Origin of the sequence: Sulfitobacter sediminilitoris, assembly GCF_010667575.1 — a bacterium.
In the GTDB taxonomy this organism is placed as follows: Bacteria; Pseudomonadota; Alphaproteobacteria; order Rhodobacterales; family Rhodobacteraceae; genus Sulfitobacter; species Sulfitobacter sediminilitoris.
Genome location: NZ_JAABNT010000003.1, coordinates 224,813 through 340,155, shown reverse-complemented (window position 1 = coordinate 340,155; position 115,343 = coordinate 224,813). Strand labels below are relative to the sequence as shown.

Annotated in this window: 110 protein-coding genes and 4 tRNA genes (2 of these 114 running past the window's edge); 54 read left to right on the top strand and 60 right to left on the bottom strand. The window is 56.7% G+C overall.

Annotation, left to right across the window (positions count from 1 at the left end):
- The 10 genes from bamA to pyrH all read right to left on the bottom strand — a co-directional run.
- On the bottom strand, positions 1–1,965 hold the 5' portion of the coding sequence (gene bamA / locus GV827_RS07195; RefSeq protein WP_204325786.1) for an outer membrane protein assembly factor BamA. Its footprint begins 384 nt before the window's first position; the window shows 1,965 of its 2,349 coding nt (coding positions 1–1,965); it begins with the start codon at positions 1,963–1,965; its stop codon lies beyond the left edge, outside the window.
- Between the two features lie 144 nt (positions 1,966–2,109).
- Positions 2,110–2,241, bottom strand: coding sequence for a hypothetical protein (locus tag GV827_RS23855; protein ID WP_268895724.1), 132 nt, complete (start codon positions 2,239–2,241; stop codon positions 2,110–2,112).
- A 133-nt stretch (positions 2,242–2,374) separates the two neighbouring features.
- Positions 2,375–3,721: an RIP metalloprotease RseP gene (rseP, locus tag GV827_RS07190; protein WP_164353109.1), complete on the bottom strand. Its 1,347-nt coding sequence runs from the start codon at positions 3,719–3,721 to the stop codon at positions 2,375–2,377.
- Positions 3,722–3,725: 4 nt separating this feature from the next.
- Positions 3,726–4,901: a 1-deoxy-D-xylulose-5-phosphate reductoisomerase gene (gene dxr, locus GV827_RS07185; protein WP_164353108.1), complete on the bottom strand. Its 1,176-nt coding sequence runs from the start codon at positions 4,899–4,901 to the stop codon at positions 3,726–3,728.
- A gap of 3 nt (positions 4,902–4,904) precedes the next feature.
- Positions 4,905–5,699 carry a phosphatidate cytidylyltransferase gene (locus tag GV827_RS07180; protein WP_164353107.1) on the bottom strand — a complete coding sequence of 265 codons (795 nt, stop codon included), beginning with the start codon at positions 5,697–5,699 and terminating at the stop codon, positions 4,905–4,907.
- A gap of 10 nt (positions 5,700–5,709) precedes the next feature.
- Positions 5,710–6,459, bottom strand: a complete 750-nt coding sequence (gene uppS / locus GV827_RS07175) for a polyprenyl diphosphate synthase (protein ID WP_164353220.1) — start codon at positions 6,457–6,459, stop codon at positions 5,710–5,712.
- Between the two features lie 85 nt (positions 6,460–6,544).
- The gene (frr, locus tag GV827_RS07170; RefSeq protein ID WP_164353106.1) at positions 6,545–7,108 is read right to left on the bottom strand and encodes a ribosome recycling factor; all 564 of its coding nucleotides are present in this window, start codon (positions 7,106–7,108) and stop codon (positions 6,545–6,547) included.
- 322 nt (positions 7,109–7,430) lie between these two features.
- Complete coding sequence (locus tag GV827_RS07165; protein ID WP_164353105.1) at positions 7,431–8,339, bottom strand: B12-binding domain-containing radical SAM protein; 909 nt, start codon at positions 8,337–8,339, stop codon at positions 7,431–7,433.
- A 93-nt stretch (positions 8,340–8,432) separates the two neighbouring features.
- On the bottom strand, positions 8,433–8,747 hold the full coding sequence (locus GV827_RS07160) for a hypothetical protein (RefSeq protein WP_164353104.1): 315 nt from the start codon (positions 8,745–8,747) through the stop codon (positions 8,433–8,435).
- A gap of 193 nt (positions 8,748–8,940) precedes the next feature.
- Entirely contained in the window at positions 8,941–9,669 is a 729-nt protein-coding gene (gene pyrH / locus GV827_RS07155; RefSeq protein ID WP_164353103.1) for a UMP kinase, read from the bottom strand.
- 95 nt (positions 9,670–9,764) lie between these two features.
- Here pyrH and miaA point away from each other — a divergent pair, with 95 nt between their 5' ends.
- The 5 genes from miaA (at position 9,765) to GV827_RS07130 (ending at position 16,589) form a co-directional block, all read left to right on the top strand.
- The gene (gene miaA, locus GV827_RS07150; RefSeq protein ID WP_164353102.1) at positions 9,765–10,649 is read left to right on the top strand and encodes a tRNA (adenosine(37)-N6)-dimethylallyltransferase MiaA; all 885 of its coding nucleotides are present in this window, start codon (positions 9,765–9,767) and stop codon (positions 10,647–10,649) included.
- Positions 10,650–10,722: 73 nt separating this feature from the next.
- On the top strand, positions 10,723–11,511 hold the full coding sequence (locus GV827_RS07145) for a helix-turn-helix domain-containing protein (protein ID WP_164353101.1): 789 nt from the start codon (positions 10,723–10,725) through the stop codon (positions 11,509–11,511).
- Positions 11,512–11,824: 313 nt separating this feature from the next.
- The gene (locus tag GV827_RS07140) at positions 11,825–12,910 is read left to right on the top strand and encodes an ABC transporter permease (RefSeq protein ID WP_164353100.1); all 1,086 of its coding nucleotides are present in this window, start codon (positions 11,825–11,827) and stop codon (positions 12,908–12,910) included.
- A gap of 12 nt (positions 12,911–12,922) precedes the next feature.
- Positions 12,923–14,389, top strand: a complete 1,467-nt coding sequence (locus GV827_RS07135; RefSeq protein WP_204325763.1) for an ABC transporter permease — start codon at positions 12,923–12,925, stop codon at positions 14,387–14,389.
- Between the two features lie 109 nt (positions 14,390–14,498).
- Positions 14,499–16,589: a dipeptide ABC transporter ATP-binding protein gene (locus GV827_RS07130; RefSeq protein WP_164353099.1), complete on the top strand. Its 2,091-nt coding sequence runs from the start codon at positions 14,499–14,501 to the stop codon at positions 16,587–16,589.
- Between the two features lie 178 nt (positions 16,590–16,767).
- Here GV827_RS07130 and GV827_RS23850 read toward each other — a convergent pair whose 3' ends face one another.
- A complete protein-coding gene (locus tag GV827_RS23850) occupies positions 16,768–16,893 on the bottom strand; it encodes a hypothetical protein (protein WP_268895723.1) in 126 nt (41 codons plus the stop codon).
- 64 nt (positions 16,894–16,957) lie between these two features.
- Positions 16,958–17,554 (bottom strand): lytic transglycosylase domain-containing protein, encoded by a 597-nt coding sequence (locus tag GV827_RS07125; protein ID WP_164353218.1) that lies wholly within the window; start codon positions 17,552–17,554, stop codon positions 16,958–16,960.
- A gap of 205 nt (positions 17,555–17,759) precedes the next feature.
- Between GV827_RS07125 and GV827_RS07120 the strand changes: the two genes are divergently transcribed.
- On the top strand, positions 17,760–18,275 hold the full coding sequence (locus GV827_RS07120; RefSeq protein WP_164353098.1) for a single-stranded DNA-binding protein: 516 nt from the start codon (positions 17,760–17,762) through the stop codon (positions 18,273–18,275).
- Positions 18,275–18,712, top strand: a complete 438-nt coding sequence (locus tag GV827_RS07115) for a GNAT family N-acetyltransferase (RefSeq protein ID WP_164353097.1) — start codon at positions 18,275–18,277, stop codon at positions 18,710–18,712. The genes GV827_RS07120 and GV827_RS07115 overlap by 1 nt, the downstream gene beginning before the upstream one ends.
- A 63-nt stretch (positions 18,713–18,775) precedes the next feature.
- On the opposite strand, the gene aroB is transcribed toward GV827_RS07115, so the two are convergent.
- Both aroB and GV827_RS07105 read right to left on the bottom strand, forming a co-directional pair.
- On the bottom strand, positions 18,776–19,888 hold the full coding sequence (gene aroB / locus GV827_RS07110) for a 3-dehydroquinate synthase (RefSeq protein WP_164353096.1): 1,113 nt from the start codon (positions 19,886–19,888) through the stop codon (positions 18,776–18,778).
- Entirely contained in the window at positions 19,881–20,477 is a 597-nt protein-coding gene (locus GV827_RS07105; RefSeq protein WP_164353095.1) for a shikimate kinase, read from the bottom strand. The genes aroB and GV827_RS07105 overlap by 8 nt, the downstream gene beginning before the upstream one ends.
- 80 nt (positions 20,478–20,557) lie before the next feature.
- Here GV827_RS07105 and GV827_RS23350 point away from each other — a divergent pair, with 80 nt between their 5' ends.
- From GV827_RS23350 to GV827_RS07095, 3 genes are read left to right on the top strand one after another with little or no spacing between them, the layout of a single operon-like run.
- Positions 20,558–20,707: a hypothetical protein gene (locus tag GV827_RS23350; RefSeq protein WP_204325762.1), complete on the top strand. Its 150-nt coding sequence runs from the start codon at positions 20,558–20,560 to the stop codon at positions 20,705–20,707.
- A 36-nt stretch (positions 20,708–20,743) separates the two neighbouring features.
- A complete protein-coding gene (locus tag GV827_RS07100; protein ID WP_164353094.1) occupies positions 20,744–22,264 on the top strand; it encodes a hypothetical protein in 1,521 nt (506 codons plus the stop codon).
- Between the two features lie 3 nt (positions 22,265–22,267).
- Entirely contained in the window at positions 22,268–23,242 is a 975-nt protein-coding gene (locus GV827_RS07095) for a site-specific tyrosine recombinase XerD (protein WP_164353093.1), read from the top strand.
- Here the strand turns inward: GV827_RS07095 and GV827_RS07090 are convergent.
- Positions 23,179–23,997, bottom strand: a complete 819-nt coding sequence (locus tag GV827_RS07090) for a metallophosphoesterase family protein (protein WP_164353092.1) — start codon at positions 23,995–23,997, stop codon at positions 23,179–23,181. The two genes, GV827_RS07095 and GV827_RS07090, sit on opposite strands and share 64 nt — an antisense overlap.
- 87 nt (positions 23,998–24,084) lie before the next feature.
- Between GV827_RS07090 and GV827_RS07085 the strand changes: the two genes are divergently transcribed.
- Positions 24,085–25,392, top strand: a complete 1,308-nt coding sequence (locus tag GV827_RS07085; RefSeq protein WP_164353091.1) for an HlyC/CorC family transporter — start codon at positions 24,085–24,087, stop codon at positions 25,390–25,392.
- Between the two features lie 92 nt (positions 25,393–25,484).
- The gene (locus tag GV827_RS07080; RefSeq protein WP_164353090.1) at positions 25,485–26,471 is read left to right on the top strand and encodes a hypothetical protein; all 987 of its coding nucleotides are present in this window, start codon (positions 25,485–25,487) and stop codon (positions 26,469–26,471) included.
- 6 nt (positions 26,472–26,477) lie between these two features.
- Here GV827_RS07080 and GV827_RS07075 read toward each other — a convergent pair whose 3' ends face one another.
- Positions 26,478–28,901, bottom strand: coding sequence for a GcvT family protein (locus tag GV827_RS07075; RefSeq protein WP_164353089.1), 2,424 nt, complete (start codon positions 28,899–28,901; stop codon positions 26,478–26,480).
- Positions 28,902–29,017: 116 nt separating this feature from the next.
- Complete coding sequence (locus tag GV827_RS07070) at positions 29,018–30,319, bottom strand: DUF2254 domain-containing protein (protein WP_235930265.1); 1,302 nt, start codon at positions 30,317–30,319, stop codon at positions 29,018–29,020.
- 171 nt (positions 30,320–30,490) lie between these two features.
- Here GV827_RS07070 and GV827_RS07065 point away from each other — a divergent pair, with 171 nt between their 5' ends.
- Positions 30,491–32,908, top strand: coding sequence for a GcvT family protein (locus tag GV827_RS07065; RefSeq protein WP_164353087.1), 2,418 nt, complete (start codon positions 30,491–30,493; stop codon positions 32,906–32,908).
- Positions 32,909–32,967: 59 nt separating this feature from the next.
- Positions 32,968–33,591, top strand: a complete 624-nt coding sequence (locus GV827_RS07060) for a nucleotidyltransferase family protein (protein ID WP_164353086.1) — start codon at positions 32,968–32,970, stop codon at positions 33,589–33,591.
- A 5-nt stretch (positions 33,592–33,596) separates the two neighbouring features.
- On the opposite strand, the gene GV827_RS07055 is transcribed toward GV827_RS07060, so the two are convergent.
- From GV827_RS07055 to GV827_RS07015, 9 genes are all read right to left on the bottom strand, one after another.
- Positions 33,597–33,797, bottom strand: a complete 201-nt coding sequence (locus tag GV827_RS07055) for a hypothetical protein (protein ID WP_164353085.1) — start codon at positions 33,795–33,797, stop codon at positions 33,597–33,599.
- 6 nt (positions 33,798–33,803) lie between these two features.
- Positions 33,804–34,040, bottom strand: a complete 237-nt coding sequence (locus tag GV827_RS24085; RefSeq protein WP_164353084.1) for a Hint domain-containing protein — start codon at positions 34,038–34,040, stop codon at positions 33,804–33,806.
- The gene (locus GV827_RS07045) at positions 34,016–34,702 is read right to left on the bottom strand and encodes a Hint domain-containing protein (protein WP_164353083.1); all 687 of its coding nucleotides are present in this window, start codon (positions 34,700–34,702) and stop codon (positions 34,016–34,018) included. The genes GV827_RS24085 and GV827_RS07045 overlap by 25 nt, the downstream gene beginning before the upstream one ends.
- Positions 34,703–35,065: 363 nt before the next feature.
- Positions 35,066–38,218, bottom strand: a complete 3,153-nt coding sequence (locus tag GV827_RS07040) for a Hint domain-containing protein (RefSeq protein ID WP_164353082.1) — start codon at positions 38,216–38,218, stop codon at positions 35,066–35,068.
- On the bottom strand, positions 38,215–38,364 hold the full coding sequence (locus GV827_RS07035) for a hypothetical protein (RefSeq protein ID WP_164353081.1): 150 nt from the start codon (positions 38,362–38,364) through the stop codon (positions 38,215–38,217). Before GV827_RS07035 ends, GV827_RS07040 begins: the two co-directional genes overlap by 4 nt.
- Before the next feature lie 983 nt (positions 38,365–39,347).
- On the bottom strand, positions 39,348–39,575 hold the full coding sequence (locus tag GV827_RS07030) for a hypothetical protein (RefSeq protein ID WP_164353080.1): 228 nt from the start codon (positions 39,573–39,575) through the stop codon (positions 39,348–39,350).
- Between the two features lie 255 nt (positions 39,576–39,830).
- Positions 39,831–40,073, bottom strand: coding sequence for a hypothetical protein (locus tag GV827_RS07025; protein WP_164353079.1), 243 nt, complete (start codon positions 40,071–40,073; stop codon positions 39,831–39,833).
- A 1-nt stretch (position 40,074) separates the two neighbouring features.
- Positions 40,075–40,263 (bottom strand): hypothetical protein, encoded by a 189-nt coding sequence (locus GV827_RS07020; protein ID WP_164353078.1) that lies wholly within the window; start codon positions 40,261–40,263, stop codon positions 40,075–40,077.
- A 187-nt stretch (positions 40,264–40,450) separates the two neighbouring features.
- A tRNA-Leu gene (locus tag GV827_RS07015) sits at positions 40,451–40,534 on the bottom strand.
- Between the two features lie 104 nt (positions 40,535–40,638).
- Here GV827_RS07015 and GV827_RS07010 point away from each other — a divergent pair.
- From GV827_RS07010 to GV827_RS07000, 3 genes are all read left to right on the top strand, one after another.
- Complete coding sequence (locus GV827_RS07010; RefSeq protein ID WP_164353077.1) at positions 40,639–41,913, top strand: tyrosine-type recombinase/integrase; 1,275 nt, start codon at positions 40,639–40,641, stop codon at positions 41,911–41,913.
- A gap of 621 nt (positions 41,914–42,534) precedes the next feature.
- Positions 42,535–42,729: a hypothetical protein gene (locus GV827_RS07005; RefSeq protein WP_164353076.1), complete on the top strand. Its 195-nt coding sequence runs from the start codon at positions 42,535–42,537 to the stop codon at positions 42,727–42,729.
- Positions 42,726–44,252: a DUF4214 domain-containing protein gene (locus GV827_RS07000; protein WP_164353075.1), complete on the top strand. Its 1,527-nt coding sequence runs from the start codon at positions 42,726–42,728 to the stop codon at positions 44,250–44,252. The genes GV827_RS07005 and GV827_RS07000 overlap by 4 nt, the downstream gene beginning before the upstream one ends.
- 100 nt (positions 44,253–44,352) lie before the next feature.
- On the opposite strand, the gene GV827_RS06995 is transcribed toward GV827_RS07000, so the two are convergent.
- Together GV827_RS06995 and GV827_RS06990 are read right to left on the bottom strand one after the other, a co-directional pair.
- Positions 44,353–44,895 carry a recombinase family protein gene (locus GV827_RS06995; RefSeq protein ID WP_164353074.1) on the bottom strand — a complete coding sequence of 181 codons (543 nt, stop codon included), beginning with the start codon at positions 44,893–44,895 and terminating at the stop codon, positions 44,353–44,355.
- Between the two features lie 484 nt (positions 44,896–45,379).
- Complete coding sequence (locus GV827_RS06990; RefSeq protein ID WP_164353073.1) at positions 45,380–45,547, bottom strand: hypothetical protein; 168 nt, start codon at positions 45,545–45,547, stop codon at positions 45,380–45,382.
- A 368-nt stretch (positions 45,548–45,915) separates the two neighbouring features.
- Between GV827_RS06990 and GV827_RS06985 the strand changes: the two genes are divergently transcribed.
- The 8 genes from GV827_RS06985 (at position 45,916) to GV827_RS06950 (ending at position 52,038) form a co-directional block, all read left to right on the top strand.
- Entirely contained in the window at positions 45,916–46,182 is a 267-nt protein-coding gene (locus GV827_RS06985) for a hypothetical protein (protein ID WP_164353072.1), read from the top strand.
- A gap of 114 nt (positions 46,183–46,296) precedes the next feature.
- Complete coding sequence (locus GV827_RS06980; protein ID WP_164353071.1) at positions 46,297–47,838, top strand: hypothetical protein; 1,542 nt, start codon at positions 46,297–46,299, stop codon at positions 47,836–47,838.
- Between the two features lie 38 nt (positions 47,839–47,876).
- The gene (locus GV827_RS06975) at positions 47,877–48,380 is read left to right on the top strand and encodes a tetratricopeptide repeat protein (RefSeq protein WP_164353070.1); all 504 of its coding nucleotides are present in this window, start codon (positions 47,877–47,879) and stop codon (positions 48,378–48,380) included.
- 105 nt (positions 48,381–48,485) lie between these two features.
- Positions 48,486–48,956 (top strand): MaoC family dehydratase, encoded by a 471-nt coding sequence (locus GV827_RS06970; RefSeq protein ID WP_164353069.1) that lies wholly within the window; start codon positions 48,486–48,488, stop codon positions 48,954–48,956.
- A 238-nt stretch (positions 48,957–49,194) separates the two neighbouring features.
- Entirely contained in the window at positions 49,195–49,668 is a 474-nt protein-coding gene (locus GV827_RS06965) for a DUF4188 domain-containing protein (RefSeq protein WP_164353068.1), read from the top strand.
- A 483-nt stretch (positions 49,669–50,151) separates the two neighbouring features.
- Positions 50,152–50,277, top strand: a complete 126-nt coding sequence (locus GV827_RS24080) for a VPLPA-CTERM sorting domain-containing protein (protein WP_164353067.1) — start codon at positions 50,152–50,154, stop codon at positions 50,275–50,277.
- 721 nt (positions 50,278–50,998) lie between these two features.
- Positions 50,999–51,577, top strand: coding sequence for a YqaA family protein (locus GV827_RS06955; RefSeq protein WP_164353066.1), 579 nt, complete (start codon positions 50,999–51,001; stop codon positions 51,575–51,577).
- Positions 51,574–52,038, top strand: a complete 465-nt coding sequence (locus tag GV827_RS06950) for a disulfide bond formation protein B (protein WP_164353065.1) — start codon at positions 51,574–51,576, stop codon at positions 52,036–52,038. Before GV827_RS06955 ends, GV827_RS06950 begins: the two co-directional genes overlap by 4 nt.
- Here GV827_RS06950 and GV827_RS06945 read toward each other — a convergent pair.
- Entirely contained in the window at positions 52,035–52,460 is a 426-nt protein-coding gene (locus GV827_RS06945; protein ID WP_204325761.1) for an Lrp/AsnC family transcriptional regulator, read from the bottom strand. The two genes, GV827_RS06950 and GV827_RS06945, sit on opposite strands and share 4 nt — an antisense overlap.
- A gap of 109 nt (positions 52,461–52,569) precedes the next feature.
- Here GV827_RS06945 and rocF point away from each other — a divergent pair, with 109 nt between their 5' ends.
- Together rocF and GV827_RS06935 are read left to right on the top strand one after the other, a co-directional pair.
- Positions 52,570–53,490: an arginase gene (gene rocF / locus GV827_RS06940; RefSeq protein WP_164353063.1), complete on the top strand. Its 921-nt coding sequence runs from the start codon at positions 52,570–52,572 to the stop codon at positions 53,488–53,490.
- 11 nt (positions 53,491–53,501) lie between these two features.
- Complete coding sequence (locus GV827_RS06935) at positions 53,502–54,554, top strand: ornithine cyclodeaminase (protein WP_164353062.1); 1,053 nt, start codon at positions 53,502–53,504, stop codon at positions 54,552–54,554.
- Between the two features lie 83 nt (positions 54,555–54,637).
- Here the strand turns inward: GV827_RS06935 and GV827_RS06930 are convergent, their stop codons facing one another.
- Positions 54,638–55,816 carry an FAD-dependent monooxygenase gene (locus tag GV827_RS06930; protein WP_164353061.1) on the bottom strand — a complete coding sequence of 393 codons (1,179 nt, stop codon included), beginning with the start codon at positions 55,814–55,816 and terminating at the stop codon, positions 54,638–54,640.
- Positions 55,817–55,978: 162 nt separating this feature from the next.
- Entirely contained in the window at positions 55,979–56,434 is a 456-nt protein-coding gene (gene dksA, locus GV827_RS06925; RefSeq protein ID WP_164353060.1) for an RNA polymerase-binding protein DksA, read from the bottom strand.
- A 146-nt stretch (positions 56,435–56,580) separates the two neighbouring features.
- Between dksA and GV827_RS06920 the strand changes: the two genes are divergently transcribed.
- From GV827_RS06920 to GV827_RS06895, 6 genes are all read left to right on the top strand, one after another.
- Positions 56,581–57,420, top strand: coding sequence for an AAA family ATPase (locus GV827_RS06920; RefSeq protein WP_164353059.1), 840 nt, complete (start codon positions 56,581–56,583; stop codon positions 57,418–57,420).
- A gap of 287 nt (positions 57,421–57,707) precedes the next feature.
- Positions 57,708–59,066 (top strand): DUF2927 domain-containing protein, encoded by a 1,359-nt coding sequence (locus GV827_RS06915; RefSeq protein WP_164353058.1) that lies wholly within the window; start codon positions 57,708–57,710, stop codon positions 59,064–59,066.
- 19 nt (positions 59,067–59,085) lie between these two features.
- Entirely contained in the window at positions 59,086–59,253 is a 168-nt protein-coding gene (locus GV827_RS06910) for an apolipoprotein acyltransferase (RefSeq protein WP_164353057.1), read from the top strand.
- A gap of 10 nt (positions 59,254–59,263) precedes the next feature.
- Positions 59,264–60,451: a vWA domain-containing protein gene (locus GV827_RS06905; RefSeq protein WP_164353056.1), complete on the top strand. Its 1,188-nt coding sequence runs from the start codon at positions 59,264–59,266 to the stop codon at positions 60,449–60,451.
- 40 nt (positions 60,452–60,491) lie between these two features.
- Complete coding sequence (locus tag GV827_RS06900) at positions 60,492–61,640, top strand: cytochrome P450 (protein WP_164353055.1); 1,149 nt, start codon at positions 60,492–60,494, stop codon at positions 61,638–61,640.
- Positions 61,641–61,704: 64 nt separating this feature from the next.
- Complete coding sequence (locus GV827_RS06895; protein WP_164353054.1) at positions 61,705–62,394, top strand: M48 family metalloprotease; 690 nt, start codon at positions 61,705–61,707, stop codon at positions 62,392–62,394.
- Here GV827_RS06895 and GV827_RS06890 read toward each other — a convergent pair.
- The 5 genes from GV827_RS06890 to GV827_RS06870 form a co-directional block, all read right to left on the bottom strand.
- Positions 62,391–62,945, bottom strand: coding sequence for an RSP_2648 family PIN domain-containing protein (locus GV827_RS06890; protein ID WP_164353053.1), 555 nt, complete (start codon positions 62,943–62,945; stop codon positions 62,391–62,393). The genes GV827_RS06895 and GV827_RS06890 overlap by 4 nt on opposite strands.
- Positions 62,945–64,165: an RSP_2647 family RNA methyltransferase gene (locus GV827_RS06885; RefSeq protein ID WP_164353052.1), complete on the bottom strand. Its 1,221-nt coding sequence runs from the start codon at positions 64,163–64,165 to the stop codon at positions 62,945–62,947. Before GV827_RS06885 ends, GV827_RS06890 begins: the two co-directional genes overlap by 1 nt.
- A 59-nt stretch (positions 64,166–64,224) precedes the next feature.
- The gene (locus GV827_RS06880) at positions 64,225–64,869 is read right to left on the bottom strand and encodes a DUF6778 family protein (protein ID WP_164353051.1); all 645 of its coding nucleotides are present in this window, start codon (positions 64,867–64,869) and stop codon (positions 64,225–64,227) included.
- A 181-nt stretch (positions 64,870–65,050) separates the two neighbouring features.
- Positions 65,051–65,323: a hypothetical protein gene (locus GV827_RS06875; RefSeq protein ID WP_164353050.1), complete on the bottom strand. Its 273-nt coding sequence runs from the start codon at positions 65,321–65,323 to the stop codon at positions 65,051–65,053.
- Entirely contained in the window at positions 65,320–68,112 is a 2,793-nt protein-coding gene (locus GV827_RS06870) for a [protein-PII] uridylyltransferase family protein (RefSeq protein ID WP_164353049.1), read from the bottom strand. The genes GV827_RS06875 and GV827_RS06870 overlap by 4 nt, the downstream gene beginning before the upstream one ends.
- A gap of 28 nt (positions 68,113–68,140) precedes the next feature.
- Between GV827_RS06870 and GV827_RS06865 the strand changes: the two genes are divergently transcribed.
- The 4 genes from GV827_RS06865 to GV827_RS06850 all read left to right on the top strand — a co-directional run bounded on the left by GV827_RS06865 (position 68,141) and on the right by GV827_RS06850 (position 70,568).
- On the top strand, positions 68,141–68,617 hold the full coding sequence (locus GV827_RS06865; protein WP_164353048.1) for a YbaK/EbsC family protein: 477 nt from the start codon (positions 68,141–68,143) through the stop codon (positions 68,615–68,617).
- Between the two features lie 136 nt (positions 68,618–68,753).
- A complete protein-coding gene (locus GV827_RS06860) occupies positions 68,754–69,167 on the top strand; it encodes a DUF2852 domain-containing protein (RefSeq protein ID WP_164353047.1) in 414 nt (137 codons plus the stop codon).
- Between the two features lie 61 nt (positions 69,168–69,228).
- A complete protein-coding gene (locus tag GV827_RS06855) occupies positions 69,229–69,654 on the top strand; it encodes an RDD family protein (RefSeq protein ID WP_164353046.1) in 426 nt (141 codons plus the stop codon).
- Between the two features lie 92 nt (positions 69,655–69,746).
- Positions 69,747–70,568 (top strand): arginyltransferase, encoded by an 822-nt coding sequence (locus tag GV827_RS06850; protein WP_164353045.1) that lies wholly within the window; start codon positions 69,747–69,749, stop codon positions 70,566–70,568.
- Between the two features lie 81 nt (positions 70,569–70,649).
- On the opposite strand, the gene GV827_RS06845 is transcribed toward GV827_RS06850, so the two are convergent.
- The 4 genes from GV827_RS06845 to GV827_RS06830 all read right to left on the bottom strand — a co-directional run bounded on the left by GV827_RS06845 (position 70,650) and on the right by GV827_RS06830 (position 76,638).
- Positions 70,650–71,930: a hypothetical protein gene (locus GV827_RS06845; protein ID WP_164353044.1), complete on the bottom strand. Its 1,281-nt coding sequence runs from the start codon at positions 71,928–71,930 to the stop codon at positions 70,650–70,652.
- Positions 71,931–72,092: 162 nt separating this feature from the next.
- Positions 72,093–74,447: a TRAP transporter large permease gene (locus GV827_RS06840; RefSeq protein WP_164353043.1), complete on the bottom strand. Its 2,355-nt coding sequence runs from the start codon at positions 74,445–74,447 to the stop codon at positions 72,093–72,095.
- Positions 74,447–75,415, bottom strand: a complete 969-nt coding sequence (locus GV827_RS06835) for a TRAP transporter small permease subunit (protein WP_164353042.1) — start codon at positions 75,413–75,415, stop codon at positions 74,447–74,449. The genes GV827_RS06840 and GV827_RS06835 overlap by 1 nt, the downstream gene beginning before the upstream one ends.
- Positions 75,416–75,549: 134 nt before the next feature.
- Positions 75,550–76,638, bottom strand: a complete 1,089-nt coding sequence (locus tag GV827_RS06830; protein ID WP_164353041.1) for a TRAP transporter substrate-binding protein — start codon at positions 76,636–76,638, stop codon at positions 75,550–75,552.
- Between the two features lie 275 nt (positions 76,639–76,913).
- On the opposite strand from GV827_RS06830, the gene GV827_RS06825 reads away from it, so the two are divergent.
- The 5 genes from GV827_RS06825 to ilvN all read left to right on the top strand — a co-directional run bounded on the left by GV827_RS06825 (position 76,914) and on the right by ilvN (position 82,433).
- Positions 76,914–78,311 carry a cache domain-containing protein gene (locus tag GV827_RS06825; RefSeq protein WP_235930264.1) on the top strand — a complete coding sequence of 466 codons (1,398 nt, stop codon included), beginning with the start codon at positions 76,914–76,916 and terminating at the stop codon, positions 78,309–78,311.
- Positions 78,308–78,955 (top strand): response regulator transcription factor, encoded by a 648-nt coding sequence (locus tag GV827_RS06820; protein WP_164353039.1) that lies wholly within the window; start codon positions 78,308–78,310, stop codon positions 78,953–78,955. The genes GV827_RS06825 and GV827_RS06820 overlap by 4 nt, the downstream gene beginning before the upstream one ends.
- 222 nt (positions 78,956–79,177) lie before the next feature.
- A complete protein-coding gene (locus tag GV827_RS06815) occupies positions 79,178–79,582 on the top strand; it encodes an OsmC family protein (protein WP_164353038.1) in 405 nt (134 codons plus the stop codon).
- 463 nt (positions 79,583–80,045) lie between these two features.
- Positions 80,046–81,800, top strand: coding sequence for an acetolactate synthase 3 large subunit (locus tag GV827_RS06810; protein ID WP_164353037.1), 1,755 nt, complete (start codon positions 80,046–80,048; stop codon positions 81,798–81,800).
- 72 nt (positions 81,801–81,872) lie between these two features.
- Positions 81,873–82,433, top strand: coding sequence for an acetolactate synthase small subunit (gene ilvN / locus GV827_RS06805; RefSeq protein ID WP_164353036.1), 561 nt, complete (start codon positions 81,873–81,875; stop codon positions 82,431–82,433).
- A gap of 6 nt (positions 82,434–82,439) precedes the next feature.
- On the opposite strand, the gene GV827_RS06800 is transcribed toward ilvN, so the two are convergent.
- The gene (locus GV827_RS06800; RefSeq protein ID WP_164353035.1) at positions 82,440–82,790 is read right to left on the bottom strand and encodes a hypothetical protein; all 351 of its coding nucleotides are present in this window, start codon (positions 82,788–82,790) and stop codon (positions 82,440–82,442) included.
- Positions 82,791–83,009: 219 nt separating this feature from the next.
- On the opposite strand from GV827_RS06800, the gene GV827_RS06795 reads away from it, so the two are divergent.
- The 3 genes from GV827_RS06795 (at position 83,010) to GV827_RS06785 (ending at position 85,303) form a co-directional block, all read left to right on the top strand.
- Entirely contained in the window at positions 83,010–83,807 is a 798-nt protein-coding gene (locus GV827_RS06795) for a helix-turn-helix domain-containing protein (RefSeq protein WP_204325760.1), read from the top strand.
- 96 nt (positions 83,808–83,903) lie between these two features.
- A complete protein-coding gene (locus tag GV827_RS06790; protein ID WP_164353033.1) occupies positions 83,904–85,064 on the top strand; it encodes an aromatic ring-hydroxylating oxygenase subunit alpha in 1,161 nt (386 codons plus the stop codon).
- Positions 85,061–85,303, top strand: coding sequence for a hypothetical protein (locus tag GV827_RS06785; RefSeq protein ID WP_164353032.1), 243 nt, complete (start codon positions 85,061–85,063; stop codon positions 85,301–85,303). Before GV827_RS06790 ends, GV827_RS06785 begins: the two co-directional genes overlap by 4 nt.
- A gap of 5 nt (positions 85,304–85,308) precedes the next feature.
- Here GV827_RS06785 and GV827_RS06780 read toward each other — a convergent pair whose 3' ends face one another.
- The 5 genes from GV827_RS06780 to GV827_RS06760 all read right to left on the bottom strand — a co-directional run bounded on the left by GV827_RS06780 (position 85,309) and on the right by GV827_RS06760 (position 93,198).
- A complete protein-coding gene (locus GV827_RS06780; RefSeq protein ID WP_164353031.1) occupies positions 85,309–86,721 on the bottom strand; it encodes an amidase in 1,413 nt (470 codons plus the stop codon).
- 75 nt (positions 86,722–86,796) lie between these two features.
- Positions 86,797–87,921, bottom strand: coding sequence for a peptide chain release factor 2 (gene prfB, locus GV827_RS06775; RefSeq protein ID WP_164353030.1), 1,125 nt, complete (start codon positions 87,919–87,921; stop codon positions 86,797–86,799).
- Positions 87,922–88,012: 91 nt separating this feature from the next.
- Positions 88,013–90,565, bottom strand: coding sequence for a penicillin-binding protein 1A (locus GV827_RS06770; RefSeq protein ID WP_164353029.1), 2,553 nt, complete (start codon positions 90,563–90,565; stop codon positions 88,013–88,015).
- A gap of 111 nt (positions 90,566–90,676) precedes the next feature.
- The gene (locus tag GV827_RS06765; RefSeq protein ID WP_164353028.1) at positions 90,677–91,894 is read right to left on the bottom strand and encodes an N-acetylmuramoyl-L-alanine amidase; all 1,218 of its coding nucleotides are present in this window, start codon (positions 91,892–91,894) and stop codon (positions 90,677–90,679) included.
- A 161-nt stretch (positions 91,895–92,055) separates the two neighbouring features.
- Positions 92,056–93,198 carry a pyridoxal phosphate-dependent aminotransferase gene (locus GV827_RS06760; protein WP_164353027.1) on the bottom strand — a complete coding sequence of 381 codons (1,143 nt, stop codon included), beginning with the start codon at positions 93,196–93,198 and terminating at the stop codon, positions 92,056–92,058.
- An 82-nt stretch (positions 93,199–93,280) separates the two neighbouring features.
- Here GV827_RS06760 and GV827_RS06755 point away from each other — a divergent pair, with 82 nt between their 5' ends.
- Positions 93,281–94,024 carry a DsbA family protein gene (locus tag GV827_RS06755; protein ID WP_164353026.1) on the top strand — a complete coding sequence of 248 codons (744 nt, stop codon included), beginning with the start codon at positions 93,281–93,283 and terminating at the stop codon, positions 94,022–94,024.
- Between the two features lie 30 nt (positions 94,025–94,054).
- On the opposite strand, the gene ispG is transcribed toward GV827_RS06755, so the two are convergent.
- The 3 genes from ispG to hemA all read right to left on the bottom strand — a co-directional run bounded on the left by ispG (position 94,055) and on the right by hemA (position 97,840).
- Positions 94,055–95,179: a flavodoxin-dependent (E)-4-hydroxy-3-methylbut-2-enyl-diphosphate synthase gene (gene ispG, locus GV827_RS06750; protein WP_164353025.1), complete on the bottom strand. Its 1,125-nt coding sequence runs from the start codon at positions 95,177–95,179 to the stop codon at positions 94,055–94,057.
- Between the two features lie 69 nt (positions 95,180–95,248).
- On the bottom strand, positions 95,249–96,496 hold the full coding sequence (locus GV827_RS06745; RefSeq protein ID WP_164353024.1) for a helix-turn-helix domain-containing protein: 1,248 nt from the start codon (positions 96,494–96,496) through the stop codon (positions 95,249–95,251).
- 120 nt (positions 96,497–96,616) lie between these two features.
- Positions 96,617–97,840, bottom strand: a complete 1,224-nt coding sequence (hemA, locus tag GV827_RS06740) for a 5-aminolevulinate synthase (protein WP_164353023.1) — start codon at positions 97,838–97,840, stop codon at positions 96,617–96,619.
- Between the two features lie 361 nt (positions 97,841–98,201).
- Between hemA and GV827_RS06735 the strand changes: the two genes are divergently transcribed.
- On the top strand, positions 98,202–99,572 hold the full coding sequence (locus GV827_RS06735; protein WP_164353022.1) for a M20/M25/M40 family metallo-hydrolase: 1,371 nt from the start codon (positions 98,202–98,204) through the stop codon (positions 99,570–99,572).
- A 13-nt stretch (positions 99,573–99,585) separates the two neighbouring features.
- Here GV827_RS06735 and GV827_RS06730 read toward each other — a convergent pair whose 3' ends face one another.
- Positions 99,586–100,542: a DMT family transporter gene (locus GV827_RS06730; RefSeq protein WP_164353021.1), complete on the bottom strand. Its 957-nt coding sequence runs from the start codon at positions 100,540–100,542 to the stop codon at positions 99,586–99,588.
- 69 nt (positions 100,543–100,611) lie between these two features.
- On the opposite strand from GV827_RS06730, the gene GV827_RS06725 reads away from it, so the two are divergent.
- Positions 100,612–101,481, top strand: coding sequence for an alpha/beta fold hydrolase (locus tag GV827_RS06725; RefSeq protein WP_164353020.1), 870 nt, complete (start codon positions 100,612–100,614; stop codon positions 101,479–101,481).
- 90 nt (positions 101,482–101,571) lie between these two features.
- Here the strand turns inward: GV827_RS06725 and GV827_RS06720 are convergent.
- The 9 genes from GV827_RS06720 to GV827_RS06680 form a co-directional block, all read right to left on the bottom strand.
- Positions 101,572–101,648, bottom strand: a tRNA-Asp gene (locus GV827_RS06720).
- Positions 101,649–101,788: 140 nt separating this feature from the next.
- Positions 101,789–102,727: a pirin family protein gene (locus GV827_RS06715; protein WP_164353019.1), complete on the bottom strand. Its 939-nt coding sequence runs from the start codon at positions 102,725–102,727 to the stop codon at positions 101,789–101,791.
- Positions 102,728–102,876: 149 nt separating this feature from the next.
- Positions 102,877–102,952 (bottom strand) — tRNA-Val (locus GV827_RS06710).
- Between the two features lie 37 nt (positions 102,953–102,989).
- Positions 102,990–103,562 carry a histidine phosphatase family protein gene (locus GV827_RS06705; RefSeq protein ID WP_164353018.1) on the bottom strand — a complete coding sequence of 191 codons (573 nt, stop codon included), beginning with the start codon at positions 103,560–103,562 and terminating at the stop codon, positions 102,990–102,992.
- A complete protein-coding gene (locus tag GV827_RS06700; RefSeq protein WP_164353017.1) occupies positions 103,559–104,140 on the bottom strand; it encodes a histidine phosphatase family protein in 582 nt (193 codons plus the stop codon). Before GV827_RS06700 ends, GV827_RS06705 begins: the two co-directional genes overlap by 4 nt.
- 252 nt (positions 104,141–104,392) lie before the next feature.
- Positions 104,393–104,467 (bottom strand) — tRNA-Val (locus GV827_RS06695).
- Positions 104,468–104,538: 71 nt separating this feature from the next.
- The gene (locus tag GV827_RS23985) at positions 104,539–105,021 is read right to left on the bottom strand and encodes an HU family DNA-binding protein (protein WP_328823119.1); all 483 of its coding nucleotides are present in this window, start codon (positions 105,019–105,021) and stop codon (positions 104,539–104,541) included.
- A 390-nt stretch (positions 105,022–105,411) separates the two neighbouring features.
- The gene (gene lon, locus GV827_RS06685; RefSeq protein ID WP_164353016.1) at positions 105,412–107,823 is read right to left on the bottom strand and encodes an endopeptidase La; all 2,412 of its coding nucleotides are present in this window, start codon (positions 107,821–107,823) and stop codon (positions 105,412–105,414) included.
- A gap of 267 nt (positions 107,824–108,090) precedes the next feature.
- The gene (locus GV827_RS06680) at positions 108,091–109,176 is read right to left on the bottom strand and encodes an alkene reductase (protein ID WP_164353015.1); all 1,086 of its coding nucleotides are present in this window, start codon (positions 109,174–109,176) and stop codon (positions 108,091–108,093) included.
- A gap of 185 nt (positions 109,177–109,361) precedes the next feature.
- On the opposite strand from GV827_RS06680, the gene GV827_RS06675 reads away from it, so the two are divergent.
- Positions 109,362–110,249 (top strand): FoF1 ATP synthase subunit a, encoded by an 888-nt coding sequence (locus GV827_RS06675; RefSeq protein WP_164353014.1) that lies wholly within the window; start codon positions 109,362–109,364, stop codon positions 110,247–110,249.
- Positions 110,250–110,258: 9 nt separating this feature from the next.
- Here GV827_RS06675 and tgt read toward each other — a convergent pair whose 3' ends face one another.
- Entirely contained in the window at positions 110,259–111,386 is a 1,128-nt protein-coding gene (gene tgt / locus GV827_RS06670; protein ID WP_164353013.1) for a tRNA guanosine(34) transglycosylase Tgt, read from the bottom strand.
- A 113-nt stretch (positions 111,387–111,499) separates the two neighbouring features.
- Here tgt and GV827_RS06665 point away from each other — a divergent pair, with 113 nt between their 5' ends.
- From GV827_RS06665 to GV827_RS06645, 5 genes are all read left to right on the top strand, one after another.
- The gene (locus tag GV827_RS06665) at positions 111,500–112,393 is read left to right on the top strand and encodes an SPFH domain-containing protein (protein ID WP_164353012.1); all 894 of its coding nucleotides are present in this window, start codon (positions 111,500–111,502) and stop codon (positions 112,391–112,393) included.
- Positions 112,393–112,716: an NfeD family protein gene (locus GV827_RS06660; RefSeq protein ID WP_164353011.1), complete on the top strand. Its 324-nt coding sequence runs from the start codon at positions 112,393–112,395 to the stop codon at positions 112,714–112,716. Before GV827_RS06665 ends, GV827_RS06660 begins: the two co-directional genes overlap by 1 nt.
- 63 nt (positions 112,717–112,779) lie before the next feature.
- Positions 112,780–114,162 (top strand): 30S ribosomal protein S6--L-glutamate ligase, encoded by a 1,383-nt coding sequence (gene rimK / locus GV827_RS06655; protein ID WP_164353010.1) that lies wholly within the window; start codon positions 112,780–112,782, stop codon positions 114,160–114,162.
- A gap of 119 nt (positions 114,163–114,281) precedes the next feature.
- Positions 114,282–115,088 (top strand): crotonase/enoyl-CoA hydratase family protein, encoded by an 807-nt coding sequence (locus GV827_RS06650; protein ID WP_164353009.1) that lies wholly within the window; start codon positions 114,282–114,284, stop codon positions 115,086–115,088.
- A 124-nt stretch (positions 115,089–115,212) separates the two neighbouring features.
- Positions 115,213–115,343, top strand: the beginning of a protein-coding gene (locus GV827_RS06645; protein WP_164353008.1) for an SUF system Fe-S cluster assembly protein. Its footprint extends 232 nt past the window's final position; 131 of the gene's 363 nt are visible here — the first part of the coding sequence; the start codon lies at positions 115,213–115,215; its stop codon lies off the right edge, out of view.

Genomic DNA, 115,343 nt, shown 5'->3' with positions numbered 1-115,343 from the left:
GAACCTGTCAACCACGCGGTTTGTACCTTCGCGCCAAGCCAGTGCGCCACCTTCAAGCGTTGCACGCAGCGTTACGTCTTCATTGTATATCCGCTTCTCACCAGTGACCTTGGCCACGGTTTTTACGAACTTACTGTCGCCTCCGAGACCCGCAAAATCCTGACTGAACTGAAACAGAATTCCCGCATTCGGATCAAGTCCAGTGCGACGGGTGTCGTAGGTGTATTCATACCCCAACGCTGATGACCATTGAGCTCCTGCCGCGATGTCACCTGCAATAGTCGGGCCATTCTCAACCGGATCGCGCTCCAACATCTCGATCTCTTCCGCCGTGTAGCGCAAAGACAGGCGCCCGTTGTCACTGACCGGGAAGCTCAGCGTTGGCTGAACGATCAGACGGTTGGTATCATAGGACGTGAAAGACGAGTTTGTCTCAGCGTAATCAAGGTTGAGACCAAAGGCGAGATCGCGGCCCAACAAAGCAGGTTCAACGAAGTTGATGCCGTAGCGGGTTGCATCCTCTGCGGTAGCAACCGACAGGGTCAGTTTCTGCCCCCTGCCTAGGAAGTTCTCTTCAGCAAAACTAATCGCGACACCAAAGCCGTCGTTGTTTGAGAAGGAGCCGCCGAAATTCAAAGATCCGGTAGGCTTTTCCTCGACATTCACATCAACGACCACTTGCTCATCGCTTGAGCCTTCACGCGCGTTGACCTCTGCCGTCTCAAAGTAGTTAAGCGCCCGGATACGCTCTGCGGCCTGCCGAATTTCACGTGGGTTGAACGGGTCACCCTCCACGCTGTCAAACTGGCGTCGGATCACACGGTCCAGCGTGGTTGTGTTGCCTTCAATATCAATCCGCTCAACAAAAACGCGCGGACCACGGCTGATCACATAGGTTACGTCCAATGTCAGGTCGCGATCGTTGCGCGTCACGCGCGGCTCTACACGCATGAAATCGACGCCATCGCGGATTGCCTGTCGCTCAAGACGCGCGATATCTGTCTCAACCAACGTCGGTGAATAGACGACGCCCGGACGCACCTTGACGATGTCGCGGTACACGGCGGCGTCGACGTTGGGCATTTCAGAGACCAGATTGATCTCACCAAACTTGAACTGCTGTCCCTCAACGATGTTGTACGAGACGAAATAGCCATCGCGCTCTTGGGTGACTTCGCTGTTTACGGCGGTCGTGCGCATATCGACGTAACCACGTGACAGGTAGAAGTCCCGCAGGAGTTGCTTGTCGAGCTCTACACGGCCCTCGACAAAGGTATCGCGTCGGACCAGACGGCGGAAAAGACCCGCTTGCTTGGTCCCCAGAACCCGGCGCAGACGACGGTCAGAGTATTGGCGGTTGCCAACGAAACTCAGGCGTTCAACCTCGACGTTTTTGCCTTCGAAGATTTCAAAGATTAGGTCGACCCGATTCTGGTCCCGTTTGATAATGCGCGGCTGTACCCGCGCCGCAATGCGACCTTCGGTGCTATAGGCTTCGGCAATGGCCGCTGCGTCCGCTTCGGCCTGCGCGGGATTGAACACGCGCCGCTCGGTCGAGCCGACCAGCTGTTCCAGCGTCTCATCCTTGATCCGCTGATTACCTTCAAAGCGCACGCGGTTCAGCGTGGGCAGTTCAACCACGGTGATGACCAATGTGCCGCCACGCGGTTCAATCTCAACCGTTTCGAACAGTCCGGAGCTTTGCAGGCTCTGATACGCGTCGTTCAGCTGACCCGCTGATACTGGCTGTCCACGGCTGATTCCAGCCTGCCGCAGGATTGCGCTGTCGCCGATACGTTCGTTTCCGTTGATTTGAACAGAATTGAATTGGTACTGCTGCGCTTGAACATAGCCCGCCGGCGCCATCCAAGCCGCTGATAATACGGCACAAACCGATGCCGAGCGCAGCAAGGTGCCAAATGTTGATCTTTGCGCCTGCCCGATTGGCGCACCGCCCCAGGTCATCAGTCTCATGGTTTCAACCCAATCTTTAGACTTCGTTGGGGACCTGAGTACGCAGGTTAGTACAGTTTGTCAAAACCAAGACACGCGAAAAAGCACCACATCATGCAGTGCATTTCACTATGAAAACATCATACTGTGGTGGGATCAGTGGTAGACAGACCCCACGAACGCGCCAGCGGCCAATGCGAAGGCGATGGTCGCGATGTAAAGCACGCGATCCCAGTTGAGATCCATTAACAGGCTCAGCCCGCGATATGATGTTTGAATGGCTTGCATCGGTCGATCCTCATTGCACTAAACATACGTTAACTGCGCTTTAAGGCACGAATTGGACACAATATGGCAAGATTGGGGCATTCACCCGGTTAAGTGAATATTTGGTCTGGTTCTTTCAGGATCGCCCAGCCGATTAAGGGCAAAACAGATCATTCCCCAAAGCAAAGACCATCAAGGATAGCACCAACGCCAACCCTATGGTCATCAGCACCCGCAGCGCCTTGTCGCTTGGCGGTTTACCTGACACGGCCTCGTAGGCGTAGAATGTCAAATGGCCGCCATCAAGCGCCGGGATCGGGAAGAGGTTCAGCAGTCCCACTGCCGTGCTCAGAACCGCGATGAAGTAAATAAAGGACTGCGCGCCTTGGCTTGCCATCGCGCCAGAAGCCTGTGCGATTCCAACTGGCCCGCTCAGATTGCAGGTAGAGATATTTCCGATGATCATCTCACGCAGGCCGGAAATGGAGCCCGTTATGATACGCCACGTGTTCTCGACCCCGCCCACCAGCGCCTCGCCGATGCTTGCCGTCTCGCTTGCAGCTTCAAATGCCATTCCGCCTGCGATCCCGATGCGCAGGGCGCGCTTGAAAGACCCGTCCGGTTGCGGCTCATCCACCGCCTTGGGTGTCATGGTGAAATCAAGTGTTTCGCCGTCGCGCCAAACCTGAAGCGCCAGAGGCTGCCCGTCTGACCCTTCGACTGCGGCCTTGAGTTCTGAAAAAGCGTAGATCGGCTGGCCTTCGACGGCCGTGATTACGTCACCCGGACGTAAGCCAGCCTCAATCGCCGCTGATTGGGGGACCACCTGCACGACCAGTGGTGGCAGGAAAAACGGACCTTCGACGGACATTTCCTGTCCGTTCCGACGAATATCATATGTCAGGGTGGGTTCCGTCGGCAGGGAGCCCAACAGCGCGGAATATGCGACTTCATCTTCGGGGATCACGGTACCGTTCAAGCCCAGAACCTCATCCCCTTCCTGCAGTTCCAATTGGCCCTGTGGTAGGTCGCGAAGATCGCCCACGGTCAAAGGATCACGTGGAACGCCTTGCGTATAGGCCACTGCGAAAAAAATCAGGATCGACATGGCGAAATTGAAGGCAGGCCCAGCTGCCACCGTGAGCGAGCGCGCCCAAAGCGGCGCACCATGCATAGTGTGACGTGCCGCTTCGGGATCATCCGCGACAGCGGCCATTGCCTCTTCGTCTTTGCCGGACGCCGCATTGGCATCACCCGCGAACTTCACGTATCCGCCGAAAGGAAGTGCTGCGATCTGCCACTTGGTCCCGTGCTTATCATTGCCTGACCAGATTACGGGGCCAAATCCGAGTGAGAAGACATCCGCCTTGATCCCGCACCAGCGGCCCACGATGTAGTGGCCATATTCGTGGATCGCCACGATCACCGACAATGCGATGATAAACGCCACCAAAGTCCAGATCACCCCGCCAAACTGCGGTATCAGTCCAAGAGTATCCAAAACGTTATCCTGCTCTTTTGGCAATGGCGGCCTGTGCCGCCTTACGTGCCAAATGGTCTACTTGAAGCACGTTATCAAGGGTCATGGTGGCAGCAATATGTCTATCTAACGCGGCCATATGTGACATGGTGTCCTCAACCACGTCCGCCATCTGGGTAAATTTAATCTGTCCCGCAATGAATCCGTCCAGCGCCGTTTCCTTGGCCGCGTTGAATACCGCGCCCATCATGCCACCTGCCTCCATCACCTCGCGGGCAAGACGCAAGGCGGGCCAGCGGATTTCATCGGGCGCGCGGAATTCGAACTGGCCGATGGCCGCAAGATCAAGCCGTTCAACGGGCAGCGCCTTGCGCTCCGGGTGATGCAGGGCAAACCCGATGGCGTGGCGCATATCGGGCGGACCCACGTGCGCCATCAACGCGCCATCGATGAAACCGACAAGGGCGTGAATCATGGATTGGGGGTGTACCAGCGCCTCGATCTGTTCCGGACCGACGCCAAAAAATTCATGGGTTTCAATAACCTCCATCGCCTTGTTGAACATTGAGGCTGAATCGATGGTGATGCGCTGGCCCATGTCCCAGTTGGGATGGCTTGAGGCCTGATCCAGCGTTGCCTCTGCCAGTTTCTCAATCGGCCAGTCGCGGAATGCCCCCCCGCTGGCGGTGATGATGATCCGCTCGACACTGCCCATGTCCTCGCCGATCAACGCCTGAAAAATGGCGGAGTGTTCGCTGTCAACTGGAAGAATCGCGGTGCCATGGGTCTTGGCCGTGCGCAGCACCAATTCGCCCGCACAAACCAGCGATTCCTTGTTGGCCAGGGCCAGCGTTGTGCCTTGTTCAAGCGCAGCCAGGCCGGGGGCAAGCCCCGCTGCACCCACAATGGCGGACATGATCCAGTCAGCTGGACGGGTTGCACTTTCAACAAGCGCTGCGGCGCCCGCAGCTGCCTGAACCTCCGAGCCGCGCAAGGCGTCTCGCAAGTCATCCAATAGGTGATCGTGGGCCGTCACAGCGACGTCGGCCTTCAACGCCATTGCGTCCTTGGCAAGCTGGGCGATGTTCCCGGCCCCGGTCAGCGCAACCACGTCATACTCATCCGGCGCGCGGCCGATCAGATCAATGGTGTTCTGACCGATGGACCCGGTGGCCCCCAGAATGCTGACCTTGCGCGTCACGGTTCAGCCAAGACCCGGTGGAAAACCGATGAACTGGCCAATGACCAGAAGGAACAGCGCCGCCCCCAGCATCCCGTCGAACCGGTCCATCAGACCACCGTGACCCGGAATGAGGTTCGAGCTGTCCTTGACCCCCATCTTTCGCTTCATGCCGGATTCCGCGATGTCCCCCATTTGCGAGGCCATGGATACGGCGATGGAAATGCCGATCAATTGCAGACCCACACCCGAGCTGATGGAAAACAAAAGCCCGACAAGTGCCGCGCCAACCCATCCAGAAGCCGTCCCTGCCCATGTTTTCTTGGGCGAAACGGCAGGCCAGAACTTTGGTCCACCGATCATCCGACCGGCAAAGTAACCAACCACGTCCGTCACCACGACAACCAGAACCAGCCACAACAGCCATCCGAAACCCAGATCATCGCGGACCTGCATCATGCCGTAGCCCGCCAGCAGGATCAGGACTGTAAAGCTCATGTAGATCGTACGGTTCTGTTCAAGCTGGCCAAACCCAGTCAGCGCGGGCGCCAGCAAGATCGGCAAGGCAAAGCCCACCGGAAGATATATCGCGAGGAAAACCGCAACGCCGGTCAGGACGCCCAGTTGCAGCTGCGAGTGACGTACGCCGGGGCGCAACATACCAACCAGTTCCCACACCATCAAACCGCAGATCAGGGCGACCAGCAGATGAAAGATGTGACCACCCAACCAGATGCCCACCAGTCCGATCACCACCATCGCAGCCCCCGCGCCCATACGGGCGTTCAGATCAGACCACTGCTCTGCGGATTTGCTCATGTCTTTTGCCTCACGCCTTGACCGCACCAAAGCGCCGGTCGCGCCCGCCATAGGAGGCGCAGAGATCACCAAACTCGGCACGGGTGAAATCGGGCCAGAGCGTATCGATGAATTCATATTCGGAATACGCCGACTGCCACAGCAGGAAGTTCGAGATGCGCGCTTCACCACTGGTCCGGATCACAAGGTCAGGATCGGGTAAAACGTATGTATCCAAATATTTTGGCAGCGTTTCTTCATCCACGCTGTCAGGATCCAGCCGACCGCTTGCCACGTCTTGTGCCAGACGATGTGTGGCGCGCGCCACCTCATCCCGGCCACCATAATTGATGGCAATGGTCAGATTGAACTTGGTGTTATGCGCCGTGGCATCTTCCAGCTCGTTCATGAGGTTGATCAGCTTGTCATCAAGCCGCACCCGATCCCCGATGAATCGCACCCTGACACCCCGGTCCCGCAGATGCCGGGTTTCCTTGTTGATATAACGGCGAAATAGGCTCATCAGCCCGGCCACTTCGACTTGGGTCCGCTTCCAGTTCTCGGTCGAAAAGGCAAAGATCGTCAGGTACTCAACCCCGAAATCCGGACAGGCCTCGACGATCTCGCGCACCCGTTTGGCACCCGCATGGTGCCCAAACAGACGTGGACGTCCCCGTTGTGTCGCCCACCGGCCATTTCCGTCCATGATGATGGCCACGTGACGCGGCCCGCCTTCGACAAGGTCAGCGGAAATCTCAGGCTGTGTGGCTGTTTGCGGCATCGGCGGGGTTTCCTGTGTGTCGATCCGGGCCTCCGCCCAGACAATGACCAAAGCCCTTCGTTGAAGGGCCTAGCAACAAGGTCATTCAGACCTGCATGATCTCGGCCTGTTTCGTCTCAAGTTGGTCATCGACCATGGAAATGTACTTGTTGGTCATTTCCTGCACTTCATCTTCCCAGATCTTCTGGTCATCCTCGGACATGCCGTCGGCTTTGCCCTTCTTGATCTGGTCCATCCCGTCGCGGCGCACATTCCGGATCGAGACGCGCGCGTTCTCGGCATATTGGCCTGCGACCTTGGTCAGATCGCGGCGGCGTTCCTCGTTGAGTTCGGGAATGGGCAGCATGATGATGGTACCGTTAAGCTGCGGGTTGATCCCCAGTCCGCTTTCCCGGATCGCTTTCTCGACCTTGCCGACCAGCCCCTTGTCCCAGACGTTGATGGTGACCATGCGCGACTCTGGCACGTTTACGGTGCCAACCTGATTGATCGGGGTCATCGCGCCGTAGGCATCCACCATCACCGGCTCAAGCATGGAGGCAGAGGCGCGACCGGTGCGTAAAGACGAGAATTCAGTCCGCAAAGACGCAATCGCGCCTTTCATGCGCCGCTCCAGATCGTCGGTGTCGAGCATAAAGTCATCAGGCATTGGTTATCTTCCTGTGGTATCGCCATTGTTCGGCTTTCGCACAGGTATAAAACATCAAATGATTAAAAGACCAGTAACCTTTATCGCGCGCCCGCCAGAGCACTATTGCAGACTTTAGCGCACGCCGATGCCGCGGGTCTCCCAATCATTGTCGGCGAATGTCCAGCTTTTGCCAAAGCCACCCGCAAGTTGCGGTCATGCACAGCCCGGCGGCGGGCCTGCCGTTCCGCATCCCCCCAGAAACGGTCCAGCTGATCAGTGATAAGCCCCTGTTCGGTCAACTCGCGCCGGGTGAGTGCGGCCAGAAAACCGGAATGCACGGTTACATCCTGCAACGGCGTCCGCTCAAAGTAATCAAGCGCCTGATGATATCGGGCCGCAACTCATCTGACCGGCAGGACATCTTCCATGCTACCTTGCCGCCGATATCGCTGTCTGCGATCAGGTCAGCCACATCGCCCGCCCAATTCCTTGCCCGCGCGCCGGTCGCCAGAAAATCATCGTCCTGAAACAGAAACAGCGCCACGCCCCGATCATGGTACAGATGGCGCATCTCCGCGACGACATCACCCGGACTGCGCAACCGGCGCAATGCACCGTCCTGTGCTTCGTAGAACGGGCGGATCGAACAGAAGTCACAATTCCATGGACACCCACGCGACCCAAGGATAGCTGCTGTTGGCCGTTCAGATCGTTCATAGGCGATATCACCGCGATCCGGCCATGGAATGTCATCCAGCCGCATGATCTGCTTGCGCAGTCTGTTTTCCCTGATGGCCCCGTCGTCAAGGCGTGCCATAAGACCCTCTGTCTCTTGCCATGCTGTGCCGCGACCGAGATGCGCCAACAAGTCAAGCAGAGTTGCCTCGCCTTCAAACCGGATGACGCTGTCGGCACCATTGACGACGCTGAGGACCTCCTTGGGATCGAAGCTTGGGTAGTGCCCCCCAAGTGCGACATGTGCAGTGACACCAGCCTGCCTAAGCGCGTCAATGACGACCGCGAACTTGGCAGTCATGAACTGAAAAATGAGAGAGAACCCTATGAAATCGGGCTTGTCCGCCATCACCTTGCGGATAAGCACAGCTGGATCATCGCTGAAGGTCTCAATATCGGTATGATGTCCGGCAGCTCCCGCCGTTGCCATCAAGTACCGCAAGCCAAGGTTGTCCTGATCCTGAAATCCAACAAAAAGCGTCTGAAGAGGCGCTTCGGCCTTCTTGATCAACATCACGCCGCCCTTTCAATGAAAACTGCAATCGGATGGAGACGCCCGGATCACCCCCGCACGTCTCCTTATCTGAACGATGCGCTCAGAAGCGTTTCATCTCGTGCTTGAGAAGTTTTTCGAGGGAGTCCAGTTTGGCCCGCATGTGACCAATATCGGCCAGCCGCGATTCAATCTGTATCTTTCCCAGTTTGCCCAGTTCTTCAGGTGCGGGATCAGCGATCGGATCAATTCCACCGCCCCAGATGCCACCACCGCGGTGATACCACCACCAAACCCGCCACCATCCGGTGCAGGGTCAGTCACCCAGTCCGGCGGAATCCGTGCAGTTACCACGAGGTTTTCCAGCGCTGAAAGCCGGGTTGCGAGCATTTGATTCTGCGCCAATATGGCGCGTAGTTGACGTTCCATAATTTCCCCCAAAGGTAAGAATGTTTTGCAGAAAGCACATGTAGAATACACCCATTGCGAGAATTCGCCTAAAAGTAGGGTTCAGAATCGGCCAAAAAACGGCCGAATAATGAGCCGGGCTGCGGCGTTCAGCCAGACTTTTCGCAGTAGACGCTCAGGGATTTTGAGTGCGCATATAAGGCGGTAGCCAGAGTTAGCCCTGAACCCGAGTGTATGTGCCATGCCCGGCAAGAATACCACGGAAACCACCCGGTTCATCAAGCGAGAACACGATGATCGGAAGATTATTGTCCCGCGCCAGGGCAATGGCGGAGGCATCCATCACGCCCAGTCGCTTGGCCAGAACATCGTCATAGCTTACCGTATCGTAACGCTTTGCATCTGAGTGTTTCGCCGGGTCCTTGTCATAGACTCCGTCCACTTTGGTGCCCTTGAAGATCGCCTCGCAGGACATCTCGTTGGCGCGCAGGGTCGCGGCTGTGTCCGTGGTGAAGTAAGGGTTCCCGGTACCTGCGGCAAAAATGCAGACGCGCTTTTTCTCAAGGTGCCGCACGGCACGGCGGCGGATATAGGGTTCGGCAACTTCGTTCATCGTAATGGCGGAAATGACGCGGGTGTGGATGCCCAGACCTTCAAGCGCCGACTGCATCGCAAGCGCATTCATCACTGTCGCCAACATGCCCATGTAGTCTGCCGTCGTCCGCTCCATACCCTGCGCGGAGCCTTGCAGCCCACGAAAGATGTTGCCGCCACCGATCACCATACAAATCTCAACGCCAAGTTCGTGGACCGATTGTACTTCGCGCGCGATACGCTCAACCGTCGGCGGATGCAGGCCAAAGCCCTGATCTCCCATCAGCGCTTCTCCGGAAATCTTGAGCATCACGCGTTTGAAGGTCACTTTCGGGGCATCTTGGGGCATATGGGAACCTTCCGGGCACTGGGGATTACAATTTCGCGCAAAATGTCGCAAATGACGGCAAGGTTCAATGCGCCGCAACACGGGTCGGAAAAGAAATGCAGATGTCGTCGATTTTCTCTGATGCGATCAGGGCGGTGCCAGCGGGCCAGCATGTGCTGATCGCGGGGCCGACGGCGTCAGGAAAGTCCGCATTGGCGCTGGAAATTGCTGCACGGCAGGGCGGTGTCATCGTGAACGCGGATGCATCGCAGGTCTATGACTGCTGGCGTGTGATCACCGCCCGCCCTTCGCCACAGGAAGAGGCGCAGACCCTGCACGCCCTTTACGGTCATGTTGCCGCTACGATGCCTTATTCGACCGGACACTGGCTGCGCGAGGTGACAGAGCTGCTTGGCTCTGGGGACCGATTGATCATCGTGGGAGGTACGGGGCTGTATTTCACAGCGCTCACGCAGGGCTTGGCCGAGATCCCCGCGACGCCGCCAGAGGTGCGCACAGAGGGCGATCAGATGCCCCTCGACGCTTTGTTGGCTACGCTTGATAGCTCAACCCGCAATCGGATCGACATTCAGAACCGTGCGCGTGTGCAGCGGGCCTGGGAAGTGTTGGCCGCCACTGGGCGTGGGCTGGCTGCCTGGCAGAATGAAACCGGCCCTCCGCTGCTGGCCCTGCCCAACTGTTACCCGATTGTCTTCGACGTGAACAAGGACTGGCTGAATGAACGTATCGAAACGCGTTTTGACATCATGATCCGCGAAGGCGCCTTGGAAGAGGTAGACGCGCAGCAAGACGTCTATGACCCCACCCTGCCCGCGCACCGCGCAATCGGAGTGCCTGAACTGATGGCGCATGTACGCGGGGAAATCACTTTGGAGGCGGCCAAAGCGGCAGCAGTCATCGCGACACGGCGATTTGCCAAGCGACAGCGCACTTGGATGCGCAGCAAAATGGCGGATTGGCGCCCGATCGCACTCGGCTGAGTTTCCAATTCTCCACTTTTTGAGGGTAAATACCTGATTTCAATTTCTGAATTTTGCGAATATACGATCAAGGATGAAATCGACCCCCGACGACATCCGTGTTCATAGCCTTGCCCAGCTTGCTCAGGGTCAGGACTGGCGGCTTCAGCTTGTTCATGACCGTCCCTATCATTTGCTGGTGTGGATTACCCGCGGTCAGGGGCGCGTTCTGCTGGACGGAATGCGGCGTGGCACTGGGGCGCACAATGCACTCTTTGTTCCTGCAGGGACGGTTTTTGCGCTGGACTTGGGGCGGCAAAGCATCGGGCAAGCCGTTGTTCTGCCCGTCGCTTCGCCGCTGCGCGTGCCTGAAATCCCGCGGCACCTGCGGATTCGCGACGCACAAACCCAGTCCGAACTGACAAATCTGATTGAAGCCGCTGGCCGCGAAGAACAGGGCAAGCGACCTTTGCGCGGCGATGCGCTTGAGGCACATGCGGCATTGATGTCGGTTTGGCTGCGGCGCCAGATCATGCAGGAAGAACATGTTCCCGAAAAACGCAACGCTGCCGGACGCCTTAGCAAACGGTTCTGCGATCTGCTTGCACAGCGCTTCCGCTCCGGAGACACGATGGCGGATTACGCGACGAGCCTTGACGTGACCCCGACCCACCTGACGCGCGCTGTTAAGGCCGCCACAGGCAAGACAGCATCGGACTTGTTGACCGAACGCGTGCTACACGAGGCGCGGCGGCTATTGATGGAAACAAAAGAACCTGCCCAACAGATTGCAGCATTTCTTGGATTTGGGTCTGCCGCGTATTTTACCCGCTTTATTCAACATCATACAGGTATGCCCCCCAGCAAGTTGCGGGGGCGCTAAACCGCTGGCCGCTTTTGCACAGACCTGCCACATGTCGTTTTTGGCGGATACATATGTCGCAAAAAGCGTGTCATCGGGCGGTAGCAGACATTGACCTGCAGGGGAGAGTTGTGCCTGATAGGCGTAGGGGATCGCGGATTGCTAAACCAAGAACGTCAAAACGACGTCAGGGCAAACTGCCGAAGGGGGACACTGCAAAAACAACCTTTGATCCTGTCGGGATGCCACTTGTGACATTTCGGTACGCACGCGGGCCTATGGCCTAATAAGAACCGGCGGGGAAAACCCGCTTAGCCACCAACAGGGGCGCTACATGGGAATATTCATCTTACGTCGGCTGGGCGTGATGTTACTGACGGCACTCTGCCTGACGTTCATCGTGTTCTGGCTGACCAATCTCTATCCGAACCTTGAGAAACTCGCCAAGACCCAAGGCAACTTCCGCATGTCGGACGAAGCCGTGGCATCATTTCTGGGCGACCGGGGATATCTGCAACCGATGCCGGTCAAGTTCGGGCAATGGCTGGGTGTGATGCCCGGCTGGGTCACGGAAAAAGAAGACGGCAAAACCTTTGGCCGCTGTTTCGAAGAGGGCACGCCAGAGGCAGACCGCCCCACCCGCTGCGGGATCATTCAAGGCGATTGGGGTTTTTCCACGGTTTTCAAGGATGAAGTCGGCAGTACGGTCGCCACGCGTCTGGCGTTAACTGGCAAGCTGATGCTCTGCGTTCTTTTGCTGATGGTGCCATCGGCACTTATCGTGGGCGTACTGGCCGGAATGCGAGAAGGTTCGAAACTCGATCGGTCCCTATCGACGTTCTCGATCGCGACGACAGCGACGCCAGAATACGTGTCAGGGGTTATCTTTATTGCGGTTCTGGCCTCATCAAAGTTCGGCCTTTCGCCACTTTTGGCCGAATGGGGCTGGATCGACGGCAAGACGCTGTTTCTGGGCTCCGCCACATCGGCGATGGCGGATGCGACTTTCTGGAACTTCTTTCTGCCGGTGCTGACGATCTCGCTTTACGGTATGGGCTATATCGCCCGGATGACGCGGGCCTCCATGGCCGAGGTGATGACCGCGCAGTACATCCGCACGGCCCGCCTGAAGGGAGTGAAATTCTCTGACATTGTTCTGAAGCACGCGTTGCGCAATGCGCTGATTGCGCCCTTTACCGTCATCATGCTGCAAATTCCGTGGCTGCTGAACGGCGTGGTGATTGTTGAGACGCTCTTTAACTACAAGGGTTTTGGATGGCTTCTGGTGCAGGCGGCGTCGAACAACGACATCGAACTGCTGCTGGCGGTCTCTGTTGTCTCTGTTGTGGTGGTTTTGGTGACCCAGCTGATCTCGGATATCGGCTATGTCTACCTCAATCCACGCATTCGAATTTCTTGAGGGGGCGCTGACATGGAACCTTTAACATGGACGGGCTCCCTTTCAGGGCTCAACTTCATCTTCCTGATCGTGCTGGGCCTGCTGGCGCTCTCGGTCGTTCTTTCCATCCTGGCCTCGCTCGTCCCGTCTTCGGGCGCGCGGGCGGTCAGTGCCGACGGCACATTGGCGGCAGACAAGGGGGCAGTCGGGTTTATCAATATGATCACCGGCTATCTGTTTTATGCCCTGATTGCGCTGATCCTTGTCTACCTCATCGCTGGTATCTTCATCGGCACCGGAGCGGGCATCTTTGGCGGCATGGCGCGGCAGTTTCTGCCCGTCTGGGTCGCGCTCATTATCACCTTCGTCGTGTCGATCACCTACAAACGCAAGCTGGGTCTCTACGGAAAGCTGTTTGACAGCACCGTGGGCATGATCGGGTTCGCCATTGTGATGTTCTGGGTATTTACCGGTGTCTTTGGCGGTGTCTTTGACTGGATCATCACTCACGACAGCCTGAGCCAGGTATCGGGTATGAAGAACAAGCTGCCCGGCACGCCGTTGCGCGGGGCCGAGGAAGGCGATTACCAGTGGTTTCTGCTGGGTGGTGACAACCTCGCGCGGGATGTGTTCAGCCGCCTGATCAAGGGATCTTGGGTGGTGGTGCAGATCGCGCCGATGGCAACGCTCTTTGCCTTCATGGTCGGGATCACGCTGGGCCTGCCGGCGGGCTATTACAGCGGTCGTCTGGATACGATCCTGAGCTTTCTGGCAAACCTCATCCTCGCCTTCCCGGTGATCTTGCTGTTCTACCTGCTGGTGACACCAGAGATCGTCCTGACGGGCATTCCCAACTACATGGCCGTGTTCCTGTTTATCTTTCCGATCATCTTCGTGGCGATCCTGCTGAACTCGCGTTACTATACGCAGCCCAGCCTGCGGACACCGCTGTTGATTGTGGTGCTCGGCGTTTTGGGATGGCTCTACCTGTCGCTCATCAGCTCAAACGGGGCGATCGTTGCAGCGGAGAACTACACCATCCCCGGCCTTCCAACGTTCCTTGATGGTTTCGACATCGACAGCGGTATATTGGTCGTGTTCGTTTCGGTGGTCTTTGTGAACTCGCCCACCGTCTTTCGTATCGTTCGGGGCCTCGCGCTGGATATCAAGACGCGCGATTATGTGGCGGCAGCCCAGACCCGTGGTGAAGGGCCATGGTACATCATGCTGTGGGAAATCCTGCCCAACGCACGTGGGCCGCTGATCGTCGATTTCTGCCTGCGGATCGGATATACGACCATTCTTTTGGGCACCTTGGGCTTCTTCGGCTTGGGTCTGGAATCGGAAAGCCCTGACTGGGGCAGCACGATCAACGCAGGACGGCGCTTGCTGTCTCTCTACCCCCATGCGGCGATTGCACCGGCGCTTGCCTTGCTGAGCCTTGTACTGGGCCTGAACCTGCTGGCGGATGGTCTCAGAGAGGAATCTCTTCGCGACTAACGGAGTGCCGTTCGGGGGGCTCTGCCCCCCGGACCCCCGAAGACAATTTTGGCCAATAAGAACGCCGACGTGGTGCGTATCTTAAGGCCGCTCCAGGAGGAGAAAAAACATGGCGAAACAGGATTACGATGGTCCCATTCTTGAGATCGACAAGCTCTCGATCTCTTTCTTTACGCGGTTGAGGGAGATCCCGGCGGTGATGGATTTCTCCGTTTCGGTCAAACCCGGAGAGGCCGTGGGCCTTGTGGGCGAATCTGGCTGCGGAAAATCTACCGTGGCGCTGGGCGTGATGCAGGATCTGGGCAAGAACGGCCGCATCGTTGGCGGGTCGATTAAGTTCAAGGGCCGCGACCTGAGCGAAATGTCGGACGAGGAATTGCGGGACATTCGCGGCTCGGAAATCGCCATGATCTATCAGGAACCCATGGCCTCGCTGAACCCTGCGATGAAGATCGGCAGACAGTTGATGGAAGTACCGATGATCCACGCTGGCATGAGCGAGAAGGAAGCTTATGACAGGGCATTGCAGGTGGTCACGGACGTGAAACTGCCGGACCCCAAGCGCATCCTGAACGCTTATCCCCACCAGCTCTCGGGCGGTCAGCAGCAGCGCATCGTCATCGCCATGGCGCTGATGTCCGAACCTTCGCTGCTGATCCTTGATGAGCCAACCACCGCGCTTGATGTGACTGTCGAGGCAGCGGTCGTTGAACTGGTCAAGGATCTGGGCAAGAAATACGGCACCTCGATGCTGTTCATCAGCCACAACCTTGGTCTGGTGCTTGAGACCTGCGACCGCATCTGCGTGATGTATTCCGGCGAGGCGGTGGAGCGGGGCTCTATCGAGGATGTCTTCGACGAGATGCAGCACCCCTACACGCAGGCGCTGTTCCGCTCGATCCCGCTGCCGGGCGCGGACAAGAACGCGCGCCCGCTGATCGCCATTCCGGGCAACTTCCCCCTGCCCCACGAGCGTCCGCCGGGCTGCAATTTCGGCCCACGCTGTGACTACTTTCAGGCTGGGCGTTGCGATCTGACCGATATCGTCATGTCGCCGGTCGCTGGCAATGACCGCCACCACACGCGCTGTTTGCGGTTTCAGGAGATCGACTGGAACGCGCCGCTGGAGCTGGCCGAGGTCAAAACCAAGGGCGAGATCGGCGATGTGGTCCTCAAGATCGACAAGCTCAAGAAATACTATCAGGTGGCGGCCAACGCGATGTTTGGCGGCGGCGATACGAAGGTCGTCAAGGCAAACGAAGAACTGACCTTCGAGGCGCGGGAATCCGAGACGCTGGCCATCGTAGGCGAATCCGGTTGCGGCAAATCAACTTTCGCCAAGGTGCTTATGGGGCTGGAGACGGCGACCGAAGGGCATATTCTGCTGGATAATCAAAATATTGGCGACGTCCCGATCGAGGAGCGCACAACCAAGAACGTGGCAGATGTGCAGATGGTCTTCCAAAACCCCTTTGACACGCTGAACCCGTCGATGACGGTAGGGCGGCAGATCATCCGGGCCCTCGAAATCTTCAAGATCGGCAAGAACGAGGCCGAGCGGAAAAAGCGGATGTTGGAACTGCTTGATCTGGTCAAACTTCCCAGAGAATTCGCCAACCGCATGCCACGACAGTTGTCGGGCGGACAAAAGCAGCGCGTGGGCATTGCGCGGGCGTTTGCCGGTGATGCGCGGATCGTGGTTGCGGATGAGCCTGTGTCGGCTTTGGATGTGTCGGTTCAGGCAGCGGTCACCGACCTGCTGATGGAGATTCAGCGCGAGCAGAAGACGACGCTGCTGTTCATCTCCCACGACCTGTCAATCGTGCGTTATCTCAGCGACCGGGTGATGGTGATGTATCTGGGCCATGTGGTGGAACTGGGCGATACCGATCAGGTCTTTTCCCCGCCCTATCACCCCTACACCGAGGCACTGCTGTCTGCCGTGCCCATCGCGGATACCTCCGTAAAGAAAAAGCATATTGTTCTGGAAGGCGATATTCCCTCTGCGATGAACCCGCCACCGGGCTGCCCATTCCAGACCCGGTGTCGGTGGAAGTCAGAGGTGCCGGGCGGGCTGTGCGAGAAAGAAGTGCCGCCAATGCGTACCATGGCGGACGGTCATCAGGTCAAATGCCACCTCTCGGACGAGAAGTTTGCCGAGATGGAGCCCGTGATCGAAGTGGGCGTGGCCGCAGAATAAACGCGCTAATAAAAGGCGCGATCCCCTAGGGCCGCGCCTTTTCTCTTGGAAACGGTATCCGATCAGTTGCTGATCGGCGCCTACGCTTCGTTGACGCTACGGATACGCTGGGCGACCTTCCTCATCAACCCATCGACCATTGGTTAGAAAAAGTCATCGAGTGACGGTGCACAGCATCTTAGCCTTCGGCGATATTGCTGTCGTCCATCACGGCAATGATTGTCACCTGACGGCAGATCAGCGGTCGCCATCTGACTGTCTGGTGAACATGGGGACTGGCTGTCTCTTTACACGGATCGGGCATCGGAAAGCAGGAATTCAGGCGATTGGCCAGCTACAAGCAAGCAGTCCACATAAATTTCAATTACTTACTGACCGCCGATGATCCGCACGTAATTGCGCGTCTCTTTATAGGGCGGGATGCCGCCGTGTTTCTTAACCGCGCCCGGACCCGCGTTATACGCGGCCAATGCAAGCTTCCACGTACCAAACGTCCGATACTGCTGTTTTAGATAACGTGCCCCGCCCTCAAGGTTCTGCTGGGGATCTGTAGGATCCACCCGCAACAGCCGCGCAGTGTCCGGCATCAGCTGTGCCAGGCCAACGGCCCCGGCGTGGGACACCGCGGCAGGGTTCCAGTTGCTTTCTTGTTGAACCAGACGCAGGAACAAGTCGACCGGCACGCCGTGGCGTGTTGCGGCTTGCTTGGCCATACCAAGGAATTGCCCTTTGTATTTGCCGCGGTACTTTGGCGTTTGCCATTTTGTCGGCGTTACAACACTGGGCGGCTTGAGACGTACAGAAGAGGAATATTGCTTGGAGGCGCGTGTATCGAGAAGTTTGGCCTGAGATGCGAAGATCGCCTTACGGTTCTTTGTTGAAAGAACATCTGCCGACGCGAAACTACCTGTGACACTTGCCAGCCCGATGGCCGCAAGGCCTGCCAGAACACCCGATCTCAGCATCTTTGTGACGCCCTCGCCCGTTTCTTTGCGCGATTTATAACAGAGTTTCGCCATTCTGCCAGTCTTTGATTGTTGTTGAACTGGCGACAATCCACGGGAAAGGCTTTGTTAACCATGGCGACCCCAAGATTGGCCAGATATAACACTGAAGACGAGAACGCGCGCGGATTCGATGCCGCGCTGCTGAGGATTAGACGGGGGATACATGGCTGGCTCAGTGAACAAAGTGATTTTGATCGGTAATCTGGGTCGGGACCCGGAAGTAAGATCGTTTCAGAACGGCGGTAAGGTGTGTAACCTGCGCATCGCGACCTCTGAGACATGGAAAGACCGTAATACGGGCGAACGTCGGGAAAAGACCGAATGGCACACCGTGGCAATCTTTAACGAAGGGTTGGTGCGGATTGCAGAACAATATCTGCGCAAAGGCTCCAAGGTCTATATTGAGGGGCAGCTGGAGACCCGCAAATGGCAGGATCAGTCCGGTCAGGATCGGTATTCAACAGAGGTCGTCTTGCGCAACTATGGCGGCACACTGACCATGCTTGACGGACGCGATGGCGGTGGCGGCGGTGGTGGAAACTACGGCGGCGGCTCATCAGGCGGCGACTATGGCGGCGGTGGCTATGACAGCGGATCCGGCGGTGGCGGCCATGACAGTGGCCCCTCTGGTGGCGGCGGCGGTTCCTCTCGCGATCTGGATGACGAAATTCCGTTCTAATGGCGTGCCCGGCTGATCTGCGCCTTCTGGCAGAGGCAGATGCAGCCGAAGCGCTTGTCCTTTACAACGAATTGACAGTAGGGCCGCCGGCGAATGATCCGGCGGCCTTTTCCGTCGTTTTGCATCACACCGGAACCCAGATTTTCGGAGCCTTCGTCAAAGACCAACTTGCCGCGATGGTGACGCTCCATTTATTACCGAACGTAGTCTGGGATGCGCGGCCATATGGTCTGATCGAAAACGTGGTCACCCGGCGCAGTTTTCAAAGGCGTGGATATGGGCGTTTGGTCATGGAAGCCGCGATTGACGCGGCGTGGCAGGCCAATGCCTACAAGATCATGCTAATGACCGGTCAGGGACGTGGAGCGATGGGTTTTTACGAGGCGCTGGGGTTCTCTTCGAAGGACAAGTTCGCGTTTGTGATGCGCCGCCCATAAGGGCCATTTGTCTATCCAAGAAGCCTCTGCATGGCCCCTGTTGCATGCAGGTTTCACCGGTGTCTAACGGTCCCGGAGCGCATCCTGCAAAATGCCCAGCACCGTGTTCCGAGGCACATCCGAGGTGACGAACGCCTGCCCGATCCCACGGGCCAGAATAAAGCGCAATTGCCCATCCACCACCTTCTTGTCCTGCCCCATCAGGTCCAGCAACGCTTCAGCTGATGGCAGATCACCTTCAATATCTGCCAGATCAGTTTTCATCCCCATCGCACGCAAATGCGCGCGCACGCGGCTCGGCTCTTCCTGCGCACAAAGGCCCAGTCGTGCAGACAATTCGAATGCCAGCGCGCAACCGATGGCCACGCCTTCGCCGTGAAGCAAACGGTCGGTGTACCCTGTCGCCGTCTCGAGCGCGTGACAGAATGTGTGCCCAAGGTTCAGCAAGACCCGGTCGCCCTGCTCTGTCTCATCACGCATCACGATCTCGGCTTTCATCTGGACCGAACGGCGCACGGCAGCAATTCGTGCGTCCATATCACCTGCCGCCAATGCGGGACCCTGTGCCTCAAGCCATTCAAAGAATGCGGCATCGCCGAGCAGCCCGTATTTGACGACCTCTCCGTACCCGGCAAGAAAATCACGTGCCGTCAGCGTGCCCAGCACCGCCGTATCGGCCAGCACCAGCGATGGCTGATGAAATGCACCGATCAGGTTTTTGCCCTGCCGTGCATTGATCCCGGTCTTTCCCCCGACAGAGCTGTCTACCTGCGCCAGCAGTGATGTCGGTATCTGCACAAAGCGGACGCCACGCCGCAGGATCGCGGCGGCAAAGCCCACCAGATCACCGATCACGCCACCGCCAAAAGCGACCACGACATCGCGACGCTCTACCTGCTGATCCAGCAGCCAGTCTACGCAATGCTCTACCTGCGCCCAACTCTTGGTGGCTTCACCCGGTGGCAGGCTTAGCGATGTCATGGAAATGCCAGCGCCATCCAACCCCGCGCGCAAGGCGTCCAGATGCAAACCACCGACAGTCTCATCCGTTATCACACTGACCCGGGGGCGCGAGAGAAGCGGCGCGATGTGCGCGCCTGCCGTTGCGAGCAAATCAGGCCCAATCAATACGTCATAGGCCCGTCCGGGCAGATCGACATGTACTTTTTCAATCATCACTGCGCTCCAGCACATCATCACGGGTGACAAGAGTGTCGATCACGCGATCGGCCATGGCGTCAATTGTCAGACCCGGATCACACGCAACCGAGAGATCGGCCTGCCGGTAAAGCGGCACACGGTCATTGTATATCGCAGTGAGCGTCGCCTTTGGATCCGCTGTACGCAACAACGGCCGCGTATCCTTGTGCTTGACCCTGCTCCACAGCAAATCCAGATCCGCATTCAGCCAGATAGATACGCCCTTTTCAGAGATGAGCTTGCGGTTTGCTTCAGCCAGAAAAGCACCGCCTCCGGTCGACAGAATGCCATGTGTCGTGGTCAGTAGCCGTGCGATCACTTCGCTTTCACGCTTGCGAAAGAAAGCTTCGCCGTCGCGCTCAAAAATTTCCGGTACACTGAGGTTCGCAGCCGCTTCGATCTCGGCATCGCTGTCCAGAAACGGCACGCCCAGCTTTGCGGCCACGGCCCGACCTACGGCGGTTTTGCCCGCGCCCATCATGCCCACCATAACCACCGTCTTTTTCAGACGATACGGCAGAACTGACGTCTGGTCATCGGCCATGGTTTGCTCAAATTCCCTCATTTTTGTCTGAATGACGTGATCTTACTCAAAAGGCCATATATAGATTGCACATAGAGCGCGCAAAAAAACAGGCAGAACTCATGGGTAGACTTTTCAAGCTGCTGATATTCCTCATTGTTGTGGGATCAATCGCGCTTGTGGCTTATGCCTATATCGGCCCGTTTTTCGGGGCGGAATTTGCCCCCGATCAGGTGGAGACTCGCGTACCCGTGACACTGGGGACCGACTGAATGGCGTCCAGAGCCGCGAGAAGCTGGACTCGTAGAATGATTGCAGCGCTTGCCGTTACCTGCTTGTGCCCACCCGCTTTCGCGCAAACGCAGGCACCGCTTTCCGTGATCGACTGGTTAGGAACGCAGTCAAATACGGCGCTGTCGCAGCCACCAGTGGCATCAAGACCGAATGAGCCGCCCGTTGCCAAAACCGCGCTTGCACCCGATGTCAGCGTGCAAAATCTTGAAGAGGGCAGCCCGAGAGAGATTGGCCTCGTACCGACACGCATCACTGGCTTGCCGACAGGCATTTGGGCAGGCAGTGAACTGGCGACCCTGACCCGCCTCATCACCGCTTTGCCAGACCCCACGCTGCCTGCAGCGCAATCGCTGCTTTATACAATTTTGCTGGCCGAGGAGGCAGCACCAGGTGGCAAGGCATCCGCCGGGGAAGCGCTGTCACTGGCGCGGGTAGAAAAGCTTGTGGCGCTGGGGGCTCTGGACCCTGCCCAGTCGCTGATTGAACAAGCAGGTGTCACCACATCGTCCGCGCATTTCGATTTGTGGATGCAGATCAGTCTGCTGACCGGAACCGAGGACCGCGCCTGTGCGGTGCTGACCGCTGCGCCCCATCTGACGACAGATTATGGTAGTCGCATCTTTTGTGATGCACGCGCGCGCAAATGGGATGACGCGGCGCTGACCTTTGGTTCGGCACAGGCGCTGGGCCTCATGCCACCTGCAAAGCTGGCCCTGATCGCGCGGTTCCTTGATCCTGAGGCGTTTGAGGCGGAGGCCGCGCTGACCGCACCGCGCGAAATGGATCCGCTTAGTTTCAGGTTGTTTGAAACCATCGGAGAGCCGATCCCAACCGGCAACCTGCCCCGCGCCTATGCGGTGGCAGACTTGCGGGATCTCTCAGGGTGGAAAGCTCAGATCGAGGCTGCCGAACGGTTGACCCGCGCAGGTGCCCTGCCCGACAATCGGCTTTTGGGACTGTACACAGATCGCAAGCCGGCTGCGTCGGGGGGCGTTTGGGACCGCGTCGCCGCATTGCAGCGCTTTGAAACCGCTCTGGGAACTGGCAGTACCGACGCCGTCACGAAAACGCTGCCTGCGGTTTGGACCGCAATGGCTGGCGCGGGATTGGAAGTGCCGTTTGCCTCTCTCTTTGCCGATGCGATTTCGCCGCTTTCTCTTGAAGGCCGCGCAGGTCAGATTGCACTGGACGTTCAACTGCTCTCGGCCGGATATGAGAGCGCAGCCGCCCGCGTAGAGGCGGACAGCCTGCCTGCGAGAATTGCCTTGGGCGGCGTGCCCCGGAACCGCCCGAATGATGTGACTGCGGCCGCGATCTATGATGCCTTCGACACGGCCATGCCCCGCTCAGATCTTGTTGCAATGGTAAAGCAGGATCGACTGGGCGAAGCGATGCTTCATGTTCTTTCTTTGCTTCACAGGGGAACTCAGGGCAATGCGCGTGCCCTGACGGATGCCTTGGCGACACTACGCGCTCTTGGGCTTGAAAACACGGCCCGCCGCGCCGCAATTCAGTCCTTGTTGCTGGAGCGATAAGAAATGCAGACAGAGACCTTCCACTGGATTTCCAGCTTTCTTGAGGCACAGGCGGCGGAACTGGGTGCTGCGACCAATACACAGCTTGCCTACGGGCGAGACCTTAAGGACTTTGATGCCTATCTGTCACGACAAAAGCAGAACTTCGTTTCCGCCAAACGATCAGATGTTGAATCGTATTTAGTCCATTGCGACGCTCAAGGGCTGGCCAGATCCACCCGCGCCCGGCGGCTTTCAGCAATCAAACAGCTTTATCGTTTTGCCTTCGAAGAAGGTCTGCGTGAAGACAACCCCGCAATACAGATTTCCGGCCCCGGTCAGGACAAGCGCCTGCCGAAAATCCTCAGCGAGGAAGAGGTGGACCGTTTGCTGGAGGCAGCACGCGCATCGGGCCGCAATCAGTCGGACCAGCTGCGCAACACCTGCCTGATGGAACTGCTTTACGCTACCGGCATGCGGGTGAGCGAACTGGTAAGCCTCCCAATTGCCGCCACGCGGGGGGACCCGCGCCTGTTGCTGATCATGGGTAAGGGCGGCAAAGAACGTATGGTGCCGCTGTCTCCGCCTGCTCGTGAGGCATTGAGCGCATGGCTTGTCGTCCGGGACCGGCAGGATGAAGAAGCCCGAATAAAACGCAAGCCGATCTCACGTTTCCTTTTTCCATCACGCGGCGCGTCAGGTTTTCTGACCCGGCACCGTTTCTATCTTCTGATCAAGGAATTCGCCGTCAGTGCGGGGGTTGAGCCATCGAAAGTCACGCCGCATACGCTGCGCCATGCCTTTGCTACCCACCTGTTGGCCAACGGGGCAGATCTGCGGGCCATTCAGACAATGCTAGGCCATGCCGATGTCGCAACGACCGAGATTTATACCCATGTGCTGGAAGAGCGGTTGTCAGAGCTGGTCTTGGAGCGTCATCCGCTGGCCAAGGACGGCAGCCGCAAATCAGATGGCAAGACATCCTCAGACGGCCAATAGCCGCTTAGCAACCCGCGCCTGTATCCTTCGGGCAATCCTGCTTGGGCCATATCCCTAGCCGCCCCCTCCGCGTCATAGCTGAGCCGCACAAACCGTACCTCGCCCCCGTCCAGCACCGCATAGCGGGTCTGTTGGCGACCATCATGCGGCGGCATACCAATGACACCCGCGTTGATCCATTGGCCGTAAGCTGTGGTCTTTTGAAACGGAATGCCACAATGACCGGCGATGATGTGGTCAACCTGACCGATCCTCTCTTTGAGAGCGGCCCATTCCTGCGCAAAAGCCGCAGGATCAGTGCTGGACCAGATGAACCGCGCCACTTCCGTCGCGCCGCCATGGATCACAGCATAGCGCGCGCCCTGATACGTAAAGCTCAGCACATCGGGAAGAGCTGCCATCCAATCCTTGTCATCTTGCGCAAGCGCTCGGCTGGCAAAGCTATACCAACCTACGCTCAAAAGATCGCAGGCCGAGCCTTCCTCAAAACCGCACCCGCAGTCTGTCGCACCCTGCCCCAGCTGAATTTCGCAATTGCCAGCGACGACAGGGCACCCCAAGGAACGGATTTTCGCCACCGTTTCAACTGGTGCACCGCAGTAAGCAACTACGTCTCCGGTACAGATCATCTGCTTGGCAGGGATACCTCGTGTGGCTGCAACACCGATCAGTGCATCAAGCGCCTGAGCATTCGAATATGGCCCGCCAAAAAGCAAAACCGGTCCATTCAGGATCCCAAGATCACGATGCTGCATGGAACACTCCTCGTCCTTGCCCTTGAACGCCGGGGCCTGCGCCCCCATAACCCATAACAGTATCTTATCACATGGACATGGTCATCAATGGAAACCGCCCCCGCGCTGATTGACAGCGCTTTCTGGTTCAGCGCAGGCATCATCCTTTTTCTGCTGATCCTCTCCGGCTTCTTCTCCGGCTCAGAAACCGCCCTGACGGCTGCATCGCGCGGCAAACTGCGTGCGCAGGCTGACAAGGGATCGCGCGGCGCCGAACGGGCGCTCAGGATCACCGAAGATAACGAACGCCTGATCGGCTCAGTCCTGTTGGGCAACAACCTTGTAAATATCCTCGCAGCCTCCCTTGCGACCGCGCTGTTTACGCGGCTGTTCGGCGAAAGCGGTGTGGCGTTGGCAACCTTGGTCATGACGCTGCTGGTGCTGGTGTTCGCGGAGGTCCTGCCCAAGACTTATGCCATAACGAATTCCGAACGGGCTGCCGCCCTTGTGTCTCGGCCCATCGGGCTTGTGGTTTTGGTATTTGCCCCGGTCGTATCTGCGGTACGCCTGTTTGTGCGCGGCATTTTGCGGCTGTTGGGTGTGACAGTAGACCCCGACAGCAACATCCTTGCCGTGCGCGAGGAAATCGCAGGCGCGCTGCAACTGGGCCATTCCGAAGGCGTGGTCGAAAAAGAAGACCGTGACCGTATTCTCGGCGCATTGGATTTGAGAGAGCGGGTTGTCGAAGAAATCATGCTTCACCGCTCCGGGATCGAGATGATCGACGCAGACAGCGATCCGTCCGATATCCTCGACCAGTGTCTACAATCCAATCACACCCGCCTGCCGGTCTTTCGCGACGACCCAGAAAACATCATCGGCGTCATCCACGCAAAGGACCTGCTGCGCGCGATGTACAAGCTGATTGGCGGACCAGAGGGCGATGCTTCGGCGCTGAAGAAGTTTGACGTGTCTTCTGTGGCAATGAAGCCGTATTTCGTGCCGGAAACGTCCACCCTTGACGAACAGATGCGCCAGTTTCTGCGCCGTCGAACGCATTTTGCGCTGGTGGTGGACGAATATGGCTCCCTTCAGGGATTGATCACCCTTGAAGACATCCTTGAGGAAATCGTGGGCGAGATTACGGATGAATTTGACCCCGACGCGGATCACCCCTTGTTGCCGGGAGAAGACGGAAATTATTACGTCGATGGTGCCATGACGATCCGCGACCTTAATCGCGCGACTGACTGGTCATTGCCCGATGATGAGGCAAATACCCTGGCAGGCCTCGTCATCCATGAGGCCCAGATGATTCCAACACCGGGTCAGGTCTTTAGTTTTCATGGTTTCAGGTTTGAAGTGACCGCGCGGGACGGCAACCGGATCACCCAGCTCAAGATCAGACCTCTCTAGGGTCATCCGGTCCGATTAAGCCCACCGAAACGTTTGCGGCCCTAAATTTGCGAAAGGCCCGATGGCGGGCCGCTGCGGAGACCGGCCCCGACATGCGTGTGATTCACTGTTTCATTCGCGTCCTCACGCTTTACCTGACCATGTCCGGTCCGGCACTTGCCGGATGTTCGGCCTTGATGCACAGCATTGAACTTGCAGAACAAAATTTTTCGATGGGCAAGGCGCATAGCGCGGCTTCACTCCGCGAATTGAATCAGACAATCCATGAAATCAACAACGACGATGTGCTTTTGGTGCTCAGGGGCACCGGACAAGCCTCTGCCTTTGGCGACCTGCGAAACTTTCTGACTCAATTGAAGTTCATCAGCGAAGCTGCAAACAGGGACACCTTTCAGTTCAGCCCCAGAATGCAACAAGACTTGGGGCGCGCGCGGGAGATCGTGGATACAGCATGTGACCACCGCGCCGGGACGTCCGTTCAAAGCGGGAGCGTAGCGACCGATCATCACAGAGGCTATCAATCGCCCCGCGATCACTCTCTTGGCCTCGGATCGCAGAGGAAACCCATGCTGTCCCCGGCGCAGCAGGCGTTTCTTGAGGAAAGTTTCAACCTCAATCTGCTTGCCCGCTTGATTGCCGGTGTGGTCCTTGCCGTAGCTTTGGTGCTGTTTGTGCACTACAGTCTTGTGCTGGTTCAGGTCCTGCGACGCAATCGGCGTATCTGCCAGGTGCCTGCAGAATTCATCTGCATGATGAATGCGGTCCCCGGCAATGTCACAGTCCTTGGGCGACACGGTTGCGTCTTCCTGCCTGCGTCACCTGACGATGCGCAAACCATTGAGGGCGTTACCACGGGGACCTATTGCACGCTTCATATTCAGGACACCGCAATGACTGCCAAGCTGCTGTGCGATGTGTCAACCGACTGCAGGATCCTTTTTACCGAACCGATCAGCAAGCAGTTGATGAAAACACTCCTGATTCACTCCGAGAAGCCGGTGCGATACGACTTTTCGGTCATGAAAGGCCGATCCAGAACTTTAAGAAAATTCGGGATCGGAAGCATGCCACCCGCGTGACCCGGCTTAGGCCCGCAGGCGTTCGCCTTTTGGATCGAACGGCGGCTCAGACAGGATTACCGCCCGGTGCGGCCTGCCCAGAACCATCACCTCGACCTCATCCCCTGCCTGCGCATGCGTCACGAACCCCAGCGCCAGCGACTGGCCAACCGAATAGCCATAGGCCCCGGAGGTGACCCGTCCTATTCCCTTGCCATCCTTGAAGATCGGCTCGCCCCCCGTCGCATCCGCATGCGATGCGTCCGTCTGGGCAGCGTCCAGTGCAAGCAGAACCAAATGCTCGCGGGCGGGCTTGGCAAGTGTCTCTGCCACAGCAGGTTTATTGAGGAAGTCCTTGTCCATCTTGCAAAGTCGGTCCAGCCCCACTTCTTGCGGCCAATACTCAGGAGAATATTCCCGGCTCCATGAGCCATACCCCTTTTCAACCCTCAGCGACATCAGTGCACGTGACCCGACCGGCCCTGCACCGACCTCCGTCCCGGCCGCAATGAGCGCCGCGAAAAGACGCGCCTGATCCTGCGTGTCACAGTGCAGTTCCCACCCCAGATCACCTGTGAAACTGACCCGCAGCGCGAGGCAGCGCACACCTGCAAGTTCGATCCACTTTGAGTGCATGAAGGGGAAATCCTCGGTTGCAAGCGAGGTATTCGTCATGCGCTGCAACATCTCGCGCGACTTGGGACCGGCAACGTTAAACCCGCACATGGCCTCAGTATAACTGCCAAACGTCGTGCTATCAGGCAGCGGCAGGGCACGGAAGAACCGTTGTTGATAGCGCTCTGCCATGCCTGAGCCGATGATCCAGAACTCATCCTCGGCCAACCGCGTCACGGTGAAATCTCCGGCGATGCCACCGCGCACCCCGATCAGCGGTGTCAAACAGGACCGGCCAACGGTCTTGGGCATGTTGTTGGCAAAAAGACTGTTGAGCCACGTCTCTGCCCCCGGTCCTTTGCAGCGGTATTTCGCAAAGTTCGAGATGTCGATGATGCCCGCATGGTCACGCAGCATGCGACATTCGGTGCCCACCTGATCCCACCAGCCTTGCCGGGTAAATCCTTCGGTCTCATCCACCGAACCAACCGGGTAGCCATAGTAAAGCGGATGCTCCCAACCGTAGTTCAGGCCAAAGACTGCACCCAGATCGCGCTGGGCCTCATAAGCCGGCCGCTTGCGCATGGGCCGTCCAGCCTGGCGTTCTTCATTTGGAAAATGGATCTTGAAGCGATTGGCGTATTGGTCGCCCACACGCGCCTTGGTGAAAGCGGCATCGGCCCAATCGCCAAAGCGCGCGACATCCCACGCGAACATGTCATATCGGCTTTCGCCGGTCACGATCCAATCGGCGGCCAGAAGCCCCATGCCGCCCGACTGCGAGAACCCTGGAATGATCCCGTTACAACAGAAATAGTTACGCAGTTCCGGCACCGGCCCAAACAGCACGTTGCTGTCCGGAGACCAGATCATCGGTCCGTTGATTACGCGCTTGATACCGGCTTCACCGACCGCGGGAACGCGTGCGATGGCACGCATCATGTTGTCTTCGATCCGTTCCAGATCGTCGGCAAACAATTCATGGCCAAAGCCCTGCGGCGTGCCCTCCTCGGCCCAGAAGCGCAGGTCTTTTTCATAGGCACCGACAAGCAGGCCCTTGCCCTCTTGCCGCAGGTAGTATTCGCCGTCCCGGTCCGCCACCGACGGCAGGCGGCGGTCCATCCCGGCGATCTCTGCAATCGTCTCGGTGACAAAGTACTGATGTTCGGTCGGCTGCAAGGGTAGTTTGATGCCGGCCAGTGCGGCCACCTCCCGACCCCAAAGACCGGCAGCATTGACGATCCAATGCGTGGCAATATCGCCCTTTTCAGTCCGCACGATCCATGTACCGTCGGCTTGTTGCTCTGTCCCCGTCACCGGACAGAATCTGATGATCTCGGCCCCGTTCTGCCGCGCACCTACAGCATAGGCATTGGTGACGCCTGACGGATCGACGTTGCCACCGTTCTCTTCGAACATGATGCAGCGAATGCCATCATAGTCGACAAGTGGATGCAGCGCTTCCGCCTCGGCACGGCTCACTTCGCGAAACGGCAGCCCATAATACTTCGCCTTGGCCGCTTGCAGACGCAACTGGTGCTCGCGGGCCTCTGTTTGGGCCAGATACAGAGAACCGGGTTGAAACACACCGCAGCTTTGACCCGTCTCAGCCTCCAGCGCATTGTATAGGTCCATGGTATAGTTCTGGATGCGGGTGATGTTGTTGTTGTCGTGCAGCCCGTGAATGTTTGCCGCCGCATGCCAAGTTGACCCGGACGTTAGCTCATCCCGCTCCAGCAGCACGACATCGGTCCAGCCCAGCTTGGTCAGGTGATAAAGGATGGAGCAGCCGATAACGCCGCCTCCGATGACGACGGCCTGAGCATGGGTGCGCATGTGGGTGTCCTAATGTGGGTTCGCGTTTTACCGCAATCTGAACCCACCGGCATTAGCAAGAATGCCCATTCACGACATGCCTCGTCGCCGTTGGTCAAGTTTGGCAACGATCCCTTTCAGGCGCCTGCGCCTGCAACCTCGCGGCCCACAGCGTTCTGTACATCATCCCGCGCCGAGGACAGCACCCGTTTGCGATCAGGTTCAAAGTCGATGGCATGCAGACTGCGGCGCAGGTAGTTCTCGGCCGCCTCTCGCGCCGCCTTGCCGAGCCCGTCATCAGGGTGACGCATCAGCCCGGACATGATGACCTGCAACCGCTGCTGCACCTCGACGACTTCCCGGCCGTCCCGCGCGAGCGCGCCAAAGCCGTCATCAATCAGATCGCGTGGGTCGAGCGGACGAACGTATATGTGTTCCAGTTTGGTGTCGCGGTCGCGTGCCACCTCGTCTGAATAGTTGGACAGAATGCGACCGATCCGGGTGATAACATCAATCGCGGTGCCGGGGTCATTCACACCGGGTGACAAAGCCTTGGAAGCGACCTCGCCCATGACCACAAGACCGAAACGGGGGTCCTGATCAAAAGTACGCAGGTCGCCCAACACGATGCATTCCTGAAGCTCGCTTGCGAAACCCTCTAAATCGCCGTCGCATTGATCGCTTTGGTCAAAACCGCCAACCATAAGCAGGGGTTCATTCAAAAAGACGAACTGTCCGATGTTCTTGGTCAGATACAGCTTCACTCCCCGTTTCTCAGCCATGCTATTCAGCGCTTCTGGATAGATATGCTGAATATAGCCGCTTTCTTTCGCACAGATGGCCTGTGCGTCCGAGGGCACATCATCTATCAGCGGATTGGCCCCAAGACAGGGATTTTCCAACCGATCCTTGAATTGAGCGCGGGTCACGTCCTCAATCTGGCGGGTGGTGTCGATCAGACTGCCAAAGGTCTGCAGATGCAACACCCAGCGGATCAGGTAGACAACAATCACCACCAGCACGATGACCGTCATCCCAAAAAGCACAAGCGCGCGGTCGTGGACGTATATCCCCAACTCGCGCATGATGATAGCGACCAGCGCATAGACATAGGCCCCGATGAACACCGCAAGTGTGTTCTGGGTTGTGCGGTCCTGTATGATTAGCCGATGCACTCGCGGTGTCCATTGGGTCGAGGACGAGCGGTAGACAGTGACCATAACCGTGATCGAAAAAATCGTGACCGAAAGCATTGCGTTGGCGATGATCTGCAACAAACGATCCGCAGCGCTGCCTGTAAGGTTCGTTGCGATATCTTTTGGCACCAGCGGTTCGATCAATTGGGTCAGTGCCAGCGCGACGAAAGCCAACAGCCCCATGATAACAACACGCACCCAAAGCTTCCGGGTATATTCACGCGCTTTGCGGATAAGGGTCATGGGTGCGAAGCGGCTGATGTCCATGCGGAAATACATAGCTTAAGTGTCGCCACAGGATAGGGGCAATCGCATACAAGGCGTTCGACATAACCGACATGTCCTGTCGGAAACCTGCATGATAGACACCAAGACCGGCGGCAATGTCAGCCCATCGCCCAAAGGAGAGCCCTCATGCAAACATCAACCCGCGTTCTGATCATCGGCGGCGGCGTCGTGGGCGCTTCGGTATTGTATCACCTGACCAAGCTGGGTTGGTCGGACGTTATGTTGGTGGAACGCTCCGAACTCACGTCAGGCTCCACCTGGCACGCGGCGGGTGGATTTCATACGCTCAATGGCGACACGAACATGGCCGCACTTCAGGGCTATACGATACGGCTTTACAAGGAACTGGAAGAAATCACCGGCATGTCGTGCGGGCTGCACCACGTAGGCGGGTTGACACTGGCTGACAATCAGGACCGGTTCGACATGTTGCTCGCTGAACGGGCCAAGCATCGGTTCATGGGGTTGGATACGGAGATTGTCGGACCTGAAGAGATCAAGAAAATCGCCCCGGTCACCAATATAGACGGGATCATCGGCGCGCTCTACGATCCACTTGACGGGCATCTTGATCCTTCAGGTACCACACATGCCTATGCTAAGGCGGCACGGATGGGCGGTGCCACGATTGAAACCCATTGCATGGTACAAGAGACCAATCAGCGTGCCGATGGCACATGGGATGTGGTCACCGACAAGGGCACGATTCACGCCGAGCATATCGTCAATGCCGGTGGCCTGTGGGCGCGTGAAGTGGGCGCGATGGCCGGGGTGTATTTCCCGCTGCATCCCATGGAACATCAGTATCTTGTCACTGAAAACGTACCCCTGATCGAAGAGATGATGGCCGATGGCAAAGAACATCCTCATGTGATGGACCCCGCCGGGGAAAGCTATCTGCGGCAGGAGGGGCGTGGCCTGTGCATCGGCTTTTACGAACAGCCCTGCCGCCCCTGGGCGGTTGATGGCACACCGTGGTCTTTTGGGCAGGATCTTCTGCAAAACGACTTTGACAAGATCGAAGACAGCATTGCCTTCGCCTACAGACGCTTCCCCGATCTGGAGCGCGCGGGCGTCAAGAACGTCATTCACGGCCCGTTTACCTTTGCGCCGGATGGCAATCCGCTGGTGGGCCCAGTGCCGGGCATGCGCAACTATTGGTCAGCCTGCGGTGTGATGGCCGGGTTCTCTCAGGGGGGCGGCGTTGGTCTGACGCTGGCCCAATGGATGATTGAAGGAGAGCCGGAGCGGGACGTGATGGCAATGGACGTCGCCCGCTTTGGTGATTGGATCACGCCGGGCTACACGCTGCCCAAGGTCATTGAGAACTATCAAAAGCGTTTCTCGGTTGCCTACCCGAACGAAGAACTGCCCGCCGCACGTCCTCACCGCACGACGCCCATGTACGACATCTTTTCAGATATGGGCGCAGTATGGGGCCAGCAGTACGGCCTGGAAGTGGCCAACTACTTTGCCCAAGGGGACGAGCCCAGCTTTGAGACCCCATCCTTCAGACGGTCCGACGCATTTGGGGCCACCGCGCGGGAAGTTATGGGCGTCCGCAACGGTATCGGCATTAATGAGGTCCAGAATTTCGGCAAATATCTGGTCAGCGGCCCCAAGGCCCGCGCATGGCTGGACCGGATCATGGCTGGGCGGGTTCCAAAACCGGGACGTATGTCCCTGACCCCCATGCTCTCAGAGAAAGGCAAGTTGATTGGTGATTTCACCATCTCCTGCCTGACTGAGGACTGTTTTCAACTGACCGCCTCCTATGGCTCCCAAACGTATCATTATCGGTGGTTTCTCAATCACTTGGAAAGCGGCGTTAACGTCGATAACATTTCTGACCAGCGCACCGGTTTCCAGATTGCGGGCCCAAAGGCCCGGGATGTTTTGCAGGCCTGCACCCGTCAGGATGTCTCGGACATGAAGTTTCTTGATGTGCGTGAAATGACAGTAGGTCAGACAGCCTGCATCGTTCAACGGGTCAGCTATACCGGCGATCTGGGCTTTGAAATCTACTGCGATCCTATGGTCCAGCGGGCGCTGTGGCGGGTTCTTTGGACTGCTGGACAGTCGCAAGGCATGGTGCCCTTCGGGATGCGTGCGATGATGTCGTTGCGGCTGGACAAGTTTTTCGGCTCGTGGATGGCCGAATTTTCACCCGATTACACCGCAGCTGAGACCGGTCTGGATCGCTTCATCAATTTCAAGAAGAACGTCGATTTCATCGGGCGCGGGCCTGCCGAAGCGGAGCGGGCCAACCCTCCAGAACGGATGCTCGTGGCCTTTGATGTCGACGCGGCAGACGCGGACGTCCATGGGTATGAACCGATCTGGCTTGAGGGCAAAGTCGTGGGGTTCTGCACCTCCGGGGGGTATTCTCACTATTCGGGCAAATCCATCGCGTTGGGTTTTGTCCCCCGCGCCCGCATGGCAGAGGGACTTGCTGTCGAGATCGAGATTCTGGGGCAGATGCGGCCCGCCCGGTTGATCACGACCCCACTCTTTGACGCTGACGGCCTGCGGATGCGTGGATGAGACACAACGCAGTTTCATTCGACATGTCCATGGGCGGGACCTGTCCCTAAGGTAGAGGCATGTCTAGACGTTCGTTCCCAATCATCATCCTTGCCGCTGGCGCTTCCCGCCGGATGCGCGGGCGCGATAAGCTGCTTGAGATCGTTGATGGCCTTCCCCTGTTACGCCAGCAGGCGATGAAAGCGCTTGAGGTCTCCAGCGGCCCTGTTCTGATCGCCCTTCCCGCCATACCACATCCGCGATACGACGCACTGGACGGGCTGAGCGTTCAGACAATCCCGGTGCCTGACGCAGACGAAGGCATGAATGCCAGCCTTAGGGCGGCAATTGCAGCCCTCCCTGATGATGTCCCCTGCGCCATGCTTTTCCTGGCAGACCTGCCGGACCTGACAGTGAATGACCTTCAAAAGGTCGCCGATGCGATAAATCTTTCAAGCGACACGCTAGTGTGGCGCGGGGTGACACAGGACGGTGCGCCGGGGCATCCTATTGTTTTCCGTTCTGACCTGTTTAACGCTTTCAAAGCCCTTCATGGCGACAGCGGTGGTCGCGAGGTCATTGCCTTAGCCAAGGACCGGATCACATTGGTACCGCTTGCTGGAGACCGGGCGCGCCGCGATCTGGACACGCCGGAAGAATGGGCCGCATGGCGCGCTGAGCAGAAGGATAAGAACGGGACGTAACCCTTCTAATCCTCGCCCTTTTCGAGCACGAGAAGATGAGCTTCATGGGCTTTCAGCAAACGCCGGGCAGCCTCGAAATTCTTTAGGCCGCGGACGTCAACCAATTCGGGAAAGAGATCCAGAATTTGCTGCCGCTGATCACTCTTTATGCCTGCCATCGCCTGTTCGCCGGGGAGGAGACTTTCTGCCCACGTACCGTCAGCCAAAACGACCTAATGGCGGTCGAACATCATATGAATGTAGCTGACTTTACTGACCGGCGCTGCGTCCACGCCCTTCAGGCTGACCAGATGCCTGGCCGCCACCAAGACTTCGCTTTCCCGGAACATCACCTCGGCCAGTTCAGACGTAACCAGCATGCGATGGTTCGGGCTGACCATCATATCGCGCTGCGGCATACCGTTGCCCAAAGCACCCGCACGTATCAGAATTGGAAAGCGTTGCGGCATTTTGACAGGTCATGCCGGTTGAGATTGCGGCGGCCGATCCAGCGCAACTCCTGTGGACCGTTGTCGCGTGTAAACACGCAGTCGCCGGCTTTCAGCTGTTGAACAGACTTTTCCCCAGGCTTGGTGGCGATCATGGTACCGGGGGTAAAGCAAATGATGACTTCTTCGATCTGGGCATAGTTGGTGCGCCCGATCACATTGCCATCGCTGTCCAGAAATTCGATGCGGCCTTCTTCGGGTTGCCCCTTGATCAGGCGATAGGTGTCGCGGTCGATGCCGGTCAGGTCGATGCGGTCGATGTCGAGACCGTCCGCGTCTTCGCCGCCCAATATCTGGTGGTCGCCCGCACCGTCAAAGGTGAACCTGTCTGACCCCTGCTCGCCCAGCACCCGGTCATTGCCCGGCCCAACTGCAATCTGGTCCTCACCGTCCCCTGCAAAGACAGTATCGTCGCCGGTTCCTGCGGTGATTTCATCTGCCCCGGCACCGCCCAGCCAGATGTCCTGACCGTCGCCGCCATCCAGCGTGTCGGCCCCTTCCCCGCCATCAAGGCTGTCATCCCCCTCGTCACCTTCAAGGCTGTCGTCTCCGCTCTGACCAAAAAGCGTGTCCTGACCTGCACCAGTCGTTATCTGATCGTCTTCCGGCGTTCCCTGAAGCATATCGTTACTTGGTGTTCCATAACGATCGCCATAGCAGCCGCCCCCACGATACAACCTTGGGTTACTATACGCATTTTCCCACTGTTCGAGGTGCGTTAACTCAGAATTGGGCCTTGAACAGCCTAGGTTGAGGGGGAAAATCGCCCATAGCGTATCACCGGCTTGGATCCTGAAACAAAACGGAATCTGCCAGCGTAATTGTATCCCTTTCGGCAAGACAAAGCGCGATTAATGGCGACCACAACAAAAAGCGGGACAGTCTCCTGTCCCGCTTTCTTGTTCGCCCGTGGTGATACTCTCCGAGCAAACAGCTGCATATTAGGGGCGCGCGGCCCCCGCGCGCAGCTTTTATGTACCTAAGGCTTACTTCGTCAGAAGCTTCGCCTCGTGCTTTTTCAGTGATCGGCGAGCCGATGCATAGTCTTCGATACCTTGTCGCGTTGCCAGTTCAGGGAACAGTTCCAGAATTTCCTGACGCTGGGCATTGCCGATGCCAGCAAGGGACATATCACCGGGCTGGAAGCTTTCCGTCCATGAGCCATCGGAAAGGATGACCTCATGTTGGTCGAACAAGATGTGGATGTAGGTCGTGTGTGACACATCCACAATGTCCACGCCCTCTAGACCGGTCAGGTGCTTGGCCGCCACCAGGATCCGGTGGTTCGGAGAGACCATCATGTCTCGCTCAGGCAAGTCGTTGCCAAGAGCGCCTTGCTGGATCAGCACGGGCTTGAGGTGCGCTGCCTTCTCCAGTTCGGAACCCGACATCTCGCGGGCGCCAACCCAGCGGATTTCCTGAATACCGTTGTCGCGGGTTATGACACGGTCGCCAACCTGCAGCTCCTCAACTCGCCGCTCTCCTTTCGGTGTGGCAATCTTGGTGCCGGGCGTGAAGCAGGGAATGACGTTCTCGATTTCCTCAAACACCAACACATCGTCAAGTTCTTCGTCGTCTTCATCAAAGTACGTGACAAATCCATCCTCCCGGTCAGTAGAGGTATAGGTGATCTCAAAACGACCGCCCTCGGGGGCCGAACCGCGCAGATCAAGGGTATCGTTGTCCATGGGGCCGGAGCCCCCGTCGATTTCGTCACCGGCATTCACATTGATGAACAGGTCTTCGCCCGCGCCGCCGGTCATGGTGTCGATACCGTCGCCACCATCCAGCGTGTCGTCGCCTTGCGCGCCCCGCAGGGTGTCGTTGCCGTCGCCACCTTCAAGAAGGTCGTCGTCACCACCGCCGTCAAGGATATCGTCACCAGCGCCACCCAGCAGGGTGTCATCATCGCGGTTACCGCGCAGGGTATCATCACCGATGCCGCCTTCGAGGGTATCTTCGCCCTGACCGCCTTCGATGCTGTCGTTGCCCTGACCACCGATCAGGCTGTCATCACCGGTGTTGCCATCGATCACATCGTCATCGATTTCACCGTCTATGGTGTCGTTACCCGAGCCACCTGAAAGGGTGTCATCGTCGTCAGCACCAAAGATCAAGTCGTCGCCAGCGCCGCCATTGACCAAATCGCGGCCATTGTCGGGGTTACGATCAGGCGAGAACGGGAAGTCTTCGCTGGCCTCGTCCGTGATATTGACGACATCCGGGATCAGGTCGGGAGCATTGCCTGCATAGATCGTATCGTTGCCGCGACCGCCGGTGATTGTGTCGTCACCTTCGCCGCCAACAATACGGTCATCATCTTCACCGCCATCGATCAGGTCATCGTCGATGCCTGCGTTGATCACATCATCGCCGTCACCACCTTCGATGGTGTCGCGGTCGTCGCCCGTGGTGATGGTGTCATTACCTTCACCGCCGAAAACGTTGTCCGGGTCGTTCTCCGGATCTTCGTCGGGATCATAGCCCAGTGGATCGGTACCCGGCGCAAACGGATAACCGTCGTCCAGTGCGAGATCACCATTGCCCGTATTGATCAGGTCATCACCGTCGCCGCCGTCCACATCGTCACTGCCTTCGCCCGCCTCCACGGTGTCGTCGCCGCCACCGGCACGGACGATATCGTCATTTGGCTCTTCGCCCGGAAGGATCGCGTCTTCATTGTCGATAAAGTCGCCATCGGGATCGCCCGCGTATTCGGTATCGATGTCATTTGCGTCATCGTCACCTTCGACGATCCCATCGCGTTCCGTTGTTTGATCGCCGACGAAAACAAATGCCTCTGCGCTGTCGGTCAGGGCCTCTGGATCACCTGCTGGACGATCCGAAATGGTGTAGCTGATCACGGCTTCTCCCAAGAAGCCCGGATTTGGCGTAAAATCCAATGTGCCGTCAGGGTTGACTGTAACCTCACCGTCCGGACTGGTCGCTTCGACCACCCGAAGCGGATCGTCATCGGAATCATTGCCGAGAACAGAAATGCCCTCCAGCGTTGTTTCAAATGGTGTTTCTAGGGAGAGGTCGTCCACTGCTGTCGGGGCGTTATTATCGTCTTCTCCATCTTCGTTAACGGTAATGACGTGAACCGCACTATCCTCAAGGCTTTCTTCGTCTTCGATGGTGTAGCTGATGGTCGCGTCGCCGGTGAAGCCAGTCGCGGGTGTGAAGGTCACCGTGCCGTCACCGTTATTGACCAAAGTCCCTTGCGCTTCGGGAACGGTGGCCGAAATCACGGCAAGGGTATCACCATCAACATCCGTATCATTCGCAAGAAGATCTACGGTGATTGCTGTTTCAAAATCAGTTGTTTCCGCATCATCCATGGCGTCAGGAGCATCATTCACCGGATTCACCAGAACAGTCACTTCGCCGACGTCAGTATTCATGCTTGGGTCAGTCAGCGTGTAAGTGAACCCTGCTATGCCATCGAAATCTTCATTCGGCGTGAACGTGACCGTGCCGTCGCCGTTGTCCACAACTGATCCGTCGGGGCTGGCGAAATCGCTGATGGTCAATTCATCAGTGCTGTTATCAGGATCGGTATCATTATCACGAATATCAATGATGACGGACGTGTCTTCGTCGGTCTCTGCCATATAATCGGCAGCGGTCGGACCAAGGTCCTCCGGCTGCCCATCATCGAATACCAGATTGTCGATGGCGCCGGAGCCTTCAAAACGCACTTCCATGCGCGAAACCCCTGGCACAAGAAGACCGACCGTGCGCTCCCCACCGTCGACTGTCGGGGCAACGAATTGGTTGTCGATCACGACGCCATCCGCATCGCAGAAAATCATCCGCGTGCCTTCGCCCGAAGTCTCTTCGATATCCTTGAATGTCAGGCTCTTGATGCGCACGATGTCCTCGAAACCAAAGAAAATGCTGCCGCCAGCGTCGTTGTCGTCCGGGTCGCTGCCGTCGCCGTCCTCGGATATGATCAACAGTCCATCCAGCGTGTCTGATGCAAGATCATCATCGCCGCCGGTAGGATTGTTGCTGTCAAAAATCATCGCCTGGCCCGCGCCACCTATGGCGGAAACGGTAACCCCATCGGAGGCAAGGTATTCATCATCAATGACAGTGCCAGCGGCGAAGGCGTTGAAATCAAGTGTACGGATCATTGAATGCTCTCCTCGCCGTTGTTGCGCGCGGCACGCAGCGCGGCCATTTTGGAAAATGGTGCGGAAAGGGCGTGTGTTCTAGCTAACATGACGCGGTGCATGGCCACCCTGTCGGGCATCTGTGTGATCAGCGCACGCTTCATCATGTTCACTCCATTCAACTCTCGCCCCTCAGGCAACAGCTTGAAACCATGGGCGACACACGCGTTGCACCTGACAGAACGGAGAGCTGAAAAAAGCAGCAAGTGCCAAGAAAATCTCTCGGTCACTTCGTGAATACGGTCGCACGATGTGCGGCGTACACACGTCTCCCGCATCTGAAAAGATGCGCGAAAGTGTGGCGCCCCTGACCTACAAACAGTGCCCCCCATTTGGGCAATTCCATTCATACCGGCCCAAATAAGGCCAACAAAGGGAAAAATGTCCGAAAAGTGTCACGATCGGCCCTGATGGTGGTGAGGAGCGACCGAGTTAAGACAATTGTTTAAGTTCGGAAAACAAGCGATTGTTTCCAGACTGATTTCCCTGCATTCTCAGATTTCTTATAGAAACAAGCATCAATGCACTATTCACTCTGACCGGCTTTTCCGGAAATTGGCAACATTGTCCGTAAAATGGAAACAATAACCGGCCAAGAGTATATGAAAACTGGCGGCCTTGTTTTTGCCAAAGTTAATGACTTTTGTTCCTGACTTGGAACCAATAGCAGGAATCGCAATACACTGATGCGATTACCCAGTGCTTTCTGCCCCGATTCATACGAATCAAATTTTGATTTCAGCGTTGCTGCCTGAGTTCTACCGACGCAGTGCTTGCCTGCAAAAAAAAACCCGCAACAACTGCGGCGCACGTAACACGTCCACATAGAGTTATCATATTTGTTTCATCGGAAAACGGCGTCTGGCTTTACAGCCAGTGGTACCCAAGGCCGGGCGGTAGCGGACGGTAAAAAAACAAGTCGTTTCAGTGCTCAAGTGTCCCGAAAGTCGACCCAATAGCCACAAATAGAATCAATGTTTTACGAGAGAAGTGTCCCACGACTAGCCGGGATGCGACGGCTTACTTATTTTGAGAACTTAGCGAACTAGGCGAAGCCGTCCCGCACACCTAGCTGATAGTTGATAATCGACTAAGGGCGAAGGATCGCGTTATCAACAAGTCTGAAAGTCGGGCGAGAAGCGTTAATATGGGCAAGGCACTTGCGCCAGAGAAGTTCAGTGAACTCCAGCGTCACCGTCACCTTGGGAACGCGCCGACCAGAGCCTGTTTGAATGTAGCGATCGGAAATCAAAGCAGCGTTTTCCTGCATGATCGAGAGCAGTTCGAACCAGTCTCGATCGATTTCAAGACCGTGCATGCATGCTGCCTCTGCAAGATCGTGAACATTGTGACCAAATTTTTTACTTCTTTGTCGCGGACGCCAGTCTCGAGTAACCACGATTTAAAGTACAGTTCGATCGCGATCATCGCGCACTGCCGCACCGGATGAGGTTGAAACGCAGCTTTCGTATCTAGCTCGTCCAGCTGGATACCGGCGAGATGATAAGACCGTCCTACGTTTAAGTAGCCCAAAGCCTGATCAACTACTCCCGGCGCAGATCCGCCCACCACGTTATCGCTCCTTTTTGTCGCCATCGCTATCGTCCAAAAGATCCAGATGATCGTGACCTTGCTTAATGGACCAGACGCCAACTAATGTGAAAAGGCTGCCGAACAAAATGACGAAATAGAAGTCTTCCGCATCGGCGGAAGTACTTAAGAGAAGAGACAATCCAGCACCAAAGAAGGAGCCCAGACCAAGAGCCATCAGCGCTGTTGAAACGTATTTTATTTTTTCCTCTTTTGACTGCTTCAACTTAGTCACCCTGCCTAGACTCAATAGGCTTGATCGCGTCAAAGCCCCTTCGGGTGATATCGCCATTGGCGATGTAGCCATCGCAGGAAAGCACCTCCAACGCCGACCTCCATGCCGCGCCGGGATCATCAGGCAAGTCGCAATCTCGGATGCGGCGGAGCACACCCTTTTGAAATTCGCGAAGGCTCATTCCGGCTCACTTTTGTCGAGTTCTAGGTTTGAATTTCGGCACTAAGTCAAGCGTCAAAATACTATTCTGGAAGCCCGCTCACCAACTGGGGATTCGATAGTGAAAGGTCAGCGGTTCGAGTCTACTGTGTCCCACGCACGGAATTTGCGATATTTTTCTCAACAATATCAATAACTTGCGGACTAATTGGTACCCAAGGCCGGACTCGAACCGGCACGCCCGAAGGCGGGGGATTTTGAATCCCCTGCGTCTACCATTCCGCCACTTGGGCACCCTTGAAAACAAAGGCGTTTTTCAGAAACCTTGTGCCTACTAGACCGCTAAAGTACCCTACTAACGTCTACCAAAAGACTACCAAGGAACGCAGGGGATTCGATGCAAACCAAGATTTCGCAGAGAGTAATTGCAGGTCTGGACGCTACGGGCAAGAGGCAATTCATACGCGATAGCGACCTTGTGGGGTTCGGAATTGAAGGTTCCGCTAAGGGTAAATTCTCATACTTTGTAGAAACTCGCGTCAAAGGCTCGGGCAAGAGTGTCAGGACACACTTAGGTAACGTTGACCATATCCGCCTTGATGATGCACGTCAGGAGGCCCGAAAGCTACTGATGGAGGCCAAACGCGGGACAGACATTCGATTTAGACACGAAGAAGAAGAACCCCTGCCCGAAACGCTGGGCAAGGCTCATGAGGAGTTCTACGCAGTGAAGAAGCACAAACTTGCTCCCAGTACACTCGCTGATTACCGAAAGACCTTCAACAACTGCCTTGCCGACTGGAAACAGCTACCAACACGACAACTGAGCAGACGGATGGTGCAACAGCGTTACATCGAACTACTGGACGAGAAGAACCCAGCCTACGTTAACAAGGTGTTTAGGAACTTGTCGTCGGTCCTTAACTTCAGTGGCGTTCGTCCAAATCCCTGTGAGGTCATTAGTGACAAGGATCTGCGAGTTCAGGTCGAAGGCAAGTCTCGGTTTTTAAGTGGCATGGAAATCCACGACGTGATGCAGTGGCACTTTACCTTCAGACCCAGAGTAACCTCCCTACTCCTCTTTTATATGCTAACTGGTGTTAGGCGCGAAGAGGCCCTTGGACTTACCTGGGCAGACATACGCGAAGGCAAAGTTCACTTCCCACAAACGAAGAACAAGAAAGCGCATTTCGTCCCGCTAGTAGGCATACTGAACGGCTTGGTAGGCGAAAGAAGACCTGATGACGAAAAAGTCTTTCCGTTTACCAATGCCAGCCTGAGGACAGCCCTCGACAAGTTTAAAGCACAAGTAAAATTCCGTGAGGATTGGACGATCCACGATCTTAGGCGTACATTCTCCGAGCATATGAACCTCATCGGGTATGGTGAACTGGATATTGCAGTCGCTAATAATCAAGGGGCATCGGGTGTCACGCGGCGACACTACCTTAGCGGACAATTGGCAAAAGAAAATCTGCTGAACCGAATGTTTGAAGACCTACAAAGGCAGTTTGAGTACTACTATCGAGAGATCGGTGGTGAAGTGAAGAAAGTACCTAAAGACTGGGTGCCAACCGACATATTGATTGACGAGGACATAGCTGGCCGCATGACAAACGAAGACTGGGATGATTACGCTTCAACAATCGATAACTCTCGCGAAGGGTTCTGATTGAACCTGCGTCAAGCTTCACCCGTGCTGCCTTGTGGGGGTAGCAATACCAGTTAGTGTTCGACACATGTCAGACCAGCAAGACCCCCTGTTCCTTCCCTATATGACCCACATCGAGGCTAGGTGCTGGAAGTGCAAGCATGTGGCAACCTTCTACCCAGACCAGCTACCAGAAGGCATAACCGTTGAATCATTCACGAAGCGGGCGAAATGTAAGTGTGGTGCGAGGTGGCCTGAGATTGTTCCGTTTCCAAAGCGTGGGAACAGTTGGTAGTAATGATGAGTCGCTCTTGGGGGAAAAGCCTTCTTTTGGATTCGTTGCTGATAAATGCGAGGTGGCAATCCGTTAGCTTGTGATCTGGAGGGTCCCATCCGGTGTTAGTGCAACCCGCTTAAAAACTGACCAAAAGGCTCCCTTGGGTGCGCCAACCAGATGCCTCGATGCCACATTCCACCGTAGAGATTCACATAACTGAGACGGCCTTGATCTATATCACTTTGGGGGTGGGTGTTACCTTGGCTATTGTTGTGGCGAATGACGTTCCGCTTGGGGCGGTTTGCAACAATGTGAGGACTGGTTAAATTTTGGCTGATGACTTTAGACGCGCATTTGTTCGGCATATGGAAAAACGTAAAACTACCATCGCCCAGATTGTAAACGCTACTGGATTGTCACGCGACGTGATCAATAAGTTAAAGGCGCGGCCGGGGTCATCTACAACGGTGGAGAACGGCATACTGATAGCAGCATTTTTTGGTAAAACAGTGAACCAATTCGTTGAGATGGACAGCAAAGATGAGGACGAGCAGTTATGACAACATATACTCTTCGCGCAATCGAATTACGGTACGATCAGTTTGACAACGGATATCCTACGGAGAGCACTCTAGAGATTGTTGTGCCTGACGGCATATTTGGCTTCTCTTACAGTATTTTGCAAGAATACGACAACGCCTTTCCCGATGTCGAGCTTTATTCGGATGCATACTCTGTCAACATTCCCTCGGGGGAAGTGTCACTTGGCTCGAACGGTTTCAATGAGGTTGGTATTCTAACTTGGAACTACGGAAATTCATCAACGGTATTTCTTACGGTAATCCCGTATGGCACCGGTAGCTTTCCAATTTCCACCGAAATTCTTTTACCCTTGGCGGGTAGCGTATTGCCCACACTTGATTCATTGAACGCCTTTCTTGACTGGTATGACAGTATAGTGCTTGGCGCTTCGATAAACAGTGGCACTTTTGCCCCAAATCAATTTATTCCCTTTAGCGCTATCGAGGGAATAAGTGTCACCGAGAACGATGTCGTAAGAGGGGGAGATTCAGCTGATACCTTTTCCAGTGGGGTTGGTTCAGATCATCTGATTGGCAATGGGGGAAATGACCTTCTTTCCGGTGGTGAGGGAAACGACACTTTAGACGGCAATCAAGGGAACGATACCTTGTATGGGGGTAACGGCTCAGATTACCTCTACGGTTACGAAGACGATGACTATCTTTCCGGTGAAGGTGGTGATGATGTGTTGGTTGGCGGTCAGGGTAATGATACTCTCAACGGAGGGTCGGGCGTAGACACGGCAGTTTATTCAGGCTCACAGGGATTCTACACGCTGACCCTAAGCCCTATCGCAACAACCCTTGAAGACCGTCGAACCGATGGTAACGGCACAGACACGCTTGTAGACATGGAGTTCCTTGATTTCGATACGGACTTCTTTGGTTCACCGTTTGATCTGAGGGAATTTGGGGGCACCACAGGTTTAGCTGCAGAAGACTTCGAGTCCTTCATTGAACTCTACATAGCCCTATTCAACCGAGCACCGGACGCCATCGGCCTGAACTTCTGGGGCACCGCATTTGCCAACGGGACAACGCTTCAAGACATGACGACTCTATTCTTTGATCAGGATGAAACCCGTGCCCTCTATCCTGAGACATTCACCAATGCAGAGTTTGTAGAAAGAGTGTACCAAAACGTCCTTGGCCGTGAATATGATCAAGATGGGTTCGACTTCTGGGTTCCCGTGTTGGACGATGACACCAACGACATTGGGCGTGACACCTTCATCTTTGAGTTCCTAGGCGGAGTAAATCCGAACACCCCGGATGAGACATTCTTGCAGTCCAAGGTGGACATCGGTGCCTACTTTGCAGTGCACAAAGGCATGTCTGATGTGGATAACGCTTCAGCAGCTATGGCCCTCTTTGACGGTACACAGGGAAGCATAGACGACGCTGTAGCAGCGATTGATGGTTACTACACAGATGCACTTGATCCAGTGAATGGGGAGTTCTTGATGCAGGTGGTGGGCGTACTGGATGATGTCTTTGTCTAAGATATTTTTGTTTGTTTTGGATTCTGAGAGGGTATTCCGGCGAGGTACTACCCCAGTGCTAATATCTGGAGGGGCCCCACTCAGGTATTAGGGTCAATCACTACCCGTTCAGTATCCGGTGCACTGACATACGTGAGACACTCATGGCTTCTGCGATCTTGTAAGTGGACAGACCTTCGGCTTTAAGCTGGTGTACCTTGTCCCGATCAATACGAGGCTTGCCACCCTTATAAACACCCTTGGCCTTAGCCTTGGCGATACCCTCAGCCTGTCGCTTGCGTATGATGTTCCTCTCGAATTCTGCAAAGGCTCCCATCATCTGAAGTTGTAGCTTGGCGAATGCGTCATCTGCGTTGGCACTGAAGGTCAGGCGTTCAGACAGAAAGCTGATTGTCACACCCTTGTCGTTCAATGTCTGGATAATGTCCTGTAGGTCACGAAGGTCACGCGCAAGGCGGTCAATCGAGTAGACTACAACTGTGTCACCCTCACGAGCGTAGTCCATGAGTTGTTGTAGCGCTGGGCGGTCTGAGGCTGACTTACCGGATAACTTCTCCTCAAAGACCTTATCAACCTCACCCAAGTCCTGACGATCAAGGTTCTGGTCAACTGTGGAAACGCGTCTGTACCCGATAATCGACATGGCAATATCCCCTAGTGGTAACATCTAGGTTTAGACTACAGAGATTCCGGTAACAAAACAAGCAAAAATAACCCTATTGTTACCGCACAATGGTAACACGTGGGTAGCACCACCAGCCTCTACCCAAATGTGACTGATAAGGGTGACTCAAGTGTTTGAGAACGGCACCAACTCGGATTGATCGCCCCAAGCCACCACAAGGGAAATGAGCACCCCCACACGAGAGAAATGCTCAGGTCCTCCCGAGAAAATCAGCGATTAGCTAAGAAATTCACTTGACACAGAGGCTAAAAAACGCAGCCAAAACAGACACTTGTTACTACTACCAACACTGGGGTAGACGGGTGATCTAGCTTTGGATTTCTAGCTTTATCGGGTTGCTACAAAAGCATAATACTATTAATTATCAATGCCTTAATCGAGTGGGTGGGTTGGGCTGTAGCGTGTGACGTGGATGCTACACCAATCTACCGAGGCAGCTAGCTTAGAGCACGGCATCCGCTAGAAACAATATGCTGAGTAATACAGCCAGTATCGCAAGATGCGCCTGAGACTTATTCCGTTTTTCTAAATCATCTTCATGCAATTGAGTTGAAACCTGCGGTGCAGGATGTTTTTGAGCAGACATAACAGTATCCAAGTTGGCAGACATTGGCGAGCATCTTCATATTGAATATCAAATAAGGCGAGAACTGGGCGAAACTTGGGTTTAAGCTTGCCGAGTTTGTGGCTTTCCTGGGGTGGGCCTGGGGGATGCCTACAGAAACCGTCAAATGAAGACTGGGAATAAGTCCAAAACAGATGTACGCTTGAGGACCTCTACTCTGTTGCGCCCCCTTGGTTCCATAAGCCTTGGGGGTTTCTTTTTGGGCGGGCCGAGAGTGACCCGTTATTCGAACAGGTTCCTATAAAGACCTTATAGCTTCTTGTTCGGTTACCAGACAGGATCAGGGCCTTGTTATGGGGTCATCAAGTTAGCATGTATGGGTTAGCCATAAGAAAATCTGCGATTGGGACACTATGAACGATCAAGACCCAGAAATCATCTATTCAAAGCGCACAGGCAGCTACCTCGTGGATAACGAGCGTGTGGAGGTACTGATTTACAAATCTGACACGGACCCCCAGTGGATACTTGAGGTTGTCAACAGAAACGGGACTTCAATCGTTTGGGATGATGCTTTCATTAATGACGACATGGCGTGGCGGGTTTTCCAAGATACGGTTGAGAACGAAGGTATCAGGGCATTCCTAGACGAAGATGACCCTCGGATGACCGTGCATTGATCCCCTGCTTCTGTCTTAGGGCATGTATTTAGCTGGACACCACAGGCAGCCGCCCTTGGGATCTCATCACACAGATTGCATGGTCACGATAAGCTGAACTGGGGGACAGACTACGTGGCGGATTTTGACGTTTGGTACTCCAGACCCTTTGATGTGCACGTTTGGTCCGAGCATCCCAAGGTAAATGCCGTTGTAGCGCAGGTTTACGACAGCCTGTCAAAAGCCCAACAGCAATCCATTCAAGGTAAGAGCTACAACGCAGGTCGTGCCAGTGGTAAGACGCACCTGAAGGTAGTTCTGCTTGATCTGTATGTTGCTTGGAAGACTGACCCGGCCTTGTGTATTGGGATCGCGCGGGGCAATGACGCCTATAAGGTCAACAGCCGGTACAATGGATTGCACATATCTCCAAGAGTAAAGGACGTGGTGCGCTCTCTGGATGAGCAGAACTACATAGATTTCAGGAAGGGCAGCCACAGTAGAACAGGATCAAGCAAGGGCAATCGTACCTCCCGTATGAGAGCAACCAAACGCCTGACCGACCTGTTCCTAAACCTTGATCTCGAACCCTATGAACTGGACCTCCATCACAACAAAGAATGTATCGTACTCAAATATCATGATGTGGCTGATAATGGTGAGCCAACCAGTCAAAGAGGGCAAAAGAAGTCAAAGGACATCGAGTACAAAGACACACCTGAGACCATTCAAATGAGGTCTGAACTTAACGACTACAACGCACTATTGGCTGAGACCTACATCGACATCCCCTCTTTAACTGAACCTCACATTACACGCACGAAGACCAACGGTGATACGCAGGTCATCCCGATTGACCAGAACAACAAGTTCGTCAGACGCATCTTCAGCAGAGGCTCATGGGAGATGAATGGACGCTTCTATGGGGGATGGTGGCAGCAAGTTGGGAAGGACTACAGGAAGCAGATCGCAATCAACAACTTCCCCACCGTCGAGGTCGACTACAAAGGTCTGCATGTTGCCATCCTAAGTGCACAGAAGGGCATACAAGATGATCCCAAGGACCGCTACGATTTGGGCCAACAACTACTACCACAGTTCAATCTTCAAGAGCAGAGGGCAATCGTCAAACTTCTGGTACTCACTGCCATCAATGCCAAGTCAGAGGAGAGTGCCTATGGTGCATTCCGCAATGATCAGCCCACAGGGTCTCTACAGAAGAAACTGACCAATACTGAACTATCCCTGCTGCTAAATGCCTTCACCGACAAACACCCACACCTACAAGAAGACTTGTGTTCAGATCAGGGTATTAAATTGATGAGGATAGATAGCGAGATCACTGCAAAGGTGTTAAACGCAAGTGCAGACCTGAAGGTCCCGATATTGTCGGTCCATGACAGCTACATAATCTCAATCTTTGATGTTGAACTCCTTCGGGAGTTGATGAGGGAAGCCACAAAGGAAGTCGTTGGGTATGCTCTGTCTGTGGAACAAGAAACCTTGAGTTATGAAGACATTATAGATCAACACTATAGAGAAACAGGCACAGGAAAAGACGGAAATGTCGAGCTCTTCAGAGAAACAGCTACCATCGATAACAAGACACCAGAGTATGAAGAAAGAATATTAAGATTTATAAATCATAGAAAGACCAACTACGAAGATACCTACTGAATGATACCACCCTCCATCCATTACTAGGAAGAGTTGAAATGCTGTCCATAATATCATCAAGGATCATCTCGCTAAGCCTTTTGATGGTGAGCGGACAGGATGCCTTGGCACAAGATTATGATAAAGGCTTAGCTCATCGTCATAATGGTGAATTCCAAGAAGCGTATGTGCAGTTTTTGGAGTTGGCTGAGCAAGGGGATGCTGGTGCTCAATTCAATTTAGGTCAGATGTATGCTGGTGGCGAAGGCGTTCCTAAGGATTATAAAGCGGCATTTAAGTGGTTTTTACGTTCGGCAAAGCAAGGGCGTGGGCCTATCCAAGGGTGGTCGCAAGTTACGTTGGGTGGCATGTACAAAAGAGGCCGAGGCGTCAAGAAAAGCAACCTATACGCTTACATATGGTATCATATTGCAACTTCTCAGGGGGCTATGTTTGCAAAGGTTAATAGAGACCACATCGCAAAGAAAATGACGTCAGCAGAGATTTCAGAAGCACAGAAGCTAGCAGTCGAATGCATCAAAAAGTCTTACAAAGGGTGCTGAAAGTAGATGTGATGACGAACCCTGATCATAGCCTCCCGCTACTGTAAAAATAGAGATTAGGACCCAATACCCCCATGATCCGGCAACAACTAGGACAGACAAGCAATGACTGAGGCTCCAGATACGCTCAGCTATATCCCCTTCGAAAGTTTTCAGGTCGGGCAAAAGCAGACCTTTGGTGCTTACGAGGTGACCGAAGAGGAAATCATTGAGTTCGCAGAGAAGTACGATCCCCAGTTTTTCCATCTGGATCACGAAGCTGCAAAACAGTCTCTTTTCGGTGGTCTTTGTGCTAGCGGCTGGCACACATGTGCAATGACCATGGCGATGATGGTTGAAAATATGGATGCCAAGGGCCGCTCTCTTGGTTCCCCCGGAATTGACAGTCTTCGTTGGCTTCGACCGGTGTATCCAGGTGATGTGCTCTCTGTGGAGCAGGAAGTACTTAAGACCAACCCTTCGAAAAGCCGTCCGGAGATTGGGATCGTGGTCAGCAAGGTCTCAGTGAGCAATCAGAAGAATGAAGTGGTGATGGAGTTCATCAGCAATGGGATTTTCTCCAGAAACATGACCTGAAATATGGCGGCAAATATGGCGGCGGGTGATCCTAGTGGTGCTACAGAGAAAGCAAATGCGAACAGGATGACACTGGAAGTGCCTATCGGTCCATAGCTGGTACTTTGAAGGTGAGAGCCAAAGGGAAGGCAGCAAAGAGGCGTTCTTACGAAGATAACCGTCTTGTTGCGCGGCCGAGCCCAAGAGCATAAGGTTTACACAATTCCGTGAAGTGTGCGGCAAGGATCAGGGGCAAAACATGGCGATCATAAATGCTGAAAGGCTTGCGGCCCATATCGATGGGGATTTCGTCGTTTTCCTGATCGGCGCAAGGATAAACAAATGGTGGCAAGTTCGGGACTTGATGTGGTTCTCTAAAACTATGCCGAAGATGCTCAAAGAGCTGTCAGCATTGCCAAGCGAGGAAACCGGCTTTCTTGGTTATCAAACCCTAAGCATGCTGATTAATGTCCAGTACTGGCGGAGTTTTGAGCACCTAGAAGCTTATGCACGTTCGAAGGACAGAGAGCACTTCCCCGAGTGGGTCGAGTTCAACCGCCGCTACAAGAACCGACGCGGCGATGTTGGGATTTGGCATGAGACCTATCTGGTAAAAGACGGTGCCTACGAGGCGGTCTATTCCGGCATGCCATCCTTCGGTCTCGGAAAAGTTGGAGAGCTAGTTCCTGCTACCGGAAATCGCGAAGCAGCAAGGCAACGCCTAAGTTCCTAGTATCTAACGTACAGTTCAGGCCAAGGTCGTTCGTTTGGGTAGTACCCCAGCCTAAAACATACCCTGTGCCTGTTTCCTTATAGCTTATAGTGCAAATGACCCGTGGGGAGCCATTAGAGCATTTTATATGATGAACAGCCAAAATCATTATATACCCCTCTAGTGGCCCTTATATCGAGTGTGTGGGCACCTGCTTATTGCCTTTATGTTTACTCATATACCAGCTACAGTAACTCTGCTGCACCCTTGCCACAGTTTCATCGACTGTCCTGATCTGTTTTTGCAGAGGTGAGTGATGCGGCATCCCCCTCGTTCATCCATAGCCTTCACCAGTCTTGCCTTGGAAAGCGAGGGGGAACTTCTGTCACGAGGGTTTTGCGCAGGGATTGCAGTCCAAAGTGGGTGGGAGCGGGAGAATAACCTGTGTAATTACATTTAGGCATTGGTATTATCGACTTGAGCAATAACAATAATTCCTTCCAAATGGGCGCCCAATTGACGTCTATCTCTGTTGTTTCTCCCGTCCCCCTACCTGCCGGGGGCATTCTCTTGCTGTCAGGCTTGCTCGCTGCGGCTGGTTTTGGGTATCGCAAGAAACGGGACGCCTAGTCCGGTTGGGCACCTGCTTATTGTCATTGTGTTTGCGCATGTACCAGCTACAGTAACACTGCTGCACTTCTCGCCACAGTTTTACCTGCTGTCCTGTTCTGTTGTTCGCAGAGGTGAGTGGTGCGGCACCCCTCGTTGCAGGCGGCACCCCTCGTTGCAGGCGGCATCCCTAAGATTCCAGATTTCCTCCACACTCTTGACCAATTGTTCATCAACCCTGGCACCCCAACAAAAGAGTAACCCGTGTGACGAAAGCTGTGTCAGCGTCTTGGAAGGAGGAGTATTTGGCTTCGCTTCGGCGGCAGTTACCCCCTGCGGATGACGACAGTTCACTAGTCGACGCAGGTAATCGCGGCATCACCGTTGACTGGATCGTCGTAACCGTTTCGATAATTGGCTTGGTGGTAGTGTTAGCTGCATCTATTCAGGCTGGTGAGAACGGGATTGTCGGTCAGGTTGCCTCGGTGTTCTGAAGTCTACCAATTGACTACCATTTGTTCAGTCAATATAGCTTATTATTTGATTTATATGGATTTATTTATATTTTCAGGGAGGCTTTTGAAACCCCTGCGTCTACCATTCCGCCACTTGGGCACTGTGTGTCAGTCTAGCGTGCCTTAGAAGTCCGGGCAAGCGTATTTTGCCATCGGCTCTTGCCCCTGCTCTTGACCCCGGCCGGGCGACGTGATGTTGCAGTGATAAACCTGATTGGCAGCCCACGATGTTACAACGCCTCTATGACTGGACACTCAGCCTTGCGCAGCATCGTCACGCGCTTTGGGCACTGGCGATTGTGTCATTCGTCGAGAGCTCGTTCTTTCCAATTCCACCAGACATCATCATGATCCCGATGATCATTGCACGACCAAACCGGGCCTTTTTGATTGCTGGGATTGCGCTGATCTCGTCTGTTCTGGGGGGATTGCTGGGTTATGGGATCGGCGCTTTTGCCTATGAGACGATCGGTCAGCCAATCCTTGCGGCCCTCGGCAAAGGCGATGCAATGGCCGCATTCGCGACCCGGTTCAACGATGTGGGGTTCTGGGCCGTTCTTGTGGCTGGCATTACCCCCTTTCCCTACAAGGTCATCACGATCATGTCCGGCTGGACGGCAATGCCGCTGGGCACGTTTATCGTGACGTCAATCCTCGCCCGCGGGCTGCGCTTTTTCATTGTCGCGGCATTGCTGTGGCGGTTTGGCGCGCCAATTCGGAATTTCATTGAAAAGCGGCTGGGGCTGATGTTTACCCTCTTCGTTGTCCTCCTGCTGGGCGGCTTCATGGTGGTGAAAGTACTTTGACCAGAAAAACCTTGATCCTTTTGGCCACGCTGGGCTCTGCGGCCCTTCTGCTTGGCGCTTTCGGCTTTCAGCACATCGGCGGCTTGCTGCCCTGCAAGATGTGCCTGTGGCAACGCTGGCCCCATGCCGCTGCTGTCGTGATCGGCACAATACTACTGCTGGGGGGACCACGCATTCTGGTGTGGACGGGCGGGTTGGCGGCGGCAACAACCGGGGCCATTGGTACCTATCACGCAGGTGTTGAATGGCGCTGGTGGCCCGGGCCGACATCCTGCAGCGGCGGCGGCACCGATCTGGGCGCGTTGGATGGCGGTGCTTTGCTTTCTTTGGATACCCCGACAGGCGTCATCATGTGTGATGAGATCGTCTGGCAGTTCCTCGGCCTTTCAATGGCGGGATGGAACGCTGTCATCGCTTTTGGGCTTACCGCGCTCTGGATATTGGCCGCCCGGCGGGCCTAGCTTGCCTTCCGGGTTTTCAGCAACAAGTTCGTTTCGCTTGCAACGATCCCGTCCAGCCGCCGTATCCGGGTAAGCACAGCATCGAAAGCCTCAAGCGTTTCTGTTCCGATCTCAACAATCACGTCCCACCGGCCATTCGTCGAATGCACCGCGCGTACCTCGGCAAATCCGCTCAGCTGACGGGTGATCCGCTCCGTGCCACGTCCCTCGATCCCGATCATCATCAGACCGCGCACCGGGTCGCGCATCACATCTGCCCGGGTCAGAACCGTAAAACCCACGATTTCACCGCGCTCCTGCAACCGTGCTATCCGCGCGCGAAGCGTTGTGCGTGACGTGTTCAAAGCGGCTGCCAGATCGGACAACGGTACGCGGGCATCATGGCGCAGCTCTGAAATGATCCGGTTGTCCAAATTGTCCAATATTTCCTCCATTTCGGACTAAAATCTGTCAATATGGACATTTCATCGGCTTGTCGATGGCCATATCCACGGGATACGCACCTGTAAACACGACAACAAGGATGAACCCATGTCTGCACAGCATTGCATTCTCGTCGGTGCACCGATGGATAGCGGCAAGACCCGCAAGGGCTGCCTGATGGGGCCGGACGCCTACCGCACCGCCGGTCTGGGCGATGCCCTGCGCAACCTTGGCCACACGGTCGAGGATCGCGGCAATGTGGCCCCAGCCCCCTTTTTACCCAAAGACCACCCCAAACTGGTTGCGCTGGAAGAAACCATCGCCTGGACAGAGAGCCTTGCAAACGCAGCCGAGGCGGCGATTGGCGATGGTCTGCCCATTTTCTTGGGCGGCGACCATGCGCTCTCGCTCGGTACCGTCTTGGGCGCGATGCGCCACGCGGAAACAGTCAATCGTCCACTTTTCGTCCTCTGGCTTGATGCACATACCGACTTCCACACGCCCCTGACCACGGACAGTGGCAACTTGCACGGCACACCCTTGGGCTACGTTACGGGCCGCCCCGATTTCGACGGGTTCCCAGAAATTGCGCAACCGCTGCCACAGGAAAACGTAGCAATCATGGGCTTGCGTTCGGTCGATCCGGCAGAACGCGAAGCCTTGCAGGCAACCGCGATCACACATGTGGACATGCGCGAAATCGACGAAACCGGCATCGCCCGCCCCCTTGCTGCATTCCTTGAGAGGGTCGCTGCGGCCAACGGGCTGCTGCATGTCTCTCTGGACGTTGATTTCCTCGATCCGGCGATCGCACCTGCCGTGGGGACAACCGTGCCCGGCGGGGCCACCGTACGCGAAGGACATCTGGTCATGGAAATGCTGCATGACAGCGGCTTGATGACCTCGCTTGATCTGGTCGAACTGAACCCCTTTCTGGACGAGCGCGGGCGCACTGCCTCGCTGATGGTCGACCTTGCCGCCTCGGCCTTGGGCCGCCGCGTCTTTGACCGTCCAACACGTGCCTACTGAAGGAAACTGAAATGACCTCTCTGAGCCCGTCCGACAAGGCGCTGGTGCCTTTCGTCTCTGTCGATCAGATGATGAAACTCATACACCACATTAGTGTCGAGGAGATGATGAGTGGCATTGCCGATTATATCGAGGCCGATTTCAAACGTTGGGAATTGTTTGACAAGACCCCCCGCGTGGCCAGCCATTCTGAGAAAGGCGTGATCGAACTGATGCCCACCTCGGACGGGGACGTCTACGGCTTCAAATATGTGAACGGTCATCCCTCCAATACCGCCGACGGGCTGCAAACTGTTACGGCTTTTGGGCTTTTGGCAGATGTGGCTTCGGGCTACCCCGTGCTGCTAAGCGAGATGACAATGCTGACCGCCATGCGAACGGCAGCGACCTCAGCGCTGGTGGCCCGTGTGCTTGCGCCAAAGAACGCCCGCGTAATGGCGATGATCGGAAATGGTTCCCAATCCGAATTCCAGTCGCTTGCCATGAAAACCATCGTCGGGATTGAAGAGATCCGACTTTTTGACACAGACCCAAAAGCTATCGAAAAATGCGCCGTGAACCTTCAAGGTCAGGGCCTGCGTGTGGTCAAATGCGCCTCTGCCGAAGACGCGATGGAAGGCGCACAGATCATCACGACCTGCACGGCAGACAAGCAATATGCAACAATCCTCACCGACAACATGGTTGGAAACGGTGTTCATATCAACGCAATCGGCGGCGACTGCCCCGGCAAAACGGAACTTGCGCCTGCAATCCTCCACCGGGCGGAGATCTTCGTGGAGTACCCGGAGCAGACCCGCATCGAAGGCGAAATTCAACAGCTTGATCCTGATCACCCCGTGACAGAGTTCTGGCAGGTGCTGACAGGTCAGGCTGCAGGCCGCCGCGACGACAAACAGATTACGCTTTTTGACAGCGTTGGCTTTGCGATCGAAGACTTTTCCGCCCTGCGCTATGTCCGCGACAGGATCGCCGATACCGGTCTCTTCCACCCCCTGGATCTGCTTGCAGACCCTGATGACCCCCGCGATCTCTTTGGCATGCTGCAGCGCGCCAAAGGCTGACGCAGCCCCATTAATATCTATGGTCTGGGATGGTGAGACCCTCAGCGCCGATCCCCGTCCACAGATCACAGCGAAGAAGTCCGTCAGGGCTGATGAGCGTCCGCAGTTGTGACATCATGCCCATAAAGCCAGTCAAAGGCCGAAATCATGCGCCCCGGCGCGATCCGACTGGCCATACGCAATCCAAAATGGGCTGCCGTGCGCAGCGGTCCCGGGTGCAGATGATAGCGCCATGCGTTGCGCTGCGCCGCCGCGATCACGCGGCGCACGCGCGCTTCACGGCGTGACTGATAAAGCGCCAGCGCATCCTCCGCACCCCCACCAACCAATGCTCCCAGAACCCATGCGTCCTCAAGCGCCAGATTGGCCCCTTGGGCAAGAAACGGCAGCGTGGGATGTGCGGCATCCCCCAACAGCGCGAGACCCGCCTCTTGCCAGCGGCTTGCAACCGGATGCAGATGCAGGCCCCACAGCGTTACCTCTCTCACGGCACCTATCATCTCGCCCGCCGCCCCGCCAAATGCCGCAAATGCCGTACGCAAGTGTGCGGGATCATCAGGCTGGTTCCAGCTTTCAGCCGCCCAAACCTCGCGCTCTTCAACCGCAACCAGATTAATGCTGTCGCCCCCGCGCAGCGGATAGCTGACCAGATGCCGCCCCGGCCCCATGTGCACATGCGCTTCGGCGGGATGTTTTACCGTGTTCGGAATAACCGCCCGCCATGCTACCTGGCCGGAAAACTCTGCGGCATCGGGCCCGTTGAGGACCGGACGTGCCACCGAATGAATGCCGTCTACGGCCACGATCAGCTCTGCGCGCCGCGTACTGCCATCCACCAATTGTACCTGCGGCGGCGACCCCGGCCGAACGCTGGCAACCTGCGCACCCAACTCAAAGGTGACATTCTGGCGCTTGGCCGCACCGGCCAGCACATCAATCAGATCCGCGCGGTGCATGAAGTAATACTGCTGATCCCCCCGCAGGCGTTTTAGATCAAGGTGCGCGACCTGATCACCGGCTTTGTAATCGCGCAGAACGACACCCTGCGCCTCTACCGCCCCTTTCAGTTTCAACTGGGTCTGGACGCCCAGTGCCTTGAGCACTGCCAGACCATTGGGACTGATCTGCAACCCAGCACCCACGTCTTTGAGTGCCGGTGTCTTTTCGATCAAGGTTACCACGATGCCGCGCCGGGCAAGGGCTGCGGCGGCAGCCAAACCGCCTATTCCGCCTCCGACAACAATTGCGTTTGAAATGCCCATGCCTGCCCCTTTGCACTTCGCGCAGCGTCGCCTTGCTCGGCAACATCTTTTCTTCTCCACTCTTTTGACCAGCAGCCGCCGGTGTCAAGGTTTCGCCGCAAAAATGAAAAACGCCAAAGGTTTCCCTTCGGCGTTTTCAAATTGGCTCAAATAATTGTCCGATCAGTCGTCGCGGTGGACTTTCTCGCGGCGCTCATGCTTTTCCTGCGCCTCAAGGCTCATGGTCGCAATAGGACGCGCGTCCAGACGCTTCAGCGAAATCGGATCGCCGGTAACGGAACAGTATCCAAATTCGCCCTCATCGATGCGGCGCAATGCCGCGTCGATCTTGCCCACCAACTTGCGGGCGCGGTCACGTGTCCGCAATTCGAGCGCGCGGTCTGTTTCTTCGGACGCCCGATCGGCTACATCGGGAATGTTACGTGTACCGTCTTGCAGACCTTCGATCGTATCGCGGCTGCCTTCAATCAATTCGGACTTCCAGTTCAACAACTTGCGGCGAAAGTATTCCAGCTGCCTGTCGTTCATGAACGGTTCGTCCTCAGCCGGCGAATAGTCATCCGGCAGGAAAACTTCCTGTTTCATCTCTTGTCCCTCAACAGTTTTCAGTCCTGGCATGCGAGCCCCATCTCCCCGAGTTCGCCCCTGTCGGAGCGTCTACCTTAGCAACTTTGAATTGTCACTACACAATCCCTTTGATTTTTGGTTAAAGACGTCAACGCGCGTGCAGCGCATCCCATTGTGACAGAAGGTTGAAAACCCAGATGAAATTCCAAGGCACCGCCGATTACGTCGCCACAGATGACCTGACAATAGCCGTGAACGCCGCCGTCACCCTTGAGCGCCCCCTGCTGGTCAAGGGCGAGCCCGGCACCGGCAAGACCGAGCTTGCCAAGCAGGTGTCGAACGCACTGGGTTTGCGGATGATCGAGTGGAACATCAAATCAACCACCCGCGCCCAACAGGGTCTCTACGAATATGATGCCGTCAGCCGCCTGCGCGACAGCCAGCTGGGCGAAGAGCGCGTGCACGACGTTGCCAACTACATCCGCAAGGGCAAGCTTTGGGAAGCTTTTGAAGCAGATGAGAAAGTCGTCCTTCTGATCGACGAGATTGACAAAGCAGACATTGAATTCCCGAACGACCTCCTCCAAGAGCTTGATAAGATGGAGTTCTTTGTCTACGAGACTGGCGAGACGATCAAGGCCAAGCAACGACCCATCGTCATCATAACCTCGAACAACGAGAAAGAGCTGCCTGACGCCTTCCTGCGCCGTTGTTTCTTTCACTACATTCGCTTTCCCGACATGGACACGCTCAAAAAGATCGTCGAGGTCCACCACCCTGGCATCAAAGAACAGCTTTTGACAACGGCCCTGACCCAGTTCTACGAGATCCGAGATCAGCAGGGCCTGAAGAAAAAGCCGTCCACCTCGGAGGTTCTGGATTGGCTGAAATTGCTCTTGGCCGAAGACATGGATGCAGCTGACCTCAAGAAGGATGGCGCGAGTGCCCTGCCCCAGCTGCACGGGGCGCTTTTGAAGAACGAGCAGGACGTGCATTTGTTTGAGCGGCTGGCGTTCATGGCGCGCGGTCAACGCTAGAACAATTTCAGACTGTTAAAAAGCCGCGATCACGGCGGCTTTTACTTTATAATCTGCAAATTGCTGCAGGCGGCACCGGTCTAGCGCCGGTTCAAAACTGCCCCAAATTTGCCTTAATTGCTCCCTAGTAAGGTCGGGATGGAAGGCGAAAAGACCTGAAATCCAAAGCTCAAAAAGGGCAGGCAGGCAGTTATGATTATCCAAAACGCACGTTCTGTGCGCGCATATTGCGTGTGCACAGAACGTCTCCTTTCAATGCGACCTTCTGATGCTGGAAGGCCTTTCGAATGAGGGGGCGCATCGTTCTTCCGCTCGTCATGCTGTTGAATGCCTGTGTGCCAGCCTCTCAACCCGAGGTCGCGACACGAGCAAGTTTCACACAAAGCAGCCTGCCCCCGATGAAAAGCTTTGCTGCTACCGTGCCCCCTGCCCCGGTGCGGTCCAACAATGACCTTGCGATTGATTTCATAGAACTTTCTTTCCAGATGGAAAGCGGGCGCAGGCTTCCGGTGCTGACCCGGTTCGAGACACCGATCACGGTCCGTGTCACGGGTCGGCCTACGGCAACACTGGCTCCAGACCTCAAACGTCTGATCGCGCGTCTGCGCAGCGAAGCCCGGATCGATATCAATTATACCAAGGCGCCTGAGGCGAATATCACCATACAAGCGGTCAGCCGTGCGGATATCCGGCGGCTGCTGCCACAGGCCGCCTGTTTCGTTGCACCGAATGTCTCGTCCCTCGACGAATATCGCGCCAAGCGGCGCCAGCCGGCCACCAACTGGACGTTGCTGCAAAAGCGCGAAAAGCTGGCGATCTTTCTGCCGAATGATGCAAGCCCCCAAGAAATCCGCGATTGTCTACACGAGGAACTGGCGCAAGCACTTGGACCATTGAATGACCTCTACCGTTTGCCGGATTCAGTCTTCAATGATGACAATGTTCACACGGTTCTGACCGGTTTCGACATGCTGATCCTGCGCACGTACTACGATCCAGCGCTGCGTTCTGGCATGACACGCGGGCAGGTTGCGGCGGCCCTGCCGGGCATATTGGCCCGCACCAATCCCGCAGGTGTTCAGCGCCCCGCACAATTTGCCACGCGCACACCGCGAGACTGGAGCAAGGCCATTCAAACGGCCCTTGGCCGGTCAATCTCGCTGACCAGCCGGATAACCGCCGCACAGGAAGCCGTTCGCATTGCCACCGCGATGGGCTGGCAGGACCATCGTCGGGCATTTGCCCATTACGCGATGGGCAGGGTTCTGCAAACAACAGACCCGGAAAACGCACACAGGCATTACACGACTGCGGACAGATACTATGCCCAAACACCCGGCACCGGTTTGCACCGCGCTTACGTGGCCACCCAGTTGTCTGCCTATGCGATTACCAAGCGTGACGGCGCGCATGCGCTGCGGCTGATTGCCCCACATATCCAGCCATCGCGTCAAAGTCAGAACGCGGCCCTGCTCTCAACCCTGCTTTTGCTGCGTGCAGAGGCGCTTGAGCTTGAAAACCGGCCCGCAGAGGCGCGCAGCGTCAGACTGGACAGTATTGGCTGGGCGCGATACGGGTTTGGTCCAGACTGGGCTGTGCGGGCCAAGCTGCGCGAAATAGCATCGCTGAACCCGCTCAAAGGATAACACGCGGGACCAATTTCATATGATCTATACCGTTTTGGGCATCCTCGGCGCGCTGATTGGGGGCATGACAGCCCGCAAACGGGGCGGCAACCGCAAGGATATCGCGCAGTATGCGGCAAGCTACGGGATCGCTTTTGCCCTGCTGGGCTTTGTGCTGACGGTCCTGCTGGACCGCTGGTTCATCTAAGGGCCACGCGATGTTCCTGCCCTTCTTTGATCAGCTTCGCGCGCACAAAGTGCCCGTATCGATGCGTGAATTTCTGGCATTTCTGGATGGCATGGCCGCTGGTATTGCAACCTACGATGTCGAGGCCTTCTACTACCTCGCCCGCGTGGCGATGGTGAAGGACGAACGCAACATCGACAAGTTTGACCAGGCCTTCGCCGCAGCCTTTAAAGGGCTCGAAAACATCACCTTGGACGACGTTCTTGAGGCTGTTGAAATACCGCGCGACTGGCTTGAGAAGATGGCCGAGAAGCACCTTAGCGAGGCCGAGAAGGCCGAAATTGAGGCAGCCGGTGGTTTCGACAAGCTGATGGAGGCCCTCAAGAAGCGGCTTGAAGAGCAAAAGAAGCGCCATCAGGGCGGCAACAAGTGGATCGGGACGGCAGGGACTTCTCCTTTTGGTGCCTACGGGTACAATCCCGAAGGCGTGCGCATTGGCCAGAAAGAATCCCGCCACCAGCGGGCCGTGAAAGTCTGGGACAAACGTGAATTCAAGAACTTGGATGACACAGTTGAACTGGGCACGCGCAACATCAAGGTGGCGCTGAAGCGTCTGCGCCGCTGGGCACGCGACGGAGCTCAGGAAGAGCTTGATCTGAACGGCACCATCCGCGCCACGGCGGAACATGGTTATCTGGACGTGAAAACTCGGCCAGAGCGGCGCAATGCGGTGAAAGTGCTTTTGTTCCTTGACGTGGGCGGGTCCATGGACCCCCATGTGAAAGTGGTGGAAGAGCTGTTTTCTGCTGCAACTGCAGAGTTCAAGCATCTGGAATACTTCTACTTTCACAACTGCCTTTACGAGGGCGTTTGGAAGGACAACCGCCGCCGCTGGGATGCGCAATTGTCCACGCACGAGGTGCTGCGAACCTACGGACCTGATTACAAATGCATTTTCGTGGGTGACGCGTCCATGTCGCCCTATGAGGTGGCCTATCCCGGCGGTGCAAATGAACATTGGAACGCTGAGGCCGGTTCCGTCTGGCTGACCCGCGCCCGGGACCAATGGCAAAGCAACCTCTGGATTAATCCTGTGCCAGAGAAATACTGGCCCTACACCCAATCCATCACGATGATCCGCGAGATTTTTGGCCCTGACGGCATGGTGCCAATGACCCTTGAGGGTTTGTCACGCGGGATCAAGGAATTGACGCGCTAAGTCGCTTGGCGCTGACGTCAGGGCGGCTTAACCTGCACCAATGTCAGATGCACCAGTTACCCACATAGATCCGGCCGCCTTTGCCGCCGATCCCTATCCGACGCTTGCGCACATGCGCCGGGATGCGCCCATTACATTCGTCCCGGAACTGGGTGCCACGCTTTTGACCCGCCGTGATGACATTCACCGCGAAGAAAAGCGGGTCGAGGTCTTTTCCTCACGCCAGCCGGATGGGCTGATGACCGTGCTGATGGGCGAGAACATGATGCGCAAGGACGGCGATGACCACATGCGCGAGCGGCGCGCCCTCTTTCCCGCTCTCAGCCCGCGCACAGTTGCCGATCACTGGAAGCCCATGTTCGAAGATGCTGCCCGGCAGATCATCGAAGACCTCAAACCAAAGGGCCGCTGCGATCTGGTCACCGATTACGCCATGCCAGTCTCTGCAGCGGCCCTGATAGCCATCACCGGTCTGTGCCAGATGTCCCATGCAGAAATGGACCGCGTCAGCCAGCACATGATTGATGGGTGCGCCAATTACCTTGGCGATCAAGAGATTGAGGCAAGGTGTCATGCCGCGACGGCGCTGATTGATCGCCACATCGACCACATATTCGACACCCCACCAGAGCGCAGCGCGCTTGCCGTGCAAAAATCGGCAGGGCTGGCCATGGACAGCATCCGCGCCAACGTCAAACTGGTCATCTCGGGCGGGCAGAATGAGCCACGCGATGCCATTGCTGGCACGGCTTGGGCGCTGCTGAGCCATCCCGGACAGCTTGCCATGATCCGGCGCGGCGAGCGCAGCTGGGTTGATGCTTTTTCAGAGTATGTCCGCTGGATCAGCCCCATCGGCATGTCACCGCGCGTCGTGGCGCGGGACGACAAAGTGAACGGTGTCACCTTTAAGCGGGGAGATCGGGTATTTCTGATGTTTTCATCCGCTGGCCGGGATGAGGCGTATTTCGATGCACCAGATGTCTTTGACATCTTCCGCGATACTGGCCCGGCCATCCCTTTCGGAGCCGGACCACATTTTTGCGCAGGTGCGGCGGCCTCGCGCTGTTTGATCACCGAAATTGCCCTGCCGCTCTTGTTCGAGGCGTTGCCGGGTCTGCGTCTGGACGGTCCCGCCCCTTTCACCGGCTGGGCGTTTCGCGGACCGACCTCGGTGCAGGTGACGTGGTGACGCGGGGCGGCGAAATCGCCGATGGAACGCTTGCCCTGACCGTCCGCGCCCCCATATTACCGTTATGATCCGCGTGCTTCCCATTCTGCTTGTCGTGCTCTACGGCCTTGCAATGTACCGCTTTTCCGCTTGGCGGACAGCGAAAGAACTCGACGCGCGCTCCACCGTTCTGGCCGACCCCAAACTCAAGGATATGAGCGACCGGTTGGCCAAGGCGCTCGACCTGCCGCGTATCAAGGTCCACATCTACGAGATTGATCCTGTTAACGGGCTGGCCGCACCGGACGGGCGCATCTTCATCACGCGCGGATTCTACAATAAGTTTCGCGTGGGCGAGGTCAGTGCCGAAGAACTCGCCAGCGTTATCGCGCATGAATTGGGCCATGTGGCGCTGGGGCACTCGCGGCGCCGGATGATTGATTTCTCAGGGCAGAATGCACTGCGGACAGCGCTGGCTATGGTGCTGGGGCGGTTCATTCCATTTGCAGGGGTCTGGATTGCCAATATGCTGACGACTCTGCTGGCCGCACGATTGTCACGTGGGGATGAATATGAAGCAGACGCATACGCGGCCGCTCTTCTGACCAAGGCCGGTATCGGGGTTGCACCGCAGATCTCGCTTTTCAAGAAGCTTGAGGCCCTGACACAGTCGAACGCGGGTGCGGCCCCGGCATGGTTGTTGAGCCATCCAAAGACGGACGAGCGGATCGCTGCGCTGCAAAAATTGCAGAAACGCTGGCAGACGACGAATTAACCGACCTCTGAAAGCGCTTTGGCGAGCCTTGGCAGACGCGCTTTCTTGAGTAGTCCGCGCATATCCCAGTCCTGCCCTGACAACCTTTGTGCCGTGTCGAGAACGCCCTGTGCGGCCGCTTCGATATCCTTCGGCGCCTCCATCCAGAGCGTCATCAAGTAGCTGTCCGGATCGACGCGGGAAATGCCCTCTTCTGAGAGCGTCCCGCGTGGGAAGTCCTTGGCATTCAGCGTCATCAGCAGATCCGCGCTTGCGTCCACAGCGACCGCCAAGACATGCACATCGTCTGCGTCCGGCAACCACAGTCTCTGGGCGACATGCGGTGCGGCGGCCCGAACGGCCTTCGGCCATGATGCTTGCAACAAGGCGATCTCGGCGCGCGCCTGGGCTTCACCCTCAGGTCCCAGCTTGATCGCGGCGCGTGCCCATTCTTCCAAAATCCGCTCAGACCAGATCGGCTCAAACAATCCCGCCCGTGCGGCACCCAGCACCATTTCACGCATCACCGTGGGATAGAGAACGCAGGTGTCGATCAGAATGCGTGGTTGCATCAGAGGCGGAAGACCAGTGATTTCAGGTAGCCGCTTTCGGCCAGTTGCGGCAGTTGTGGGTGATCCGGACCGGCAAAGCCCGTATGCAGAAGAATGGGCCGTCGCCCTGCCCGCCCGATGCCGCGGACGGATGCGACCCGGAACTGTCCCAGATCCGCTGCATGTGAACAGGAACACAAGACCAGTATGCCATTCTCAGCAACCAAGGGCGCTGCAAGCCGCGCGATGCGCTCATAGGCGCGCAGCCCGGCATCCAGCGCGTTGCGTGATGGCGCAAAAGCGGGAGGATCGCAAATCACCACATCAAAGGTTGCGTCTTCGGTGCGCAGGGCCGCGAGCGTGTCAAAGGCGTCGCCCTGCCGTGTCTCGAACCGATCTGCCACGCCCATTTCGGCAGCACCTTGGGCCGCCAGCTCCAGCGCCGGGGCCGATCCATCGACAGCAACTGCGCTCGTTGCTCCTGCCGCCAATGCGGCAAGGGAAAAGCCGCCCACATGGGCAAAGACATCCAACACCCGCGCACCGCGCGACAGGTTGGCGGCAAAAGCGTGATTGGGGCGTTGATCGTAGAACAGGCCCGTCTTCTGCCCGCCGGTGAGGTCGGCCATGTAGATCGCCCCGTTCATTGGCACAGGCAGTGCCGCGTCGGGGGCATCGCCGGCCAATACGGTTGAGACGTCGTCCAATCCTTCAAGCGTGCGCGTGCGTCCGCCCGCGTTCTTCAATACATTCGTAACCCCCGTCACCGCGACAAGCGCGGCGCACAGCGGTGTAAGGAGCGCCTCTGCCCAAGCGGCGTTGGGTTGTACAACACAAGTATCGCCGAACCGGTCGATCACAACACCGGGAAGACCGTCGGCTTCGGCATGGATCAAACGGTAGTATGGTGCGTCATACAGCCGGTTCCGCAGGTCCAGCGCGCGTGCGATATGCGCCTCGAACCAGCTTTGGTCGATTTGGGCTTCCGGATCGGGGTCCAGCATCCGCGCGATGATCTTGGAGGTCGGGTTGACCGCAACGAGACCCAAAGGCTGACGTTCTGCGTCTTCAAGACGGGCCAGTGTGCCGGGTTCCAGCTTCTTGGTGCGGCGGTCCGTGACAAGTTCGTTGGCATAAACCCATGGCGCACCGTGGCGGATGGCGCGGGCATTGGCCTTTGGCATCAAACGTACGGTGGGCAGATCGGAGGCGGAGGCGGATGTGGAAAGGGGCGCTGTCATAGCGCCCCCTCTAGTCCTTTCGCGCCCTCTGGGAAAGCGCTGAATTGCTATTGCTGGCCTCAGCCTGCGACAAAGCGGGAGAGCTCCTGCTGAATGACCTGCTGAAGGTATGCGTGGATGCGAACCTTTTGGGTCTCTCCTCTGCGGTCTGCTTCGATGGCCCGTTTGCCACCAAAGGCAGGAAGGTCTGCAACAACTTCGCGTGTCGGTGCCAGGGCCTGACCCGTCGATGTGCGTGTGACCGTCAGTTTGAACACCATGTTGTGCACACCCCCGACAGAATAACGCGCCTTTTCGCTAAGCGAATGAAACCGCACTACTTCGATATTGAGTGTGACGTCAGTGGGGCCGTTCAGGCCTTCGGTCCCGTCCCGAAAGGCATCTTCGAAAATCGTCTGAACCTGCGCATGGCGATCCCCGATAAGTTCACCGCGCCAGACAATATCACCAAGCGGATAATAGCTGTTCGCCTCAGACACGCGCAGGGTGCGTGGCACCGTCACGTTGATCTGACTGACACGTAGCGCCGAACCGGGCTGAGCTGCGGGTGCGGGTGCGACACCGGGCTGCGCGGCCAGTACCACGGATGGCTCAGGCGGCGTCACCTCGAAGGGCGCATTCCGGCTGGCGATGTCGGGAACGGTGCCACAGGCCGTGACGGTTAGGCCAAGGGCAAGCGCCACAATAATTTTCAGGGTTTTCATTTTAACCTCACTTCGGGCCCATGAAGCCGGCCCTCCCATTTCCAGTGGGCGAAGCCTGCGTGGCAAATGGGGCAAGTTTGAGACAAAATGAGCGATTTTACAGGGAGTCTGCGGGTGTGGCTTTTCTACAGCTCACCGTGTTTAACGATCAGCACTACGGCAAGATTGCCTGAACCCGCGATCAATTTCGGGGCCGTGAACGCCAGCCACCACGCCTGCGGGGCTGAGCCATCGACGTTAACCCCTCGCTCAAAACCTCAGTCATGGGATGGTCGACATAGCTGGCCTTGTAGGTCGCAAGCAGGTTCTTGATGGTTGACGCGGTGTCCCGCTCCAAAGGCAGGCTGAGCGCCCAGTCCAGAAATATCGTCCTACATTCTGCCTTGGTGATCCCTTCTATCCGAAAGCTCTCATAGATCAGCCCTTTGGGATCATCTTCCGTTCCCTTGTTCATGTCTCATCCTCTGCGCCAACAGCCGCAGTGATTACCGCATCTGCCCGCGCATATGTCGCGGACATTTGCGCCTCGCAGGTGCCAAGGTCGTCGCATTCAAGCGACCGCGCCAGAAAGGCCGCCCCCGCCTGCCCCAAAGTATCGCTGTTCAATGGATGGGCCGATAGCAAGCGGCCCGCACACTGCAGACGCCAACAGGCATCATAGGCAGCTATGAGCGACGCGGCGGCCTCCGCTTCTATCACTCCAACCGATTGCCCGGCCCGAATACCGTCTGGGATGTGTCTTGCAGACTTGCCAGCAATAAGCGCCCCTGCCTGAGCCATCAGTTCTATGTCCTGCAAGCGCCCCGGCCCGATTTTGGCATCCCACGGGCCCGCGGGGGCCTTGGCCGCAGCAATTCGCGCACGCATCTCTTTGACCTCGGCCAGAACCTGCTTTTGCGTGCTTGCCAGGGTCAGCACCTCATCGCACAAAGCCGTGACATCCGCGCCCACATCCACCGGGCCGCCCACGACACTGGCGCGGGTCAGCGCCAGATGTTCCCAGACCCACGCTTCGTTCTTTTGATAGCTTTCGAAACTGGCAAGGCTGGTCGCCACCGGCCCCTGATTTCCGGACGGTCGCAGGCGCATGTCGATCTCGTACAGTTTGCCCTGAGCCATCGGCGCCGTCATGGCCGTGATCATCGCCTGCGTCAGTCGCGCGTAATAGGCACGAGAGGCCAGTGGGCGGGGTCCGTCCGAACTGTCTTGACCGGCGGGATCATAGATCACCAGCAGATCAAGGTCTGAGGTTGCCGTCAGCAACCCGGCCCCAAGCGACCCCATCCCCAACAGCACCGCACCACGTCCGGGCGGCGGGCCGTGGCGGGCGGCAAAGTGATCCGTGACCACAGGCCAGAGTGCCGCCAACACTGCACGGGCAAGATCAGCGTATTGCTGGCCGGCCGTGTCGGCGTCAATCAGCCCGCGCAGAAGGTGAACACCGATCCGGAAATGCCATTCACGCGCCCACCGGCGCGTTCCGTCAAGCTGCGCTTCGTAGTTCGGTTCTGCCGCCAACACGTCAGCAAGTAAGGCGGTCAGCCCCTGCTCTCCGGGCCAGTCACTAAAGAAATCGCCGCCAATGACCGCATCAAAAACACCCGCGTTGCGCGAAAGATGCGAGGCAAGTGCGGGCGATGTACTGACAATATCAATCAAGAGATCCGCAAGCTGCGGATTGGCTTTGAGCAACGAGAAGAGCTGCACTCCGGCAGGGAGCCCTGCAAGAAAACCATCAAAGGCGAGCAATGCCTCGTCCGGCTTGGCCGCGCGGGCCAGACGCGCAAGCAAGTCGGGCTTGAGCCGTTCGAACAGCTCTGCGCCGCGTTCAGATCGCAGCGCTGGGTAGCTCAGCCACCTGTCCAACACTTGTGCGTCAAAGCTGTGTTCCCCCTCGGGTACCGCAGCACCGGAGCGCGACGCTGCGAAGAAGCCTTCGGTCACCTCATGGACTTCGGACAACCGATCAAAAAGATCTGACTTAAGGTCCGACACCTCCGTGTCCATCATTGCAGCCAAACGTGCAAACCCGTCGTCAGACTGTGGTAAATCATGGGTTTGCGCATCGCGGACCATCTGCAAACGGTGCTCAACGGTGCGGTGGGCGCGGTAGTGGTCCGTAAGCGTCTCTGCCGCTTCGACAGGAACCCATCCCTTTTCGGCCAGAACCCGCAAACCATCACAGGTACCTCGTGTGCGCAGGTCACGGTCGCGGCCTCCGGCAATTAGCTGGCGAGTCTGGGTGAAGAACTCGATCTCCCGAATACCACCCCGGCCCAACTTCATATTGTGTCCCGGAAGGGTGATTGGACCGCCCAGACCTTTATGCTCGCGGATGGCAAGGCGCATGTCATGGGCATCCTGAATGGCGGCAAAGTCGAGATGCCTGCGCCAGACAAACGGTCTCAGTGCGTCTATGAACCGGTCTCCGGCCGCAAAATCCCCGGCGCAGGGCCGCGCCTTGATATAGGCGGCGCGCTCCCACGTTCGACCAAGGCTCTCATAATACCGCTCCGCCGCCTCCATCGCCATGCACACGGGTGTTACTGCCGGATCTGGCCGCAATCTCAGATCGGTGCGGAAAACATAACCTTCTCCGGTCAGATCGCTGAGTATTCCGCTCATCGCGCGGGTCGCTTTGACGAAGGCTGTGCGCGCGTCGTGAAAATCATCTTCCTCAAAACGGGTTTCGTCAAAGAGACAGATCAGGTCGATGTCAGAGGAGTAGTTCAATTCAAAGGCACCCATCTTGCCCATGGCAAGAACTGTCATGCCACCAGCATCGGCCAGATTATCCATACTCATACCCGGCAGCTTGTTTCGCTTGATCTGGGGGGCCAGCCCCGCACGCAACGCTGCTCCGCATGCTGCATCGGCATAGCGGGTCAGCGCCCCGGTGACCTGCTCCAGCGTCCACGCCCCGCCAAGATCGGCAAGCGCCGTCATCAAGGCCACGCGACGCTTTCCGCGACGCAGGGCTGTGCTGACACTATCTGGTTCAAGTGCCTCGGCCGCCTCAATTTCGACCTGCACCGCTTGTGCCGGGTCGTCCAGCGCCTCAAGCAACCATGTCGCCTCTTTCTCCAGCAAGGACATCAGGTAGGGGGCGGTGGAAGCCGCACCGGCAATCAAAGCGCGGACCTCTGGCGGTGCCTCGGTTACAAGAGTTTCGGCATCTGTCGCACGGGTCTTGTCAAAGATACGAGGGCAACGGGTGATCTGGGAAGCAAGGCTGGTTGTCATGCGCCCAGCTTTGCGCCAGTGTCCGCCCATGAGCAAGAGCCTGAAACGTGTCCGCGCCGCCCTTGAGGCAGCTGGGGCCCCTTTTGAGATCCGCGAAACCGCCCTGTCGCGAACTGCCGTTGATGCCGCAGCGGCGCTTGGCTGTGCAGTGGATCAGATCGCCAAATCGATCATCTTGCGTGGAGAAACGTCTGGTGAGGCACTTTTATTTGTGACTGCAGGCGGTCAGCAGGTTGATCTGGCGACCGCCTCCGAGTTGGCAGGGGAACCGCTTGGCAAGGCAGATGCAGCACTGATCCGGGCGCAAACAGGCTTTGCGATTGGTGGCGTTTCTCCCGTGGGGCATATAACGCAAGCCCGGAAATGGTTCGACCGAACCCTACTGGATTTCGACAAGATCTGGGCAGCTGCTGGCACGCCGCACCATGTTTTCGGTATGGAGCCAAACCATATGGCTGAAATTTCAGGCGCACAACTTTTTGATTTTATTCAGAAATTCAAATAAATGTAAAAACCTTTCACATTTACCCTTGCAAGGTGCGAAACAATTGCCATTTTGAATGATGTAAAAGGCATTCACATAAGACCTTTTAAAACAAAGAGGCCGCAGTCAGGCCTACACCGCACGAAAGGCTCGACATATGACCACGATGACTTCTGAGCAAACTTACGCCCCCCGGCCAAGCTGGCTTGCGCGCACTGAAAACTGGTTGGACGAAAAAGGCAAAGGCGCGTGGATCGCCGCGATGGTTCTTGGCTTTATCTTCTTCTGGCCCGTCGGCCTGGCCCTTTTGGCTTATATGATCTGGAGCAAGCGCATGTTTACTGGCAAATCCTGTGCCCGCCGCGGCAAAGCCCGCATGATGACAACCCGCAGCACCGGCAATTCGGCATTTGACGCCTACAAGGCTGATACGTTGCGCCGTCTGGAAGAAGAGCAGCACAACTTTGAAGCCTTCCTTGAGCGCCTGCGCGATGCAAAAGACAAAGCTGAGTTCGACCAGTTCATGGACGAACGCGCCAAGCGCAGCGATGGCGACACAGCCGAAGCTTAACGTTCCCGCCCTCCGGCCCCGGCCGGGGGGCATTCCCTTTGAAATAAGCAAAGTTACGAGCATGACACCCGACCCGCACACACAGCCACAGTTCTATGAAGGCATTCCAACAAAGCGCCTGCTGGCCTGGATCGTCGATATGATCCTGATCGTCTTGATTTGTCTGCTGATCGTGCCGTTCACTGCGTTCACTGGTATTTTCTTTTTCCCGTTCCTGATGCTTGTGGTCGGATTTATCTACCGGTGGGCCACGCTCGCAGGCAGTTCCGCAACATGGGGCATGCGCCTGATGGCAATGGAACTACGGGGCGGAGATGACCGGCCATTCGATGGCGGGACTGCCCTGTTGCATACTTTGGGCTATTCGGTATCGCTGGCGTTCCCGGTATTGCAGGTAATCTCGGTTGTGCTGATGCTGACCTCGGAGCGGCGTCAGGGTCTCACTGATATGGTGCTGGGGACCGTCCCGCTGAACCGCCGGCGCTGAACCTCTCGCTAAAACACGATAAATTTTACTAAAACTGCTCTTGGCGCTGTGACCTCACAGCGCTAGTCTTCTGTCGTAACGAACGGAAAACTATGCGCCACACACTCCCGCTCACTCCGCAGTTTTATGTGACTGCCCCACAACCCTGCCCCTATCTTGAAGGCAGGCTTGAGCGAAAGCTGTTCACCGCGCTGCAAGGTGAAAACGCGCCGGAGCTGAATGACAGCCTTTCGGCGCAAGGATTCCGCCGCTCTCAGAATGTGCTATACCGTCCGTCTTGCGCTGAATGCGCGTCTTGCCTGTCAGCACGGATAGATGTGGCTGCCTTCAAACCAAGCCGCAGCCAGCGCCGTATCATCAATCGAAACCGAGATCTGGAACGCCGTGCCACATCTCCTTGGGCAACAGAGGATCAATACGAGCTCTTCCGCCGGTATCTCGACAGCCGCCACGCCGATGGCGGCATGGCGGACATGGATGTTTTCGAATTCGCTGCGATGATCGAAGAAACGCCGATCCGCAGCCGCGTGATCGAATACCTTGACGAAGAGACGCGCGCGTTGGCTGGTGTGTGCCTGACAGATGTTCTGTCTGATGGCGTCAGCATGGTCTATTCTTTCTACACCCCGGATCGACCAAAGGATGGTCTGGGCAATTACATCATCCTGGATCATATCGAAATCGCCCGCGCCGCTGGCTTGCCCTACGTCTATCTGGGCTATTGGGTGCCTGGCAGCCAGAAGATGGGCTACAAGGCCAAGTTTTCTGGTCTTGAGGTCTATCTGGGTGGCAGTTGGCAAAAACTGAAGGATCCCGAAAACTTCAAGCTGGAGCAGCATCCGCTCAGCAACGACCCTATTGCAGAACAAGTTGCCAACATTGCCTTGCCCGACATGGCGCGCGGGCGGCGGTAAATCCGCGCACACCCCACCTCGGATCAGGAAAACTCAAGCGCCGAGACGCTCTGCCCCCACGACAGAATGAACCTGCGGCTGTTACCGTCCGGTCGGGACGGCAATCTGGCTGATCAAGTCAGACTCGAATTTCTTCCAGTTTGCCATGACGAGGTCATCTACGATCGTAAAGATCAATCCCTTTTCCATTATCCCCGACGCAATCACCTTGCCCAGATCCTTTTCCTTGGTCGAGGCAAGCTCGTCCGAATTCTTCGCCGCAAAACCATTGACGGCATCCTTCACTTTCTTGGACGTAGTGAAATACTTGTTAAAGGCCGTCAGGCCGATCCGGGACATCATTTTCGTGACTGCAAATGTGACCGCCACAGTGAGTTCTTGCTTTGTCATTGTCAGGGCTGCGTCACCGAAAGCGCGGGTAATCAGGGCACCGATACGGGGGTGCGCCAGCAACCGGGCGGCTTGGCTTTGCACAATCCGTGTCGAAGACAAGTAGGTCAACGCAGGGCGCGCGGCGAGCCGGAGCATGCCCGCCATGAACAGCGAGCTCAACCCGCCGACCAAAGCGGAACTTGCTGCATTTTGTCCAATTTCCTTGAGCGATGGGGTCTTTCTCCCAATTGCCGCGGTGGTCACCGTCTTGCTGGCATCTACCGTCAAGCTGACAGCCGCCCCTGCTCCCATCCCATAAAGCACAGCAGCAGGGATTGTGGCAGGTGCTGCCAGAATGACCAGTGCGATAGTCGCAGCGCCATTGGCAAAATCGCCCGCCGTACTGAGCCATGACATGTCCTGCGCCAGTTCAAGCTTGAGCGCCTTGTCACAGTCCTGCACCGCCGCAAGATAGGCCCGGCAATCCTTGTCGACAGTATCAAGGGCCGCGTGAAAGGCGCCGGGATCATTGTTGCGAAAAGCCTTGCCAAGGTTGATGATCGCCTTTTGCGCCTTGCTGCGCTGCTTGGTTGGCTCAACGATGTGGTCCTCGTCGAGCATCCATTTGATCGCGGTGTAATGATCGCGGGCATCCGAAAGACGCTGGTGATAAGCTTCGATGATGTCCTGACGGTCTTTGACACCGTCAAGGAAGGTCGACATCAGCTTGAATTGCTCTTTGCTGACCCTGCCCCATTCCTGTTCGCCGAAATAGATCACTTTGCCTTTCAGCTTGGTCTCGTAGATCTTTGCCTTGGGGTCAAAGATGAATACCGTAATTCCTATTGGAATACCGGCTTTCTTTTTATGAAGCTTCAGAACATGCTTGTTCTTGGGATACCCCAGGATCACGTCAGCGTTTTTGACTTTGCTTAATTTGGCAAGCTTTTCAAAGGTATCGCCGTCTTTCCATTTGTATTTAATCCACATGAGAAATCAGTTCCTCAATTGCCGAAAAGATAAAAAATATATTTGAAATCCCGCAACATTAGCCAAGTGTGACCGGTCTGATCAAGATTTCTTTGCGGCCCTGCCCGAAATGCAAAAAGGGCCGCCTTTTCAGGCGGCCCTTGGTACAAAATTTCCCCGTTCTTAGTTCGGGATCATATCCGGAACAATGGTCACAATCGATGGGAAGAACCATAAGATCGCAAGACCAGCCACCTGGATCAGCACAAAGGGGATGATTCCGCGATAGATGTGCTGTGTCGTCACGCTCGCCGGGGCGACTCCCCGCAGATAGAAAAGCGCAAAGCCAAAGGGTGGTGTCAGGAACGAGGTTTGCAGGTTAACCGCGATCATGATCGTCACCCACTTGGGGTCAAATGTACCGCCATAGATCACGGGCCCGACGATCGGTACCACGATGTAGATGATCTCAAGGAAATCGAGCACAAAGCCCAACACGAAAAGCACCAGCATCACCAACAGGAAGACGGTCAATTCGTTGTCGAAAGACTTCAGGAATTGCTGGATATAGTGTTCGCCGCCAAAGCTGATCACCACAAGGTTCAAAAGCTGCGAGCCGATCAGGATGGTAAAGACCATCGAGGTCACCTTGGCCGTCTCCCGCACCACCGGTGTCAGGACACCTGACGTGAAAAGGATCCAGCACGAGAACAGCAGCCCAAAGACCGCATAGAGGTATGCGCCGTAAGCCACGAAGAACGCGACCCAGCTCTCAAAGCTGACGCCATCCTGATTGATCCGTAGATCAAAGTTCACACCCACAAGGATACAGACGATGATCGCCAGCGTGGACCAAATGATCACTTTGGGGGAACGGTCCTCGTCCTTGAGCTTGCGGTAGGCCGCCAGCATGATCGCACCACCTGCCCCCAGCGCCGCAGCGGGCGTGGGGTTTGTGATACCACCAAGGATTGAGCCAAGCACAGCAACGATCAGCATCAGCGGTGGGAAAACCACGCGGATCAGTTCGTTGCGCGCGCAGAGCTTGGTCGCGTAGACGACACCGTACATCGCCAAAGCGAAGGGGATCAGCATCAAAACTACCGTCACACCGGCCGACGTTGTCGGGCCGATCAGCATGATGTCCACCAGCACGGCAAGAACGATCCCGATACCACCAATGATCAGGGGCCGTGTTTCAGCCGAAGGAGACACACCGCGCCCCGTCGTCAGGAAGAGCGACAGCAGCACCAACAGGATCGCCACACCCGTGCCAATCGGCGCGGCGGAGGCAATCTTTTCAGCCTGAGCCGCTGCATACTCCTCGTCGGTCAATCGCTCGGACTGTGCAAGTCCACCGGAGTCGTCGATCACTTTCTGTTCTTGTACCGCGCGATCCCATGCTTCCTGCCCATGCAGTTCGATCATGGAAGCCTGGCATTCCTCACCCACATTTGTGCGCAAGCTCGCCGCTTGGCCAATATCTGAGAAGGTAGACACAGTCGTCGACTGGCTGCCCACGAGTCCCATATTTCCAAGAAAGATGGTGCCAACCACCAACAGGATTGGCGCGCCAAGGAACCAGGTAAAGGCCTCGGAGCGGGTCACCGGTTCCGCGTTTGTGGCCCCCATTTCGACCGCCGGGGCCTTGTCGGGGTTCACCAGCGCATAACCGAAGGCATAGAGCGCATACAGCAGTGCCAGCATGATCCCCGGCAGCAGCGCCGCCTGGAACAAAGTACCGACAGAGACCACCGCCGGCTCACCCAGCAGTGTCAGCGCGTCCGTACATCCCGCCTGCATTGCGCGGGCTTCCTGCGCAGCAGAATAAAGATCACCCGCCAGCGTCCCCAGCAGAACGATCACAATCGATGGCGGAATGATCTGCCCCAATGTGCCGGAAGCCGCGATCACACCTGTGGCAATCTCCGGCGAATAGTTGTTTCGCAACATGGTTGGCAGTGCCAACAGGCCCATCGTCACCACTGTCGCCCCGACGATACCGGTGGAGGCGGCAAGAAACGCACCCACTACAACGATGGACACGGCCAGACCGCCCGGCAGCGGACCAAAGACGCGCGCCATGGTTGTCAGCAGATCGTTTGCGATCTTGGATCGCTCCAGCGTGATCCCCATCAGCACGAACATCAAAACCGCAAGCAGCGTTTCAATGGACTGCCCGGCCAGAACACGTTCGTTCATGCGGTTCACAATGAATGAAACATTGCGGTCCAATGCCACTTCCCAGCCTGACGGGAACACCGGCTCTGCTATGCGTGGCAGATCCGGGTATCTGAAGATAGATACGGTATCCTCTCTGATCCCCGAATTGACCAAGGCCCGGTAGGCCTCTGAAGACGTGTCGATCGCTTGGTGGATCAGCAAACCAGCGCTGTCCATCGCGGCGATGATGCCAAAGGAAATGATCCCTGCCCCGCCGATGGCGAAGGCCACCGGGAAGCCGGACAAGATGCCGCCGAACAGGCAGACGAAAACGATAATCAGGCCGACTTCGACCCCGTCGAGACCGAAAAACATCAGTGTGTCCCTTCGTAGGCTTCTTCACCTTCGCCAAGGGTGTCCTTGTCGAGGTATTTGTTCTCAGATTCTTCGCCTTCCATGAATTCGCAGTAGCTGCGGTAGAAGACGGCGATGGCCTGCAAGATCACCATGACGCAGAACATGCAAAGCAGGACCTTGAAGATGAAATATCCGTTGAAGCCGTTTGGAGAGAAGCCGATGGTCTCAACGTTCCACTTCAATACCCGCGCCTTGCGCAGCAGCAGTTCCAGCTTGTCAGAGGCAGAGGGGTTTGGCGTAACCAGATGCCGCCACATGAAGAACCAGCCATAAAGCCAGGTGACGACGGCAAACGGAATCATGAAGAATAACGCACCAAACATGTCGATGATCTTTTTCGTGCGGAACTTGGCACCGGCATAAAACAGATCAACGCGGACGTGGCCGCCCTGAATGAACGTATATGACACGCACAGGCAGACGACCAAGGCATTGAACAGCTTCAGCTCTTCTGCGAACCAGCTGATGTCAAATTGCAGCGGGATGCCAAATCCGACAGAGATATCGGGGCGTGTGAAAATGCGCTGCATGAAAACGATAATGATCTGCTGGATCACCATGATCAGACCGGCCCATGCGAACAGCCGCCCCATGCCATTTCCAAACCACTCAAGCCCGCGCACCACGGCCCACATGACGCGGCGGCGCATCATGCCAACGATGGTCAGGATGATCAGGCCAATGAAACAGACAAAGAAAAATTCGACCGAGCCACCGTAGTAGATAAAGCGCATCAGCGCCTGCGGATCGGACCAGTTCAGCCAGAGCATCGGCTGAGAAATTGCGGCAAAGAAATTGTAAAACGCTTCCAGCATGTTACCCAGAATGAACTGGACCATGCCACTGTCTTGGAATTTGTCGAGGCAGCTGATCTTGGTGCCTTCAGCTGCGCGGAAAAATCCCCCGCATACCACATCGTTTTCCATGAATGTCCCCTCCCGGATCACACGCGGGATTCGCCCCGGTTTATCGTGCTATTGCGGCCATTACCGCCTACCGTTCCGTTGCGCGTCAAGGGCCGCATCACCTGCGGCCCCTGAGCGTTACGCTTTTTTTGAGCTTACATGTTGGCGCGGACGCGCTCTCGCTGCTCAACGTAGAAGGCGTCGGACTTGGACAGCCACTCGGCAGAAGACGTCAGGGACGCTTCAAAGCTCTCGCGGGTGCGTGCAAACAGCTCGTCACCCATGTTCTCGTCCATGACTTCCGCAGACGCTTTACCGAAGGCATCCCATACGTCGTCAGAGAACTGCATGGTCTTCACACCCTGCTGCTGCAGACGGGACAGCGCCGCACCGTTGTTGGCCAGTGTTTCGGCAAGCTGGATATGCGTTGTCGCCATTGTAGCGTACTCGATGATCTTCTGATGCGCAGGTGCGAGATCGTTGAAGACGTCGAGGTTGACCGCACAGGCCAGACCGGAACCCGGCTCGTGGAAGCCCGCAGTGTAGTAGACTTTCGCGACTTCCTGGAAGCCCGCGCGCTCGTCCGCGAAGGGACCAACCCACTCCAGACCGTCCAGAGCACCGGAGGACAGCGCCTGATAAAGTTCACCACCGGGGATGTTCTGAACGGAGGCGCCCAGCTTGCCCAGTACCTTGCCGCCGAGGCCAGGCATACGGAACTTCAGACCGTTGAAATCTGCGGCTGACTTGATCTCGTTACGGAACCAGCCACCGGACTGGGACCCGGAGTTGCCCGCGAGGAAGGACTTAAGATTGAAAATCTCGCCCAGTTCGTTGTGCAGGTCGTGGCCGCCACCGTGGTGGTACCAGTTTGTCAGCTCCTGTGCGGTGCCGCCGAATGGGACGGCTGTATAGTAGGCATACGCAGGGTGCTGACCGATGAAGTAGTAGTCAGCGGAGTGGTACATGTCGGCCTGACCGGAGGAAACCGCGTCGAATACTTCGAACGCGCCAACCAGCTCGCCTGGGGCTTTCTTGTCGATGGTCAGCGTGCCGTCAGACATCTCGTTGACCATGTTGTTGAGGTATGTCGCTGCATCGTCCAGCACGGCAAAGCCGCGTGGCCAGGATGTGACCATTGTCAGCGTCCGCTTGCCCTGCGCGTAGGCAGGTGCGGCGAGTGTTGTTGCTGCAGCGGCTGTACCACCGAGCGCGGATGTCTTCAGAAATGAACGACGGTCCATAGGTATACTCCTCCCAAGTAGGATGCCCGCCCGCGCATTTTTTCGCGCACGGGTCGTTTCAAGTGCCCGTAAATTAGCAAAACAGCGGGAAGATGAAATACCTACTACTACGTAGGATGTCGCAGATATTGACGTAACCCCCTACATATTCCCGAAAAAAATGGCATCCGCTCGGGTTAGCGCAACTGTCTGAGCCTTGAAATCATTGGGCACCCTTTGATTTGTCCACGATTCGGCGTATCGAATCGGCTATGCGACGCTGGTTTCTTTTTCCAATGCCAAGTTACGCCCAAAAGCTAACGCTGTTGGCGGCGGTCCCTTTGATCTTTGCGGTCGCTGCAATTGCCTTGCTGGTGGCCATGCAGGCCCGTGCCTTGGCCGAGCGTGAGATCAGGACCCTTGAAACGCAGTTGATCGAGGCAAAGAAGGCCGAGCTGCGCAATTACGTTACACAGGCGCGCAACGGGTTCTATTTCATATATGGCAGCGCAGCCCCCGACGATGAGCCGGCAAAGCAGAAGGTAGCCCAGATTTTCTCAGCAATGATCTATGGCGATGAAGGCCAATTCTTTGTTTACGACTACGATGGCAACCAGCTTGTCAGCCCCCGTCAGACTGAACGGATCAACCAGAACTGGTCCGGGCAGACCGACAGCGCCGGGACACCAATTGTGGATGAACTGATCCGCATCGCGCGCGACGGCGCGGGGTATCACAGCTATCTCTGGCCCAAGCCCTCAACCGGTGAAGAAGCCCGCATGATCACTTATGTGACGTCTTTCCCATCCTGGCGGTGGGCGGTGGGTACCGGTGTATTCATCGATGATATCCTTGTCTCAGTCGCCTCTGCCCGCGCGGATGTGGAGGCGCGGGTGCGCAAGACCTTTGTCTACATCGGCGCAATTACCTTTGCCGCGCTTCTTGTCGTTTTTGGGACCGGAATGCTGATCAATCTGCGCGAACGGCGGCTGGCGGATGCAAAGCTCAAGAAACTGACACAGCGGGTTTTTGACGCCCAGGAAGAAGAACGCGGTCGGGTGGCACGCGAATTGCATGACGGGATCAGTCAGATCCTCGTCGGTGTACGTTATGCGCTGGATAATGCACGACGCCGTCTGGAACGGGGGGATGAAAAGGCGGCTGAACCCTTGGGTAAAGGTATCAAAAGCCTTGGTCAGGCCATCAGCGAAGTACGCCGGATCAGCCGTGATCTGCGCCCTGGCGTACTGGATGATCTGGGCCTTGGTCCTGCGATCAAGACGCTGGCCGAGGATTTTCAGGCACGTACTGGTCTGCCATGCCGGTTTGAAACAGTGGTTTTCCGCAACCGCCTTGATGATGAAGCCAAGATCGCGCTTTACCGCATCGCACAGGAAGCTCTGACCAATGTTGAACGCCATTCAGGCGCGACCGAGGTTGAGATCAATCTGCGCGGCCATCGCCGTGGCGCCACGCTGAGGATTGCAGACAATGGCAAAGGCTTTAATGCGAGCCGCTCTGCCGCGTCTCCCGGCTTGGGCTTGCGGAACATGCAGGAAAGGATGGAGCAGTTGGGCGGCTCCTTCGATATTCGCGAAACCAGAGCGTCTGGCACAACCATTGAAGCGACCGTGCCATTGAGCCATATGCTCCCTCCTGAAAACACCGAACACCGGAAAGTGGCAGCAGAATGACTGAACCCACCCGCATCGTGATCGTGGATGACCACCCGATGGTTGCCGAAGGCATTCAGTCCATTCTTGAAAGCTATGATGACATCGATGTCGTGGGGACGTTGTCAAGCGGCCGTGAGGCAATTGATCAACTCGACAAGCTGAACCCGGATGTGGTGCTGATGGACCTCAACATGCCGGAGATCGGCGGGCTGACCGCAACCGAAATCGTGCTGGAGCGCCGACCTGGCACTCGCATCGTAATCCTGTCGATGCACGACAACCCCGAATATATCGCCTCGGCGCTCAGTCACGGCGCGGTGGGCTATCTGCTGAAAGACGTACCGACCGATGAGATCAAACAGGCCATAGACACGGTGATGCAGGGAGAGACTTACCTGTGCACCGGCGCGCAGGGTTCCATCGCCCCGAAACAGGGCCAGGGCGCGCGCGAAGCGCTGACCGAGCGGGAACAGACTATCCTGCTGCAGCTGGCCTCGGGCAAGTCGAACAAGGAAGTGGCGCATGTGCTCGACATCTCGGTCCGCACGGTCGAAACGCACCGCAAGAACATCAAGCGCAAGCTGGGGATTTCGAGCACGGCCGGTCTGACACGCTATGCGTTGGAGCACGGGGTCCTGCAGGGAACCGGCGCGAGGTTGTAGCGCCCCCCGGCCGACACTCGGTCTTGCGGTTCAAGTTTGGTGGACGCGAAGTTAGTTCTCATCAAGCCTTCCTCAGGCTCGGTGTCCTCCGACCCACGGTGAATGAATAGCGCCGCTCCGCCTGCCGCATTTCCACTGACATGCATCAAGGGACCCGTCGCAAATCTGCCTATCCTTTGACCGCTGTCGGCCAGCCGGGCGGCGCCACGTTGGAGGAGTAAGATGTCACAAGTCAAAACGACATATGACGGCGGCCAGCATTGTACCGCCATGGATGAAAAGAAGGGCAAATCCGTCGCTATGGATTGCCCCTACACAGGCAAGGGCGAAGAATTGTCCCCGGGCAATCTGCTTGAGGCGGCCCTCGCGGGCTGCATGCTGATCTCTATGGGCCCGACCGCTACGCGCGAGGGCATCGACCTGAGTGGTGCGACCATCTCGGTCGATCTGGTCGGGGCACCGCCGCCCAAGATCGACTACACGCAGATCAAGGTGGACGTGCGGATGCCATCTGGTTTGACAGACCTCCAACGCACAAAGCTCGAGCGCGCGGCGGATAGTTGCCCGATCAAGCACAGCTTCAAGGACGACATCGAGCTCTCGGTCACGTATCACTACCCTGACTGATCAGCTCCGCGAGCCTTCCCGTGGCAGGCTCTGACGGAGAATCCTGTTTCCGCCGCGTGATTGCAGCGTCGACACGTGCCGACGATGCCGCAAAAGTCATTCGTGCGGCTCCGCATCCCTCGCGTCGCGAGTCCAGGCTGGCTCGCAGATCATCCTTCCAAAGGCAGAATCCAGCGTATTTTTCAATTTCTGTCCTCTCCGACGGCCCTGACGCAAGAAAATTACGCAAAATCCGGCCTGTGCGACATTTTTTCCGCAACATTGCCTGTTGACGCCCCCGCAAACCGCTCATAATGTCCCCGCACGCTTAAGGAGCCTTTTGAACATGACAACCCTAGTCGTCATCGTAGGACACACGCGCATGGGCCGGTAACGGTAGACCATACTCTGACCCATGCGCCCCCGACATCCTCGGGGGCTTTTTTATGCGCCATACAAACTGATTGCCTTACGGAGCAAGACAATGACACGCCAAATGACCGGAGCCAAAATGATCGTCCAAGCCCTGATTGATCAGGGTGTCGACACCGTATTCGGATACCCCGGCGGCGCTGTCCTACCGATCTATGACGAGGTGTTTCAGCAGAACTCGATCAAACACATTCTTGTGCGCCACGAACAGGGTGCCGTGCACGCCGCCGAAGGCTATGCCCGGTCAACCGGCAAGCCCGGTGTCGTGCTGGTGACGTCCGGACCCGGTGCCACGAATGCTGTCACCGGCCTGACAGACGCCTTGATGGACTCGATACCGCTCATCGTTTTGACCGGCCAAGTGCCGACCTTCATGATCGGCTCCGACGCCTTTCAGGAGGCCGACACGGTTGGCATCACCCGCCCCTGCACGAAACACAACTGGCTGGTGAAAGAGACCGACAAGCTGTCCGGCGTCATTCACGAGGCATTCCACGTGGCGACATCGGGCCGCCCTGGCCCGGTGCTGGTCGACATCCCGAAGGATGTCCAATTCGCCAATGGGACCTACACGCCAAAGGCCCCTTCGACCTCGCACTACCAGCCCCAGCTCAAGGGCGATCTTGCGGCGATTACGGAATTGGTCGAAGCCATCGAAAAGGCCAAGCGCCCGGTTTTCTACACGGGCGGCGGCGTCATCAACTCTGGTCCGGGTGCCTCGCAGCTTCTGCGCGAACTGGTCGAGGCGACAGGTTTCCCGATCACCTCCACGTTGATGGGCCTTGGCTGCTATCCCGCGTCCGGCGACAAATGGTTGGGCATGCTGGGCATGCACGGGCTTTACGAGGCGAACATGGCGATGCACGGCTGTGATCTGATGATCAACATCGGCGCGCGGTTTGACGACCGGATCACCGGCGTGGTGGACATGTTCAGCCCCAAGTCCAAGAAGGCGCATATCGACATTGACCCATCATCTATCAACAAGGTTATCCGGGTTGATATCCCGATCATGGGCGATGTGGGTCATGTGCTTGAAGACCTGCTGAAGATCTGGAAATCCCGCGGCCGTAAAACAAATTCGGAAGCGGTCGCAAAATGGTGGAAGCAGATTGAGGAATGGCGCGCTGTTGACTGCCTGAAATTCAATCAGAAAGGCACCACGATCAAGCCACAGCACGCGCTGGCTCGACTTGAAGCGCTGACCAAGGACCACGACCGCTATATCTGCACCGAAGTGGGCCAGCACCAGATGTGGGCGGCTCAGTATTTGGGGTTTGATGACCCCAACCGCTGGATGACTTCGGGCGGGCTTGGCACCATGGGCTACGGCTTTCCTGCATCCATCGGCGTGCAGATGGCGCATCCCGACGCGCTGGTGATCAACGTCGCGGGCGAAGCATCCTGGCTTATGAACATGCAAGAGATGGGCACAGCGGTGCAGTACCGCCTGCCGGTCAAGCAGTTCATCCTCAATAACGAACGTCTTGGCATGGTTCGCCAGTGGCAGGAATTGCTGCACGGTGAGCGCTATTCACAAAGCTGGTCAGAGGCCCTGCCCGACTTTGTGAAACTGGCCGAAGCCTTCGGTGCCAAGGGTATCCTTTGTGACAATCCTGACGATTTGGACGATGCGATCATGGAAATGATCAACCACGACGGTCCGGTAATCTTTGATTGCCTCGTGGAGAAGCACGAAAACTGCTATCCGATGATCCCGTCGGGCAAGGCGCACAATGAGATGATCATGGGCGAGAACGTGGATACGCAGATGGCCATCGACAAGGACGGCGCGGTGCTGGTCTAGCACGGATTTCTTGCAAGAAATTCGCCAAGGCTTTTCAGAGGCCTTGGTCCCTCTCTTCAAAGGACGAAATAAATGTCAGCTCTAAAGATCAAAAAAGGCGCCACCAGCCATTCCGCCTACAACCTGCGCCCCAATTTCTCGGACGTGATCGAACGTCACACCCTTGCCGTTCTGGTCGAGAATGAACCCGGCGTTCTGGCCCGTGTGATTGGTCTGTTCTCAGGTCGCGGCTACAACATCGACAGCCTCACCGTGGCCGAGGTGGATCACACGGGTCACCTTAGCCGTATCACTATCGTCACCTCTGGCACACCGCAGGTGATTGAGCAGATCAAGGCGCAACTGGGTCGGATCGTATCAGTGCACGATGTCCACGATCTGACCGTTGAAGGCGCGAGCGTTGAGCGGGAGCTTGCGATGTTCAAAGTCGCAGGCAAAGGAGATCACCGGGTTGAAGCCCTGCGTCTGGCGGATATTTTCCGAGCCAATGTGGTGGACAGCACGCTTGAGAGTTTTGTTTTTGAAATCACAGGTGCGCCAGAGAAGATTGATGCCTTTGCCGACCTGATGCGCCCTCTTGGACTGACCGAAGTGGCAAGAACGGGTGTTGCCGCGCTGTCGCGCGGCGACTGATCACGATCATCCGTTGTGGGCGCGCCGCATAGGTGCGCTGTTGGCGATCTTCTGGGGGAACGCGACGACGTCACCCGAAGCGGCTGTACTTGGAGCTGTATCGGTCTTTGCTGCAGTTGCGCGCAGATGCTCTTGAAGTCCATTGCAGACCTTGGGCTTGATCACTGTCGCATTCCGCGCCCGTCTGATCTTGCCCTCAATCGACAGGTCGAATTCCACCATATCCCCTGCGTTCAGCAGGTTGTGTTCCGCCGCATGATCCTGCGCCGCATCATAATATGCGAGATCCCCATGATCCTCGCACCAGAAAACTGCCTTTTGGTCCTCGAAATCGCTCCAAAGTACTACACCAATCATTATTCAACTTCGTCCCTTCAGACTGTTCCGTTATCGGATTTCGTTAACCATTATGATGGTTATTGGGTTTCCACGCACGGTTGCTTTTGTGTCTGAATTCACCCCTAACTGGCGCTATACCGCGTCAGGATTGTTGCTAATTAGCATCAAATATGTTTGGTTGATATCGTCTACCAATAGTCAAATACCAAATCCTCTCCCTCAGGTTGAACTATAGCGATGCCAACTAATCATCCAACACCTGCCGAACTGCGCGCCATGTTTGGCGAAAATCTGCGCAAGCTGTCGGCCCAGTTCGATTCGATTTCGGAACTGGCCCGGCAATTGGGGATCAATCGCACCCAATTCAATCGCTATCTGGCCGGGGAAAGTTTTCCTCGTCCTGATGTCCTGGCACGAGTCTGTTCGTTCTTCAAAGTCGATGCCCGTGTTCTGCTTGAACGCGTGGACGACATCGGCAGCGCCGAGGACCCGATCGCGAACCCTTTCTTGCGCGACTACGTCGGCGCAGGGTCATCCAATGTCCCCGAATCTATATTCCCTAGTGGTTTCTTTCGATTTTCCCGCCGCAGCTTTGTGCGTCAGGAGGTCTTTACCATGGGGGTCGTCCACGTCCGCAGGGACGGGACGAATACTTTCCTGCGTGGTTTCGAATCCCGCGAAGCAATGAAAGTACAAAGTCTCCCTATCACTAAACAAGCGCGCGAATTCAGGGGCATCGTGATGCAGCAAGAAGACGGTATCGTAATCATTGCTTCGCGTAAGAACTCAATGACAACGACGTTCAACTACCTCAGCCGTGTCGCCTCGTTCGAGAACAACTATTGGCACGGCTATATCACCCGTACCGTACCGGAAAGCGCCGGGGGCCTGCGGGCGGCGCGAATGGTTTTTGAGTTCCTCGGCACACGCGCGTCTGACGCTATCCCTGCAGCGCGCGCAACAGGGTTTCGTTCGCCAGAAGAGTTGCCACCTTTCCATCGTCGCCTGCTGATGCCGAACAAGCCTTTTGCCTGAACCGCGAAAGGTGTCGCCCTTGGCAAAGTCCGGTCGCTGACGGGAACAAACCGATTTGCGTCTGAACTATACTCCTGCCACCAGCAGGAGGGCATCATGACCAATTCCCCAACAGACATAAGCCTAGTCCGGCGCCCCATTGAACAGGCTCATGGACTGCCAAATGCGCATTATATAGATCCGGCAGTCTTCGACGAAGAACGTCAGGCGGTGCTTTTTGACAATTGGGCTGGACTTGGCGTCACTGCAGATATCCCGGATATCGGGGACGCCGTGCCCGTGACATTTCTGGGAATGCCGCTGTTGATGGTGCGGGACAAATTGGGCGAGGTTCGGGTGTTCCAGAACACCTGCCGACATCGCGGTATGATTCTGGTTGAAGAGCCTCGCAAGATCGAAGGTGCCATCCGTTGCCCGTATCACAGCTGGTGCTACGGTACAGATGGCCGTTTGGTCAGTACGCCGCACGTTGGTGGCCCTGGACAGAACACCCACGCGGGTATCGACCGCGCGCTGCTGGGGCTCATTGAGATACGCAGTCACATTTGGATGGATGTGGTCTTTATCAACGTCTCGGGCACCGCACCCGCGTTTGAAGACGCGAACTCTGACCTGCTGGCCCGCTGGGCGGAGTTTGACAAACCGCTTTATCACGGTGGCGCTGACAGCCGGTTTCAACTTGAGGTCAACTGCAACTGGAAGCTGGCGGTCGAGAACTATTGCGAGAGTTATCATTTGCCTTGGGTCCATCCGGGCCTCAACAGCTACTCCCGGCTTGAGGATCATTACCATATCGAAGCCAAGGAGCTGTATTCCGGGCAAGGCACGCTGGTTTATCGACAGCTGAAGGGCGAAGACGGTAACGTCTTTCCCGACTTCGAGGGGTTGTCTGACAAGTGGGATACCGCTGCCGAATACATCACCGTCTACCCCAACGTTCTGCTGGGTGTGCATCGCGATCATACCTTTGCAATCGTGCTGGTCCCGCAAGGGCCCGAACGCACAGTTGAGCATATTCACCTCTATTATGCGCAACCGGACACAGAAGCGGACCTTCGGGCACGCAATACCGCCCAGTGGAAGGAAGTTTTTGCCGAAGACGTGTTTGTCGTCGAAGGGATGCAAAAGGGACGGCACGGGGTCCAGTTCGATGGCGGGCGGTTCTCGCCCGCGATGGACGGGCCGACACATCTGTTTCACGATTGGGTCGCAGCGCAGCTTGAGCGGCATCGCGGGTTGCCCCTCGCCGCGGAATGAACACGTTGGAAAGCGCCCTGCTGGCGGCACACGCCAGCAGGGACACCGCCGCGCTGGTCACGCTCTATGCCCAAGCATCAGAGCAGGCAGAGACAGCGGATATGGCGGGGTTCTATCTGACCCACGCCTATGTCTTCGCGCTTGAGCTGAACCATCCACAGGCATCGGAGCTGCGGCAACGGCTTATCGATGCCGGACGCGAAGAACCCCTGCCTCCGGCACGTGCACCATCCAGATAAACACCTTAGCCAAATTGTGGGGGGCGTTGGTTAGGCCAGTCTGTCGCCCCGTGCCAATCCTGAGCCAATTGCAGGAGCCTGCCGTCACTCCCGCGCGGCCCAATAAGCTGCAGACCTGCAGGCAGGCCATTTTCGCCAAAGCCGATCGGCACATTCACGACAGGCAGCCCGATCAAACTGGCCGGTGTCACCACCTGCATCCAGCGATGGTATGTATCCATGCTGACGCCCGCTATTTCTTTGGGAAAGTCGATCTCGGCATCGAAAGGCCAGCACTGTGCAGATGGTAAGGCCAATACATCTACCTGCTCAAACAGGTCGGTCGTGCGACGGAACCAATCCGAACGCACAAGACTTGCCTTGTGCAATTCCATCGCCGTCATGGCGATGCCACGCTCAATCTCCCAAATGGCGGCAGGTTTCAGGAACTTGCGCTTTTCCGGGTCCTCATAAAGCGCCAAAGACCCCGCCGCGACCGAGTATGAACGCAAAGTAATCCAGCTTTCCCACATATCATCCGCATCAAATGGCGCGGGGATGATCTCCACCAGGTGACCAAGGTCTTCCATTTGGCGAAGGGCGGCCTCACTGATGTCGTTGATGCCGACCTCAAGAGGTAACGCGCCGCCCCAATCGCCCAGCCATCCGATGCGCTGCTGCGGCACCGGTGAGGCCAGCATCGGAGCTGTAAATACATGTGGCTTTCCGTGAGGTTGTCTTGCATCAGGCCCGGTCATCGTATCAAGTAATGCTGCAAGATCCGCAGGATTGAGAGCCATCGGCCCCGACGTGGCCAACTGGTGCATGAACATATCTCCGACCGGCTCGGACGGGACCGTTCCCCAAGTTGGGCGGAAACCGTAAACGTTGTTCCAACCAGCAGGATTGCGCAGCGATCCCATCATGTCAGAGCCATCAGCGACGCTTAGCATCCGGCAGGCCAGCGCCGCCGCAGCACCGCCTGAAGACCCGCCAGCAGATTTTGTGGTGTCATAAGGATTCCGCGTGACGCCATGCACGGGATTATAGGTGTGGCTTCCCAGCCCGAACTCAGGTGTGTTGGTCTTGCCAATGATCAAGGCGCCAGCGGCACGCAGACGGGTTACAAACAGATCATCCTGTTCCGACACATTGTCCGCAAAGATGGGCGAGCCCATGGTGTTGGTAAGGCCTTTGACGTTGGCAAGGTCCTTGACGGCCATCGGAATGCCATGCAGCCATCCATTGCGCGGGCTGTCGTCTGCCTTGCGCGCCTCCGCCATCAGCGCGTCACCATCCCGCAATGATACAACCGCATTGATCGGTCCATTCACGGCTTCAATGCGGTCCAAAGTGGCCCGCATCAGTTCAGCCGCGCTTAGCTTGCCACGCTCAATGGCGGTGGACAGCGCAAGCGCATCATTTTCCCAGATTTGCATTAGTAGACAAAATCAACTAATTTTGAAAAAAGCAAGGGCGTTGTCATTTAACACCTTAATGCATTTGAGCTAATCTTAGCTGCCTTGCGCCTCCGCCCGGCTCTTTCCACTCACAGCCAAGGCCAGCGTAGCGCCCATCAGCCCGTCCAGATCGCCATCAAGAACGCCTTTTGTGTCTGACGTTTCATAATTCGTGCGCAGGTCTTTGACCATCTGATAGGGCTGCAGCACATACGACCTGATCTGGTTGCCCCACCCCGCATCACCGGCGCTCTCATGTGCTTCGTTCACGAGGGCCGAACGTTTATCCAACTCCAACTGATACAGCCGGCTTTTCAGCGCTTTCATCGCTATATCACGGTTCTGGTGCTGAGATTTCTCAGAGCTTGTTACAACAATCCCGGTGGGGTGGTGCGTGATCCGCACAGCAGAGTCGGTGGTGTTCACGTGCTGCCCGCCTGCCCCGGAAGAGCGATACGTATCGATGCGAATGTCCGACGGATTCACCTCGATCTCAATGTTATCATCAACCACCGGATAGACCTTGACCGAAGTAAAGGAGGTATGCCGCTTCGCCGCTGAATCGAAGGGGGAAATACGCACCAGCCGGTGCACACCGCTTTCCGATTTCAACCAGCCATAGGCATTGTGCCCCGAAATCTTGTAGGTGGCGGATTTGATCCCCGCCTCATCGCCTGCGCTTTCCGCCTGCAGTTCAACCTTGTAGCCCTTCCGCTCGGCCCAGCGGACGTACATCCGCGCCAGCATGTTGGCCCAGTCACAGCTTTCCGTGCCGCCAGCCCCGGCGTTAATCTCAAGAAAGGTGTCGTTACCATCCGCTTCACCGTCCAGAAGCGCCTCAAGCTCTTTCTGTGCAGCTTTCTCCGCAAGCTTTAGCAGCGCGGCCTCAGCGTCGGCCACGACCTCCGTGTCTTCTTCCATCTCGCCAAGTTCAATCAGCTCAACGTTGTCGGCCAGATCCTGCTTGATGCCCTCGTAGGTGCCGATGGCATCCACAAGGCTCTGGCGGTCGCGCATCAGCTTTTGCGCCGCTTCCGCGTCGTCCCACAGGTTTGGGTCTTCAACACGCGCGTTGAATTCTTCCAGACGGTGCTGAGCAGTCTCAACGTCAAGCCGTTGTGCCAGCAATTCCAATGACTTGGAAATCTGATCTACGGTATTTTGTACCTCTGCGCGCATCCGGTTCAAGCCTTTGTTCTATGCCTGCACGGACATAAACCAGCCACCGCGTGTCAGCAAGCCGTTGGACCGCGTTTCACGCTGCGACTCCTTAGTAGAGACCACCAGATGACAATGTACCGAAGCTCGCCTTGGGGCCTACAGCCGCTTTCTTGCCGGTCGAGGTTGTGACTTGCTTGGCGACCCGGCCCACTTCTTCAACCAGCGGCAGGTCTGCGCCCATGGCGAACCCGCCGTCAAAGGTTATTCCGAAAATTGGCTCTTCGCCTTCGCGGAAGCATTCCGACACAACGTTTGGTCCTGACGCTTCATCGCTCAGCCGTGCGCCACTGAACCTGTCAATATTGATGAATTCACAGGCCTCAGGCACGGTGAAGGGCCCACCGCCGTATTTCTGGACGGCCTGAGACATAAAGCGTTGGAAAACCGGGCCGCACATGCCGCCACCAGAGGCGCCGCGGCCCATCGGTTTGGGTTGGTCGTAGCCAATGTAACAACCGGCCACGATGTTTGAGGTGAATCCAATGAACCAGACGTCCTTGGCATCGTTGGTGGTGCCGGTCTTGCCTGCTGTCGGCACGGGCAAATTGACGGCCTTGCGGGCTGTGCCGCGTTCAACCACGCCACGCATCATTGAGGTCAGCTGATAGGCCGTCACCGGGTCCATCACCCGCTCTCGGTTGGAAATCACGCGCGGCGCTACGCCGGGATCAAGGCTCGCCAACTGGCAATCGTTGCAGATGCGTTCGTCGTGCTTGTAAACCGTGCGGCCATAGCGGTCCTGCACGCGGTCCACCAGCGTGGGCTGCACCCGCTCGCCACCGTTGGCGAACATGGCGTAGGCGCTGACCATCTGGTAAAGCGTCGTCTCTTGCGAGCCGAGCGCGTTGGCCAGCACTGGCGCAAGATCATCATAGACACCGAAGCGTTCCGCGTAGCTGCCGACAATATCCATGCCAACCTCTTGGGCCAGGCGAATGGTCATCAGGTTGCGCGACTGTTCGATCCCCGTGCGCAGCGGCGTCGGCCCATAATAGCGGTTCGACGCGTTCTTGGGCCGCCAGATACCCTGCGGTGTGTTGATCTCAATTGGTGCGTCGACAACGATCGTCGCAGGAGAATAGCCGCTATCAAGCGCTGAGGCGTAGACAAAGGGCTTGAAGCTTGAGCCCGGCTGCCGCTGAGCCTGCGTCGCACGGTTAAAGACCGAAGCCTGATACGAAAAGCCCCCCTGCATCGCGATGACGCGGCCCGTATCCACGTCCATTGCAACAAATGCGCCCTGCACTTCGGGGACTTGCCGCAACGTCCAGCGAATGAAGCTGCCGTCGTTGTCCGCAGTCATCCGACGGACCAGAACAACATCGCCAACCTCAAGCAGATCACCTGCCACGCGCGCCTTGTTGGCAAGCTTGCCATCTTCAAGCAGTTTCCGCGCCCATTGAACGTCTTTTGCCGGAATGAAATGGCCGTCTGCGTCCTCTTCCACGCCTTCAATGCCGATACGGGCATCGTTCTCACCCACGCTCAGCACAACTGCCGGATACCACTTGTTTTCCAGATCAATGTCGCGCGGCACCCGCAGATCGGCCAGCGCCGCGCGCCAGCTTTCTTCACTTTCAAGCATATCGACAGGGATTTTCTCTCCCGTCCCGCGCCAAACGCCCCTGCTCCGGTCGTAGTCCTCAAGCTCGCGACGCAGAGAGTTTGCCGCAATCGGCTGCATCTCGTTGTCGATGGTTGCACGCACGGTCAGGCCACCGGTAAAGAACTCTCCTTCGCCAAAGTTCTGTGACAACTGGCGCCGGATCTCATCGGTGAAATAGTCACGCGGTGGCAGTTCCGCCTTGAAGCTTTCGAAATCACCGTTCTGCACGGACCGCAGCGGTTGCGCCTTTTCAGCGGCGTAAACATCATCGCTGATGTACCCGTTCTCGTTCATTTCCCGCAGCACGAAATTACGGCGGGCCAGCAAGCGATCCTTGCGGCGTACCGGATGATAATCTGACGGGGCCTTGGGCAGTGATGCGAGGAAGGCCGCCTCGTGAGGGGCTAATTCGCTGAGCGTCTTGTTGAAATAAGTCTGCGATGCTGCCGCAACACCATAGGAGTTCTGACCCAGAAAAATTTCATTGAGATAGAGTTCAAGGATCTTTTCCTTGTCCAGCGTTTCTTCCAAGCGCGCGGCAAGAATGATTTCCTTTATCTTGCGCTCGGCCCGGCGATCACCGGACAAAAGGAAGTTTTTCATCACCTGCTGCGTGATTGTAGATGCCCCGCGCACGTCGCGCCCCCGCGACTTGACAGCGTCAACCGCAGCCGCCGCGATACCGCGCAAATCGTAACCGTCGTGGTCGTAGAAATTCTTGTCTTCAGCAGAGATAAACGCCTGCTTGATCAGCGGCGGGATCGTATCCGCAGGCGCAAAAAGGCGACGTTCCTTGGCGAATTCGTCAATCAATCGGCCCTGCCCCGAATAAATTCGGCTGATCGTCGGCGGCGTGTATTGGGCAAGGCTTTCATGACTCGGCAGGTCGCGGCCGTACATCCAGAAAATCGCGCCAATGGTCAGCGCGACCATACCGATGCTCATGGTCAAGGTGGTAAAGATACCACCCAGAAAAGAAAGGATAAATCTGAACACCGCTGTCCGCCCTCTGCGTGGCTGTTATGCCCCTCTTATAGGGTAGTTGCGCAGGGGCGTCAAAACATCACGCAGCGGCTTGTCGGCCATTCCCTGCGCACGAATGCGTGATTACTGACGCACCAAGGGCGCCCGTGCTGCATCCTGATCGCGCCATGCCAGAATGGCATCCGCCATGGCGTTGATCATGACTGACCTCCAAACCGGATCGCGCAGGTTTTTCAGATCCCGTTCGGAGCTCAAGAATCCAACTTCAACCAGCACAGACGGAATATCCGCTGACTTAAGCACTGAGAACCCGGCCTTTCGCAACGGTCGACGGTTCATTGGCCCCCCGGAGCGCGCCATCCCTTCAACCAGAACCTGAGCCAATTCAGCGGAGCGCGGCTCGGTTTCCTGCCGGGCAAGATCCAGAAGGATGCCCGCGACCTGATCGTCAGACCCTGTCAGATCTGCGCCCGCGATAATATCCGACCGATTGTGCCGCGCAGCAAGGTGCGCCGTGGCCGCGTCGCTGGCTTCTTCTGAAAGCGTGTAGACGGTCGCGCCCTTGGCCCCACCCTGACTGAGAATGTCTGCATGCAGTGAGATAAAGATATCCGCACGTGCTTGATGGGCGATGGCGACGCGGGTCTCAAGAGCGACGAATACATCGTCTTCCCGCGTCAGGACCGCAGTCACACCGCTGCGCAGCAACGCTTCGCGCAGGCCACGGGCAAAGCTCAACATCAAGTCTTTCTCGGCGACGCCCTCGCGTTCGGCGCCTGGATCAATGCCACCATGGCCGGGGTCGATGGCCACGACAAATCGATCTGCATCTGGATTCTGCGGTGCAGGCGGTTTTGTCAGCGCAATCGCCCACGCCGGATCGGATGGGGCCCCCGCCGCAGCGGCATAGGTTTCCGCGTCCGCCTTCTTCAGCTCGATTTCGAGTGTTGCCGCACCGCTGGCTGCGTTGACAGGCATCCCGATTTCGGTTGGGACCATCGGCTCTGCAAGGTCGGCCACCAGCCGGGACCAACCGGGGCGAAATGCACCAAAACGGATGTCCGTGATGCGGCCCGGCTCGGCCAAGATCATTTCCGGGCGTACCCCTGACCAATCAGCCTCGCGAAAATCAACGACCAGCCGCGCGGGATTATCCAGAAGAAACACCCGGAACGGCACACCCTGGCTCAGAGCGATGGTGATCTGGGTCCTTCCGAACCAGCCGTCACTGATCTCACTTTCTGTTGGATTTACACGGGCAATAGCACTGAGTTCCTGCGCGCCTGCCATCTGTGCGCAGGTCAACATCACTGCCAACAGCTTGAGAATTGCCCGTATCATGTCACCGCTTCGCGCTTCTTGTTGTGGCGAAGTCTAGCGCGGTGAGCATCTGATTTGAACTGTTTTCGGAAACCTCATCCCAAGATCTGGCGCAGATCGCCACTCAAGTGTTCTGCACCCCCAAACCTATGAGGAGATCTAATCAACGCAACCGTCAGAGATCACCGTCCTTGCATGAACACTTTCAGCCGCCGCAGACCTTCGCGAATATCAGCCGTGCTGCGCGCATAGGAAAAACGAACCGTGCCGATGCCCCTGATTGGGTCGAAATCAAGACCCGGTGTGACTGCCACATGTGCTTTCTCAAGAATTTCGGCGGCAAAGGCACGGCTGTCATCGGTCAGATCGGACACGTCCGCATAGACATAGAAAGCCCCATCGGGTGGCGCAAAGGTGCTGAACCCCGCATCTGCCAGCCCGTCCAGCATCAGCTGCCGGTTCTCGCGATAAACTTCCATATTGGCCTGTAGCTCATCCTCGCAGTCCATCGCCGCAAGAGCGGCGATCTGGCTCACGTGAGGCGCGCAGATGAACATGTTTTGCGCAAGTCGTTCAACCACGCGTACGTGGTCCTCCGGGACCACCATCCAACCCACGCGCCAGCCGGTCATGGAAAAATACTTGGAGAAAGAATTGATGACATAGGCGTCATCGGTAACCTCAAGCGCGGTGACGGCCTTCTTCTCGTATTCGATGCCGTGATAGATCTCATCCGAGATAAAAGATGCGCCCGTTTCCGCGCATGCGCCGATAAGTGCGCCCATCGCATCTTTGTCCAGCATCGTTCCCGTGGGGTTGGCCGGTGACGCAACCAAAAGCCCGGCAAGATCCATACTCGCAAAATCGGTCGGCACCGGCTGATAGCGATTCTCGGCTTGGGTCGGCAGGTCAACGGGCGTCAATGCCAGTGCCTTGAGGATCTGGCGGTAGCTGGGATAACCCGGTGCGCCGATCCCTATCCTGTCTCCGGTGTCGAAAAGCGCTGTAAACGCAAGGATGAAACCGCCAGACGACCCCGACGTGATAACCACGCGACCGGGGTCAAGATCGACATTATACCATTCGCCGTACATCTGTGCGATGCGCGCCCGCAACGCGGGCAGTCCCAGTGCGACCGTATACCCCAGTGCGCCTTGATCCATCGCCGCTGTCAGCGCGGCCGCAGCCCCTTTCGGCGCGCCCGTCCCCGGCTGTCCGACCTCCATATGGATAATGTGCTGGCCTGCCGCCTCTGCGGCCGAGGCGGCTTGCATGACGTCCATCACAATAAAGGGATCAACGGCGGACCGGGTTGAAATGCGCATGGGCTTGCTCCTATCACTGGGGCGTGTATCACTGCGTTTCGCTGCCAGCGTCAACCCAACCCCTCTTGGAAAGATCCAACCTATGTACGCCCGTTTGATCGCAATCCTTTTTGCCGCGACCCTTGCCTTTCCCATGGCCGCCATGGACCTCAAAGCACTGACCGACGAAGAACGCGCGCTGTTCCGCGCCGAGGTCCGTTCTTACCTGATGGACAATCCAGAGGTGATCATGGAAGCCGTAGAGCTGTTGCAGTCCCGCGAGGCAGAGGCCGCAGCGCAGGCTGATCTCAGCTTGGTTTCGGACAACGCGAAAGCGATTTTCGACGATGGCTATTCCTGGGTTGGCGGCAACCCGGACGGAGATATCACGCTGGTCGAATTCCTCGACTACCGCTGCGGGTATTGCAAGCGGGCGCATGACGAGGTTGCCAAGCTGTTGGAAACTGATGGAAACATCCGTCTGATCGTTAAAGAATTCCCGATCTTGGGAGAGCAATCTGTACTGGCTTCCCGTTTCGCCGTTGCGACCAAACAAATCGCCGGGAACGAGAGCTACAAAGCGCTGCACGATGCGCTGATGGTCTATAATGGAGACGTGACGCTGCCTGCTTTGCGGCGTCTCGCCACTACCTTCGGCCTCGATTCAGATGCGATTGAGGCGCGGATGGACAGCGATGAGGTGACGCGCGAGATCGTTGAGACCCGTGCGCTGGCACAGACGTTGCAGATCACCGGCACACCGACCTTCGTGCTGCAGGACGAAATGTTGCGTGGGTATCTGCCCTACGATCAAATGAAGGCATTGGTAAACGAAAAGCGGGGTTAATCCCCGCTTTCAAATACTTACAGGGCGAAGTTACTCCGCTGCCTGAGCTGTTTCAGCATCTATCTCAGCCGCCTTTTTCTCAACCTGCTCAACGATATGCTCGATCATGCTGTCGTTGTCCTGCTTATGGCTTTGTTTGCCTGCAAGATAGACCATACCTGATCCCGCGCCTCCACCGGTGAAACCAACGTCCGTCATCAGCGCCTCACCCGGACCGTTCACAACGCAGCCAATGATCGACAGGCTCATCGGTGTCTTGATGTGCTCGAGCCGCTTTTCCAGTGCTTCAACCGTCTTGATCACGTCAAAACCTTGCCGCGCGCAGGACGGGCAAGAGATGATGTTCACGCCGCGATGACGCAGGCCGAGGGATTTGAGAATTTCGTAACCGACTTTTACTTCTTCAATCGGATCGGCGGAGAGCGATACACGGATCGTGTCCCCGATGCCCATCCAGAGCAGGTTGCCCAAGCCAATCGCCGACTTGATCGTGCCTGAGACCAGACCGCCTGCCTCGGTGATGCCAAGATGAATTGGCGCATCCGTGGCTTCGGCCAACTGCTGATATGCAGCCGCAGCCATAAAGACGTCAGACGCTTTGCAACTGATCTTGAACTCGTGAAAGTCGTTATCCTGCAGGATCTTGATGTGATCCAGACCGCTCTCGACCATCGCGTCGGGGCAAGGCTCTCCATACTTGTCCAGCAAGTGCTTTTCCAAGGAACCCGCGTTCACACCGATCCGAATTGAACAATTGTGATCACGCGCTGCTTTGATCACCTCTTTGACGCGTTTTTCATCGCCGATGTTGCCCGGATTGATCCGAAGACAGGCGGCTCCCGCTTCTGCCGCCTCAATCCCCCGTTTATAATGAAAGTGGATATCCGCAACGATTGGAACGGAGACCTCCGGCACGATTTGTTTCAACGCTTTCGATGATGCCTCGTCAGGCACAGAAATGCGGACAATATCAGCACCTGCATCTGCGGCCGCCTGCACCTGTGCAATGGTAGCCTTGACGTCTGTGGTCAGCGTGTTCGTCATCGTCTGAACGGTGATCGGCGCATCCCCTCCGACGGGTACGTTGCCGACCATGATCTGACGCGACTTTCTACGATAGATATTGCGCCAGGGACGGATGTGGTTCAGCGACATAGATAAAGCCTCGAGGCTGTGAGCGATTGCTCAATACCTAGTCAAAGCAAGGGTGCGGTGCAATGGTGCCTAGTTCGTCTGGCAAGGCATGGCAGCCAAAACCGCCGGATCAATCTCAGAAGCGGCCAGGTCGGCAAACATCCGGCTAAGCGACTGGTCTGCTGTCGGATCAACTGGCTGATAGAGTTCAGCAAGAGCCTGATTGTGGAGCGGCAGGTTGGATGTGATGCTTCCACGTGGGCCAACGGGGCCATAGCAGCCATCAGCCATCGCGAAATAGAGTGCACCGGATTCGCCTGTCCGAAGGGTCGGAGGTTCCTCCATCGCAGGGACATCCCAAGTGTCCCCCTTGTCCATTACGCCTTCAAAGATCACGGTACCATCGGCTGCGCGAACGCGAACCCACGATGGAAAAGCTGCAACCATACGGACAGCAGCTACAGGACCTTCGACAACTTGCGGCACGCTTGGTGTTTCATCCAACGTCAAGGCAGCAGTCGTTATGGCCGGATCGGGTGAAACAGGGTCAGGCGTGGCAAAGTTACCGACCAAACGCGGATCAATGGTGGCAATCGGTGCATCGCGTGCAACCAGAACCGGCACGTCAAGCGCCTGAGGACGGTAAAGACGGTCAAGCGCCTCAACCCTTGGGGAGTCCATCATGCGCGGAGAGGCGATATCGGCGGTGTCGTCCTGAGTAACGCTCAGCGCGCCATCAAGCGGATCAAGATCAGAGAGCACAACCGGCGTCTGATCAACCGGAGCGACCTGCACCCGCTGTACTTCTTGCAGGACCGTCCACCCACCAAAACCGATGGCACCGATCAGGCCGACAAGCACCAGCATCGAGCCAATCGCACTTGGCTCAATCCGGCTTAGAATACTCTCGCCTGCGGGTGTGAATGGGGTGTTTGGCCGCGCAAAAAGATCAGCCTCAGCCGGGCGCTTTTTACGGTCTTCAAAAGCTGGCTTCTTGATCACAGATGCTTCGGCAGACATGCCGTGCGCCACCTGAAAGCCGGATTCTTTACAAAAGGCACCGAACGCCTTGTCCGGATCCATGTTCAGATATCGCGCGTAGGACCGCACATAACCTGCAATGAAACCGGGCGTGTCAAACGCATCGGGATCGGCGTTTTCAATCGCAGCAATGTAAGAGGCTTTAATCCTGAGCTCGCGCTGTACGTCCAGCAGCGACTTGCCCATGGTGGCGCGTTCACCGCGCATCACGTCCCCAAGTCGGAGTTCGAATGCATCAAACCCCTTGGGTTCAACATGCTCTTCTTCAGTGACCTTAGAGGACCAGCGCCCGATCATCCCATCGCCCCGTAGTTAACGTGCCTGTAACCAATTACCGAAATCAGCAGACGATTCGGATTTGGTCTTTTCTTTCGATAACCGTAGCACAGTGCAACGAGAAATACGAATTATACGTTTCTACCCGGCGGCCTCGGCGCGATTCAGCGCACAATGCGACCAAAGGCTGTCCATCGCCTTTACCAGCGCATCCATCTCTTTGAATTCATGAACAGGTGACGGCGTGAACCGCAGCCGTTCCGTCCCGCGTGGCACGGTGGGAAAGTTGATCGGCTGAACATAAATGCCGTGGTCTTCAAGCAGCATGTCAGACAGCATTTTCGTATGCACCGGATCACCGACCATAACCGGAACGATGTGCGATCCGTGATCAATGATTGGCAAACCCAGACCTTTGAGACGCATTTTAAGCACTTTTGCCTGCTGCTGGTGCTTGTCACGCAAGTCCTGCGCAGTCTTGAGATATTTGACCGACGCCGCCGCACCTGCTGCCACTGCTGGCGGCAGTGATGTCGTAAAGATAAAGCCGGGCGCATAAGACCGGATCGCATCACACATTTTGGCGCTTGCTGCGATATAGCCGCCCATCACACCATAGGCCTTGGCCAAAGTGCCGTTGATGATGTCCAGACGGTGCATCAGGCGATCACGCTCCGCGACCCCTGCCCCGCGCGGGCCGTACATGCCCACCGCATGCACCTCGTCAATATATGTCAGCGCATTGAACTCATCGGCCAGATCGCAGATCGCTTCGATGGGCCCGAAATCCCCATCCATAGAATAGATGGATTCGAAGGCAATCACTTTCGGTGCTGCCGGATCGTCGGCCTCCAGCAACTCTCGCAGATGCGCGACATCGTTGTGCCGAAAGATCCGTTTCGCCCCACCGTTGCGGCGCACGCCCTCAATCATCGACGCGTGGTTCAATTCGTCGGAATAGATAATCAGCCCGGGGAAAAGCTTGGGCAAGGTGGAGAGCGTCGCATCATTGGCAATGTAGGCGGACGTAAACAGCAAGGCTGCTTCCTTGCCATGCAAATCGGCCAATTCAGCCTCAAGCCGCTTGTGATAGACTGTGGTGCCAGAAATATTGCGTGTCCCACCAGACCCTGCTCCGGTTGCATGCAAAGCTTCCTCCATGGCTTCCAGCACAACAGGGTTCTGCCCCATGCCGAGGTAGTCGTTCCCACACCAGACAGTGATGTCCTGTTCGGTTCCATCTGGCTTGGTCCAGACCGCATGAGGGAACTGGCCCTTGCGCCGCTCGATATCGATGAAAGTGCGGTAACGGCCCTCATCGTGCAGGCGCGCAATCGCCTCGTCCAATTTCGCGGTATAGTCCATGCGCGTCTCCAATCGGCAGTCTGTGGCGGCAGTCTCATACCCCCGCGCTGCAGAGGTTTTAGAATTAATATAGAAACAAAGCCTTGTCTTCAACGTCATAGAGGTGTGCGACTTGTCGCAGCTTTGATCTGTATCAAGGGTTTTCAGGAAATCATGTTTCCGATCCGCAACAATCTTTGCCGCCGGCATCGCTCACCCTTTTTTCTGATGCCTTTGGATACCCCCAATGCGCCAGCAATAAGCATCACTTTGCCGTGTTTCATCACCTGCAGCTTCACCCTCTGCAATGCTTAACGATGCCTCTGGACACCGCTTCGCTGCCTGATACGGTCCGACAAATTCCAAAAAACGGAGCCACACCATGTCCCTCGACGCCGTACTTGCCCGCATCGACGACGATCTGCCCGCCGCAACCGAACGTCTTCTCGATTTGTTGCGAATCCCTTCGATTTCTACCGATCCGGCCTACAAAGCTGACTGCGACCGGGCGGCGGATTGGCTGGTGCGCGACCTTTCGGAACTGGGCGTTGAGGTATCGAAACGGCCCACACCGGGGCATCCCATGGTGGTGGGGCATGTCGGCGACAGCGGACCGCACCTTCTGTTCTATGGTCACTATGATGTGCAGCCCGTGGATCCGCTGGATTTGTGGGACAACGACCCGTTCGATCCCCAGATCGAGGAGACCGCCAAAGGTACGGTGATCCGGGGGCGCGGATCGTCTGATGACAAAGGCCAGTTGATGACCTTTGTCGAAGCCTTGCGGGCGTGGAAAAACGTCAAGGGCGACTGGCCTTGCCGTATCACCTTCTTTCTCGAAGGTGAGGAGGAATCAGGCTCGCCTTCGCTGGTGCCGTTCATGAAGGAGAACGCGGATGAGTTGAAAACCGACATCGCGCTGATTTGTGACACCGGCCTGTTCGAATCCCGGACACCCGCCATCGTCACGATGCTGCGTGGTCTGCTTGGCGAGGAAATCACGATCACGGGTCCGTCTCTTGACCTGCATTCAGGCATGTACGGCGGCATTGCCATGAACCCGATCCGTGTACTCAGCAAAATCATCGCGTCGCTTCATGATGAAACTGGTCGGATCACGATCCCCGGCTTCTATGACGGGGTTCCTGAGTTGTCGGACGACCTGGAGGCGCAATGGCAGGGGTTGGCGTTCAACCACCAGAAATTTCTTGAAGATGTCGGTTTGTCAGATCCCGCCGGAGAACAGGACCGCACCCCGCTTGAGATGATCTGGTCACGCCCCACCTGCGAGGTAAACGGTATCTGGGGCGGCTATACTGGCGATGGTTTCAAGACAGTTCTGCCATCAAAAGCGCACGCCAAGATCAGCTTCCGTCTGGTCGGCACACAGGATCCGCTGGCCATCCGCGAGAATTTCCGTGCGATGGTCTCAGAGATGCTCCCACCTGATTGCGAGGTCAGCTTTGCCCCGCATGGTGCCAGTGGCGCGTCGGGGGCCGATTTCTCTGACCCGATGTTTGAAGCCGCGCGCAAGGCCTTGTCGGACGAATGGAACATCCCGGCTGCCTATATTGGCTGCGGCGGCTCCATCCCCATCGCGGGGCACTTTCAGCAGATTCTGGGGACAGAGCCGATGTTGATCGGTTTCGGCAAAGACGACGACGCGCTGCATTCTCCGAACGAGAAATATGACATGGAGAGCTTTCACAAAGGGATCCGGTCTTGGGCGAGGATCCTTGATGCACTGACTTGAAAAAAGGGGCGGCTCAGGCCGCCCTTTTTGATTTGAGCCTGCCCTCGCGGACAAAGACGTAAACGCCTGATCCGATAACGATTGCGGCGCCCACAAGCGTGCTGGCCTGAGGCCATTCGCCAAAGACCGTCCAGCCCCAGAACAGCGAGAAGATCAGCAACACGTATTCAAAGGGTGCGACGGCAGAGGCGCGGCTTAACCGGTATGCCTGCGTCATCAGGTATCCGATGATTGCAGACATGAAGCCAAGGCCCAGTATCGGCAGCCAATCGGCAGGAGCTGGCCAGACCCACGCGCGCAGCAGGAATTGCATGGATGGATTGCTGTCGGGTGTGACGAACCTTCCGTCCCCGGCCACCAGCCAAACCAATGCACTGATCGAGATGAAAGCGAATTGCATGTGCAGTGCCAGTGCGGAGGCGCGGCTGGTCTGACCCAGTTTGCGGGTCAGCACCGACATTGACGCATAGAACGCCGCTGCGACCACCGGGAGCAGGACGACCCAACCTAGACCGCCCTCACCCATGCTGAACTGTGGGGCCATCATGATCATGACACCTGCAAAGCCAACGCCAATCGCCAGAAACCTGCGCGGCCCCACGGTTTCGCCAAGCACGGGGATCGACAGCAGTGTGACAAAGAGCGGTGCCACGAAGTATAGCGATGTCGCCGTGGCGAGCGGCATGGAGGCGATTGCTGCATAAAGAGCGGTATTCGCGATCAGGATGAAAACCGCGCGCATCCCGTGCAGAAGCCAGCGCCCAGTATTCAGCAGCTTCAGACCGCCCTCGTACATCAAGAGCATCACCGTAAAAACAATCGCAACGACAGAGCGTAGCAAGATCAATTGGTGCAGCGGGTACCCGGAAGAAAGAGACTTCACCAACATGTCGTTCATCGAAATAAAGAACATTCCCGCCAGCATGCATAGGATACCAAGGCGGGCGGTGTTGACAGTTGTGGTGTTCATACGCCCTCCTACACTTGGTCTGCCATGATTGTTAGGCCGGAAATAACACCAGTGAGAGAGGCCGCAGCAATGACAATACTTCAGGGATTTGAGCCGGGCCTGGCCGAGGTCAATGGCCAGCGCATCGCTTATGCCAAGGGAGGCAATGGACCGGCACTGTTGTTGCTGCACGGCTTTCCGCAAACCCACGCGATGTGGCATGCCGTGGCGCCTTTGCTGGCCTCGCGATTCACTGTGGTGGCCAGTGATCTGCGAGGATACGGCGACAGCAGCAAACCAGAAGGAACCGAGAATTACTCGTTCCGGCACATGGCGGGCGACCAGCAGGCGCTGATGCAACATCTGGGATTTGAGACCTTCCATCTGGTGGGCCATGACCGCGGCGCACGCACCGCGCACCGCTTGGCGCTGGATCATGCTAGCGCGGTTCAAAGCCTGATAGTGATGGACATCGTACCGACGCATCTGTTGCTGGATGATCTGAACCGCCATGTCGCCCGCGCCTATTACCACTGGTTTTTTCTGGCTCAGCCCGCGCCCTTTCCAGAGACCATGATCGGACACGACCCCGACACCTATTTCGAATCCTGCCTGACAGGATGGGGCTCGACCGCGCTGACCGACTTTGATCCGGACGCGCTTGATGCTTACCGCACCGCGTGGCGCAGCCCGGACGCGATCCGGGGCATGTGCGCAGATTACAGGGCCGCCTTGGACGTAGATTTCGATCTGGACGCTGCTGACCTTGGAAAGCGGGTCACGTGTCCGGCACTGGTGATATACGGCGCTGATGGCCCGATGGGCCTCGCCTACGACGTGCCCTCCACTTGGTCAGACAGGCTGGAGAACATGCAAAGCTTGGGGGTGCCAGGCGGTCACTTCTTCGTTGATGAATATCCTGAGGAGACGGCGCGGGCGCTACTGGATTTCTTACCTTAACGAGATGGTATGAATGGTGGATAAGCCGCGCATCATTTAATGCGACAAAACGAAAAAAGGGCCCCCGGAGGGACCCTTTTCAGACAGCGGTGGCGCGGTTGACGGGGCTCGAACCCGCGACCCCCGGCGTGACAGGCCGGTACTCTAACCAACTGAGCTACAACCGCCCGCTGCAAGCTTTGAGGTGACCCCCAAAGCGTTGGGTCGTAATATGGGCGGCAGCGTGACGCGTCAAGACGCAAACCTGCGAGAAATGCAGAAATTTTCCTGCGTCCGCAAAAACTCTGCAAGACAAGTCAAATGACGCCTAGCGAACAGGTGCCGGAATGAATTCGGCATCATCGCCTGGCGGCAATCTGAACCGGCCATGCGCCCAATCCCCTGCGCGCCATGCTTCTTTCGCCGCATCGATACGGTCCTTGCTGGACGCAACGAAATTCCACCAGATGTGACGTGGTCCGTCCATGGTCGCCCCACCCAACAGCATGACCCGCGCGCCCTCGTCGCCTGCCCTGGCGGAAATCCGGTCGCCGGGACGAAAGACCAACATTTGCCCCGCTTCAAAATCCTGCCCCGCAACGGTCACAGCACCTGAAACAACATAAAGTCCCCGATCCTCGTGATCATCGGGCATGGGAATACTGGCACCGGCTTCAAGCAGAGCATCAGCATAGAACGTCTCCGAGAACACATTGACAGGGGCTGTCTCACCATATGCATTGCCGAGGATCAGGCGCACCTGTTTGCCCTCACCCTCCAGCAACGGAAGGCTGTCTTTTGGCGCATGTTCGAACGCAGCACCGGCGTCTTCATATTTTTGCGGCAGTGCCACCCATGTTTGCAGGCCAAACAGACTATGTGGCTGTTTGATGTAGTCACCGTCAGCCCTTTCTGAATGGGTAATTCCATGACCAGCGACCATCCAGTTCACCGCGCCCGGCTCTATCCACTGATCGGTGCCTAAACTGTCGCGATGATGGATTTTGCCCTTGTACAGATAGGTGACGGTCGCCAGTCCGATGTGCGGATGCGGCCTTACGTCAATCCCCTTGCCAGTCAGAAATTCAGCCGGGCCCATTTGATCAAAGAAAATGAAAGGCCCGACCATTTGCCGTTTGGGCGCAGGCAGTGCACGACGCACTTCAAAGCCACCCAGATCACGGGCGCGCGGAACGATCACGGTTTCAATCGCGTCCACGGCATCACCGATGGGACAGTCAGGATCAAGGGCGGGGTTCCAGCTCATACATGATCTCCTCTCTGCTATGAACCAAAGATAAGAAAACCACGCGAATGCGCAATGCACAGCTAGTCTGCGCAAAGGCGCAGACCATCGGACGCGACGCCAAATCTAAAAAGCTGGATCCAGTATCGATCGCAGGGCGCGAGGAGGAATGGTGGGTCGTGAGAGGCTCGAACTCCCGACATCTTCGGTGTAAACGAAGCGCTCTACCAACTGAGCTAACGACCCGCCGTGGCGATCTCTTAGCGCAAGCATGGGCGGGGCTTCAAGCCCCTAATGTAAGACGTCTCTGTTTGCCGTTCTCAATATAAAAAACCACGCCCTGTCCACCTTCGATATCCCGCAAGGCACCGATGCTTTGGTCCGTAGCGATCAGGCGCAGCATGCGCGAGGTTATCCCATGTGTCACCAGAACCGACGGCCCTCGTAATCCGCGCAAGAACGCTGCGCATCTGGCATGGAGTGCGTCGAACCCCTCACCGTCCGGAGCAAGCTCATATAGCGCAAAGCCATCGCGTGCACCGCTTTGCGCGATCATCTCGGCGCGAGATTCGCCAGCCCAGTCCCCAAGTCCGATCTCGCTGAGTGCAGCATCCGTCATGACTGGCGAAAGCAGACCCTCCAGCGCGATACGTGCGGTTTCGCGTGCGCGACCCTGCGGGCTGCTGATGGCTCCGAACCGGGTCAGATCACGCCGCTGAAGAATGGCGCGTTGTTCTCTTGCCTGCGCAACACCTGTCGGGGTCAGATGAGAATCGAACCGCCCCTGAAGTCGCCCTGTCAGGTTCCACTCCGTTTCTCCATGGCGCAGGACATAGAGGGGCGGTACCGTGGTCATGCATCGCTCTCCAATAGCGTCTCGGTCCCGTCCTGAAGCACGTAAATGCAACCTTGGCGGTTCGACAAATGCCCTGCGTCGCTCAGATTAAGGCCGCGGACCTGCGCGCGCAGAACCTGACCCAGTAAGCCATGTGCAACGATGACCGTCGGCATGGTCAGTTCTTCGAGAAAGGCCGTGATCCGCGTGTGAAATGCTTGCAGCCCCTCACCCTCAGGCGCGGCCTCGTATACCTCGAGCGCGCTGGGGCGCTTTTCTGCCCACTCTGGATGATCGGCAAGAATGTCCTCTCTCAGCCGCCCTTGCCACCTGCCCGCATGAATTTCCATCAGCCGGTTATCGGTCAGGAATGGCATACCGCCCAAAGCAATCTCAGCCGTTGCGCGCGCACGTCCTAGCGGAGAGACAAAAATAGCCGGCTTCTGCTCTAGAATCGGTGCCATTAACCCTGCCTGACGCTGCGCATCAGCGATGCCCTGATCGGTCAAAGGTGAATCGAGTTGCCCTTGAAGGCGATAGTCCTTGTTCCATTCGGTCTGACCATGGCGCAAAAACCAGATTTTGGGGTAGCTTGGCATCCAAAAGCCTCCGGGACTTAAACAGCTATTGCTCTAGCCGCAAAGCGACTGGGGTTGAAGCCCCCGAAAACCAACGGTGCGTGCCGAAGTGCATAGAAAAGGTGCGAAATGGCCAGAAGTGTTTCTGTGTTACCGCGAGCAGAGCGTGAAGTGCCCTAGCATTAAATTGACCGCGTCTTCCTCAATTTCGATGCAGCCAAAGCAGTGGAACAACAGCGTCAATGACGCCTACGCATGGCGAAAAGATGAGTATGGTGGGTGATAAGAGATTTGAACTCCTGACATCTTCGATGTGAACGAAGCGCTCTACCACTGAGCTAATCACCCGTTGGCAGGCCAATTACCGTCTTGCGCCGCTGCGCGCAAGAGGTGCAGAGGAATTCAGGTGGCTGATGGGGTTATGACTTGTCGGTGTCCACTGCCTTGAGCACATCAGTCTGTGCAGGTGGCTTGGTTTGGCGGATCTTCGCCACCACCATGCGTCCATTGCGAAGCTGCTTTTCCTTGCGGACTTTCAACTGGCCAAACGGTGGCAGGTTCAGTTCACGATTGTCGCTCAGCGCGTCGCCCATGACCGCCAACAACGTTTCAACAACCGGCTTGACGTCTTTCTTTTTCATGCCAGAGCGAGTCACGACCGTCTCAATTAGTTCTTTTTTGCGCATGACTGGCCCCAGGATCACCGCTTGCGGGGCGTCGACCACAGTCGGTGACGCGGCTTTTGCTGGCGCAGGCGCTTTCCCTGTTACCATAGCTGTTGGTGCCGGGTTTACTGCGGCAACCTTTGACACTGATCTCGTTGGTTTTGTTTCTGTTTTCGGGGCTTTACTACTTTTGCTGGCCGTCTTGGTTTTGGCAGCTTTCGATGTTGCTGTGCTCACGGATTTCTCGCTCTTTTTTGTTTCTTGCCTGGCCGCATGTTAGCTGAGAACTGCGCAAATATCTAGCTTTGCTTGCCTCTTGGCGCATCTGAACCATTTTAAAGCAGGCGGATGACTGGGAAGATCGACAAGAAATGGACTGCGATTCTGGTAGCTTTTCCAGCTGCACTGTCGGTGGTGGATCCGCTTTTTCAGTTCAGTATCCTACCCGATGATTGATCCGGCAGTCATCGTCGCGGGGGCGATCATTCGCAGCTCTGACGCCGTGCTGATGATGCCGCCTGCTTAGCTGATCCATGATCAAAACAAATCAGCGGCAACGACCTACCATAAAAAAAGCGCCCCGCGTTCGACGCGGGGCGCTTCATTTTTTCTGGATCCTGTCCGCTCTTAATGCGCGGTGGCCGTGTCGCCGCCAGATGACTTTCCGGCGAGTGCTGCTGCAGCCGCTGCGTCCTCGGCTTCCTGATCCCATTCGATGGCTTCAGGTTTGCGAACCAACGCGTGTTTAAGCACCTCAGAAACGTGATCGACCGGGATGATCGTCAACCCCTCTTTCACGTTGTCCGGAATGTCCGGCAGGTCCTTTTCGTTCTCCTGCGGGATCAAAACTGTGGTGATACCGCCGCGCAGGGCTGCAAGCAGCTTTTCTTTCAACCCGCCAATCGGCATCGCATTTCCGCGCAGCGAAACTTCGCCCGTCATGGCGATGTCTTTACGCACGGGGATCTGCGTCAGCACGGAGACGATCGATGTCACCATCGCCAGACCAGCAGAAGGACCATCTTTCGGCGTTGCGCCATCAGGCACGTGCACGTGGATGTCCAGCGTGTCGAACTTCGGCGGCTTCACCCCGATCTTCGGGCTGATCGAGCGCACGTAAGAGCTTGCCGCGTCGATGGATTCCTTCATCACATCGCCCAGCTTACCAGTGGTCTTCATCCGGCCCTTGCCCGGCAGGCGCAGCGCCTCGATCTGCAAAAGCTCGCCTCCGACCGAGGTGTAGGCCAACCCGGTGACAACACCGATCTGATCCTCTTTTTCGGCCAGGCCATAGCGGTGCTTGCGCACGCCAAGGAATTCATCAAGGTTGTCTTCGGTCACGACAACGCGATCGGCTTCCTTCTTGATGATCTTCGTCAGGGACTTGCGCGCCACCTTGGCGATTTCACGCTCAAGGTTCCGCACACCCGCCTCGCGGGTATAGTAGCGAATGATACCAAGGATTGCAGAGTCCTCGATCTTGAACTCTTTTTCCTTCAGACCGTGGTTCTTGACCTGCTTGGTCACCAAATGCTGCTTGGCAATCTCCAGCTTTTCGTCCTCGGTGTAGCCCGACAGCGGGATGATCTCCATCCGGTCAAGCAATGGCCCCGGCATGTTGTAGCTGTTCGACGTGGTCAGGAACATCACGTTGCTGAGGTCGTACTCGACCTCGAGATAGTGATCCACAAAGGTGGAGTTCTGTTCCGGATCAAGCACTTCCAGCATTGCCGATGCCGGATCACCCCGGAAGTCCTGCCCCATCTTGTCGATTTCATCGAGCAGGATGAGCGGATTCGTGGTTTTCGCCTTTTTCAGCGCCTGAATGATCTTGCCGGGCATGGAGCCAATGTAGGTCCGGCGGTGGCCGCGGATCTCGCTCTCATCGCGCACGCCGCCAAGGGAGATGCGGATGAACTCACGTCCCGTTGCCTTGGCCACAGATTTACCAAGCGATGTTTTACCAACCCCGGGAGGGCCAACAAGGCACATGATCGGGCCTTTCAGCTTGGAAGAACGCTGCTGCACCGCAAGATATTCAACAATCCGCTCCTTTACCTTTTCAAGGCCGAAGTGATCATCGTCCAAAATCTCCTGCGCCTTGGCGAGGTTCTTCTTCACGCGGGACTTCTTGCCCCACGGGATCGACAGCATCCAGTCAAGGTAGTTACGCACAACGGTGGCTTCGGCCGACATCGGGCTCATGTTCTTGAGCTTCTTCAGTTCGGCTTCGGCCTTTTCCTTGGCTTCCTTGCTCAGTTTGGTCTCGGCGATTTTCTCTTCAAGTTCGGCAACTTCGTTCTTGCCGTCTTCACCATCGCCCAGCTCTTGCTGAATCGCCTTCATCTGTTCGTTGAGATAATACTCGCGCTGGGTCCGCTCCATCTGGGACTTCACGCGGGTCTTGATCTTTTTCTCGACCTGCAGCACGGACAGTTCGCCCTGCATCAGACCATAGACTTTCTCAAGCCGCTCGGACACGCTGAGCGTCTCAAGCAAGTCTTGTTTCTGATCTACTTCGATACCCAGATGGCCGGCGACAAGGTCAGCCAGACGGGCAGCCTCTGTCGTTTCACCGACCGCCGCCAACGCCTCGTCCGGGACGTTCTTCTTGACCTTCGCATAGCGTTCGAACTCATCCGCGACAGAGCGCAGCAACGCCTGAGTGGTGGCCGCATCGCCGGGCATCTCAGTGAGATATTCGGCACGGGCTTCAAAGAAATTTTCGTTCTCAAGGTAGTCGGTGATGCGCACGCGCGCCTGCCCCTCGACCAGTACTTTCACAGTACCGTCGGGCAGTTTCAGCAGCTGCAGGACGTTCGCGAGGACACCGGCCTTGAAAATCCCTTCGACTGTCGGATCATCCTCGCCGGGATCGACCTGACTGGAAAGAAGGATTTGTTTGTCATCCGCCATCACCTCTTCGAGGGCGCGGACAGACTTTTCGCGTCCGACAAACAGCGGCACGATCATGTGGGGGAAAACCACAATATCCCGCAGCGGCAAGACCGGATAGGACGCGTTCAAAGGTTCTAACATGCTCAATTCCTTACATTAGCAAGACAGTTCCGGTCCCTTTCGAGGCAACCAATGCCGTCTCCTGTTCTGGGTCAGATATGTGTCACTGACCAACCTGTTTCAATCCCTTAAGCGGGCTTTGATGGCATCTTCGCTTGGCGGAGGCCCGGAGGCAACCAGACTTTTGCTCTCGTTTGAATGAAAAACGAACGGTGAGCGAGGCTTTGCAACGGTTTCCACAAAGCTTGTCTCAGGAAAGCGGCAGAACGCCACACCGGGCCGTTGTGTTCATTCAGCGAGTGTCGGGTAATCGGTATAACCGGACCGCGCGCCGCCGTAGTATGTATTGCGATCGCCCTCGTTCAGCGGCGCATTTTGCTTGTATCGTTCCACAAGATCAGGATTGGCGATGAACGGTCGACCAATGGCGATCATGTCAGCGTGGCCCGTCGCCACAGCCCGGAGCGCCATATCGCGGTCATAGCCGTTGTTGGCAATGTATGGGCCGTCAAAGATCTGCCGCAGCGCGTCAATGCTTTGGCCCTCGGCCAGCTCTCTTGAACCGCCTGTCGCGCCCTCGACCATGTGAAGATAGGCAAGGTTGAACTGATTGAGATGTTCGATGACGTATTCAAAGGTTTCCTGAGGATCGTCATCGCTGATGCCGTTCGCAGGCGAGAACGGAGACAGACGGATCCCCGTGCGGTCGCCACCAATCGCCTTGGTCACCGCGCCCATGACCTGCATCAGCAGCCGGGCGCGATTTTCAAGGCTGCCGCCATATTCGTCGTCGCGCTTGTTTGATCCGGTCTTGAGAAACTGATCCAGTAAATACCCGTTTGCGGCATGTACCTCGACACCGTCAAACCCCGCTCGTATCGCCATTTCCGCCGCATGCGCGAAGTCATAGACGATCCGGTCCATTTCCGATGTATCAAGCGCGCGCGGGTCTGACGTTTCTTCGAACCCATTGGCCGTGAACGTTTTGACGCCAGCATTCAACGCTGAAGGGGCAACCGGTGCCTGCCCGTCTGGCTGCAACGATGTGTGACTGATCCGGCCCACATGCCAAAGCTGGATCACGATCTTGCCGCCTTCGGCATGAACCGCATCCGTCACCTTGCGCCATGCGCGCACCTGCCCTTCGGTGTAGATGCCGGGTGTCTGAATGTATCCCTTACCCTCTGCACTGATCTGTGAGGCTTCGGAAATGATAAGGCCCGCACCCGCACGCTGCCGATAATATTCGACATGCATCTCTGCCACCTCTGCGGTGTCATTATCGGCGCGATTGCGGGTTAGCGGGGCCATGGCGACGCGGTTTGCCGCTTCAATGGCCCCCAGTTTGATGGGGGTAAACAGTTTCTCGGTCATCGCGCATCGCCTTTCAATGGATGTGACAGCAGGGTCTGGGTCTGAGCTAACACTTCGATGACAGGGTACAAGCTTGATTGCCGCAAAGGCAGGCAGCGCCCTTTCCCGAAATGGCCAATCCCCCTCCTTAATGATGCCGAATTTCCGCTTTAGCCCATGGCGCAAAATCAGCGAAAGGACGTCCGATGCTGCGCCTGATATACCGTCAACGCCGTCGCCTGCTTTTTGGGAGCTTCTTTGGCACACTTGCCCTGATGATGATGGTGCTCGACATGGGCGGTCTTGGGGTACTTGGCACTTACCCGACGTGGATCCTGGTCACGACGCTTGTTTTGACATCTTTGGTTGTTGCGACATGCATTTTTGCCGTGAGTGCCTTGTTGATTTTGCTTTTGCCGAACTGGCGTATGATGATTGAACTGACTGGCCTTGTTACGTTTGCGAGTGCGTCCATGAGTGTGGTGTTTCCAGCGGCTTATGAAGTTCCGCTTATCGGGTCATTCTGGCCTTTCATTCTGACAGTCATGATTTTTTCAGTCATCTATGGTGAAGTTTTGGACCGGTTCCGCATCTGGGTGGATTACAGATCCAAACGCAGCTTTGTCTCGCCCAAATCTGCGCAAGAACTATGGACCGAACTCGTGCCCGGTGAAGCCCCCATCGCGGATCATTGGGACAGCATGCTTTACATGCTTGAACCTGATCCGGATGAACCTGACAGCTATGCGGTACAGTACACGCACGGGGGATCAGTCTATGAACATCAGACCATGACCTATCTCAAGAAAGACGCGCCGCATTTCGCAAAGTATCACCACGTAGGTGAGGTTGACCCGAAGAACCGCAGCCTTGTTGAAGGCACCTACGAGATCGAAATAACGCCGCGGGACAAGGGCGGCTGCAAGGTGACATTCACAGCCAGCCGAAACCTTATGCTGCACCGTCAGGCGCTTGCGTTATGGTTTGACGATCATCTTGGCGATCAGGCAGATCACTTGCGCGCGAGGCACTTGGGCCGGTCGGATTGGTCTCAGTCCGGGCGTCTGCGCCGGAAAATCAGTCAATACGTTTAAGCATTGGCCCTAGACCGGATCGACATCACCCTGAGCCCGAGTGGCGTGAAATTCTGACTGCCACGCCGCAAAGGTACCCGCCGTGATAGCGTCCCGCATGCCAGCCATGATGTCCTGATAATAGTGCAGATTATGCCACGTCAGCAGCATCGAGCTGATGATCTCCTGACTGCGGAAAACATGGTGCAGGTAGGCACGCGAGTAGTTCCTGCAGGCAGGACAACCACAGTGTTCGTCCAAGGGACGCGGGTCATCCATGTGCCGGGCGTTCTTGATGTTCAGCACGCCAAGCCGCGTGAACACCTGCCCCGTCCGGCCTGAGCGTGAGGGCAGCACGCAGTCCATCATGTCGATCCCCCGCGCCACGGCGCCGACAATATCGTCGGGCTTGCCCACGCCCATCAGGTAGCGGGGTTTGTCTTCGGGCAACTGGTCCGGGGCATAATCCAGACAACCGAACATCGCCTCTTGCCCCTCTCCCACAGCCAGACCGCCTACAGCATAGCCATCAAAGCCGATTTCGCGCAGCGCTTCTGCAGATTGCTGGCGCAGGTCTTCTTCTAGTCCACCCTGCTGGATACCAAAAAGCGCGTGACCGGGACGCTCACCGAAAGCTTCCTTTGATCGCGCGGCCCATCGCATGGACAATTCCATGCTTTCGGCAATTCGCTTACGGTCCGCCGGCAAGGCGGGACATTCGTCAAAACACATCACGATGTCAGAGCCCAAAAGCCGCTGGATCTCCATCGACCGTTCCGGCGTGATCTCGTGCTTGGAGCCGTCGATATGGCTTTTGAAGGTCACGCCGCGTTCTGTGAGCTTGCGCAGGGACGCAAGGCTCATCACCTGAAACCCGCCTGAATCCGTCAGAATAGGTTTGTCCCAGTTCATAAACTTGTGCAGCCCGCCCAAACGGTCGATCCGCTCGGCTGTCGGGCGCAGCATGAGGTGATAGGTATTGCCAAGAAGGACATCCGCCCCGGTGGCCGCCACGCTGTCGGGCATCATGGCTTTCACCGTCGCCGCCGTCCCCACGGGCATGAACGCAGGCGTGCGAATGTCGCCGCGCGTGGTGTGGATCACACCGGTTCGTGCCTTGCCGTCCTGACCTGTTTTCTCGAATGTGATGCCCGTCACGATAATGTCCTTGTCTCGCCTTGCAGAGGCCCTAACGCAGCGGGAGAAAACTTGCAATTAGCTGTCAAAATACCCACATATTGGGGGTATAAAGGCAAAAAGGGATAGACATAGTGGATATTGAAGCGCTCCTTCTGAACGCATTGGAAAACAACCTTGCTTGGCTGCTGCTTGCGGCGCTCGTGGTGATCCTGATCGTAAAGGCGGTCAAGATCGTACCGCAGTCTGAGCAACATGTCGTCGAACGTTTTGGCCGCCTGCGGGCGGTCTTGGGGCCGGGTATCAATATGATTGTCCCCTTCATCGACCGGGTGGCCCACCGGATTTCCATTCTGGAACGCCAGCTGCCCACCGCCAGTCAGGACGCCATCACCCGCGACAATGTTCTGGTTCAGGTCGATACGTCCGTCTTCTACCGTATCATCCAGCCAGAAAAGACGGTTTACCGGATCCGCGATGTGGATTCGGCGATTTCCACAACGGTCGCTGGTATCGTGCGTGCCGAGATCGGCAAGATGGACCTTGACGAAGTGCAGGCCAACCGCAGCCAATTGATTACCACGATCAAGTCCAGCGTCGAAGACGCGGTGGACGATTGGGGTATCGAAGTGACACGCGCCGAGATTCTGGACGTGAATCTTGATGCCGCAACCCGCGCGGCCATGATGCAGCAGTTGAACGCAGAACGTGCCCGCCGTGCGCAGGTAACAGAGGCTGAGGGTTCGAAACGCGCGGTTGAACTGGCCGCGGACGCCGAACTTTATGCCTCTGAGCAAACCGCCAAGGCCCGCCGTGTGCTGGCCGACGCGGAAGCCTATGCCACGCAAGTTGTTGCCACCGCGATCAATGAGAATGGCCTTGAGGCCGCACAGTACCAAATCGCCCTGAAACAGGTCGAGGCCGTAGGTGCGATGAGCAGCGGTGCGGGCAATCAGACCGTGATCGTCCCGGCAGAGGCGCTTGCCGCCTTTGGTGATGCCTTCAAACTTCTGAAAGGACGCACATGATGGCAGACTATCTGTCGCTTTGGTGGATCTGGATCTGCATCGCATTGGGGCTTGGCGTGGTCGAACTGCTTGCCCCCGGTTTCATTTTTCTGGGCTTCGCGATTGGCGCCGTAATCATGGCAGGTATCGTGGCGATAATGTCCAGAACGGACAGTGCTGTGATTTCCTTTAATGAAGTCGCGATTCTCGATGTTACAAATGTTGCCGCTCTACTGGCTGTCTTTGCGATCCTGTCGCTTGGCGCGTGGATCGTGCTCAAGGCAGCCTTCCGCAAACAGTCTAGCGGTGCGAGAATTGTCACGCACGATATCAACGACAATTAACACACTGTTGAGCTTGCCCGGCCCGCCTGTTACCCCATCTTTTCCAATACAGGGGTGCGGCACATGGATGAACTGACATTTGGCTGGGAAGAATGGGTGGCGCTGCCCGAACTCGGATTGCCCGCGATCAGGGCCAAGGTCGACACGGGCGCGCGCACCTCTGCGCTGCACGCGCATGATATTGAAACATTTGGCCCCGCGGCGAAACCAAAAGTGCGGTTTAACGTGCATCCTATCGCCGGGCGCGAAGACATTGCCATCACCTGCTCTGCACCGCTTGTGGACCGTCGCGAGGTAACCTCTTCGAATGGCGAGAGCGAACAGCGCTATGTGATCCAAACCACGCTGGACGTGAATGGCCAAAGCTGGCCCATTGAGGTCACATTGACCAATCGCGCTGGAATGAACAGCCGGATGCTGTTGGGCCGTCAGGCCTTGGCCGATCATATAACCATCTCCGCCACAGAACGGCGTTTGCAGCCCGAACTCAGCTACGATGTGTACCATGATGCCCGCGTGCGCCGGGTGGCCCCCAAGCGTGCGTTGCGCATCGCAGTGCTAAGTCGGGAGGACAATTATTCCACCCGCCGGTTGGTTGAGGTCGGTGAGGCGCGCGGCCACACGGTTGAAGTCATCGATACAACCCGTTGTTATATGGCTATCAATGCCATGGCGCCAGAAGTTCATTATGATGGAAAGCGACTGCCACGCTATGATGCCGTGATACCCCGCATTGGCGCCTCGATCACGCCATATGGTACCGCTGTGATCCGCCAGTTCGAAACCATCGGCACCTACTGCGTGAACGGTTCTGCCGGGATAACCGCAAGCCGGGACAAACTGCATGCGCATCAAGTACTGGCCTCCAAGCGCATCGGGATGCCAACCACTGCATTTGCAGCCTCTCCCAAGGACACATCAAACCTGATGGCCCTTGTGGGCACCGCCCCGTTGATCGTGAAGCTACTGGAGTCGACCCAAGGTAAAGGCGTGGTTCTGGCCGAGACCAAGAAAGCAGCCGAGTCCGTGATCGATGCCTTCAGGGGCCTCAAAGCGAACTTTCTGGTGCAAGACTTTGTCAAGGAAGCCGCTGGCGAAGACATCCGCTGCCTTGTGATCGCAGGCAAAGTCGTCGCAGCCATGAAGCGCACCGGAGCTGATGGAGATTTCCGTTCGAACCTGCACCGGGGTGGATCAGCCAAAGTGGTCCGCATTTCCAAGGAAGAGCGTGACACCGCCGTCCGCGCCGCCCGCGCCTTTGGTCTGGGCAAGGCAGGCGTAGACCTCTTGCGCTCAGAGTCCGGCCCCAAGGTGCTTGAGGTGAACTCGTCCCCAGGCTTTGAGGGCATTGAGAAAGCGACCGGCAAGGATATTGTCGGCAAGCTGTACGACGAGATCGAGGCAAGGGTGAAACCGCAGCCTGTGCGCAAACGCAAATCCACATAGGCGCTGTGTCCGGCCTTGGTGTCGGTGCTTCGTTCTTGCAGTACGGGGTTTCCTTGGGTACGGCGGATTTGTCCGGCATCGGACACAATCACAAGACAATAAATGCAAAGGCCAACCCCATGACAGTTCAGATTGACACATCCCGCTACACAAATCTGGCACTTGAACGTCAGGAAGACGATGTCTGGATCGTCACGCTGAACCGCCCCTCGAAACGCAATGCCTTGGACGTTGACACGATCGAAGAACTTGTCGACTTCTTTTCAACCGCTCCGCGCGCTGGGGTACGGGCAGTTGTGCTGGCGGGATCGGGTGACCATTTCTGTGCGGGCCTCGATCTGATTGAACACCACGATGAGGATCGCAGCCCTGCCGATTTCATGCACGTCTGCCTGCGCTGGCACGAAGCATTCAACAAGATGGAATATGGCGGCGTCCCCATCATCGCGGCGCTGCAAGGGGCCGTTGTGGGTGGCGGACTGGAACTGGCAAGTGCGGCACACGTCCGGGTCATGGACAAAACCGCGTACTTTGCCTTGCCAGAGGGGCAGCGCGGCCTTTTCACCGGTGGCGGCGCGACGATCCGCGTGACAGATCTGGTCGGAAAGGCGCGGATGATCGATATGATGCTGACGGGCCGCGTGTATCAGGGGCAAGAGGCGATCGATGTTGGGTTGGCGCAGTATTTCACCGAAGGATCAAGCTTTGACATGGCATTAGAGGTTGCTCGCAAGGCGGCACAGAACCTGCCGCTTTCAAATTTTGCGATCTGCTCGGCAGTCAGCCACATGCAAAACATGTCGGCACTGGACGCCGCTTATGCGGAATCTGTGGTCGCTGGGGTCGTCAACACCCAGCCTGACGCGCGTGCGCGTCTGGCGGCATTCGCCGACAAAAGCGCCGCGCGCGTCAGGCCAAACGACTGATAGCGTTTTCCCCGCGTCTTGGAACCATGGTGAGGCGCATGGCCCAAATGAAACGTCCGCGGTCCCACTGGACGCGGGCGGACACAAATCCTATATAAACACTAAGATTTATAGCGAGGCCCGCATGACCGAACAATCACAGCCAATGGAAGGCACGCCACTGATTGCGCCTTCCTCGACTGATCACCCGCTTTACGAACAGATCGTCGAGGCTTGTCGTACGGTCTATGACCCTGAAATCCCTGTGAATATTTA

Excerpts from the sequence above, each read along its gene's own strand:
- GV827_RS07060 (WP_164353086.1), top strand. The coding sequence starts at position 32,968 with ATGTCTAGACGTTCGTTCCCAATCATCATCCTTGCCGCTGGCGCTTCC.
- GV827_RS07035 (WP_164353081.1), bottom strand. The coding sequence starts at position 38,364 with ATGATGAAGCGTGCGCTGATCACACAGATGCCCGACAGGGTGGCCATG.
- GV827_RS07120 (WP_164353098.1), top strand. The coding sequence starts at position 17,760 with ATGGCTGGCTCAGTGAACAAAGTGATTTTGATCGGTAATCTGGGTCGG.
- GV827_RS06880 (WP_164353051.1), bottom strand. The coding sequence starts at position 64,869 with ATGAAAACCCTGAAAATTATTGTGGCGCTTGCCCTTGGCCTAACCGTC.
- GV827_RS06840 (WP_164353043.1), bottom strand. The coding sequence starts at position 74,447 with ATGTTTTTCGGTCTCGACGGGGTCGAAGTCGGCCTGATTATCGTTTTC.
- GV827_RS06825 (WP_235930264.1), top strand. The coding sequence starts at position 76,914 with ATGCCAAGTTACGCCCAAAAGCTAACGCTGTTGGCGGCGGTCCCTTTG.
- GV827_RS06850 (WP_164353045.1), top strand. The coding sequence starts at position 69,747 with ATGCGCCACACACTCCCGCTCACTCCGCAGTTTTATGTGACTGCCCCA.
- GV827_RS06745 (WP_164353024.1), bottom strand. The coding sequence starts at position 96,496 with ATGATCGGGCGCTGGTCCTCTAAGGTCACTGAAGAAGAGCATGTTGAA.
- GV827_RS07115 (WP_164353097.1), top strand. The coding sequence starts at position 18,275 with ATGGCGTGCCCGGCTGATCTGCGCCTTCTGGCAGAGGCAGATGCAGCC.
- GV827_RS06975 (WP_164353070.1), top strand. The coding sequence starts at position 47,877 with ATGCTGTCCATAATATCATCAAGGATCATCTCGCTAAGCCTTTTGATG.
- GV827_RS06675 (WP_164353014.1), top strand. The coding sequence starts at position 109,362 with ATGCTGCGCCTGATATACCGTCAACGCCGTCGCCTGCTTTTTGGGAGC.
- GV827_RS07080 (WP_164353090.1), top strand. The coding sequence starts at position 25,485 with ATGCGTGTGATTCACTGTTTCATTCGCGTCCTCACGCTTTACCTGACC.
- GV827_RS06900 (WP_164353055.1), top strand. The coding sequence starts at position 60,492 with ATGTCAGATGCACCAGTTACCCACATAGATCCGGCCGCCTTTGCCGCC.
- GV827_RS06765 (WP_164353028.1), bottom strand. The coding sequence starts at position 91,894 with ATGATACGGGCAATTCTCAAGCTGTTGGCAGTGATGTTGACCTGCGCA.
- GV827_RS24085 (WP_164353084.1), bottom strand. The coding sequence starts at position 34,040 with ATGCCGCAACGCTTTCCAATTCTGATACGTGCGGGTGCTTTGGGCAAC.
- GV827_RS07095 (WP_164353093.1), top strand. The coding sequence starts at position 22,268 with ATGCAGACAGAGACCTTCCACTGGATTTCCAGCTTTCTTGAGGCACAG.
- GV827_RS06955 (WP_164353066.1), top strand. The coding sequence starts at position 50,999 with ATGTTACAACGCCTCTATGACTGGACACTCAGCCTTGCGCAGCATCGT.
- GV827_RS06845 (WP_164353044.1), bottom strand. The coding sequence starts at position 71,930 with ATGTGGATTAAATACAAATGGAAAGACGGCGATACCTTTGAAAAGCTT.
- GV827_RS06735 (WP_164353022.1), top strand. The coding sequence starts at position 98,202 with ATGTCCCTCGACGCCGTACTTGCCCGCATCGACGACGATCTGCCCGCC.
- GV827_RS06760 (WP_164353027.1), bottom strand. The coding sequence starts at position 93,198 with ATGCGCATTTCAACCCGGTCCGCCGTTGATCCCTTTATTGTGATGGAC.
- GV827_RS07180 (WP_164353107.1), bottom strand. The coding sequence starts at position 5,699 with ATGAGCAAATCCGCAGAGCAGTGGTCTGATCTGAACGCCCGTATGGGC.
- GV827_RS06995 (WP_164353074.1), bottom strand. The coding sequence starts at position 44,895 with ATGTCGATTATCGGGTACAGACGCGTTTCCACAGTTGACCAGAACCTT.
- GV827_RS06790 (WP_164353033.1), top strand. The coding sequence starts at position 83,904 with ATGACCAATTCCCCAACAGACATAAGCCTAGTCCGGCGCCCCATTGAA.
- GV827_RS06715 (WP_164353019.1), bottom strand. The coding sequence starts at position 102,727 with ATGAGCTGGAACCCCGCCCTTGATCCTGACTGTCCCATCGGTGATGCC.
- prfB (WP_164353030.1), bottom strand. The coding sequence starts at position 87,921 with ATGCGCGCAGAGGTACAAAATACCGTAGATCAGATTTCCAAGTCATTG.
- ilvN (WP_164353036.1), top strand. The coding sequence starts at position 81,873 with ATGTCAGCTCTAAAGATCAAAAAAGGCGCCACCAGCCATTCCGCCTAC.
- GV827_RS06820 (WP_164353039.1), top strand. The coding sequence starts at position 78,308 with ATGACTGAACCCACCCGCATCGTGATCGTGGATGACCACCCGATGGTT.
- GV827_RS06680 (WP_164353015.1), bottom strand. The coding sequence starts at position 109,176 with ATGACCGAGAAACTGTTTACCCCCATCAAACTGGGGGCCATTGAAGCG.
- GV827_RS07100 (WP_164353094.1), top strand. The coding sequence starts at position 20,744 with ATGATTGCAGCGCTTGCCGTTACCTGCTTGTGCCCACCCGCTTTCGCG.
- GV827_RS07020 (WP_164353078.1), bottom strand. The coding sequence starts at position 40,263 with ATGAGCCTTCGCGAATTTCAAAAGGGTGTGCTCCGCCGCATCCGAGAT.
- GV827_RS06860 (WP_164353047.1), top strand. The coding sequence starts at position 68,754 with ATGACCACGATGACTTCTGAGCAAACTTACGCCCCCCGGCCAAGCTGG.
- GV827_RS07090 (WP_164353092.1), bottom strand. The coding sequence starts at position 23,997 with ATGCAGCATCGTGATCTTGGGATCCTGAATGGACCGGTTTTGCTTTTT.
- GV827_RS07000 (WP_164353075.1), top strand. The coding sequence starts at position 42,726 with ATGACAACATATACTCTTCGCGCAATCGAATTACGGTACGATCAGTTT.
- uppS (WP_164353220.1), bottom strand. The coding sequence starts at position 6,459 with ATGCCGCAAACAGCCACACAGCCTGAGATTTCCGCTGACCTTGTCGAA.
- GV827_RS06890 (WP_164353053.1), bottom strand. The coding sequence starts at position 62,945 with ATGCAACCACGCATTCTGATCGACACCTGCGTTCTCTATCCCACGGTG.
- frr (WP_164353106.1), bottom strand. The coding sequence starts at position 7,108 with ATGCCTGATGACTTTATGCTCGACACCGACGATCTGGAGCGGCGCATG.
- lon (WP_164353016.1), bottom strand. The coding sequence starts at position 107,823 with ATGTTAGAACCTTTGAACGCGTCCTATCCGGTCTTGCCGCTGCGGGAT.
- GV827_RS06800 (WP_164353035.1), bottom strand. The coding sequence starts at position 82,790 with ATGATTGGTGTAGTACTTTGGAGCGATTTCGAGGACCAAAAGGCAGTT.
- GV827_RS23855 (WP_268895724.1), bottom strand. The coding sequence starts at position 2,241 with ATGCAAGCCATTCAAACATCATATCGCGGGCTGAGCCTGTTAATGGAT.
- dksA (WP_164353060.1), bottom strand. The coding sequence starts at position 56,434 with ATGCCAGGACTGAAAACTGTTGAGGGACAAGAGATGAAACAGGAAGTT.
- GV827_RS23350 (WP_204325762.1), top strand. The coding sequence starts at position 20,558 with ATGGGTAGACTTTTCAAGCTGCTGATATTCCTCATTGTTGTGGGATCA.
- GV827_RS06930 (WP_164353061.1), bottom strand. The coding sequence starts at position 55,816 with ATGGGCATTTCAAACGCAATTGTTGTCGGAGGCGGAATAGGCGGTTTG.
- GV827_RS06650 (WP_164353009.1), top strand. The coding sequence starts at position 114,282 with ATGACAGTTCAGATTGACACATCCCGCTACACAAATCTGGCACTTGAA.
- GV827_RS07125 (WP_164353218.1), bottom strand. The coding sequence starts at position 17,554 with ATGCTGAGATCGGGTGTTCTGGCAGGCCTTGCGGCCATCGGGCTGGCA.
- GV827_RS06915 (WP_164353058.1), top strand. The coding sequence starts at position 57,708 with ATGAGGGGGCGCATCGTTCTTCCGCTCGTCATGCTGTTGAATGCCTGT.
- GV827_RS07070 (WP_235930265.1), bottom strand. The coding sequence starts at position 30,319 with ATGACCCTTATCCGCAAAGCGCGTGAATATACCCGGAAGCTTTGGGTG.
- GV827_RS07105 (WP_164353095.1), bottom strand. The coding sequence starts at position 20,477 with ATGAGGGAATTTGAGCAAACCATGGCCGATGACCAGACGTCAGTTCTG.
- GV827_RS07045 (WP_164353083.1), bottom strand. The coding sequence starts at position 34,702 with ATGCTTCAGGGAACGCCGGAAGACGATCAGATAACGACTGGTGCAGGT.
- GV827_RS24080 (WP_164353067.1), top strand. The coding sequence starts at position 50,152 with ATGGGCGCCCAATTGACGTCTATCTCTGTTGTTTCTCCCGTCCCCCTA.
- GV827_RS06700 (WP_164353017.1), bottom strand. The coding sequence starts at position 104,140 with ATGCCAAGCTACCCCAAAATCTGGTTTTTGCGCCATGGTCAGACCGAA.
- GV827_RS06885 (WP_164353052.1), bottom strand. The coding sequence starts at position 64,165 with ATGACAGCGCCCCTTTCCACATCCGCCTCCGCCTCCGATCTGCCCACC.
- GV827_RS06865 (WP_164353048.1), top strand. The coding sequence starts at position 68,141 with ATGAGCAAGAGCCTGAAACGTGTCCGCGCCGCCCTTGAGGCAGCTGGG.
- aroB (WP_164353096.1), bottom strand. The coding sequence starts at position 19,888 with ATGATTGAAAAAGTACATGTCGATCTGCCCGGACGGGCCTATGACGTA.
- GV827_RS06990 (WP_164353073.1), bottom strand. The coding sequence starts at position 45,547 with ATGTCTGCCAACTTGGATACTGTTATGTCTGCTCAAAAACATCCTGCA.
- GV827_RS07040 (WP_164353082.1), bottom strand. The coding sequence starts at position 38,218 with ATGATCCGTACACTTGATTTCAACGCCTTCGCCGCTGGCACTGTCATT.
- hemA (WP_164353023.1), bottom strand. The coding sequence starts at position 97,840 with ATGGACTATACCGCGAAATTGGACGAGGCGATTGCGCGCCTGCACGAT.
- GV827_RS06725 (WP_164353020.1), top strand. The coding sequence starts at position 100,612 with ATGACAATACTTCAGGGATTTGAGCCGGGCCTGGCCGAGGTCAATGGC.
- GV827_RS06660 (WP_164353011.1), top strand. The coding sequence starts at position 112,393 with ATGGCAGACTATCTGTCGCTTTGGTGGATCTGGATCTGCATCGCATTG.
- GV827_RS07165 (WP_164353105.1), bottom strand. The coding sequence starts at position 8,339 with ATGTTGATCAAGAAGGCCGAAGCGCCTCTTCAGACGCTTTTTGTTGGA.
- rocF (WP_164353063.1), top strand. The coding sequence starts at position 52,570 with ATGTCTGCACAGCATTGCATTCTCGTCGGTGCACCGATGGATAGCGGC.
- GV827_RS06830 (WP_164353041.1), bottom strand. The coding sequence starts at position 76,638 with ATGGACCGTCGTTCATTTCTGAAGACATCCGCGCTCGGTGGTACAGCC.
- GV827_RS06705 (WP_164353018.1), bottom strand. The coding sequence starts at position 103,562 with ATGACCACGGTACCGCCCCTCTATGTCCTGCGCCATGGAGAAACGGAG.
- GV827_RS06835 (WP_164353042.1), bottom strand. The coding sequence starts at position 75,415 with ATGGAAAACGATGTGGTATGCGGGGGATTTTTCCGCGCAGCTGAAGGC.
- GV827_RS06920 (WP_164353059.1), top strand. The coding sequence starts at position 56,581 with ATGAAATTCCAAGGCACCGCCGATTACGTCGCCACAGATGACCTGACA.
- GV827_RS07130 (WP_164353099.1), top strand. The coding sequence starts at position 14,499 with ATGGCGAAACAGGATTACGATGGTCCCATTCTTGAGATCGACAAGCTC.
- miaA (WP_164353102.1), top strand. The coding sequence starts at position 9,765 with ATGCAGATGTCGTCGATTTTCTCTGATGCGATCAGGGCGGTGCCAGCG.
- GV827_RS06905 (WP_164353056.1), top strand. The coding sequence starts at position 59,264 with ATGTTCCTGCCCTTCTTTGATCAGCTTCGCGCGCACAAAGTGCCCGTA.
- GV827_RS07145 (WP_164353101.1), top strand. The coding sequence starts at position 10,723 with ATGAAATCGACCCCCGACGACATCCGTGTTCATAGCCTTGCCCAGCTT.
- GV827_RS07065 (WP_164353087.1), top strand. The coding sequence starts at position 30,491 with ATGCAAACATCAACCCGCGTTCTGATCATCGGCGGCGGCGTCGTGGGC.
- GV827_RS06730 (WP_164353021.1), bottom strand. The coding sequence starts at position 100,542 with ATGAACACCACAACTGTCAACACCGCCCGCCTTGGTATCCTATGCATG.
- GV827_RS06785 (WP_164353032.1), top strand. The coding sequence starts at position 85,061 with ATGAACACGTTGGAAAGCGCCCTGCTGGCGGCACACGCCAGCAGGGAC.
- rimK (WP_164353010.1), top strand. The coding sequence starts at position 112,780 with ATGGATGAACTGACATTTGGCTGGGAAGAATGGGTGGCGCTGCCCGAA.
- GV827_RS06935 (WP_164353062.1), top strand. The coding sequence starts at position 53,502 with ATGACCTCTCTGAGCCCGTCCGACAAGGCGCTGGTGCCTTTCGTCTCT.
- GV827_RS23850 (WP_268895723.1), bottom strand. The coding sequence starts at position 16,893 with ATGCCCGATCCGTGTAAAGAGACAGCCAGTCCCCATGTTCACCAGACA.
- GV827_RS07085 (WP_164353091.1), top strand. The coding sequence starts at position 24,085 with ATGGAAACCGCCCCCGCGCTGATTGACAGCGCTTTCTGGTTCAGCGCA.
- GV827_RS07030 (WP_164353080.1), bottom strand. The coding sequence starts at position 39,575 with ATGCACGGTCTTGAAATCGATCGAGACTGGTTCGAACTGCTCTCGATC.
- GV827_RS07140 (WP_164353100.1), top strand. The coding sequence starts at position 11,825 with ATGGGAATATTCATCTTACGTCGGCTGGGCGTGATGTTACTGACGGCA.
- GV827_RS06910 (WP_164353057.1), top strand. The coding sequence starts at position 59,086 with ATGATCTATACCGTTTTGGGCATCCTCGGCGCGCTGATTGGGGGCATG.
- GV827_RS06875 (WP_164353050.1), bottom strand. The coding sequence starts at position 65,323 with ATGAACAAGGGAACGGAAGATGATCCCAAAGGGCTGATCTATGAGAGC.
- GV827_RS06965 (WP_164353068.1), top strand. The coding sequence starts at position 49,195 with ATGGCGATCATAAATGCTGAAAGGCTTGCGGCCCATATCGATGGGGAT.
- GV827_RS07160 (WP_164353104.1), bottom strand. The coding sequence starts at position 8,747 with ATGGAACGTCAACTACGCGCCATATTGGCGCAGAATCAAATGCTCGCA.
- ispG (WP_164353025.1), bottom strand. The coding sequence starts at position 95,179 with ATGTCGCTGAACCACATCCGTCCCTGGCGCAATATCTATCGTAGAAAG.
- GV827_RS06815 (WP_164353038.1), top strand. The coding sequence starts at position 79,178 with ATGTCACAAGTCAAAACGACATATGACGGCGGCCAGCATTGTACCGCC.
- GV827_RS06895 (WP_164353054.1), top strand. The coding sequence starts at position 61,705 with ATGATCCGCGTGCTTCCCATTCTGCTTGTCGTGCTCTACGGCCTTGCA.
- GV827_RS07075 (WP_164353089.1), bottom strand. The coding sequence starts at position 28,901 with ATGCGCACCCATGCTCAGGCCGTCGTCATCGGAGGCGGCGTTATCGGC.
- GV827_RS06970 (WP_164353069.1), top strand. The coding sequence starts at position 48,486 with ATGACTGAGGCTCCAGATACGCTCAGCTATATCCCCTTCGAAAGTTTT.
- GV827_RS07010 (WP_164353077.1), top strand. The coding sequence starts at position 40,639 with ATGCAAACCAAGATTTCGCAGAGAGTAATTGCAGGTCTGGACGCTACG.
- GV827_RS06780 (WP_164353031.1), bottom strand. The coding sequence starts at position 86,721 with ATGCAAATCTGGGAAAATGATGCGCTTGCGCTGTCCACCGCCATTGAG.
- GV827_RS06795 (WP_204325760.1), top strand. The coding sequence starts at position 83,010 with ATGCCAACTAATCATCCAACACCTGCCGAACTGCGCGCCATGTTTGGC.
- GV827_RS06755 (WP_164353026.1), top strand. The coding sequence starts at position 93,281 with ATGTACGCCCGTTTGATCGCAATCCTTTTTGCCGCGACCCTTGCCTTT.
- GV827_RS06855 (WP_164353046.1), top strand. The coding sequence starts at position 69,229 with ATGACACCCGACCCGCACACACAGCCACAGTTCTATGAAGGCATTCCA.
- GV827_RS07135 (WP_204325763.1), top strand. The coding sequence starts at position 12,923 with ATGGAACCTTTAACATGGACGGGCTCCCTTTCAGGGCTCAACTTCATC.
- GV827_RS06870 (WP_164353049.1), bottom strand. The coding sequence starts at position 68,112 with ATGACAACCAGCCTTGCTTCCCAGATCACCCGTTGCCCTCGTATCTTT.
- GV827_RS06810 (WP_164353037.1), top strand. The coding sequence starts at position 80,046 with ATGACACGCCAAATGACCGGAGCCAAAATGATCGTCCAAGCCCTGATT.
- pyrH (WP_164353103.1), bottom strand. The coding sequence starts at position 9,669 with ATGCCCCAAGATGCCCCGAAAGTGACCTTCAAACGCGTGATGCTCAAG.
- GV827_RS07005 (WP_164353076.1), top strand. The coding sequence starts at position 42,535 with ATGGAAAAACGTAAAACTACCATCGCCCAGATTGTAAACGCTACTGGA.
- GV827_RS06985 (WP_164353072.1), top strand. The coding sequence starts at position 45,916 with ATGAACGATCAAGACCCAGAAATCATCTATTCAAAGCGCACAGGCAGC.